This window comes from Maribacter sp. HTCC2170, from assembly GCF_000153165.2.
GTDB lineage: Bacteria > Bacteroidota > Bacteroidia > Flavobacteriales > Flavobacteriaceae > Maribacter_A.
The window spans coordinates 1,747,738-1,863,080 of the sequence record NC_014472.1 but is presented as its reverse complement, the minus strand read 5'-3'; the positions used below and the strand labels follow the sequence as shown (position 1 = coordinate 1,863,080).

Here is a 115,343-nt window from a genome sequence, read left to right as displayed (position 1 = left end):
CCTATACTTTTAATCATTGTAACAAAGAACATACTTCGCTTTTAATCGTTCTCACACACAAAAATAAATTGGTTGACAACATAAATAGGAAAAAGACTACATTATTTTTCATGTTTGTATTCTAGTAACCAGTTAAGACCTTATTGAAAACTTCACTTTTTCAATAATCAAAACTAAATCTACCAGTTTCAGCCATGAAAAAAGTTCTTATTTATTTTATTTTCTTATTCAGTATATATCAGATACGGGCACAAGATATTTTAATCTTATATGGGGGTCAGACCTCGCAGTTATCAGATGCACAAAGCTACGCTGCTAACCTTAGTGCAACGGGAGCATTTGACAGCGTAGATGCTGTAATATGGGATGCACTAAACAAATATGACCTAGACTACCTCAACACTTATGATGCGGTCATGGTCGTAACAAACGGTGGTTATAATTCCTCTTATGGTATGGGCGACCTTTTAACAACTTATGTTGATAATGGTGGTGGTGTTGGTGTTTTCCTATTTGCAAACGGTTCTATACAAATAGGTGGTTCATGGAATTATAATGCATTGATACCCGCAGGACAATCGATGGGGCCAACGAACTTTGGCACAATCGATGTTCCTACACATCCGGCCCTTAATTATCCCTTTGCAATCAACACGGCTACTTGGAATGTAGGTAGCTTGTGGTCTTCTACTTCCACTACCCTAGCTGCGGAAGCCTATTCCATTGCCAAATTTTCCGATGGAAGACCTGGCCTACAGGCCAGAGAAAATGTTGGGGTCAATGGTACGGGAAGGGTAATAGACTTTGCTGTTTTTCCGGCAGCCGCCAGCGGGAGCAATACCGTTCCCGGCTACCAACTTTTTGCAAATATCATGATGTGGTTGACAGGGTCTATTCAAACTTCGGGAGATACTTGTTTAGCTACTAATGACGTTTCTTTCTCATTTTTAGATGATGGCGGGTCACCCGTGGTGAGTTATGCTTGGGATTTCGGGGATACGACCTCATCGACCCTAGCTACACCCAACAAAACGTATACAACTTCGGGAGAATTTGATATAACGCTGAACGTTGTGCACCAGGATGCATCTTCAAGTGTTTATACCGATAAGGTAACCATATACGATAACCCGACGACAGCAGTCGCAGGGGATGATCTCTTTTTGGTTTCTGGCACCACAACGGCCCAATTAACGGGCAATGTACCCAGTGTGGGCATAGGAGCCTGGTCTCTCGAAAGTGGGCCAAATACACCAAATGTTTCAGTAACCGATAATATATTGGATCTCTCAAATCTAATTGCAGGTACTTATGAATATAAATGGGAAATCTCTAATGGAACATGCCAAACCTCGGCCGATGTCATAGAGATTTTGATTGCTGATAATGTAGCACCTACTGATATTGGTCTTACTTCAATAGAAATTACCGAAAATAATGAGATTGCCGATGCCCTCGGTATTTTTTCTGCCACCGATTCAGATGGTGGGGATACACATACATATAGTTTGGTTTCAGGTGTCGCGGACGAAGACAATGGAAGTTTTACCATAGTCGATACAGAATTACAAGCCGGTGCAGTGTACGATTATGAAACCAAAGATTCCTATTCAATTAGAGTGAGAGCCACAGACCGCTTTGGAGCATTTTTCGAAAAATCATTTCAAATAAATATTATAAACACAGATAATGAAGATACCGATGGTGACAATGTTCTAGATACTATTGATAATTGTCCTTTTACTATGAATCCGGATCAAGCAGATGGAGATTTGGATGGTATCGGTGATGTATGTGATGAAGATGCAGACAATGATGGTTTACTAGACGAAGCCTTTGTTACCACCTGGAAAACAGATAATGCAGGTATTTCCAATAGTACCTCTATTACAATTCAAACCTTTTTTGGTAGTTACAATTATGACGTAGATTGGGAAGGTGATGGCATTTTTGATGAATTTGGTCTTACAGGTAATGCAACTCATGATTATGGGGTGGCAGGTACCTATACCGTTCAAATTAAAGGAGATTTTCCTAGAATGTATTTCAATGCCGCTGGTGATCGCTTAAAACTACTTAGCGTTGAGCAGTGGGGCACCATATCATGGGCCTCAATGGAGAAAGCTTTTTCTGGTTGCGAAAATATGGTAATCAATGCTAGCGATAACCCTGATCTCTCCTTGGTAACCAATATGAACTCTATGTTTAATTCTTGCTCCTCTTTAAACCAAATTATTAATTCTTGGGATGTTTCGGCAGTAACCACGATGAATGGTATGTTCTTTGGAGCAACTTCCTTTAATCAAGACATTGGATCCTGGGATGTTTCAGCAGTAACCAATATGAACAGTATGTTTAGGGATTGTTCTTTTAATCAAAATATTGGCTCATGGGATGTTTCATCAGTTACCGACATGGGCTATATGTTTGGCCATAATGCTGTTTTTAATCAAGATCTAAGTGCTTGGGATGTTTCTTTGGTTACTGGCATGTATTATATGTTTAGAAATTGTAATGCCTTTGATCAAGACATTGGTTCTTGGGATGTTTCAAGTGTGACCGATATGCATCAGATGTTTGAAGAGGCAACTTCTTTTAATCAAGACATTGGTTCTTGGGATGTTTCTTCGGTTACCGATATGGTCGGTGTGTTCCAAGATGCAACTAGTTTTAATCAAGATATAGGGTCTTGGGATGTTTCGCAAGCACTTGGTGTTTCATACATGTTCAAAGGGGCCAGTTCTTTTAATCAAAATTTAGGTGATTGGGAACCACTTATGTCCCAACATTTTGTTGAAATATTTGATGGCGCTAATTTGTCAGTTGCAAATTATGATGCCTTCATAGTAGCCTTGTCTAAAGTAACCCCATTATACCCAAATAGTGGAGCACGTTTAGGAGCTAGTAATGCACAATATTGTACTGCTGCTGCAGAACGGCAATTTCTTATTGATACATATGGCTTTATTATTACCGATGCCGGACAGTATTGCGACACAGACAACGATGGTATTTTAGATGAGGTAGATAATTGCCTATTAATAGCAAATGCTGATCAAGCGGATAATGATACCGATGGTGAAGGGGATGTTTGTGATACCGATGATGACAACGATGGTACTTTAGATACTGAAGATGCCTTCCCATTAGATGCTACCGAGGATACTGATACAGACGGTGACGGTACAGGTAATAATGCTGATACCGATGATGACAACGATGGTACTTTAGATACCGAAGATGCTTTCCCGTTAGATGCTACTGAAGATACAGACACAGACGGTGACGGTACAGGTAATAATGCTGATAACGATGATGATGGAGATGGTACTTTGGATACCGAAGATGACTTCCCATTAGATACTACTGAAGATACTGATACCGATGATGATGGTACAGGTAATAATGCTGATACCGATGATGATGATGATGGAACCTCTGATGTTGACGATGCCTTTCCTCTGGATGTCAACGAAGATACTGATACCGATGGGGATGGTACAGGCAACAATGCCGATACCGATGACGATGATGATGGAACTCTGGATGCAGACGATGCCTTTCCTCTGGATGCCAATAAGAGTAGTTTGGAAGAAAAACCTACCGATAATGAACCTTTGCTAAAACCAGCAGAGGCCTTTACACCCAACGGAGATGGAATCAACGACACATGGGTAATACCTGGTATAGATAGTTATTCAAATGCTAAGGTTACTGTATACAATCGTTGGGGGCATGAGGTTTTTGCCGCAATTAATTACAGAAATGATTGGAATGGAAATCATGGTTCAAATTCAAAAAAGTTGCCAGCTGGCTCATACCTCTATATCATAGATCCGGGTAATGGCAATGAACCGATACGGGGATGGTTGTTCATCAATTATTAATATAAAAAGTTTAAAAATGAAAATCAATAATATATATATTCTTTTCTTCCTGATCTTGAGCATGACGGTTGTTAATCTCTCGGCACAACAGGATCCCAATTATACTTTTTATAGGTATAATATGAACTTAATAAACCCGGCATTCGCTGGAGCCTCTGAAACGACCAACTTGAGTTTGAATGTGCGAAGTCAATGGGCAGGTATACAAGGAGCCCCTGAAACACAGAGTTTGGTTTTTGGAACAGCTGTCGGAAAAAATGTGGGAGTAGGCCTTTCAGTTGTCAATGACAAAACCTTTGTAGAGAGCCAAACCTCGTTCTGTATGGACTTTTCTTATAAACTGAAATTAAACGAGAGTAATAATCTATACTTTGGGTTGAAAGGAGGGTTTACCTCATATGATGTTAATACAGAAGGACTTGTGACCTACGGGATAGGACAAGATATGTCGTTGATGAATATTGATGGCCGTTTTAATCCGAATGTTGGGGTAGGGGTTTATCTTAAGAATGAAAAATACTTTGTATCACTCTCTGTTCCGAAAATGCTAACTCCAGATCGTTTGGAACAAAATGATGGTTTGGCCCGATTGGGTGTAGACAAAACCCATGTCTATTTAGCGGGAGGATATGATTTTTCGCTCAGCGAAAACGTAATTTTTAAACCTACCGCATTATTAAGGTACGTAGATGCCTCACCCATATCTCTTGATTTAACTGGCTTAGTGGAATTCAACAATAGAATAGACCTTGGTGCAGCTTATCGTTTGAACGAAAGTATTAGTGGCATCTTTATATTTAAAACGGGATGGTTAGACATTGGTTATGCCTATGAGGTCGCGACAGAAAACCCAATTAAAAATAGTGATAATGGCACCCACGAAATTTTGATGCATCTACAGTTCTAGAGTGTTCAGGTTATAGGTTCATTGAATCGCCTGCTCCAAATCGGCAATCAGATCTGCTTGATCCTCTATCCCCACACTTAACCGTATCAAGGCATCAACAACTCCGGCTTTAACCCGTTCTTCTTTCGGGATACCTGAATGGGACATACTTGCAGGATGGCCTACAAGACTTTCAACACCGCCCAACGATTCTGCCAGCGTAAATATATTAAGGCGTTCAACCATTTTTATCGATGTTTGGTAATCGCCTCCTTTTGGTACAAAAGAAATCATTCCACCAAAGTCTTTCATTTGAGTTTTTGCAACAGAATGATTGGGGTGGTTTTCAAATCCTGGCCAATAGACCTTGTCGATTTTGGGGTGCTTGGCCAAATATTCTGCAATAGCCTTACCATTTTCACAATGCCGCTGCATGCGCACATGCAGGGTTTTAATACCGCGTAGGACCAAAAAACTGTCCATAGGTCCGCATACTGCGCCACTTGCATTTTGTATAAAATAAAGACGGTCGGCCAATGCCTTATCTTTTACTACAAGCGCACCAACAACCACATCGCTATGACCGCCAAGGTACTTAGTGGCTGAATGCATTATAATATCTGCCCCTAAATCAAGTGGTAGCTGTAAATAAGGCGTTGCAAACGTATTGTCCACAGCCACAAGCAGCTGATGCTTTTTTGCAATTTGGGCAACAGCTTTAATATCAACTATATTCATCATTGGGTTGGTAGGGGTTTCAAGCCACAACAACTTGGTCTTTGTATTAATGTGTTCTGTAATTCGCTCAGGATTCTCCATATCAACAAAATGAAAAACAATCCCATAGTTTTCGAAAACCCTTTTGAACAAACGGTAACTACCACCGTAAATATCGTTTGTAGCCAATACCTCATCTCCGGGAGACAATAATTTCATAACAGCATCAATAGCGGCAAGTCCGCTCGCGAAGGCAAGCCCAAATTCACCATTTTCAATACTCGCCAAGGAATTTTCCAAAGCTGTTCGTGTAGGGTTGGCACTTCTGGAATAGGCATACCCTTTATGGCCGCCAGGGGTAGACTGGGCATAGGTCGAAGTTTGGTAAATAGGAGGCATGACCGCACCGTAAGCTTCATCTGGTTGCTGTCCGCCATGTATGGTCTTACTATTGAATTTGAGATTTTTCGTGCCCATAAGTCATAATTATTAAAGACGTGTTCAACAAATGTATAGAACTCTTTCTGAGATTACAATGAAGCTGTAACTTTGTACTTTTAAAATTAAATACCAAAATGAAATCCCCAATTCTAATTTTACTTGGTTTTATTTTACTCCTCGGTTGCAATGCTGATAACAGGCTCACTTTTGAGCCCTTTACCTTGGCCGACAATGATTGCAAGGAGTGCCCGAAAATCACAATTGATATTCCCAATGCCCTAGACCAATCAAAACTATCGACTACGATAAACACTGTTCTGGAAGAAGAGCTTATCTTTCTTTTGGTTTTTGATGATGAATTAGAGGCTGCAACACTCCCAGAAGCGATCCAATCATTTAAAAACGGATTTACAGCATTGAAAAAGCGCTATCCTGATGAAAGCGCCATATGGGAAGCAAAAATTTCAGGTGAAGTCTCTTATGAAGACAAAAACACCATCACAATAGCATTGGATTCTTATTTGTTTACGGGAGGTGCCCATGGCTATACCTCAAAAAGATTTTTGAATTTTGACAAACGCAAAGGAATAGAACTTGAAAACTGGGAATTGTTCAAAGACAAAGACCATTTTTTAAAATTTGCCGAAGCAAAATTCCGTATTCAGGAAGGTATCCCGCAAGATGACCCAATCAACAGCACTGGATTTATGTTTGAACGAGATGAGTTTCATCTACCCGAAAACATGGGGCTCACGGATCAAGGTTTGGTTTTACTCTATAACCAATACGAGGTTGCTTCTTTTGCTGACGGAGCTATTGAATTGCAATTGCCGCCGAATGAGGTGAAAAACTATTTAAAACGAAAGTTGGTGCCTTAATACTCCGCTCTATTTCATCAATGCCTTCTGAAGAGATAAGATCACACCTAGATGTATGCCTTCGTGAAAAGTATTGAAAACAATAGCATCCTCTACATTATTCAATGCAACATTGGCACTGGTCATATATTCATTAAAATCTTTGAATAACCCACTTTCGTAATCGCCTTGTGCCCATTCCACCGTGGAGAAAAGAAAGCCTTTGATCATATCCATTTCTTCATCGGTAGCCGTCCCGTCAGGAACAGTTCCTTTTTTGAATTTGTCAACAATCGCAGTCGGGACTTTCATCTCTTGACCACTTAATTTGTAAACCAGTAGTTGCTGGGTTACCACTACATGGGCAATGTTCCACCAGATACTGTTGCGATACCCATCAGGAATAGTAATCAATTGCTCTTTTGGTGTATTCTTAAGGATTTTATAAAGTAATTTTCTGTTCTGAAGTGTAATATTGAATAATCTTTCCAAAGTGAGTTGTTTTTTTAGCTGGGAATAAAAATAGAGTTTTCCAGTGAAAACAAACTCTAAATAATTGAAAATACCTTTTGGCAAAAACAATTCCAACAGCCATTTGGATTGCTTGAATCAAAACGAAAAGTATTCGAGTACTGTTGAAAAAATATGGTCATCTGAATAAACATAGTTTGAATTTGTTGTACTTTTCTAAAGCTATAATCAGAACAATTGAAAAAAAATCATTTTCCTTCACTTAGCATTTTAGTTTTGTTTCTACTTTTTTTGGCATGCTCAGAAGACAAATCCCCTTCAATTGCCATTCAAGAAGCCAACTGTTCTGATGGCATTCAAAACGGAAATGAAACAGGAATTGATTGTGGCTGGGCCTGCTCAAATACCTGTGAAGCGGTAAACGGATTGGAAGGTCACATAGTTGCGAAGGTGATTCTGGATAATTCAGCAGAATATAAACTGACAGGGCCCTTAATTATCCGCGATGGTGGTGAGTTGGAAATACGGCAAGGAACAATAATCAGGGCTCAAAAAGATGCGAATGCCTATATCGCAGTTGCCCCAGGTGGTAAAATCTATATTTACGGTAAAGCAGATAATCCTGTCATCATTACTTCAGATGAAGAAAATCCGGAACCTGGAGATTGGGGTGGTATAGTCCTCTGTGGAAAGGCGCCCACAAATAATGGTGAAAATGCCAGGTCTGCCCTAGGTGACCTATTTTATGGCGGCAATGAACTTGAAGATTCATCAGGGACCATTCAATACTTAAGGGTAGAATATACGGGTGCCCGATTTGAAGATACCGCAACATTCAATGGGATTACCTTTTACGGTGCTGGCGCATTTACAACCGTCGATTACGTACAATCATACATGGGCAAAGGCGATGGCTTTACCTTCATTGGAGGTACTATAAATCCAAAACGGTTGATATCAAGTGATCACGATATGAGCGGAGTTTCTTTGGACGCAGGATGGAACGGGAATGCGGATTTATTACACCTTGTAGGGAATGAAAAATCTGGTATACAACTATCGAACAACCATGATGATAGTAACGCCACTCCAATAACTACAGGTACCATTAAAAATAGTTCAATTATCGGGTCTGCCCCTGAAGGTACCTTACTTATTGATCATGGAGGAGGCATTGGGACGTTTGAAGATATTTATACAAATAATGCACTGCTGGGCATCAATATTCAAGGGCCAATAGCTACAACTAGAATCGACGCTGGAGAAATACAAATAGACCCCGTCCAATTTGATAGTACCGCCCCTACCTTTTCACCCACAAATTACACAGGTCCCAATGCTTCTTTCTATTCAGAAGGTAATTCATTAGGTTCAGGTAATAGCATCAGCTTTCCCGAATGGGCCTCAGGTTGGGCAAGGGAAGAATAGTATTCTTTGTATTATTCTACCAAAAAAGTTTTATGGGCTGAGATAAACTCTCCATTATTTGTAATTCCTTCAAGACAAATCTCATATGTTCCGGTGACATCTGAGGTAAAGAATTCAACATCAAAAGTTTTTCCCATAACATCTACTTGGGGCATCCAAACCAATTGTAAACGATCATCTGGCAGGTCAAATGTAGTAGTATCACCATCAAGGTCATATTGCTGTGTAAAATACTTTTTACTCAACTGAGGTCGTAGTATTTGAAATTGCTTAACACTGGTATCATTTACATTTTGGGAATAATCAGATTTCTTGGTCTTCAAAACCAATGCCCCTTGATACACCTGGGGACCAAAAACATACTTGTCCCGATAAACGCCTATAGATTCCAAGTTTCTGGCATCATAATCCAACAAGCGTTCATGATCTTGTACAATAACCCCATCTACAATGACCAAAGGAAGTAAATTAGGATTGGATATCAAGTCCATACTTTTTACTTCAATCTCTAGCCCAGTATCAGCATTCTTGCGTACCCATGTATCTTTTATAATTTCAAGCAGGGTCTCTTTTAGGGATTTGAAACTATTATAATCCGCTAAATCATAATTTTGGAAATTGTTACTATTAAAAGGTAACTGGTGTGTTGTTGGTAAGACCGAATCTGGTTTAAATCTAAAATAAGCACTCTCGATTTGGTTATGGATACTTCTTCCCAAAATACTTTCTTTATCGCTTTGGTCTATTGTGATTTTTTTAAAGACCATTTGTGAATAGTCCAGAGAATTGAGTTCATCGAATTGAACATTGAACTCATCACGTTCTTTTCCCAAAACCTGAACAAGTGTCCTTTCACTTGTATTGCCCTTATTAAGATTAACATAGAAAATTCCTTCTGAATTGGTCTCTACAATTTTAAACTGGTAGTCATCACCGGGGAAAGAAATTGCCACTTTTCTTTTGGCATTCGAAACGCTGTTTTTCACTGAGACTATCCGCCCTTTGATTAATTCACCCCTTAATTCAGGCAAATACATCTGGGGTGAATCTTTAAACGATTCTTTACTATCAAAACCAGCATTTATAGGCGTTCTGCCGTGTTGCGATAGGCCTCCCAATTGTCTTACCGATAGTGAATATCTTCCTTTAGGTAAATCTTTGCCATTTTCACCTTTGAGCATCAACTTTACTGCTGCACGCTTGCTGTACTTGTCCTTTTCTAAACCGACCTTAATAGATCCAACCGAAACCGGAATAAAATCAGGGGACTCTGTGTTACCTTCCTTTTCAACCAAGATTGAATCAACCGAGCTTTTTATTTGTCCTTCAAATGACTTTATAATGGCTTCTTGATTGGCTTGGTAAGGGTTAATGATACTTATATCATTTTCAAACAATTTATCACCTCCAAAATTCCTCATCCAATTGGTATAGGCAACCAGTTTGTAATTTCCTGAAGGAAGTGAAACCGGAACAAAATAATCTCCCTGACCAACACCTTCTTGCAATCTGACCTTCTGTTTAAAGATAACTTCTTGATTTTCTGAAACCAACTCGACATAAGCTATTTTGCTTATTTTACTCAAGCGTTCAGTCTTTTTATCAAAACAATAGACCCTGTAATACAAATACTCAGCAGGGAATAATAGTGTCGTATTAAAATGTATGTAGATACGCTCTGGGGATATATTTTCAAAACCCTCTTCAATTGCCTGATCTTTTGGAATAGATTGCCCATTCACCGTAACGTTTACGACAAACAAAAAGAGCATTAACAGCAATACTTTCTTCATAAAGAATTTATTATTCTATCCAAAAATCAGGTACTTTATTACTTCCTAAAACCGTACAGTCCCCACATTCGGGACGAACCATTAGGAATGGCCCTGTTCCCACTTCTTGATCGGGGTTACGATTGTAATCATAAAAACGTAAATTATCATCATAAATAGCATTCAACAATCTTCTTTCACCCAGCCTTCCTGTAGTGGTTGGGGCGGTAAAAAAGCATGACGATAAAAATGGTGGTTTTTCTTCGCCGGCATAAAAATCCTCATAATCAAAGAAAATTCGTTTTTCGTTAACAGCGGATACTTCGAAAAAACCCGCTACATTTTCTTCAGACCCATCGGCGGCGGAAATATTGCCCCCTAAAAAACCAGGTTGGTCCTCCGAAAATATATTCCCGGACAATTTCGAAAGCCCTTTTAAGGTCTCATAATATGTAAATGCTTCCGGGTTTTGTACAAACTGTTTTACCAGAATACTATACCTATGTGTAATAATATAGTTGTCGTTTTTAATAAACCTTACCCTGAACCTTGTTAACCTATCCTCTGAAAGCCCAAGTGTACTTTGAATTAAAATATCTTTTGCCGTATCTGTACCATAACAAACCTGCTCTTCACGTTCTCTGAGAATCACACCAAGAGAAATTGTACTATGACCTTCACTCAGTACAACAGCATCAAACTTGCTCCAATAAGGAGCAATGACCTTGTAGGTCTCCTCAAATTCAAAACGATAATATCTAGATTGGCTTTCTGGGTCAAAACTATCGACAAAAATTCCAATACCATCTTCCCCATCATCATTTGTAGTGCGTTCCGCATATAAGTCTTCCAGCAAAGCCGCACTTGGTAGGCTCATGGCATCCGAGTTGTAAAATTTACCCTCCTCTGTTTCAATAGAAAGTGAATATGCAATATTAGGCTGTGCCGCAAACTGAATATTCGACAGATACCTTCCCGGTTCGAATTCTTCAAAACCAAATGTACTACCGTCATCACCAATAATCTGAACTTGCGCATTGGATTCCGAACGTGGCTCTTCTTCCTCGAAACGATAAGATCGGGTTAATCTCACCTCCTGTCTTTTTAATTCGTTGGTCAAATTTGCATTTACCACAATCACATCCTCATAGTCAGTCACTTCACCTTCATACGGTTCAACACAGCCCATTAACCACAGAAGCAAACTGAACAATAAAAAACTGTTCTTTATTCTAAATGGGCGATATGTGTTTTCCTTTAACATCTGCATGAACAAATGGGCATCAAAATTTAAAATTATAGGTTATAGATGGTACTGGAATAGAGAAAATTGAACTTTGTAAAGCTTCAATCTCTCCCGAATCTGAAACAAAAAATACCGAGTACGGATTATTTCTTCCCAACACGTTGTAAACCGATATATTCCAAAAACTATGCGCCAATTTCTTGGCTTTGTGGTTCCCCTCAATGTTCAATCCAATATCCAATCTATAATAGTCCGAGATTCGGTAACGATTACGATCGCTATAAAGCACATATTCTATATCATTGAATGTGTAATTACCAACTGGGAAAGTAACCGGGCGACCAGTCTGATAAAGAAAATTGGTTGATACACTGTAACGCTTGGTAAACTTGTAATTAAGAACAAGGCTAAAATCATGGGGTTTATCAAAGTTCGAAGGAAAATATCTACCATCATTAACACGTTCTTCCCTAAACCCACTATCCAACTTCAACAAAGACCTGGAATAAGTATAACCCAGCCATCCGTTTAGTTTACCCGCATTCTTGCGAACAAAGAACTCTAACCCATATGATTTTCCATCCCCTTGAAGAACTTCGGTCTCGATGGTCTCGTTCAAAATTAATTTGGCCCCTGTCTTAAAATCCAGTAGGTTCTTTTGTCTCTTGTAGAATCCTTCCAAACTAAGTTCATAATTGTCATTATCAATGTTTTTATAGAGCCCAAGAGCAAACTGTTTGGCTTGTTGTGGTTTGATATTGTAATCAGATAACTTCCATGTATCAATAGGGGAAACCGTTGTATTATTCGATAAGGTATGTATGAATTGATACATATTATTAAAACTAGCCTTGATTGAAAAATCCTCTTTTAAAAAATATCGGGCAGAGATACGCACTTCAGGTCCGCCGTAGGTTTTTATTACCTCATTTTTTTTAAAATTCAATGTATCGACCACTGTTTCTGTACTTTTTGGCAAACCATCTTCATAGACCAGTTGTTGACTACTGCCCAAGGCTGTGAAAAAAGAATACCTTAATCCAAGATCAAGCAATAATTTGTCATTTACCTTTAAATTGTCCGTTAGGAACAAAGCGGATTCAATGCCCCGTTCTTTAGGGATTTTTAATGGTAATATTAGGTCTTGGGATGTTTTTGGGTCTATTTGTCCTGGCTGTACCCCGTATAGTTTAGTTGAAAAACCATAATCAAAATTGTGCCGATCATTAAGAAGATACTTCATCCTCAATTTCAGTTCGGTTTCATCAATTTTATATTTTTGCAGAAAATTGTCGTTTACGCTACCATCAAAATCAATATCGAAGTTATATTGACTATTGGTCAGCACTAGACTTCCAGCATTTTTTTCATTGAATTTATGGTCCCATTTTAAAGAAAAAAGTCGATTGCTATAGCCATACAAGGAATCAGAGGTAATACTAAAAGCATCCTTACTATAATATCCAGAAACACTTAAACCATTGTTCTCGTTAATCTGATGGTTATACTTGCCCATTACATCATAAAAACTGGCGCTACTGTTTTTTAATGAAACATCGTTCAACGAACGTAAAACCCAGTCCGAATAAGCCCCTCTTGCACCAATCATTAAACCCGATTTTTCCTTCACCAAAGGAATTTCTACGACTGCATTGGCTGTAACTGGACCAATAGAAACTTCCCCCTTAAACTCTTCGGTATCGGGGTTTTTAGTACTGATTTCGAAAACTGATGACAATCGCCCTCCGTACTCAGCAGGTATTGCCCCTTTATAAATGTTTAAATCACTAATGGCAAAAGGGTTCAAGGCCTGAAATATTCCAAAAAAATGGGAAGGATTGTAAACAACAGCATTGTCTAATAGGATTAGGTTTTGATCCGTTTTTCCTCCCCTTACATTAAACCCCGCTGAACCTTCACCCGCCGTCGTAACCCCAGGTAAGGTTGTCGCCACTTTCAATAAATCACGTTCACCAAGAACCAAAGGAATGTTCTTGGTTTCCTCGGCCCCAATTTTTGTGTTTCCGGTTGTCGCATCATCAACGTTACTTACTGCATCTGCCTTAAGAACAACTTCATCCAAAAGCTCATAACTTTCTTCAACTTCAATATTATAATTTCCGTCGTTGTAAATGATAATATTGGTTTTAGTGTCTTCAAATCCTAAAGAACTGGTTTCAACAACATTTAGACCTACTGGAAGATTTATAGCATATCGCCCACTATTGTCTGTCGTTGTGCCAATTCCTAATGCCCGCACTACCACTGCAAAATTTGGAACAGGTCTATTGTCAGCGATATTCCTTATGGTTCCGGAGAGTCTAAATCTTTTCCGTTGATTGTTTTTTTGTTCTTTTCCGATGCGAACAGTAGCTACTTTTAATTTTGATTCCGAAGCTTTATCCGACAAAAAAATACTTGCTGCCGGATCATCATCCTCATTTTCCTCGTTGATCAGTTCTTCCCTTCCAAAAAAGTTTTCGGGTAGTTCACCAAAAATTCGATTGTTCTGGGTGAAAATGATTCGATGATCTTTAGAGATAAAAAAATTTAGCTGGGTGTCTTTTAAAAGATCCGAAAGTATATCCTCAAGTAAAACGTTAGTATAGTGTTTTGTAACCGTTTTCCCTTTAATCCATTCATCTGCCAAATACATTGATTTACCAGATTCCGACTGTAATTGCAGTAATGCATTTTCCAAACTGATGTCCTGAAAATCAAAAGAAAACCTAGGTGCGATTTCTTGGCCATTGACGGCCAAAATGAACAAAAAAGCAAGAATGGCTATTTTGTCCTTCATTTTCCCTCCTCGTTTTTTAATTCAATGAGTTTGTCCAAATCAGATAATATTGATTCGAGATACAATTGAACATCACTTTTCTTGATTTTCTTATACTTAGAGGTAAAATCACTTATCTGCTTTCGGTAGTTGGGAAAAAGTGCTGTAATCTGCTTATTGGATTTGATTTTGTTTACCCCATTGTTCAATACTAAAAAGTATTCACTAAGGCCTTTAAATTCAAAATATACCGATTCCAATTCTACCTTTTTCAATGCGTATTTTTTATGCTTTTTCAGGAAAGAAAAATTGTTCCCTTCAAAAAGTACTTCAAGAAATCCTGAAACAGGTGTTTTCATTTTGTAGTTGACATCAAGGTTGATAAATCGATGTCCCTCAATCTCAAATTTAGTTACCCTTTCCTTTATCAATTGGATAGCTTGGGTGCCGTTCACACCACCGTGCCGAAGTAATAGATTGTCCCCATGCACATCATACTTCATTTTGTAATCGAAGTACGACTGCCCGTTGTAGTTGACAGTACCCAGTAAGAAATCTGAACTTAAAAAGAACTTGTGCCGGTCTCCCAAAACCCTAAATTCTTCAGTATAGGCGTACCCAGTAAAAGCTCCTGAATTCATTGGACCAATGGTTTTGTCAAACCGAACCAAGTCACCTGACTCTTCAAGATTTTGACCAATTAGGCTATCTACGGTACACATAGTAAAAACCAAAAGCAGTACAAAAGAATACCGAAAAGAATTCTGGCTTTTCAAAGATTAATTTTTTGTGTTATACTTTTCACTTAAAATAACAAGATAGTTAAAAGTAGTTCAATTAAGAGGAATTGGGTTTCTTTGCATTAACATTTTTGAATGTAAAATCCTTTAGCTTTTTTAATATGAATAAATTGGATTTCAACAATAAAACCTTTTCGCTAATCACCAATTCAAAAAACGGGGAGGTTGATACTGAAACTGTCTTTGAATATAGCCAAAAGGGGAATTTAGTCACAGCCGAATATCATGGTGGAAACATTCGTTATGGGAAAATAATTTCGGTATTAAAGAGCAATGAACTTCATATGCGGTATCAATGCATAACAACCGATGATGAATTAAAGGCCGGAAAAGCTATCGCTGAAATTAGTCTAAATGAACAGGGTAAGATCAAATTAAAACTAAATTGGGAATGGCTGGGCGGAAACCAAACAATAGGAACCTCGGAATACATTGAAAACTAGAACAGATTTCTACCTACATAGAATTTAAAAATCAACTACAATGAATAAAATATATCACTTAAGTACCTGCGATACCTGCAAGCGAATTTTAAAGGAATTACAACCGTTGGAAGGGTTTCAATTGCAAGACATAAAGACCGAGGCCATTACCAAAATTCAGTTGGAAGAAATGCATAAGCTTTCTGGCAGTTATGAGTCACTCTTCAGCAAACGTGCACGACTCTACAAGGAAAAAGGGTTGGCCGCAAAGGAACTAATGGAAACCGATTATAAAGAATTGATTTTGGAACATTATACTTTTCTGAAACGTCCGGTGGTTCTTTTCAATGATCAAATCTTTGTTGGGAACAGTAAAAAAGTGGTTCAGGCAGCCAAAGAAACCATTCACTCTTGAACAAACGAACCCTTGCTATTTTAGCCGCTTTGGGGGCAACGACCATTTATGGTCTTAACCATACCATTGCCAAAGGTGTAATGCCCAATTATGTTGGTGCATTCGCATTTGTAATGCTTCGGGTTATTGGTGCAACAGCACTTTTTTGGATTATTTCACTTTTTGGTCCCAAAGAAAAAATAGACAAAAAGGACTATTTGCGCATACTCATCTGTGCCTTCTTTGGAATGGGTGTGAATATGCTCGTGTTCTTTAAAGGTTTGTCTCTCTCTACACCTATAAACAGTGCCGTTTTAATTACAACAACACCTATAATTGTTTTGATTCTTTCAGCACTCCTGATCAAGGAAAAAATTACCCAAAGAAAAGTCTTTGGCATATTCATTGGTCTGCTTGGAGCTTTGGGCCTGATTTTGTTCGGAGCGGAAATTCGCCAGGATGCACCTAATATTGGATTGGGTAATTTTTTGATTTTAATGAATTCGGTCTTTTATGGCACGTATTTGATACTGGCTAAAATCCTAATCTCAAAATACCACCCGTTCACTTTTATGAAATGGTTATTCCTGTTGGGTATTTTTATCTGCCTGCCTTTTGGCTATCAAGAAATGACCGAAATTGATTGGGTTAACCTCCCTTTTGACATGATCTGGCGTATTGCCTTTGTGATCATAGGTACGACTTTCTGTACCTATCTCTTCAATATATATGCATTGACGCACCTTAAAGCCTCTACCCTTAGTACTTTTATGTACGTGCAACCTTTATTGGGAATTCTCTTTGCAATAGCCGTGGGTAAAGATTCATTGACCACTATTAAAGTATTGGCCGCCGCAATGGTTATGTTCGGGGTATACCTTTCGAGTAAAAAAACCAAGGTTTAATATAATCTAAAAACTTGGTTTTGTCATTCCGAGGCACGAGGAATCTAGCAAATGATTGAATACTGCACTATTGATGTTGGAAAGGAAATAAATACTCCAAAAAGTTCAAATCTGGATTTATCGTTTTTATTAAATCCATTTTCTTTTGTCTTCGCCACCCTTTTATTTCTTTCTCCCTTGCAATTGCCTCTTGAATCCATGTGAATTTTTCATAGTAGAGCAGATGTCTACATTTATACTTTGAAGCAAAAGATGTTCTTTTCAATGTAATATTCTCATTGTGTTGCTGAAGTCTTTTTGCCAAATAATTGGTTACTCCCGTATACAAAACAGATTTTGTTGAATTGGTGATTATATAAACATGGTAAACATGATATCCCTCTGTATTCATCCTTAAAAATTACGAAAGATTCCTCGTACCTCGGAATGACAATTATTAATTAAAGAACATATCTACAAATCCTTAGGTCGCTTCGCGAATTTACGCGTGTCCTCTTTGGTCAAAACACGAAAGTCCTCCGTCTTATTCTCACTGGAAAAACGCCCCAATAATTCACCGGATAGGGGTGTGAGCTGTCTGGTCTCGAGACTCATCCAAGCACCCATCATTTCGCAATGGGCCACATTTCTACCCTTACTGTCATAAAAATTATGGTGAAATTCAAAGAAACAGCCATCTTCGCTCAAACCAGCGACTTCCAAAGAAACCTTGACCGGCTTGCCAGGAAACACTTCCTTGAAATAATACATATGCTCATAGAAGACCACTGGTCCTATTTTGTTTACCGCCATGACCTTATGGTCAAAGCCCAATTGCATTAAATAGGCCATGCGCGTGTGGCTCATAAAATTTATATATGCCGAATTGGCCAAATGTCGGTTAGCATCAACATCACTCCAACGAACTTCGAACTCTTTTTGAAACATCCTGTTTGAATTAATTTATTATGCATGCATAAGAATCGCAAAAATACCATAGTTTTGGAAAACCAGTGATATGCTCACGAAAAAAGAAATAATCGCTACATTTAAAACAATAAACAACAGAATATGAGCACCAAAGCACCCTTCATCAATGACCTTTCTTTGCCAGCTATAGCCGCCCCTATGTTTCTTATCTCGGGACCTAAATTGGTGATTGAATGTTGTAAAAACGGTATCGTTGGCACCTTTCCTGCGCTGAACCAACGTTCTAGTGAAGGTTTTGAAGAATGGTTGATTGAGATTAAAACAGCCTTGGCCGATTTTGAAAAAGAAACAGGTAAAAAGGCCGCTCCTTTTGGGGTGAACCTCATTGTGCATCAAACAAATCCACGATTGCAGGCCGATATTAAGCTTTGTGTAAAACATAAAGTGCCTTTGATTATTACATCGCTCGGTGCGGTTACAGAAGTTGTAGATGCCATTCATAGTTATGGCGGACTCGTTTTTCACGATGTGATCAAGAAACGGCATGCTAAAAAAGCGGCCGGAGCTGGAGTAGACGGACTCATTCTCGTTTCTGCAGGAGCGGGTGGTCATGCAGGTACCATTAACCCAATGACCTTAGTTGCCGAGATTAAAAAATTCTTTGACAAGACCATCATTCTTTCAGGTTGTATAAGCAATGGGCGCGATATTGCCTCTGCCTTACAAATGGGTGCAGATATGGCCTATATGGGCACACGCTTCATCAATGTTGAGGAGAGTAAGGCCAACGATGATTATAAAAAGATGATCATTGAATCTGGTGCTAGCGATGTTGTTTATACTGCTTCTATTTCAGGGGTTCATGCCAACTTCCTTGGAGCTAGTTTAAAAGCCGCGGGGATTACAGAGGAAGATTTGAAAAAAGACACCAAAATCGATTTTGGAAAAGAAATGGATACTGAAGCCAGAGCTTGGAAAACCATTTGGTCTGCTGGTCAAGGTGTGGCAACAATCGAAAATGTAGTGCCGGTTTCGGAATTGGTGGATAATCTAAAAACGGAATTCAAATCAGCAATTGAAAAACAAATAAAAGTACTCGATACCTTTCCTAAGTAGAAGTTAATTTCATCCTAGTTTATGTATATAAAAAGAAACATCAGTTGGAACATCATATTAAGGTATGGTTGGAAGAACCTCATTTTTTTTACCCTTTGGGCGGCCATTATTTTCATTCTCTATTATTTTTTTGATTGGAAATTCCTTGACATTCCGTTTGAACCTCTGACCGTAATCGGTATTGCCGTTTCATTCTATGTAGGTTTTAAAAACTCCCAAAGTTATGATCGTTTCTGGGAGGGTAGAAAAATATGGGGAGGCATTGTAAACTATTCCAGAACATGGGCGAACAATGTAATTTCTCTTGTTGAAGATGATGAAGAATCTAAAAAAACAATGATTTATAGGCACTTGGCATGGATCAATGCCTTACGGGTTCAGCTTCGTCAACCCAGTAGTTTTTCTATGCGGGAGAATAGTACCATGAGAAGAATATTTGACCGTCATGGGGAAAGAAATCCAGTATGCGCGGGGCTCGACAATTTTATAAGCTCTGAAGAGGATGCCGACCTTGAGAACCGAAAAAATGTAGCTACTCATTTGATAAAAAACCAAGGATTACATATAAAACAACTATTGAAGGATGGCAGTATAACCGAATTTGATAAACAGATATTCCATAGCAATCTTGAAGAAATGTATAATTTACAGGGACGGTGTGAGCGAATTAAAAACACTCCATTCCCCAGACAATATTCATATGTAAGTACAATTTTTACTTGGATATTTGTTCTCCTTCTTCCGTTTGGTCTTCTTTCCGTTTTTGAGTCCGAGTTCAATGAATTACGTGAATTCATTCATCAAGAATTGTTCTTAACACTTATGATTCCTTTTTCTGTGCTTATTTCATGGATTTTCATAACTATGGAAAAAGTGGGCAGTAACAGTGAAGATCCTTTTGAGGGTCGTATGAACGATGTGCCTATGACCGCTCTTTGTCGCACGATAGAAATTGATCTGAAAGATATGCTGAATGAAGACAATCTGCCGGAGAAAGTACAACCCAAAGATAATGTGCTCTACTAATGCCAATAGTCCCGTCTAATTACAATCCATCCTTTCTATTTAAAAATGGGCATTTTTCTACCATGTATTCTGGCTTGGTACGAAAGGTTGATGGCGTAGTCCAAGAACGAGAACGCATCAACTTGGCAGATGGTGATTTTCTTGATTTGGATTGGAGCCATTCCCAAAAACCAACGAATAAATTAACCATCCTCTTACATGGCTTGGAAGGAAACGGCCAGAGACCTTACATCACAGGAAGTGCCAAACAATGTAATCTTAACGGAATGGATGTTTGTGCCGTGAATTTTAGAACCTGCAGTGGTGAAATGAACAAATTATATCGTTCATACCATTCAGGAGCTACCGAAGATTTAGAAGCTGTGGTTCAACACATCTTAAGTCTGGACAAATACACTCAGGTATACATAAAAGGCTTTAGTCTGGGAGGCAATATGGTCTTAAAATACCTTGGTGAGCGTAATACCCATCCCAAAGAAATTAAAGGCGTTGTAGCGGTCTCCGTTCCTTGTAGTTTACACAGTTCACTTATCCAATTATTAAAACCCAAGAATTTCCTGTATTCCCAACGCTTTAAAGATCATCTGAAAGCAAAAATGAGGGGTAAGCAAAAGTTGTTTCCTTCTAAAATATCCGATGTTGATATTACCAATGTAAGAACATTGAAAGATTTTGATGATATCTATACCAGTAGGGCCCATGGTTTTAAAGATGCGATGGATTATTACGAAAAATGCAGCTCACTCCAATTTTTACCGAACATAAAGACTCCTACTTTGATCATCAATGCCTTAAATGATTCGTTCCTAGGCGATGCATGTTATCCTTTTAAAGAGGCGGAAATGAATAAATCGCTCTATCTAGAAGTACCCAAATCAGGTGGGCATGTAGGTTTCTATGAGAAGCAAAATATAACGTACACCGAGAAAAGAGTGATAAAGTTCTTTAATGAAGTGTAACCAATACTCCTAATTATTATCTTAGGGGCTTCAAAAAACAAAGACATGAAAAAAGTATTAGCCGTTTTGGCCATTGGAGGATTACTAATGAGCTGTGGTGAAAAAAAGGAAGAAAAGAAAGAGGGTTTTGAAATGAACCGTGCAAAAAAAGAGGTGAAAGTCGAAACTACTTCAAATGAAGTCCCTGTTGATATGGACAATAAAGGTGTTGGCCCAATAACTTCGGTAGAATTTGGTGCTGAAATTGATGCTGAACTGGCTGCCAAAGGTGAAGAAACCTATAGTGGTATCTGTGTTGCTTGCCATACTGCCGAACAACGTTTAATTGGCCCTGCATTAAAAGGTGTTTACGACCGTAGGAGTCCGGAGTGGGTCATGAACATGATTTTAAATCCAGACCGAATGATCAAGGAAGATCCTATTGCAAAGGCTTTATTGAAAGAATACAATAATGCCATTATGCTCAACCAAAATTTGAGCGAAGAAGAAGCTAGAGCTGTTGCAGAGTATCTACGTACGTTTTAGGTTTTAAAACAATATCAGATTTAATGCTGTTACCTATATAAAGATACAGGTAACAGCATTTTTTATATTCTAACCCGTTTGATTAAAATGCCCAGCAAAAACAATCTAACAGAAATCGCCAAACTCTTCTTTAAGTTGGGCTGTATTTCTTTTGGTGGGCCTGCAGCCCATGTGGCCATGATGGAGGACGAAGTGGTCACTAAAAGAAAATGGATGACCCAAGCCCATTTTTTGGATTTAATTGGTGCCACCAACCTAATTCCAGGACCCAACTCGACCGAAATGACCATGCATTGCGGTTATGAACGAGGTGGTTGGAAAGGGCTTTTTATCGCAGGGTTCTGTTTTATATTTCCCGCTGTAGTAATTACGGCAATCTTTGCATGGTTGTATCAAACATACAGTCAATTACCCGAAGTAGAGCCATTTATTTATGGTATTAAACCGGCAGTGATTTCCATTATTCTAATGGCCTCTTATCGGTTGGGTAAAAAAGCCATCAAAAGCAATGAACTAATCATTTTGGGAATTATTACTTTGGCCGCCTGTCTTTTGGGAGTTAATGAGATTATTGCTCTCTTTGGATGTGGCCTTTTAGGTTTGCTCCTCTATTTCATTAAAAAAAACAGTAACACGCTTAACAGTTTCTTGCCTCTTTTACTTTTACAACTCAGTGACCCATTGCAATTAGGTTCACTTAAAATATTCTTGACTTTTTTAAAAGTAGGTGCCATTCTGTACGGAAGCGGTTATGTGCTTTTTGCCTTTCTAGATTCAGAATTGGTCGCCAACGGTTGGCTCACCCGGCAAGCTTTGATAGATGCTGTTGCAGTGGGCCAAATGACTCCCGGACCTGTGTTGTCTACCGCTACTTTTATAGGATGGCAAATGAATGGTGCCGCTGGTGCTTTGGCAGCTACTTTGGGTATATTTCTTCCTTCGTTTTTGTTTGTGTTGATATTGAATCCGTTGATTCCCAAAATGCGTAAGTCACCGCTTATTGGTGCATTATTGGATGCTGTAAACGTTGCTGCTGTTGCATTGATCCTTGCCGTTTGTGTACAAATGGGAATGGACACTTTGACCGATTGGCGCACCATCACCATTGCAATTGCCAGTTTACTTACTGTCTTCTATTTTAAAAAACTGAATAGTGCCTTTATTGTTTTAGGAGGGGTGCTCCTAGGGTATGTATTAAGTTTAGTTTGATTAAAACTTATCTACCACAACTTTGTAGGTTGGATCTTCCAATACATTTACATCAATGATATCATTGGCGTTTGATAAAAGACGAATACAATCTTTACTTAAATGCTTTAGATGTACTTTCTTGCCAGCTTTGGCATAACGCTCGGTAAGTTTGTTCAAGGCTTCAATCCCGGACATATCGGCAACACGACTTTCCTGAAAATCAATAATCACTTCCTCTGGGTCATTTTGTATATCGAACTTTTCAGTGAACAAGGTTGTTGATCCAAAGAACAAAGGGCCAAATATCTCGTAATGCTTAACTCCGTCATCATCAATATATTTTCTTGCTCGAATACGTTTTGCATTTTCCCATGAATACGCCAAAGCAGAGATAATAACTCCAAACAATACAGCAATAGCCAGGTTATGAGTAATAGCCGTGATCAAGGTTACCAATACCATTACGATTACGTCTGAATTAGGCATTTTTCTAAACGTTTTAAAACTCGCCCATTCAAAAGTGCCAATCGCTACCATAAACATCAACCCTACCAAAGCGGCCATTGGCAAACGCTCAATTAAACTTGACCCGAACATGATGAACACCAAAAGCATAACAGCCGCAGTTATTCCAGATAATCTTGCACGAGCACCTGAAGAAGTATTGATCAAACTTTGACCGATCATTGCACAACCTCCCATTCCAGATAAGAATCCTGAAAGGATGTTCGCTGTACCCTGTGCCACACATTCTTTGTTGCCCCTACCACGGGTATCAGTAATTTCGTCAATGATATTCAAGGTCAATAAACTTTCAGTTAATCCCACTACTGCAACAATCACTGAGAACGGAAAAATTATTTTTAAGGACTGCCAAGTAAAAGGTATTTCAGGTATTGAAAGCGGTGGAAAACCACCTTGAATAGTCTGCCCCTCTTTCATCGTATCTGCCACTGTCAGTGTATCTACTCCAAAACCAATAACAATTGCTGAAACAACCACAATCGCCAATAATGAAGACGGAATCGCCTTTGTCAATTTTGGAAAACCCCATATGATCAACATGGTTAAAAGGGTAAGTCCCAACATGGTATAAAATGAAGCGCCAGTCAACAATTCATCTGTTCCTTTTTGATAGAAATTAGGGAACTGTGCCATAAAAATTATGATGGCCAATCCGTTTACAAAACCGAACATTACAGGATGTGGTACCAAGCGTATAAATTTCCCCAATCGAAGAAAACCAGCAGCCATTTGAAGGAGGCCGGCAACGATTACGGTTGCAAATACATAATGTAAAATAGTTTCGGGTTCTATACCTGGGAAAGTGTTTTTGAGTTCAAGAATCAATCCCACAAAAATAACGGCAACTGCACCTGTAGCACCAGAGATCATTCCTGGTCTACCGCCAAATATGGAGGTGATCAATGCCAAAACAAAAGCGGCATACAATCCTGTCAAAGGTGAAAACCCAGGTATCAAAGCAAATGCAATTGCTTCTGGCACCAACGCCAAAGCCACTGTAAGCCCTGATAGAATCTCAGTCTTATAGTCAACCTTCTGTTTAAAATCGAAAATATTCAAATACTTCTTCATGCCCAGGATTTTAAGGGCGCAAAAATAGCATTAAAATTTTGGTATGACCGTAAAACCACTAATTATTAGGGATTTGGCAACTTACCACGGTTTAAGGCCCAACAATTTTTCTCCTAAAGGGGATAATTTGGCAACATCGTATTTCTCTTGTTCCCAATTTCTTGGGTCACCCGGAAAAGCATACCCTTCTGGTGCGATCCTATTCTTCCATGAATTAACTCGCCATTGCTTTAAGGCCTCGTTGTCTTCTTCTGCCGGCATCATAGATATATATTGGGCAATTCGCACTTTATCTTTTGATTTATTGGGTCGTATTCCGTGAGGTTCACAACTATTAAAAATCATTAAATCCCCAGCTTCCAGCTTTACTTTTACAATTTTATCTTCCAGGCCTGAAATATTCGGTTGAAAACGATCACGATCTTCAGGCTGTGTTAATTTCCAAGAATCATAATTTCGATACAACCACGGAATACATTGAAATCCGCCCATATTTTCATCGGTCTGATCAGCCAATGCTAAAACACCTTGAACATTTTGTGGTTTGGTCTCAGGATCATAATCCCAATGAATAAATCCTTTTTGTTCATTTCCCGGTCTATTGGGGAAATTCAAATTGGCGCGATCAATCGTGACCCAAAGTTTTTCCGTGCCCCAAACATCTGAGAACGCATCATAGACCCGCTGCATTTGCCTATTGTTCCATAGATGTTGATTGTTATAAACCTCAACCATTCCGGTACCCGTAAGCTCTTTCATTTTCATTTCTGCCCGCGGTGGTGCATACCAAGAATCAGGGTTGCCAGGTTCTTTTTCCTCAAATTCCCATAAAAAGTTGGCCGTTGTCGCTGCCTGCTCTTTTGGAACGGCATTTTTGATGACAATATATCCGTTCTTAATCCAAAAATCCCAATCATCCTCGCTCAATACCTTTAATGGTTTCCCATTAGATCTATCATTCAACTTTTGCTTACTACTTGTAGCTGTTGACGGATTCCCAGGAATCTCTTCATGTGCCTTATTGGCCATTTCCATTCTATTCTTGACTTTCTCCATGATATTATTTTTTAGCATTGAAATGATAGGGTAAAACTACAAACCACTTTATCCATTCTCAACCGTGATATTGACCAAAATTTGAACTATATTGATTTTATAGACGTATTCATCAAATTTTTAACTCATTTTTGTTAAATTTAAGAATGAAGATTCAACTAGAAACTTTTAAGGCAGATAGTAAAAGTCCGTTTAGGGTTCTTCACAATCCTAGATTGAATAATCTGTTCTATTGGCATTTTCATCCGGAATTTGAACTTGTTTATATCGAGGGGGCCAGTGCAACGAGACATGTAGGAAACCATATATCAAGATTTGAGGAAAGTGATTTAGTTTTAATTGGTTCAAACATTCCACATCTGAATTTCGATTATGGTGTGCAGACCGATTATAAGAAAGAGGTATTACATATAAAACCCTTTTATAGAAATGAGGTCATTGGTGATATACCTGAACTAAAGAGTATTCAAAACCTATTTCAGAGGTCTCGTCACGGAATAGCCTTTAGCGGTGAGACCAAAAAACGCATAGGGTCAGAACTCAAAAAATTACACGCCCTATCTCCATATCAACTATTTATCGCCGTACTGGAAATATTGAAAACATTATCTGAATCCGAAGAGTATGAATTGCTGCACGATCAACCTTTCAAAAACAAATACAATAAAAAGGAACAAGTGCGTCTTAGAAACATCTACGCATTTATAGATGAAAACTATCAACGAAAGATAGATATAGAAGAAGTAGCCACAATTTGTAATTTAGGAAAGGAGGCTTTTTGCCGATATTTCAAAAAAGCAACTGGCGGCACATTTATAGGTTTTTTGAACCAGTATAGAATAAGTCAGGCCAAACGATTATTGCTTACTGGTAAGAACGTGGGTGAAACCTGCTTTGAATGTGGTTTTGAAAGTTTGTCCTATTTTAATAGAACTTTTAAGAAAGTAGTAAACGAAAATCCTTCGGATTTTCGAAAAAGACATTAGATCAACAAATCAATTTTATGGTTCTTTCATTTGAGTATCAGTTCTTCTTTCAATTCAAAATGTTGTGCATTTTCATCATATCTTGATAACACACGTTTCGCATTTTCAGGAATATAGGCCTTTTCATAGTTTTCACCGGCAAAGGTTTTCACTGCGCTTAGCGATTCAAATTGTAACACCAGAAAAAACGCTACTTCATTTACTCCTTTCTGCGTTGAAATACTAACCTTTTCCAAACCTAATACCCCTTTCTTTTTTACTGTTGGAAAGACTTCATTTATCAGCATATCTTCATAAATCGGAGCATTTTCCAATGTTGTCCATCCCTTCCAGGTACGTATGATTTTCGATTTATTATCCACTCTTGTTTATATATTTGATACTATTACACATCGTTTATGAAACAGAAAGATAATGGAACCCAAAGAATAAAGAAACCTTGGCCAACCAAAAAGGCCATGGAACAGGTGTATGAAATGAAACTTTGGGGTGATAACAAATCTGATTTTTATTCCGGTGAGGGGTCACATAGTTCGGAGTTGGTAAATCCCTATATACAAGTATTGACAACCTTTCTGACCGCTTTTGAGCATCCCATAGTGGTTTGTGATTTAGGTTGTGGTGATTTTAATGTTGGCAAAGCGCTGGTAAAACACACTAAAAAATATGTTGCTATTGATATAGTCCCAGATCTTATTGAACACAATAAAGAAAAGTTTAAAAAGGAGAATTTAGAATTCCATTGTTTGGATATCTCAACCGATAATCTACCTAAAGCGGATTGTGCCATAGTACGGCAAGTACTTCAACATTTATCAAATGCCGAAGTACAGCGTATCATAAAAAAGTTGACCTATTTTAAATATGTTGTTTTAACCGAGCATGTGCCTCAGGGCGACTTTGAACCCAATAAAGACATTATTTCAGGGCAGGGTACCCGACTTAAAAAAAGAAGCGGTATAAACCTATTGGCCCCACCATTTTACTTGAATATAAAAGAGAAAGAACAACTATTGTCTGTTGAATCGAATGACGGAAAAGGAGTTATAGTAACAACTTTATATACAACCTTTTGAATTATCTTTTTATTGAAATTCAAGAAATATTCTATCTAGGAAATTAACCGCAATGGATTAAGGGTATTGTTGTAACCAGTTTTTCTAACTAAATCCCATTATTTCACTTTAGCCTCTAAAACTGTCGAATTCAATCCCTTGAAAATTAACCAGAGGGGGAGAACTAGTTGAATGACCCCTATCGGCAGGAGCATATTCATACTAATGCTATTTCCAAAAATCGAAAATAATACTTCAGTGAACATAAGAGTAACGGCTATTATCCCAACAATTGAAATAACTTTCGGAATTAATTTAGACAAGTAAAATATATAGTATAAAATAAAAACTGGGAAGCAGGAAATGAGAAGACTCATGTAATGTGTCCACCAATGTTTTTTATAAAATACACTGCCCAAACTATTTAATATGTCAGAATTCCCAGTTTCATTTTTGGTATACTCTAGACTTAATTCTAACATAGATAGAACACTTATATTGTCAATAGATATAGCTATAAAACCTAGGATACTAAATGCTAAATATAAAAATGCCAAAGGGGTGCTATGCTTTTTAAAAATCGGTAATAAAATTGAGGCTATAACAACAGAGGTTATACCGCTTAAACATAAAAGTAAGGTCGAAATAATTATTTCATTAGCGTTTACAGATGCAGTTGTTAGAAAATCATCTGAAAAGAGTACAGGACCTTGTAAAATTTGATAGACTATAATTCCCGTTGCAAATATGATTAGAAATAATAGGCCTACAAGCCTTCCGGTTTTTTTATTCGAGTTCATATTTTGATTGATTAGTTAATTAATTGGGTATAGGACGTTGTAAATTCTGGAATGTTACAAAAGAGTGTACTATTCAAATTACACACAAGGTCTTGGCTATGGTTAGTACAGGATTTCAGATAACTGAACTTTTTGGGTTGGCACTTAGCCTAATTTTTTATCCACAATACCCACTTCCATATGAGTATATGTAATTGGGTTTCCATTTGTTTTCTTTACCCAAAACCATTCTCGAACATTTGGCGCCTTTCTTTGAGCCAATATTCTCCAATAATATAATTCCTTTTTGATTTTCAATAGGCAATAATGTTCTTTTTCCTTTCTTTGAGTGCTTCAATTTTAGAAGTTCAATTCCAGCTTGCTCGTCCCGAGATAAAACTAATCCTCTTCCAAATTCTGGAAGATAAAACCCTAATAATTCATTGTCGTTATTGAAGTATCCAAATCCGTTTTTATAATATTTGTCAATCAAATGGGTCCTGTTCTCAGAATTTGTTTCTTGATCTAATTTGTATACACTTTCCAAATCTGAAATTTCTAACTTTCGAACCGAATTAGTAAAATTAAAATCGCTGTCAATTTCTGAATCAAAGCATTGGTATTCTGTTAATTTTCTGAAACCAATTTTTCTGTAAACACCTTCCCCAAGTTCGGTAGCTATCAATAATTGGGTATCACATTTTTTATCTGTTAAGAAGTCAACAAGAAAGTTTGTCATTTCAAAGCCTAAACCCTTTCCTCTACAAGTTTTATCTATTATTATGTTTGCAAGCCAGCCAACTTTTTCTTTAATAAAAACGTTGCCTGTCCCTACAATTTTGTTGTCTTGGATTTGGATAAACGCATAAAAGAAGTCTTCGTTTATGAAATCTCTTAAAAGGGCTTCATAGTCAAAATTCCAATCTAATGGAGGAAGACTGTTTAATCCTTCTATGTCTGATACTTTTAGCTCTCTTATCATTTCGGGCCTGTCTTTTTTTTTATTATCGTCAACGGTTCGACTATGATTTCGATGCGATAAATCCGTTAAGGATTTTTAGTTAAGAGGTAAGGTAGAAATGTATTATAGGTATTGTTGTAAAACGTATTTCTTTGAGTACTCAAAAAAGATTTATTTTTTATCCGAAATCATACATCCCTTCCACTGATAATCTTTTAATGCAATTATAAGATAACCAAAATCATCGGATTTACAGGAGCCACTAGATTTGCCCCCAGAACTTGTAAGTGTTTTTATATCACCCGTTTCATCCCGTGAGTAGAATATTTCAAGGTCTTTATCAAAACTTTTTAAAACCCCTATGCGGGACTGCACTTCTTCCTCAACCATGTCCGTGTCTATTCGAATAATCAGATCGAATTCTGAATTAGCTATCGCAGGGAATACATTAGTTTCCGGAATTTGTGTCTTAGTATTTTGTCCGAATGAGTTTTGGAAACTGATTAATAATATAACTGCAATAATTTTTGTCATTTGTTTCATTACGTCGAAATTAAATTTGTTCTTCAACAATTATATATAGTAACAAGTTACCATATTTCTGTCTTGTAAGTACTACTACTTAGCAGTTTAAACTGTATAATTAAACTTTTGTATCTCACCAAGATGAGCACATAAAAAAACCGCCCTGTTTTTCATAACCAGGGCGGTTCCTAACTAAATAACCAACCAAAAAGTCTTCGCTTTACCCTTCTACTGCGCTCAGGGTGACAGCTTTTATTTTCTACTTCGTTTCACTTTCATAACAGGATTCGAAGTCTTTGTTCTTTTCTTGTCAACCGAACCTTTGCCCGATTTTAAGTACTGTTGATATCCCCTACCATTAAACTCATATACCGTTTCACTATCAGGGTGGTATAACTCAATAGTACTATCATTAATAACGTAGAGTTCAAAATAATCATTGCCCATAAAGTCATAGGAGAGTGTTAAAGTTTTAAGCGTTTCATCGTTTTCTACATCAAAAATCTCATAATCACCTTCAAAATCCCACTCAAGTATGTTTACAGATGTACCCGCCTGATCAATTGATGATCTAAAAAAGTCACCATTGTCACTTGCAACAAATTGTAAAAAGTTCTCATCATCAAAATCATTCAAAGCCCCTTCTTCACTGGTATAGGTTTTCTCCCAAGCATCATATTCCTGTAAGAAATAATGAATGTTGTCATAAAACACCATATCAAAATCAAAATTGTTGAACTGATATCCTTTTAGATAATATGAAGTGTCAGATGCCTTGTCGTAGAACTCAATAGTATTACCATCAACGGCAAACACATCCAACAACCATAACCCGTCAACATCATGGTCAATTTCTATGGTGCCCCTTAACGGTTCATAAAAACCCACGTCAATACCAAATCCACTTCCTGTTTTCCCAATACCTGCTATATTGTTATTTGCATAAACTTTTCCGTTATCAAAAGATATGGTGAACGCACGTTGTAAAAAAGGCACTTCACCATTGCCCTTGGTAGCGTTAATATCTACATACCAAAGATCATAGGATTGCAATACCTGATCTGTATTAAAACTTGATTCTTCAATAAATTCATCATCCAAAATCACTTCTGTATAACAAGAAGTCATTAAAGTTCCAACAAGTATAAATCCCAAAAGTAGTTTTACAGCCTTCATAATTTGTGCATTTAAATTCTACTTTACCAAAACAATCACCATGCCAATATTTATATCTATCTGATTATCAGTTATTAAAACATTCTTTCATTTTTATTTACATTTGAACCGACTAAACTATTCGAATGAAGAACGAGATGAAATTCGCCGTATTGGGTGGAGGTAGCTGGGCAACGGCCATTGTGAAAATGTTGACCGAAAACCTACACAAAGTAACTTGGTACATGCGAAATGAAGATGCTGTTGAACATATAAAAACCCAAAAGCACAATCCCAATTATTTAAGTTCTGTAGAATTCCATACCGAACAATTAGACTTAACAACTGACCTAAATTATGCGGTTGAAAACAATGATGTTCTCATATTCGTGATTCCATCGGCTTTTCTTGATACAGAACTAAAAAAGTTGACCGCGAACATCAAGGGAAAAACCATCTTTTCGGCGATCAAAGGAATCGTTCCTGAAACAGGCCTGATCGTTGGTGAGCATTTTCATGATATTTACGAAATTCCGTTTGAGAATATTGGGGTTATCACTGGTCCCTGTCATGCTGAGGAAGTTGCCTTGGAGCGTCTTTCTTACTTGACCATCGCTTGTGCAGATCAAGAAAAGGCAGAATTGGTCGCCAATAACCTAAAAAGCAATTATATAAAGACCAAAATATCAGATGATATCATTGGGACGGAATATGCCGCAATGCTGAAAAATATTTACGCTATTGCAGCTGGTATTTACCATGGCTTGGGTTATGGTGATAATTTTCAAAGTGTGTTGATGAGCAACAGTATTCGCGAAATGAAGCGCTACATTAAGCGTGTACACAAAATGAAACGGAACATCAACAATTCGGCATATTTGGGTGACTTGTTGGTAACGGGTTATTCAACCTTTAGTCGTAATCGTATGTTCGGCAATATGATTGGCAAAGGTTATACCGTCAAAAGTGCACAAATGGAAATGAGTATGGTCGCCGAGGGTTATTATGCCACAAAAAGTGCCTACGGACTTAAGGCCAATTTCAAGAGTAAAGTGCAAACACCCATAATAGATGCGGTGTACCAAGTGCTTTATCAAGGCAAAAATGCGAAAAAAACTTTTGCCAAATTGACTGATAGGTTGGATTGAAAAGAATCGTTAACTTCGGTACAAAAGGTCAATATATGCGCATTTGGACATTACTTTTATTTGTTACGGTCTTATGTACATGTACAACTTCTGAAAATATTACAATTGATGGCGTTATCGAAGTCCCAGAAAATCGAGAAAACCCAGATTCGCGAACTCTAAAATTGGTTTACAAAGTTTTAAAGGCCAAAGAAGCAGATTCAACAAAATCACCCATTGTTTATTTACAGGGCGGACCTGGAGCAGCAACCTTGGTTATGGAAGAGTTTTGGGAAAATCATCCTCTGCGTAATGATCGGGATATTGTACTCATGGATCAGCGAGGAACAGGTAAGTCTGAAGCAAACTGCACTGAAATTGGAGCAACCATATTTGTTGTTTTGAGAGATGACCTACTCGGAGAGAGTCAATACAGGACTCTAGATACTATATTGTCCAATTGCAAAGAAAACCTCAAACAAAAAGGTGTAGATCTTGCCGGGTATACGAGTAAAGAAAATGCTGCCGATTTTGAGGATTTACGAAAAGTCTTGGGTTATGACAAATGGAATCTTTGGGGAGTTTCGTATGGTTCTCGATTGGGATTGACCATAATGCGCGATTTTCCAGAAAGTGTTCGTAGTGCAATGCTTGCAGGGATTCTTGCTCCAGAAATTGATTATTTAAACAATACGGTACAAAATTTTGAGAACTCCCTTTTTTTCATTTTTAATCGTTGCGAAAATAATATAGAATGTAATAACCGTTACCCAAATTTGAAAGAGCGGTTATTAAACGTTTTGGAGAAATTACAAACTGCTCCTTTGCGTTTTGACCTTGAAGGTGAACTGTTCGTACTCAATCCTCAAGATGCTTTGCTTGTGCTCTTCTTTTCACTATACGACCGTAATTCGATAGGTAATATCCCAATACTTATTGAGGCTATGGAAACTGGAGAAACAGAACCTCTTAATAACGCTTTAAAAAATATTGAACATCTTTACACATTTATTAATTGGTCCATGAACTATTCTGTAATGGTTTATGAAGAAATTCCTTTTTATGATGCAGTAGCTATAGACCAATATTTAAAACAATCTGAGCTAGGGTCTGGTTTTGCCTCTTACCGTTCAGAGATGCAGTTACTTGCCGATTGGCATTCATTTAGAGCTGCGAACTTTGAAGACCAACCGGTAATTTCAGAAATTCCTACGCTAATGGTAAGTGGTGGTTTGGATCATGTTACTCCTTCTAGCAATGCCAAAAAGGCATTAAAACATTTGAAAAATGGTTATGAAGTAGTCTTTCCAGATGATGGTCATAATCTATTTAATCCCTGTTTTTTTCAAATCGCCGAAGATTTTCTGAACAACCCTCTCCAAAAACCGAATTCAGCATGCAGCACGGAGAGGAATCCTATTGAATGGAATATATTAAACCCTATCCATTGAAAAATTAGAATGCTCATCCAATTCGCTATTGAGTTCTTCTTTCCATGCTAATAATTGAGCATCATCCACTTTGTATACTTTTTTGAATTCCTGCAAAATAGGTTCCATTAAGGTTCGAACACTTTCGATATCAAAATAGAGGCGCCCTGTACGTCTGATAAAGAAATCCATCGGGTTTTGAACCATCTCAAAATCAATCCCAAATTCAAGTTCTGCCAATGCTAAACGTACTTCATTATCATCTTCTTTCCTCTTGGAATAATAGTCCAATATGGTATTAGTCTGTATACCATAATTGGTAACCAAAAACCAAGCATTGTATTTGGTAAAGCCGTCACCTTTAATTCGCTCATACACCTCATTGATGTATTTTTTTACATGCTTGAATTTTTTAAAATCACTACCGCATAAAGGAATACTCTCTGTAGTGCTTTCTGCGACCTCAACGTCATAATCTTCATGCATCTTCTTTGCAATACGATTCATTACACGTTCTGCCATTTTTCGGTATCCGGTAAGTTTCCCCCCAGCCATACTGAACAATCCTGAATCGGAAACAAAAATCTCGTCTTTTCGCGAAAGTTCAGAAGCGGATTTTCCTTCTTCATGAATCAATGGGCGTAAACCTGCCCAAGAAGAAATTATATCCTCCATCTCCAGGTTAATTTTTGGAAACATATTGTTCACCGCAGATATTAAGTATATCGCATCAGCCAAATCGGTCTTCACATGGTCCTTGTCCTTGTCGAAATTTGTATCGGTAGTTCCTATATAGGTTATTTTTCCTCTTGGGATAGCGAACATCATTCGACCATCTGGAATATCAAAATACACAGAGTGCTTTATCGGCAATTTTTCATGTGGAAATACCAAATGTACACCCTTGGTCAGGTGTAGGCGCTTGCCTTTTTTTGAATTGTTCACAGCTCTTAATTCATCAACCCAAGGCCCGGCGGCGCTGATTACAAATTTTGACTTTACCTCAAAGGTCTCATCTGTTAGTGCGTCTTTTACAACAACTCCGGCTATCATGTCATCCTTATAAATGAATTCCGAAACCTCAGTGTAGTTTAAAGCTTTGGCCCCATATTGCAGACTTGTTTTGATTGCTTCAATTGTCAGCCTTGCATCATCTGTCCTATATTCTGCATAGTAACCTGCCCCCTTTAGTATTTTTTTGGGTAAAAGCGGCTCCAATTTCATGGCCTCTTTTTTCTCTAACATTTTACGTTTATCATCCCCCGTTACCTGTGCCAATATATCATAGACTTTAAGTCCGATAGAGGTCAACCATTTGCCATAAGAACCATTTTCAATAAGTGGGAGCAACATTTTCTCTGGAAGCACCAGATGAGGTGCCAATTTATGTACAATGGCTCTTTCTGAACCAACCTCCTTGACCAACCAAAAATCGAACTGCTTTAAATAACGCAATCCCCCATGAATTAATTTAGTTGATTTACTACTAGTCCCCGAGGCAAAATCGCCTTTCTCAACCAGTGCTACTTTTAATCCTCTTGCGGCTGCATCAAGGGCAATGCCTCCTCCTGTTATACCACCACCAATCACTACCAGATCATAGGATTCTTTGGAAAGTTCCTGAATGGTTTTTGTTCTATCAAGATTTGAAAATCTGATATTATTTTTCATGAAATCAATGATTTAATTTGGATTCTAATTCTCTTCCCAACCTTTTGTGCGGTCAACTGCTTTCTGCCAGGTTTTATATAACCGTGTTCTTTTGTCACTGTCAAAAGTAGGTTTGAATATACGGTCCATTGGCCTACTCTGATCAATGTCATTCTGAGTCCATAACCCTACTTGGATTCCTGCTAAAAATGCGGCACCCATTGCTGTGGATTCTATAACCTTAGGTCGATGGACTTCAGTCCCCAAAATATCCGCTTGAAATTGCATTAGATAATTGTTGGCACAGGCCCCACCATCTACTTTTAAATTTTGAAGCTCTACTCCTGAATCTTCCTCCATGGCATTTAGAATATCCTTGGTCTGGTATGCCAATGACTCGAGCGTTGCTTTTGCCAAATGGGCTTTACCAGTATCGCGGGTCAACCCAAAAATGGCTCCACGGGCATACATATCCCAATATGGTGCGCCCAATCCAGCAAAGGCGGGAACAACATAGACTGAGCTTTCACCTTCAATAGAATTTGCCAATGCTTCAGTCTCCTTGGCATCTTTGATAAGTTCCAAGCCGTCTCTTAACCATTGAATTGCTGCTCCGGCAATAAAAATACTTCCTTCAAAGGCATAGTTTACTTTTCCATTCAATCCGTAAGCGATTGTAGTGAGTAGTCCGTTATCTGAAAATTGTGGTTTCTCACCCGTGTTCATCAGCATAAAACATCCTGTCCCGTAGGTATTTTTAGCAGTTCCCTTGGCAAAACATCCTTGACCGAACAAAGCTGCCTGTTGATCACCAGCAATTCCTGCTATGGGAATACTTACCCCATTTAATTCATAATCTCCAAAATGATGCGCAGAGGGTTTGGCCTCTGGCAACATACTTTTTGGGATTCCCAATTCACCCAACATTTTTTCATCCCAAGTAAGCTTGGTAATATCATATATCATGGTTCGTGATGCGTTTGTATAATCGGTAACATGACTTTTCCCCTTGGTCATATTCCAAACCAACCAAGTGTCGACCGTACCCATTAACAAATCTCCATTATCAGCTCTTTCTCGAGTACCCTCAACATTATCCAGTATCCATTTCACCTTGGTGCCCGAAAAATAGGAATCGATCACCAATCCTGTTGTCATTTTCACATGTTCAACAAGTCCTTTGATCTTGAGGTCTTCACAAATATCTGCAGTACGTTTGTCTTGCCAAACGATAGCGTTGTAAACAGGCTCGCCGGTATTTTTATCCCAAACCATCGTAGTTTCCCGCTGATTGGTAATTCCGATTGCCTTAATGTCTGAAGCATCAATATTTTCTTTTTTTACCAATTCATGCATCACATGTAACTGCGATTCCATAATTTCCTTGGGGTCATGTTCGACCCAGCCTGGTTTTGGAAAAATCTGTTTGAATTCTTGTTGCACCATATTTACGATGGCACCTTCTTGATCAACCAATAGAGCTCGTGAGCTTGTTGTTCCTTGATCCAGGGAAATGATATATTTTTTTGACATAGGTATTAGGATAAGGTATTAAAGATAACGCTTAAACCTACTAAAACAAAACATTGTAGTTACTCAATTAGTATAGAAATTTTGGCCTCATTACCGTATTCATCAACCACTGTAATCATATGTCTTCCCATGCTCGGCACTACACCTATTTCATGAAAAACTGTAGTCTCATCCAGATACTTCTCATTTAAATACCAATACACTTTGGTCTCCGGTTTCGTATGGGCCAATTTCAAGACCAATTCATTCTTCTTTCCTTCAAAGTTTTTGGTCAAACTGATCCTGCTTCCATTTCTAGGATAAATGAATTCCATTGGAGACCCAGTATCTGAATTGCAATCAACTCTAAACGGCGGTAGACTTTTATAGGTGGGATGGCTTTTTTTATAGAAGAACTCCATTAAAGGGGGTAACACAAACCATGATTCACTTACTGCCGTGGATAGGTCTGTACATGAAGAATTGACGCGAAATTGTTTCAATGCATCCAAATGAACCAATTGATGGTAATCGCACGATTTTACATAGTTGTTCTTTTTTGGAACAGATACATTTTTAGTCGGGCAAATGTCACTGGCCAAATAACCACTTAATTCACACACCTCTAAATCAACAAATTCATCCAATGGTTTTGAGAACCAATCTGATCTAGGCAGCAGGTCAAAAATATCAAAAAGTATAGGTGCCGCGCTTGATACTCCGGTCACATTTGGTCTTCCCTCACCATCTGCATTCCCGACCCATACCCCAACCACATGGTCTTTTGTTACCCCAATCGCCCAAGCATCTTTATTGCCAAAACTGGTACCTGTTTTCCAAGCAATCTCCTTGCTACTATCAAAGAATTCCCATGAATCATTACCTTCAGGACGGTTCACCTCTTTCATGGCCTCAAAAGTCAAATAGATGCTCCCAGCATCGAAAATGGTCTTTTCAGTGGATTTGTTGCCAAAACTGACTTTCTGGTCTTTAGTAAGGCTTGGTTCTATAAATTCTTGCTCAAAATATTCACTGGAAGTTGCATTAAAATGATTGACTGTTGAAGCCATCGAAGCATAGGTTTTACACAAATCCCAAAGACTACTTTCTGCCCCTCCCAATACCAAGGTCAATCCATAATGATCTGCTGATTTGTTTACTCCTTTCAAATTGAAAAAGTTGAGTTGATCCCGAAATTTTTCCAATCCATATCGCTGTAACAATCTCACAAAAGGAATATTTAGAGAGCGATCTAACGCCTTTTTCGCCTTAACCGCCCCACTATAATCTTCATTGAAATTTTCTGGTGTATAGCCGGCTATTTGTGTTGGTACATCTGGTACCAACATATCTGGCAACAATTCACCTGCATCTAACATTGCTGTATATAATAAAGGTTTGATTGTACTGCCTGTACTGCGATTGGCTTGCACCATATCTACATCTTTTTGATGCTCATTAGTTGTATTCGTATTACCTACATAAGAAATTACTTTCCTTGTTTTTACATCCAAGGCCAAGACCGCTGCATTGTGCACCTTATTTTGTTGCAAATTCTGATGATGTCTCGAAACTAGGGTATTGATATTTGATTGAAGTGCTTTGTCAATTGTTGAAGCTATTCGCTGCCCTTTATGTTGTTTCGTCAAATATTGAACCAAATGTGGTGCAATTCTAGGTAGTGGATATGGTTTTTGTGGTAATTGTTCTAATAGTGATAGTTCATAAGTGGTACTGTCCAGAATTCTTTCTGAATACAACTTTTGCAGCAATCGGTTCCTTTTGTTGAGCAACTTTTCTTGGTTTTTACCAGGATAAATTAGACTTGGCGCATTTGGTAATACGGCCAAAGTTGCAGCTTCTGCCCATGATAATTGATGTGCTTGTAAACCAAAATATCGCCATGCAGCAACATCCAAACCAACAACATTGCCACCAAATGGGGCATAACTCGCATATAATTTTATTATTTCCTCTTTAGAATGCCGCAACTCCAATCTAGTTGCCAAGACCAGTTCTATTGCCTTTTCCAAATACGACCGTTGTTTTCCACTCCTGGATAATCTAATTACCTGCTGCGTTAGGGTACTGCCTCCCCTAACGGTTTTACCCGCCTTAACATTAGACACAATCGCCTTTGACATTGAAATGGGATTGAATCCAGGATGGTTATAAAAATGTGCATCTTCAAACTGCAACAAACAGGTTTTGAATTTCTGGGGCACGCTATCAACTTGTGGAAAACGCCATTGCCCATCATCTGCAATCATAGCGCCTAATAATTGCCCCTCGCTACTTTCTACGACAGTGGCTGTTGGCGAATTGAACAATGTTTTTGGAAGAGAAAAATAATAGGCTATTAATAAACTCCCGATTAGAATCAACTTTTTTGGATGTTTCTTGAAAAACCGAAGAACTCTTTTTTTTACGGTATTTGGCTGTGCCCTATTTTTTGAACTCATACTCACGTTCTACCATACAAATGCGAACCTTGTACCATTTATACCAATCTGAGACACCTTTTTTCTGGGCGATTAAATGATCTGTATTTGCTTTCCAATTGGTAATATCCTGAAGCGTTTCCCAATAGCTGATTGATATACCCAAACCATCGCGTGTACTTTCAAAATCAATAAACCCTGGTTGCTGCCTTGCTAAATCCTCCATTTGTTGAGCCATTTCAGAATAACCTTCTTCAATATCGGTTCTAGTGTTGGTGAAAATCACTGCATAATAGGGTTTTGAAACTTTCATTTAGAATGTGATGATTTGTCATTTTCAGAGAAATGACAAAAGGGTTAAACTATATATTCTTTCTCTAAAAAATAACCTACGATCGCTTCTTTCATCAATACAGACTGTTCTCCAGCTTTAAGCGGGGGCAATTCCTCTTTAACTGAATAATGCGGCCAGCCTTCTTCATCAAAAAAATTGAACTCATAATAACCATACGGTTCTAACAAACGGCAAATAGCTATATGCATTAAATTCAGTTTTTCGTCTTTTTTATAGGTTTTATGGTATTGTCCTAATTCCTGGATGCCAACCAAATAAATAATTGCATCCAATTCCAAAGCATCACCATCCGCAAATTGAGCCGACAGTTTTTCAACCAATTCCTCCCAGCGTTCTTTTAATTGTAAATCTCTTGACATATTCCTTTTTCAAATTCAAAGGTACAAATCAATGTTTTATATTTGAGCAAACAAAAAGATATGGGAATATTGGATATTTTGCTTGGATTGTTACTTATTTATGGTCTTTACAAAGGCCTTAAAAATGGACTTTTTGTTGAAATAGCCTCAATAATTGCATTGGTCGCCGGACTTTACGGTGCGATACATTTTTCATATATCGCAGGGAATTATCTATCGGAAAACATGCAGTGGAATGAACGCTCTATTAATATAACAGCCTTCATCATAACATTCGTAATAATCGTGCTAGTTGTACATTTGGCAGGGAAGTTCCTAACGAAGATTGCAGATTTTGCCATGTTAGGTTTATTGAACAAATTGGCCGGAGCAATTTTTGGAGCATTGAAAGTTGCTGTAATTCTTGGAGCCCTTTTGGTGTTCTTTGAACGGGCCAATTCTTCAGTGAATTTGATTAAAAGTGAGACCTTGGAAGATTCTGTGTTGTATGAGCCAATAAAAGATATAGGGGCACTAGTATTTTCCAAAGTATTAAAAGGAAATGAAGAGAATAGTTCCCAAGAGGAATAATTCTCTTACCTCAGTATAAATCCATCCTTCATAGGGTCATTTGGGTCAATACAAAAAGTGTGCATTCCTGTAATGTGTGCCGTGCCCTCAACTTGCGGAATTACTGCATTGAAAGTACCGTAATCCTCCTCCGAAATTACCGATCCCTTGAATACTGAACCAGTAATACTTTCAATGGTCATGATCTCTCCAAAATCAATTTCCTTTCTGGCTTTATGAATAGCCATTCTTCCTGAGGCCCCAGAACCAGTTGGGCAGCGATCAACTTCCCCTTCAGCGAATATGCAAACATTTCTACTGTCAACTCCAGATTCCTGTTTGGAATTGTCTATAAAAATGGTGCCATAAAGAAAACTTAAGTCATCTTCAAAAGGATGCAAAATCTCTTTATCACTTTCCATTACAGCATTTTTGATTGCCATACCATTTGCAATCAACCTACGATATGACGCAGGACCCAGATCAAAATCAAACTTATTTTTGGCCATATCCACATAAGCGTAAAATGCCCCACCGTATGCAAGATCATACGTCACTTTGCCCAGACCATTGACCTCAACTGTACGATCCAAGCCGACCGCAAAACTGGGAACACAATGAAACCTCACTCCAACGACCTTTCCATGTTTCACTTTAGCATAAGAAGTGATACGGCCACAGGGAGCATCAATCTTGAGTATATTGTCTCCTTCTTTAACATTAATCCATTTCATTTCAACGGCCAAAGTAGAAATGGCAATAATGGCATGACCGCACATCGTGGAATACCCTTCATTATGTAGAAAAATTATCCCAAAATCGCCATCCCGGTCATTGGGCGGAACCAATATGCAACCATACATATCTGCATGACCACGCGGTTCAAACATTAAAGCTGTTCGCAAATGATCATAGTTCTCTTTACAGTAACGCCGATAATCAAGAACTGACTCACCTTTTAATTCAGGAAACCCCCCGACAATAACTCTTAATGGCTCACCACCAGTATGCATGTCAATAGTCTTTATCTGGAGCCAATCTTTGTTCGGTTCCAAATTGTTGTTTTCCCGTATGTTGTCATAGACTTTACCCATTGGAATACTTTTTAAAGTAATATGAAGCTGAGACTAAATCCTCCAAAGCATGCCCAACAGATTTAAATACTGTGATTTCATTTTGATTGGTTCTTCCTAGATGTTGACCTGAACATAAACTGAATAAATCTGCTTTAATATCTTCCTCATTCAAAATTCCGTTCTGCAATGGAATCACAATATCTCCACTTTCTTTAAGTCCCCCTTGCATGGTATCAACAAAGACCGAAGCTTTTTTTATTACGTCATCGTCTGCCTCACGCATATCCTTTTTATAGGCCCCGACCAAGTCTACATGTTGCCCTTTCTTCAAATACTTACCTAAAACCAATGGTGTTTTTGAAAGTGTCGCACAAGAAATAATATCTACTTCAGATATAATTTCTTCAACAATTTCGACCGCTGAAATCTTGAAATCCTCATTTGTCAAAGCTTCGCAAATACCTCTTGCCTTTTCTACATCCCTTCCCCATACATAAACCCTCTTAATAGGTCGAACCGTCGCATGGGCTTTAATCAAATTGGTAGACAATGCCCCGGTGCCAATCATTAAAAGACTCGAAGAATCTTCTCTCGATAAAAAAGAAGATGCCAATGCCGAAGCCGCTGCGGTTCTTTTCACCGTTAGACTTTTGGCCTCTAAAATTGCTTTCATACCCCCTTTAATAGGGTCTATCAAAATATAAATTCCTTGTATCGAAGGCAATCCGAACTGTCCGTTTTCAGGACTTACCGTAACAATTTTAACTCCTGCCTCCTTATTTGGATTCCATGCGGGCATTAGAAGCAAAGTAGAGTCAGCACCCACTTCTGGATTAGGAAAGTCATGGTGGTGCCTCATGGGAACCTTGCTGTTTTTAGAGGAAAAACCGTTTTTTAATTCAAGGATTAGCTCCGAAAATATGGTATTAGTATTGATGAATTGATCATCTATTTGAACTAACTTAGTCATAATCCAAAAGTATGTATTTCTTTAGATTAGACAAGCCATAATAAATTTCGCAAGTGACATAAATTGATTCAATCTATGTAATACAATTCTCATAGCCAAAGAAAGTACATTTCCCATTGAATAGCTCAACTTAGCATTACAGAGAATTTAATGGTGATTAAACGATAATAACAAAGCGATTGCTTTGATTTTTATTTATTTGTTAGTGAGAACGATGAAATGGGGGCATTTTGATAAAATTAAGAGATACACCATATTATAATAGGGCAATTCACGAGATTAATTATAGTTTCGGTGATTTTTACCTATTTGATACTTTTGTAGTTGGTGAAATTCATGAAGATATTCTTTTTTCATGGAATGAACATGGCAAACAATTGTTCGAAGTACTTTTCGACCTTTATGACAACAACGGCAAGGACATTGTATATATTTCCAACAGGGTAAATGACTATTCTGTAATTCCGACAGATTGGAAAAAATTCCACAAATTTGGATTTATGCTTAAGGCATATGGTATTATCAGCTATACACAAACGGGGCTATTCAATGCTATGCTTGAAAGAATGTTCGTGAACACTAAACTTAGATGGTTCAATTCTTTGGAAGATGCTATTCAATGGGTTGGTAAACTATCAAATTCAAATGTTCTTACTCCTCTTGAATACAAATCTACCATCTTTCATTCCGAGTAAATTATCATTTTTAACAACTTTCAATAATTGAAAAACAATTATGTGGTTTTTGAAGGAAATCTCTGCCTAATGTTTAATTGAAACTATGCGACTTAAAGATATTTCTCTTTGAGTCATCGATTAATTGATTGAAATTTAATAGGTTAGAATAGCTTTGGCCTTAATAAAGAAATCCAAATCTTTTTATAATGTCAAAGTTAAAAAACACGCCGTTCTACCATGAGGCTTTCAATGAACTAAATTATTCTTTTGGATCCTTTTTTCTTTTTGAAACATTTATTGTTGCCGAAATAAACGAAGATGTAGTCTTCAATTGGGAGGAGCATGGAAAATTGGCTTCCAAAGATATTAGCAGTTTATATGGGAATAATGGTAAGGACTTAATTTATCTCACAAACAGGATCAACCAATACGCAGTGCAACCTTCTGATTGGCTCAATTTCTATAAAAATAGTTTTAAATTAAAAGGTTACGGAATCATCAACTACACGAAGACCGGCTATTTCAATAATATTTTGGAAAAAATATTCACCTCATCCAATTTTAGAAGTTTTACTTCTCTGGAAGATGCCATAATATGGGCAAAACATACCACTAACATAAGATCATCCAAAGCCTCATAAATAATTCTGGCTATCGTACCACTTGTACCCATTTGCCTTTGGTTCGCACCTCATGGTCATTGTCGTACATAGCTTCTGCCTGTATACCTGGTAAATAGTATCTTCCTAAATAAGAAGCATTCAATAAAATCCTGAATGTCTTTGTTTCATTTCGCTTCATGTCAAAATAGAAATTGGCACGATAATCCCGAATATCAGTATGAGTCACATTATTTTGGGCAAAATCGCCAAAATCGGTAAAGCGGGTATTTACAATTTCCCAACCGCTAGGGAAAATCTCCATCAAAGCAACATCTTTTAAAGGGTTACTTGAGGTGTTCGTTAAAGTAACCTCTGCGACGAAATCAGTTCCCTGCATAATATTTGATTCATTTATTTGAGAACCATCCCTGCCTTTATAAACAACCTTGGCCAACAAATTGCGTTGTATGGTTTTTTCGTTTCCTACCGGTAAGATCCCATTATTTACAACACTGACAAAAAGGGTGTTCTGTTCCAAATTTGAAAGAGTGATGGAATTAGTACCTTTTTTGACCTTCAACACTTTTTCTGCCAACGTCCTTTCTGTACTGAATTCAGATTGATTGCCATTGACATTCATTTTGACTTTTATTCCTTTTCCACCAACCATCTCAGCAAATTTTGCCATTGCCAATAAACTATAAGCGGTACTTTGAGTACTCATCCAGCGTTTTTCACTCAATCTTTGAGCCACTGTTTTTGCCATTTCTTGGGCTTTTGACTTGTCTTTCATCAGTACCAAGGTCTCCAATGCCATTGCTCTATTTCTACTTGCCGAACCGTAAGTATAATAATTGTGCCTGGAATTGTTGAAATCCAAGGAGGCATTGGAAAGCAATTCCTTGGCAACCTTTGCTTGTCCTATCATAGCATATGAAGCCGCCAATCGGTATTTTGATTCGTTAGATAAATTTCTAGTCTCCCTAAGCCTGTTCATAGAAGCAACATCGGCATTGCCAGAGAGGGCCAGTGCAAATAGGCGATATGCTTGAGCCAAATCTGAACGATCACTTCCTGAGCGCCATTGTTTCGCTATTTGCTGTTGGTAACTTACCCAGCTCGATTTAAACCCAATAGGCAATACATACCCTTTCTTCTCTGCCTCCAACAAGAAATGCCCTGCGAAAGAAGTTCCCCAATCATTGACCCTTCCTTGTCCTGGCCAATAGGAAAAACCTCCATTCGGTAGTTGATATCCACCTAGTCGCTTAATGGCATTTTCAACATGTAACTGAATCTTGTTTTTTCTATTAGCATCCAAATCAAAGATGTCTGCCAAAAACAATTGTGGAAAAGCAGCGGAAGTAGTTTGCTCTACACAACCATGAGGATAACGGATCAAATATTTCATTCGGCCATTAAAATTCATAGGTGGTAAGGTCGAGAACTCCAATTGGGCTGAATTGCTTCCAGCTACCCCAAAAGTCTCCAAATCGAAAGTTTCACTACCGTTGGCATCCAAAACAAAATCCTGCACCGTTGAAGTCATCGGATTTGGATTGACCACATCAATTGGTATCTCAAAAGACGCTTTTTCACCATTTCCTGTAGCTTCTACAATTACTTTTCCAATACCATTAAAGTCAGCAACTTTAAGCTCAAAGTATGCCATCTTCTCATCAGGTTGGGAAAATGAAAGGGTTTGCGATTCATCTCCCTCAATTGTAAAGGCCTGGTCCTTTTTAATTTTCAAAGTAACGTTCTTGACTTTCTTTTCCATTGCAAAAACCGTTACTGGTAAAGTAACCATTTCACCAGGCGTGATTTTTCTAGGTAAAGAGGCTAAAACCATCAATGGTTTTCGGACAGGAGTGGTTTTTTCGGTCTTACCATATGCCTCTGAATTGTTTTCTCCTGCAACCACCATGGTCCGCACAGAGCCTACATATTTTGGTATACTGATTTCATGTGATTTAGTCTGCCCTTCTTTTAGTTCAAAAGGACCTAAATGAACTACCATTGGTTCAAATCTATTCGCTTTTTTGTTTTTGGCGCCTGCCAATTCACCATCACCACCGATTGACAATACCTGATTTATTCTACCACCAAAGGCACCAATAACATCATCATAAACATCCCAAGTTTTTACACCCAAGGCTTCATGTGCATAAAAGGTGTTCCATGGGTCTGGGGTATTGAACCTTGTCAGATCCAATAGTCCTTCATCAACAATAGCAATACTGTAGGTCATTGCCTTGTTCCTTTTCTCAGAGACTTTCACAGTGATTTTCTCCTCAGGTCTTAGTACATCTGGCATGGCAATAATGGGATTCAACTTAGTATTCGTATTTTCTACCGATACTGGAATAACTCCATATAATCGAATAGGGGAATCGTTCAACGTTGTTGCATGCGGTTGTAATAATGTAATGTGTATAAACACATTTGGAGTATATAAATCCTTTATTGGTAAGTCAAATTTAGTCTCACCTTTGGTGGTTTCAACCCAAAGAGATTCCAATACTTCATTACCATTTTCCACAGTTACCAATGCCCTACCGCCTTCAGAACTTGGGAAAGTTACTTTGGCTGTTTCATTGACATTGTACTTTTCTTTATCCGAAGAGAAAACAAGCATAGTTGCCGCTGAGGGGTCATTTTTTCTTGATTTACCAGCCCATCCTGGCCAATCAATATAAATGGTTTTACCTGTGGCATGACCTCCATTTTTATCTTCCACTCGAACTAAATATCGTCCCCAGTTTGGGTATTTCAATTCGAAGTCAAAAGTGGCTTTACCACTAGAATTTGTACTTATCGTTTTTTCAAAAACCCTTTCACGATAATTACTGCTGCTAAAATTACTGAGATTATCAGCAGAAGTATCCCACCACCATCTCCAATTCACTTTGTGAATGGTAACCTTAAGTTTTTTTGCAGTTCTTGGCTTGCCTTTTTCATCGACTGATACTATTTCGAACTTGTGCTTGGTATCAGTCAAAAGCATTCCTCTATTTTTATCCCCTTTAGGCGTATTCAACCCAATGTATGTTTGGAAAGATGAATATGGTTTCACAAAAACATCGGTGCTAAAATCACCTCCATTTTCATAAACCTTTGTAATGAATGCTGCATCTAGCATTCCCGGTGCCTTATTCATCATTTGGGTGTTCATTGTAAAACCAACTTTTCCTTCAGCATTCAGCTTACCATCGAACACCCGCAATTCCTCAGATGAAAAAGCCCTCGTAGGGTCATCAAAAACATATCCTGGAAAGGATTCGAAACTTGTTTTCTTCTTATTGAACTTAGCAGTAATATCGGCCTTTAGATTTTTTGCGATAGCACCGTGTAACCATTTTACCTCAAGGTTTCCAGATATCGGATTGGTTCCTGAAAGTACCTCATCCTCAAAATCAGTCTTGATCTTAAGCCGATTGGGTTTTATTGTTTCTATCCTAATTGTTTTGGTAAACGATGCCCCACCAACAGTTACCTTGGCCAACCAATTTCCGGTTGGTGCATTTTCATCGGTTTTTATATCAAACTGATAAAAATTATTCAATGAATTTCGTTGAACCTTTCGAAGGACAATCTTGTTATAAGGGTCCATCAATTCCAACTTTACGGGATGGTTTTGTGGTAATTTATTCTCATTGTCATTCAGCATAAAGGACAAGTAAACTTTGTCTCCTGGTCGCCAAACCCCTCTTTCACCAAAAATGAATCCTTTTATGCCTTTCTGTAATTGAGTGCCTGCGACTTTAAACTTACTTACTGATAGAGCATTACCATCATTTAGTTTTAAATATGTCTTTTGCCCATTGTTCTCCGCAATTGCAAAATAGGCCAACTTTTCTGCATCAAATATTGAGGTACCCTCGGCATTGGTCACCACATTGCCCATTGGTTGTTGTTGGTAATTATAAAAAGTGACTTTGGCACCAGCAATTGGACTGGTATTCAAAATATTGTTAACCGCCACAAAGTAACTATTGTTCACCCCTTTTTTTATTGTGAGTCCTATATCGCTTGACAAAATATTTACCCCTATTTTCTTATCATAATAATATGAGGTGTTACAAGGATTTTCCCGTTCGTTCCAATCGTAGTTATAGTAGTAATCATTATAATAATTTTCCACTCCGTCCCAAGAGCTATCTTCCTGCTCCTCATCAAACTCATTCTCACCTTCTTCAAAAAGTTCAAAATTTGTTGCATCGCATTTATAACTGCTATCTTCAGGTTTAAAATCGAATTCAACCCTATAAATTGCGCCAGGATCTGGAGTGATCAATGATTTTAGATCCAGGGCATGAGCCGTCCATTTTCCATTGATGTTCGACAACTGGTTTTGCAAAACCAGTTTCTTTTTGGCAATTGGTCGTGCAACTGAGCGTAAATTGTAATTGCCGTCAATATTGTTGTTTTGTAAAAACTGGAGGATGTTGTTATCATAAATCTTAAGTACCGAAACATTTATGGTCTTAAGGTTTACCGTCTCAAAGTTGATTTTTAGATTACTTGAAGAAGGTAAAGTAGTGCCGTTGGACAAAAGTCTAATCTCAGGTTTTATCTGCTCAAAGGCAATTCTTTCTTCAAATTTGGTCCTGAGTTTATGCCCGTCCACACTTTCTATTCCTTCAAAAACCTCAAGTTGTGCTGTTCCTTTGATATCATCGCTAGGATAAACTTTTAGGGTATTACCGTCGATAGAAAATTTAAGAGCATCGGCTCCTTCTAAAGCAACAAGACCTTTAAAATTCTGACCTTTTTTGATAGGATCAGAAAAATTTACAAGTACAAGCTGTTCCTCGCCATTTTGTACTAATGCCTCTAGTACAGTGAAATTGTTCTTCCCTGGTATTTTTATGGCGTTCTTTCCCGAACTTTCAATACCATGTTTTGTGCCATCCCATGCAATTTCGAGCTGCGAATCATCATCAAACCGCTGAATACTATCAATCTTAAAATGGAATTGGGTTCCTTCCTTTACAGCTTCTTCAAACTTAATATTCAAATTTTTTCCTGATTGACTTGCCTTAATCAAAGCCTTTGCGGTTCGCAAGAACATTACATCTGAACTGCGCAATTGCCCATTAACAAACTGTTGGTCTTTAGTATAAGACTGCAATGGGTCTGTATAAACATTGAATTGTTGCTTTTTAGTCTTGACACCGAAGCTTATGGTTTTTAAGTCTTTGGGCAAATCTTTTATGATATCGGCTAAAGCCAAAATGAATTTATACTCCGTATTTTGTTTAAAACCCTCTTCAGGAATAAAGGCAATGGTCCTGTTATTAAGGGCAATGACCTTGCCTTCTACTTTTGGTGAAACCGACATCAAGTCATTTGAGAGTTCATCACCATTGTTCCAAGAATCCACTGGTTGATTCAAAACTACACGTACATCACTTTTTACAGAAACAATACCATGACTTACTTCTGCAACAAATTTTTGATATCTGCTTAAATCATCATATTCGTTAAGGTCATTTTCTTTTTTTGAGTTGCAACCAATGAAAAATAATATTAGAAGAGAGATTCTTAGGATCTGCGTAATTTTCATGTATTATGGATTTTATATAAAAGTAGTGGAGATTCTCTTTAGCGCATTCCGTTTAATCATGAAATTTATGCTTGAATGACCCCTTATATGTTAAAACGAGGCCAATGCGATATTTAGTATGATGAAAATTCATAATACTATTCTAAAATAATGTCTCTTTTAGGCTACATTTTTCTTAAAAAATGTGCAGTTCATCGATTAACTTAATGGTTTAATAACAACTGTCTTTATTTTCACTATCATTACAGAGTTGACTTTTACCCCACTCAACAAAAGAACACAAGATTCCCTTTCTTATCTTCCTACTTACTATATAGTTTACCTACTTACAAATAGAACACTGTATGAAGATGAGATTGCATTATGCTTTCCTCGTTTTATTTGTATGTATTTTGGGTTCCTGTTCAAAGGAATCATTGGAGAATACAAATATTAACGAGGCCAAGAATGCCCCTGAGGTTGAAAATGAGCTATTGAACGTTGTAAACGATCATAGGTTATCATTAGGTTACAATACATTGGAGTTTAGTGCCGTCGCTTATGAATATGCGAATGATCATAATGACTATATGATTTCAAAGGGCAGTGTTAATCATGATAATTTTAGTGCTAGAGCTTCTAATATTGCAGCGGCCGTAGAGGCCGAATACGTAGCTGAAAATGTTGCAAAAGACTATAACAGTGCAATCCAGGCCTTTAATGCTTGGCTGAACAGTAGTGACCATAAAAAAACCATGGAAGGTGATTTCACCCATTCTGCTGTTAGTGTCAAAGAAAGCACTTCAGGTGATTACTATTTTACCCAGCTTTTCTTTAAAAAATAGTTTTTCTACAAGCTCTAACTTTATCACGAACCAATTTTCAACCGCTTAGTCATTCATTGTACCAATACTTTTTTTACCTTTCAAGAAAAGAAGTAAATGGCCATTATACCCCCTTTTAATCTGAATAAGTGGATTGAGGAAAATAGAGATCTATTAAAACCTCCCGTCGGAAACAAAAACCTCTATAAAGAATCCGGTGATTATATTGTGATGATTGTGGCAGGACCCAATGCCCGAAAAGACTATCATTATAATGAAACTGAAGAATTGTTTTATCAATTAGAAGGAAACATTGAAGTTCATATACAAGAAGATCGTCAAAAAAAGACTATGAAACTGGGGCCTGGTGATATGTATCTTCACCCAGCAGGAGTTCCCCATTCACCTGTTAGATATGAAGGGTCAATAGGTTTGGTCATAGAACGCAAAAGGGCGGAAATGAAAGTAGATGATGGGTTACTTTGGTTCTGCGATACTTGTAATCATAATCTTTATGAAGTATATTTTACATTGAACGATATTGAGAAGGACTTTTTGAGTCATTTCAAACATTTTTACGGGTCAGAAGAATTAAGGACCTGCGATAATTGTGGTACTGTTATGCCAGTTGATGAACGCTTTACATTAGACGAATAAAACATGGTTTATATAATTCAAATCTTGATTGCTTTAGTTGCCATTCTACACCTCTATTTTATGTGGTTCGAGATGTTCGCTTGGACAACCAAAGGGAGAAAAATTTTTAGAAACTTTCCGCCAGAACTGTTTGAGCCAACAAAACCTTTGGCGGCAAACCAAGGATTATACAATGGGTTTTTGGCGGCAGGGCTCATTTGGACTTTCTTTATTGAAGATCCAATCTGGAAAATGAACATCTCATTGTTCTTTTTGGGTTGCGTTGCAGTTGCTGGAATTTACGGTGCTTTGACTGCTTCTAAAAAAATATTCTTTGTACAAGCATTCCCTGCCTTGTTGGCGATAATCTTAATCCTAATATGAGAACCTACGTTGTTCTAATAATAGGTCTTTTATTCCTATTTCCTTTTTTTGGTTGCCAAGACAAACAAGAACAACCCAATATCCTATTTATCGCAGTAGATGACCTACGCCCTGAAATTGGTGCTTATGGAAATGACATTGCCTTTACTCCCAACATGGACAAATTGGCCAATGAAGGAACTGTTTTTAACAATCATTTTGTTCAAGTGCCAACTTGTGGAGCTTCTCGGTATAGCTTATTAACAGGAATGCGACCAAGCAAACCCATTCATCTTTCCAACAGAGCAATTGAAGCTGAATTGTCGGATAAATCAGAAACAAAAGTTCCTGAGACCTTTATTCATCATCTAAAAAGAAACGGTTATTATACTGTGGGAATAGGAAAGATTAGTCACTCCGCCGATGGTTTTTTATATGGGTATACCGAAGAAATCTCAGATAAAAGAGAATTGCCACATAGCTGGAATGAGCTGGTTTTTAATAGCGGAAAATGGAAAACAGGTTGGAACGCTTTTTTTGGATATGCGAATGGCGAAAACCGTCAAAGCCTTGACAAGAATGTAAAACCTTATGAAGCCGGCAATGTGAAAGACGATGGTTATGTTGATGGGCTAACAGCAGAATTATCTATCTCAAAGCTAAGGCAATTGAAAATGAAAGATGAGCCCTTCTTTCTTGCGGTAGGTTTTTTTAAACCTCATTTACCCTTCAATGCCCCAAAAAAATACTGGGATCTTTACGATCGAGATGAAATTCCGTTATCTCCCAATCCCGAAATACCTGAAAATGTACACTTGAAAAGTCTTCATGAAAGTGGCGAGTTCAATCAATACAAGTTAACGGATGAAACAGCTCATCTTTCCGAACCCATAACAGATGAATATGCCAAGAAACTAAGGCATTCTTATTTAGCTGCTGTTAGTTATGTAGATGCTCAAATCGGAAAAGTGCTGGATGAACTTCAGACATTGGGTCTTGAAAAAAACACGATAGTAGTTCTTTGGGGTGATCACGGCTGGCACCTAGGAGATCAACGCATTTGGGGCAAACATACCCTATTCGAAAATGCGCTTAAAAGTGCACTGATTGTTAAGGACCCTAAAGGAAAATTGAAAAAAGGAAGCGTAAATTCAATTGTAGAAACTGTTGATATTTATCCGAGTTTATTAGAGTTCAGTAATATAGACCCAGCCCACTCGATAGACGGCGAGAGCTTTATAGGTCTACAAGAGGATTCAGAAGGTGTGGGCTATAGTTATTTTAAAAACGGGATATCATTACGAACCAGCAGGTACCGACTCACCAAATATTTCAGAAAAGAAGAGCCGTCCATTGAATTATATGACCATATAAACGACCCTTACGAAACTAGGAACATAGGCAAAACGAATCGTGATTTAGTCGAAGAGTTAATGCCCATATTAGTCAAAGGAAATACAGGGCTTTATTCTGATTTCAACAATCAAAAATCAGAATAATTTCGTAGTTCGGTTAGAAGCGGATAAAAGGATTTTTTATTCGTAAATTTGTCGAAAATTTAACAATACACGTCCTAAAAGTTATAAAATGTCAAAAATAGTAGAAGAATTTGGTATCAATGATGCCCTCAAGAAATTAGGTATAAAAGAAGTCAATGAAGGCACGTCTACAGGTTCCAATAATTTTGGTTCTGGCGAACTTATAGAGTCTTACTCTCCAGTAGATGGACAATTAATTGGTAAAGTTAAAACAACTACTAGAGCAGATTACGATAAAGTAATGGATGCGGCTACGAAAGCGTTTAAATCTTGGCGAGATGTACCAGCACCACAACGCGGAGAAATTGTGCGTCAATTTGGAAATAAATTAAGAGATTTAAAAGAGCCTTTAGGAAAACTTGTTTCTTACGAAATGGGTAAATCTTTGCAAGAAGGGTATGGCGAAGTACAGGAAATGATTGACATCTGTGATTTTGCTGTTGGCTTGTCTAGACAGTTAAACGGTCAAACTATTCCTTCTGAACGTCCAGGACATGTTATGAGGGAACAATGGCATCCAATTGGTGTTGTTGGTATTATCTCAGCATTTAATTTTCCGGTTGCTGTTTGGGCTTGGAATACTGCTTTAGCTTGGATTTGTGGTGATGTTTGTGTTTGGAAAGCTTCTGAAAAAGCACCTATATGTTCTGTAGCTTGTCAAAATATAATTGCAGACATTTTAAAAGAAAATAATTTGCCGGAAGGAATTTCCTGTATCATTAATGGTGACTATAAGGTTGGGGAAATGATGACTACAGATTCTAGAATTCCTCTAGTTTCCGCTACAGGATCAACCCGCATGGGAAGAATCGTCGGAGCAACTGTTGCTGAACGTTTTGGTAAATCATTATTAGAATTGGGTGGAAACAACGCAATTATAATTACACCAACTGCAGATTTAAAAGTAGTAGTTCCTGGTGCTGTGTTTGGTGCTGTTGGTACTTGTGGTCAACGTTGTACATCTACGCGTCGTTTAATCATTCATGAATCTGTTTACGATAAAGTAAGAGATGCTATTGTCGGAGCTTATGGTCAGTTAACTATTGGTAATCCGTTAGACGAGAAAAATCATATTGGACCTTTAATTGATAAAGATGCTGTAAATACGTATTTAGCTGCAATAGAAAAAGCAAAAGCTGAAGGAGGAAATGTATTGGTTGAAGGCGGTGTTTTAGAAGGAGAGGGTTACGAAAGCGGATGTTACGTTAAGCCCGCTATTATCGAAGCAGAAAACAATTTTGAAATAGTACAACACGAAACATTTGCGCCCATATTATATTTAATGAAATATTCTGGAGATGTTGAAAATGCTATTGATAAACAAAATGGTGTTGCCCAAGGTTTATCTTCTGCTATCATGACAAACGAAATGAAAGAAGCTGAAAAGTTCTTATCGTATGCAGGTTCGGATTGTGGAATTGCCAATGTAAATATTGGAACCTCTGGAGCAGAAATTGGCGGTGCTTTTGGAGGCGAAAAAGAAACTGGCGGTGGACGCGAGTCTGGATCTGATGCTTGGAAAGTTTATATGCGTAGACAAACCAATACAGTAAATTATTCAGACGAATTGCCTTTAGCTCAAGGTATTAAATTCGACCTATAAATAATAAAGAAACCCGCTCACCGCTCAGCTCCTTCGTTTCATTTATTGAAACTGGCTCAAACGGTCAGCGGGTTTCTTAACCAACTAAACTAACTAATTCAAACTAAAAAGAAATAATACAAGGTTACCACACCTTGCTTTGATTAAAGTTTCTAACTTTCTTTCGGAGATTCCTCCACTTTCCAACTTCCTTCCAACAAGGTTTGTGTGCCCAATACAACTACCATATAAATAAAGGTCAGGAAATCTTTTATTTTCGTTTTCATAATCACAGGCTATTTAGGTTCTCTTATATCTAAAAGTATTTCATATACTAAGTTAAATCAAGAAGTAATGTATTGATGGTCAGTCTGATTGTATGAATGTGATAAAAAATGATACTATTGGTATTACATTGTAATTGTTGTCATTTTCCCAAGCGTTGGTAAATGCTGAAAAAAGAAACCCCACCTCAATGCCGGAACTTTGTCGGGAGAGATAGGGCTTACTTTTAATATTTTCATGCAATATCAGACTTCTTTACTATACGAGTTCGAAATAATATATAAACGGCCAAATAATCTGTATAAATGGTACGTTCGACTTCTTAAATTAAAACCCTACCTCCCTGATTCATAGTCGTTAATACTTTATTTTAAGATTTTTTTAATACATTGTAAGAGTAACACTAAACATTAATTACAAATGACAAAAAGAACCACCAACCTATTGGGGATCATTATCACCATTTTGGCAGGGACTTACTTTTACATTACATGTTGCAGCGAATGTGGCATGCAATCAAAAGAGGAGCCCGAAAAAGAAGTGATAACGTCAATAGAGCCAAAAGCTACGTCTTTTCCCTTTTCGTTCAGTGATGGGGATTTCACATATAGCGCAAATGACAACTTTAATTTCAATTCTTCATCTTCGGCTATTCTAACACCAGTATCACAAGGGGTAGAAGATGGTATTGAAAGTTTAAAATCATTTTTAGATGAGAATTCTGAAAAAGTATTCAATATCAATGGATACTATACTTCTGATGAAGAAAATGATTCGGCCTTTCCGAATTTAGGACTGGCAAGAGCCAATGCAGTAAAGAATTACTTTGTTTCAAAGGGAATTCCTTCTAAATTAATGAATACCCTGGGACAATTAAAAAACGAATTGGTCCCCAATGTTAATCTTTTCAGTGGTCCATTAGGTTATAGCATTGCAAATAGAGCGGAAGACGCTGATGAGCAACTTGCTGACATTTATCAACGAATAAAGGGTAACCCAATCTCTCTGGAGTTCAATACAGCAGAGGCATCAATAAATCTTAGAGCTGAACAACGTCAAAAATTTGCCAACATATCAAGGTATCTTGATAAGGAGGACGACGCAGTAGCGAACATCGTCGGTCATACAGACAATACAGGTCAAAGGGATGCAAATATTAAACTTGGTCAAGAAAGGGCCGATTTCGCCAAATCATATTTAATGCGCAATGGCATACCTGAAAGTAGAATAAATGCCACTTCTAAAGGTCCAGATGAACCAATTGCCAGTAATGATACTGAAGAAGGCAGGGCAAAAAATAGACGAACAGTAATCACTTTAAACTAAATAACTAACATAAAAACATATTAAAAATGGATTTTTCAACAATGAATATTTGGTGCTGGTTAATTCCTTTATTGGTAGGAGCGCTTTGCGCTTATTTCGGATACCTTTTAGGAAAAGGAAAAAGCACAACGATTGACAATTCAGCAGACCTAAAACTTTTACAGGACAAAAATGCGAAGCTACAGGCCGATTTAGATGCCTGCACTGGAAAACTTTCCGCAAGTGCGACAATGGCTGGGACCGGTGGAGCGGTGGCAGCTGCATCATTGGCCGCAACCGATACGTCATTACCTTTTGATGCCAAAGCCGCTAAGGCTGCTTTGGGCAAAACGGTCAAACAAGATGATTTAAAGGTTATTGAAGGAATTGGCCCGAAAATATCTGGAATGTTCAACGATGCAGGAATCAGTACTTGGAAAGCGCTTTCTGATACTGCTGTTTCCGATTGCCAAAAAGTTCTCGACGGTGGTGGTAATCGTTATAAGGTACACGATCCTGCCTCTTGGCCTATGCAAGCCAAAATGTGTTATGAAGGCAAATGGAAAGACCTTTCTAAATGGCAAGATGAACATAATCACGGGAAACTGTAATAAAATGCAAATAATAAACCCTGACAATTTCGTCAGGGTTTATTGATTCTATAAAGTTCCGTTGGCCTCTACCCATTTAAAATGATATTGATCTTCAGGAAATTGCATTCGTTCCGATATTCGTTCTAATCGCGCTGGTAGTTTCAATAAATAATCCCTTGCCTTTTCTGCTTCATCTGAAAGACTTCTCACGGTCTCCAAATCCCAAAAAGCATTCAATTTTTTAAGAATGTCGATATAATCATGAGCCGTGTATACTCCCAAACGTTGTGCGCAATTTGAAAAATTCTCAAAGGCCGCGCCTATTGTTCCCCCAGATTCACGTAAAAAATGTGCTGGCATTACAATTTTCTTTTTCATCATATCAGCAAAGGCCAACATCATTCCTGATGGGTCTTCACCAAAAATTTGTTTCACAAATTCTCTATATGCCAAATGATGCCTCATTTCATCACCAGCAATAATACCGCACATCTTCCCTAAAAGTTTATTGCCTTTTTTTCTGGCCATTTGACCAACTCGTTTGTGCGAGATATTTGTCGCCAATTCTTGAAAAGAAGTATATACAAAGTTTTTATAAGGATCCCTATCAGTACCGATATCAAATCCATCTGAAATCAAATGTTGTGTAGTAATTTCAATTTCCCGCATATTCACACGACCTGACAAATACAAATACTTATTTAGCACATCACCATGTCGGTTTTCTTCAGCTGTCCATGCTCTCACCCACTTAGACCACCCATTTTTCTTTCCGTCGTGCTGGTTGATCCCCTCAACGTCCATTAACCAAGATTCGTAGGTTGGCAAAGCTTCCTCAGTAATCATATCAGCAACCATAGTCACCCAAAAGTCATATCCAAGTTCTTTGGATTCTTCACGTAACTGTTCAATGTCATCTAAAAATCCTTTACTCTCTGGGTCGGGAAGAAAATCTGTTGGCTGCCAAATATCCTCTGCAGGAATCAAGAAAGAGTTCATGAACTCATCCACTTTGGGCTCTAAAGCCTGCATTACTTCTAACCGAATGTTCTTGGTAACCATAATATCATTTTTAACAAAGAACGTTAATATATCCTTTGATTTTCGATTAGGAGGAGCTAAATTTTAATTTCTCCCCTTTTCGTCTAGATAAAATGTATGAACAGGATTACTTTGCCAGACATCTTTTGTATCAACATCTACGATTGATAATGGTCCTTTAAAAGCTGCTCCTGTATCTATATTCCAAACATTCGCACCTTGTTGTGGAGTGGTTTTTCCCAGTCGGGTAACTGGAGTATGGCCAATATATATTTCTTTATAGTGTAGTAATCGTTTTGGATAGAATTTATCCTCCTTCCCCAAATTCGGATTTAAGGATAACGCCAACTCCCATAACGTTCTATCCCAATAAAAGGTTTTTTGAAAATATTCATGCTCAACACCTTTCACATTGGTAAACCCTGCATGAAGATATAATCGATTTTCAGCATCTAAATGATAATTCACTAAATCATTAAAGAAATTTATGTGTCTGTCAATGGTCGATTGCGAAGCTTTCTTATATGATTCAGCGCTTGCAGCACCGCCATGTTGTAACCACATTGGGTTATCTTCTCGTTTAACCAGCCAATCTGAGCAAAGCTCATCGTGATTTCCCCTTAAAAAAACGCAATTGTGGGTTTTGTCAAGTTCAATCAAAAAATCAACCGTTTCAGCCGCCTCACTCCAACCATCAACGTAATCTCCAAGAAAAACCAACTTATCATTAGTAGTAACTTCCGCTCTTTGTAAAACCTGGTCAAGCGCTTTTAATCCTGAATGTATATCACCAACTACCAATGTCCTCATCCAGCAAATATCGAAATAATGGCAATGACCATAATTATGAATAAAACCAAAAAGAAAATCTTCCAAAAAGAATAGGGCCTGGTGCCACTCAAAGTCCCGGTCTGCCCATTGACATAAAAATGATAATCCTTCCCATTGTATTTATATGAGCTTATGTAAACCGGAAGTAGAATATGCTTGAAAGTTTCGTCGGATAATTTAATATCGGCATGACCTATACGTTGGGTATCCCCCCCAATATCTCTTCGAATCCAATTATATGCTATTTGTTTGGCCTCTTGAAATGACTGATGATGACCTTCCTTAAGTGAAATGGTGTACTTCTCTGTGACAAAACCAGAAAGATATTTTGAATTGAATGCCACCAATTCTTTTACATTCCAGTGTGAAATCTGAGAAGGTATCACCCTGCGCTTTTTTTCCGAAGCATTGATTAAAATATCATCTACAAACCCATTTACACTTCCTGAAGCATGTGACCATCTAGTCTTACGTACTTGCTGGGTTTTAGTGCCGTTTTTTGTACGTACCCGATGTGTCTCATAGTAATAATCCCCACGCTGTCCTTGATATTCAGCATATAGATTGGAATCAAATGTCCAATATGGAATATAGAGTCCGTGCAATCCTTCAGGGTCCAATGCTGCCCTTTTGAGTTTGTTCGGGGCAAACCAAATACCGCCTACCCAATTCTTAAAAATGGAACGGGCCTTTTTGGCATCCAATTGAAATGGCACCAAAGCCCCTGGAAGTATCCACCCTTCTTTTTCTACATCCTCCCGAATTAGTGGCTCACCACAATATACACAATCGAGCGATTTAAAATTCTCCTCAACATGTTGATTTGCCCCACAGTTTTTACAATGGAGCAAATCAATGGTTTCTGTATAAGCATTTTCGCCAACAACTTTCAAATAATGCTGAAGTTCCAATTCTTCAAAACTACTTTTAGCCTGCTCTATAAACTCTTCATAGCCACAATACGCACAATCCATTTGGTGCGAACCAGGTTTGAATTTGAGTTCAGCGCCACAATTGGCGCAAGATTTATTGACTTCGGAATTCTTGGTTTCTTCCATATACCAATGTTCTCATTCCCCCAAAATGAAATGGGAATTCATAATATATTTATTATGGTTATTATGCAGTTGGTAATGGTGGCGGTGTATTACCTCCTAAAAAAACCTTCAATTCTTCCACATCTTTTAATGCAATCCAATTGGCCATCCCCTGTTTCCAAACCAAAGAATCTCTGTTCACAGTTCTACTTGCAAAAAGTTCCTTTAGTTTATCAAAAGTTACTGGTCCCGCCTGTTGGCCATTAACAGCATAATGGTACATAACCTGAGTTGGCATTGGCGGTGGTACTGCAGCAACTTGTTGAGGATGCCCACCAAAAGGTTGTTGCGTCCCGGGTTGGCTCATCATATTGCCCATTTGCTGTGCCAATACGAATCCCATTCCCATTCCCATACCTGCTCCGGCAGTTCCGCCTTCGTTCTTGGCAGCAGCTTCCATGGCCTTGGCAGCTTTGAACTGGGAAAGTTTGGTCATATCCAATTTATCCAATCGGCTATATTCAAATATTTCTTTTTTAAGTTCTTCAGGCATAGAAACGTTCTCGATGTAGAACTTTTCCAACTCAATACCCACACGGCCAAATTCAGGTTGCATTACCTCTTGGCATGTTTCTGATAGTTCACTGGTATTCGCGGCGTATAATTCTACCGGAAGATTAGCCTCACCTACTGTATCGGTAAATCGGGTAACTATTAAACTTTTAAGGTGTTCATTTACTTCATAGTTGGTAAAATTACCATCGGTACCCACGACATCAACCACAAATTTACCAGGATCGTTGATTCTAAAACTATACGTCCCAAAAGCCCTGATCTCCACCAATCCAAATCGCTCATCACTCAACATGAACGGATTCTTGGTTCCCCATTTCTCATCAGTGAATAAATGTGTGTTCACAAAATATACTTCGGCCTTGAACGGACTATCAAAACCATATTTCCAACCTTTTAACGTAGTAAGTATAGGAAGGTTTTTCGTGTTTAGCGTATATGTTCCGGGAGTAAAAACGTCGGCCAATTGGCCTTCATTTACAAAAACAGCTGTCTGTCCTTCGCGAACAATAAGCTTCGCATTGTTCTTAATCTCATTTTGATATCTTTCAAATCTATGGACAATGGTGTCATCTGAGGCATCCAGCCATTCAACAATGTCAATAAATTCATGCTTCAGTTTGTTTTTTATCTCTTCAAATAAGTTCATTTTGTTAGTGTTTTTTATTTGTTAAAAAGGTAAGGAATTCTTTAAATGTTCCAAAGTAGAAACCGTAATTAATTATAGGTCTGGCATGCTTAGTAAATGTTACTTTAATAAAAATGATTGTTTTACTTTTTTGTTAACTTTTTAGTGTTGATAAATTTTTACTAAATTGATTATCAGTATTTTATGTTACTTTTTTGTAAACTTTATGACATTTGTCATGATTGTGTTTTCTCGAATATCACTAATTTTACTTACTCAAAATAACTCCATAAACACATAAATAACCGTTAATGTCAGTAAAAACCATCCCCGCTAAAAGAAAAACGTATACGCAAGAAGAAGCATACCAATCTAGTTTGGCCTATTTTAAAGGCGATGATCTAGCCGCTCAAGTTTGGATCAATAAATATGCATTAAAAGATTCTGAAGGAAATCTCTATGAAATGAATCCGGATGACATGCATTATAGAATTGCAAAAGAGATCAGTAGGGTTGAACAAAAATATCCCAACCCCTTAACCGAAAAAGAAGTTTATGACCTAATCAAAAACTTTAAATACATCGTACCTCAAGGAAGTCCTATGGCCGGTATTGGGAATCCTTATCAAATTGCTTCTCTTTCCAATTGTTTCGTAATCGGTACTGATGGTAAATCAGATTCTTACGGTGGAATCATGAAAATAGACCAAGAACAGGTACAATTAATGAAGCGTCGTGGTGGCGTGGGTCACGACCTTTCGCATATACGACCAAAAGGTTCAGCGGTAAAAAATTCGGCTTTGACCTCAACAGGGTTGGTGCCTTTTATGGAGCGTTATTCAAATTCTACCCGTGAAGTAGCTCAAGATGGGCGTCGTGGTGCCTTGATGCTTTCTGTTTCTATCAACCACCCAGACGCAGAAGACTTTATCGATGCCAAAATGGAACAAGGCAAAGTGACTGGCGCCAACGTATCGGTTCGTATAGATGATGATTTTATGAAGGCGGTGGACAACAATACGAATTACACACAAAAATTTCCTATACATAGTGACAACCCAAGATTTACAAATGAAATAGAGGCCAATAAGCTATGGGATAAGATTGTACACAATGCATGGAAATCTGCTGAGCCAGGCATCTTATTTTGGGATACGATCATCAACGAATCGGTACCTGATTGCTATGCTGATCTAGGATATAAAACAGTTTCTACCAATCCGTGTGGAGAGATTCCATTATGCCCTTATGATTCTTGTCGTTTGTTGGCCATCAATCTTTTCTCTTATGTTGATCAACCATTCACCAAAGATGCATCGTTTAATTTCCCGCTTTTCAAAAAACATATTGCATTGGCCCAGCGCATAATGGATGACATCATTGACCTTGAACTTGAAAAAGTCGATGGCATCTTGGAAAAAATCATGGCGGATCCTGAGTTGGAAGAAACTAAATCGGTAGAAATAAGCCTATGGGAGAACATTAAGGAAAAAGCAATAAAAGGCAGAAGAACGGGAATAGGCATTACTGCAGAAGGCGATATGTTGGCAGCTTTAGGTCTTCGCTATGGAAGTGAGGAAGCCAATGAGTTTTCGATTGAAGTACATAAGAATATTGCCTTGGAAGCATATAGAGCTTCTGTTCATGCTGCTAAAGATCGTGGAGCATTCGAGATTTTTGATGCAGAAAGGGAAAAAGAAAATCCTTTTATCCTTCGCCTAAAAGAAGCTGACGAAAAACTGTATTATGAAATGTTGGAATATGGTCGTAGAAATATTGCCCTTTTGACAATTGCACCTACTGGCACAACCAGTTTAATGACCCAAACCACCTCGGGAATAGAGCCAGTTTTTCTTCCGGTTTATAAACGTAGAAGAAAGGTAAACCCCAATGACAAGAACGTTAATGTGACTTTTGTTGACGAAGTGGGTGATTCATGGGAAGAATATGTGGTCTTTCATCATAGATTCAGACAATGGATGGAGGTTAATGGTATTGATACCAATAAATCCTACAGCCAAGTAGAATTAGATAAAATAGTTAAGAAATCTCCTTATTATAAGGCAACCTCCAATGACGTGGATTGGTTGAGTAAAGTACGTCTTCAAGGTGGCGTTCAAAAATGGGTAGACCACTCTATTAGTGTTACAATTAACCTGCCAAATGAAGTTCAGGAAGACTTAGTGGGAAAATTGTATTTGGAAGCCTGGAAAGCAGGATGTAAAGGTGTTACCGTTTATCGCGATGGTTCCAGGTCTGGTGTATTGATTTCCAATGAGCCGGAAGCTGAAGAAACATTGACGCATTTCCCAACTAAACGCCCGCAAGTGCTAGAAGCAGATGTAGTACGTTTTCAGAACAATAAGGAAAAATGGATTGCCTTTATAGGTCTTGTCGATGACCAACCCTATGAGATTTTCACTGGACTCTCTGATGATGAAGATGGTATTTTGATTCCTCGTTGGGCAGAAAATGGTCTTATCATTAAAAACAGAGAAGAAGATGGCACTTCGCGTTATGATTTTCAATATAAAAACAAAAGAGGTTACAAAACCACTATTGAAGGTCTATCGCAAAAATTCAATCCTGAGTATTGGAACTATGCCAAGTTAATTTCAAGTACACTACGTCATGGCATGCCAATTGAAAAAATAGTTGATTTGATCAATAGTTTACAATTGGAAGGTGAATCTATAAGTACTTGGAAAAACGGAGTCGCTCGCGCCCTTAAAAGGTATGTTGCCGATGGTACGGCTGCAAAAGGTCAAAAATGCGATAATTGTAAATCCAATAACCTGATCTATCAAGAGGGCTGCCTAACATGTAAGGATTGTGGCTCTTCTAAGTGCGGATAATACGAAGTATGCAAATACCTTCTTTTTAGTTTTTCATCACAAAATGTTGGGGTAAGCTTTCATTTGTAATTACTTTTGCTCCAACAAAGTATAGAGGTTATGAAGAAGGTGTATTGTATTGGGGAATTACTCATCGATTTTGTTGCTGAAAAGCAGGGCAATGATCTTTCCAAAGCAGATGTATTTACTAAAAAAGCTGGCGGAGCACCAGCCAATGTGGCTTGTGCAATAGCCAAATTGGGTGGTTTAAGTAAATTCATTGGTGCCGTTGGTGATGATCAATTTGGTTCTTTTTTATTGAATGTGTTGGATGAAAACCATGTGGACATAACCCTTACCCAACGTTGTAAAAGTTTTACTACCATAGCCTTTGTCTCTATCGCCGAAGACGGTGAACGTGATTTTGTCTTTAGTCGTGGTGCTGATAAGGAATTAAAGTACGACTCTAGCCTAAAAACAAGTTTTAAAGAAAATATGGTTCATTTTGGGGCTGCAACTGCCCTATTGGGTGGCGACCTGGAATCTGCATATAGCCGTTACTTTTTTGATGCCCTAACACAAAATGCTTTTATAAGTTTTGATCCTAATTTTAGGGGGGACCTTTGGAAAGGCGAAGAAGCAGTCTTTATAAAAAAATGTATGCCCTTTGTTCAAAAAGCGCATTTGTGCAAATTTAGTCTTGAGGAGGCACAATTGCTTTCAGGAAAGACCAATTTAGAGGAATGTTGTGCCGTTTTACACGAAATTGGTACTGCAGTGATTGCTATTACGTTGGGTGGCGAAGGTACACTGTTGAGTACAGAGAATTCAAAACATACCATTCCGAGCATTAGCGTTAACCCGGTGGATACTACCGGTGCTGGAGATGCCTTTATTGGTTGCCTGCTTTATCAAATATCTACCATTCACAATCCTATGGATATATTAAAGGATATGGATTTATTGATTGAAATGGTTAAAAAAGCAAATGCCGCCGGTGCCATCACTACCACAAATTTTGGGGCCATACCTTCTTTACCAACCCATGATGCTATTTTCGGAAATTAATATTTAGCGGTATCATCTTGATTGCCCGATTTCAAAATCCACCTCTTTATATTACTATTTATTTAACCTAGGAAGTATACTATTTTGTTGTTTTTTGGTTTTTAGCAAAAAATTATGAAAAAAAGTGATTTTTTTTATTTATCTCATTTTCAACTATTTACATTTTATTTTCTTTAAAAATTTGTTAAATATTGTTTAAAACAGTACTATTTATTACATAGTACTGTAACAAAATAATATTGTTGTCGTCTTGTTAGTATAAATCAAATAATTATTAACATTTAAAAATATAAATCATGAGAGCAACAATCAGTACAACACCAACACAAGCGAGAACATCAACCATCTTTTCAAACTTTAGGAACAGCAAAAGAGTAAGCTGGACAGCAAGTAGGAATTATAGATAAGAAATAACAACGATCAACACAACAATCTAAAACAAGACATCATGAGAGCAACAATCAGTACAACACCAACACAAGCGAGAACATCAACCATCTTTTCAAACTTTAGGAACAGCAAAAGAGTAAGCTGGACAGCAAGTAGGAATTATAGATAAGAAATAACAACGATCAACACAACAATCTAAAACAAGACATCATGAGAGCAACAATCGGCACAACACCAACACAAGCAAGAACATCAACCATCTTTTCAAACTTTAGGAACAGCAAAAGAGTAAGCTGGACAGCAAGTAGGAATTACAGATAAGTCGTAACACGACTAAAGACAACAATACAACCTAAAAAACAGAACTAATGACAACCACCATCACCAATCAGTTCCCCACCCAATCAAAAAAGAATGCCTTTCTTTCAAGTTTCAACGCCAGTAAAAGAATAAGATGGGCAACAGACCAAAAATATAGCCACTAATCACGGCGAATTTTCCCCCAATATACTTTCATCAATCAAAACATAAGGAGGTAAGCTAAATATAGTTTATCTCCTTTTGCATTTTATGAATCAGTTCTTTGCGCCCATTCGGTCCAAGAACCGTCAAAAACTCCTTTTTCATTGTTAAGTCCGGCCAGTTCCGTAGCCAATAAAACAATACAGGCCGTAACACCAGACCCACAACTAAAGACCAAAGGTTGATCACCCAACTCTTTCTTGCCAAAGATTTCTAGAAGTCCCTCTTTGTTTTTGAATTTGCCATTTTCGAGTAAGGTCTCGTAAGGTATGTTCATGGATTTTGGAATACTCCCACTTCGTAAACCCTTTCTAGGTTCTGGAGCTGTTCCATTAAAACGACCAGCGGAGCGCGCATCTACAACCAAACTTTCTTCTTGATCTATATTCTTTAAAACAAAATCAAAGTTCTTCAACACATTAGGCTGCAATGAAGCAGTGAAATCACCGATTGCATATTTGATGGTTTTTCTAGTTTCAGTTTTAAATCCTTGTTGTTCCCATTCTGGCAAACCACCATCCAAAACGGCTACATTCTCATGCCCCATAACTTTAAACATCCACCAGACCCTAGGACTAAAATAGATGCCACGATTGTCATACACCACGACCTTACTTTTCTTGTTTATACCCAATCTTCTACTTTCCCGTTCAAATTGTTCAACTAAAGGAAAGGTATTTGGGTATTCAGAACTTGTATCGCTAAAAGTGTTTTTTAGGTCAAAGACGCGAGCGCCAGGAATGCTTATTGGTTCTGAAGGACTACTGGGTTGACTTGCATCAAGAACTACCATGTTGGGCTCTTTAAGATGAGTATTTAACCATTCGACATTGACTAAAAAGTTGTTCATTTTTTAATAATTATGAAATCTATATCAAGTTTAAGAATAATATTCCAAGACTTCATGTCCTCTTTTAGTTACAAAAGCATTTGGCCGGTCTTTTGCCCCAATACTCGTCACCATATTATGCATCTGTTTTTCCAAGTTCCAGTTATCGTCTTCTTGTTTTTTTGACCTTAAAAGCACAATTGCAGCATCGAGTTCATGAGATTTTACCTTTTCTCGTTTTAATAACCACAGTATTTCTAAAAAATCACTCTTGTACATATTAGGAAAGGTAAGTCTATCTATCCCTTTGATCATAACCTTGGAGCTATCTCTAGAACTATAACAAACCTTATGTAACAAAACATACTGAATGCATCTGTTCAATAAATCGTTTGTCTGGGCCGTTCTTAATTGCTTTGGAATGAATGAAATACCTTTCAATAATTTGGTGATTCCCCAATAACAGGAATGTTTGCCATAGCAACTGGTGTTAGAGCAAAATTCATTTTTATCACCTATATAACAACCATCATCAAACCTTTGGTATTTATAAAAGAATTCCAGCGCTCTGAAACTTTTATCACTTGGATTGTCATTAAAGTAGGCATCAAGATAAATCATATTCCCATTTAAACAGGGAATAGGAAAATGATCTTTTTTTAGGGTATAGATACCATGTTTGGTGTCAAAAAAATGTTGTTGTATCTCTTTTAAGGGTTTTTTTACCCTTGGATCATTTTGATCATGCTCAAGGTCTGCCAAAAGAATCAATGTCCATAATGTTGCCTTGAAATTTGGAACATAATGTGTATAATCAGGATAATATTTGTGGGTTTGAGGCAGTGTTTTCCAAAAGCCATTTTTTCCTTGGGCCTTAAAAATCCTATCTATGATTTTTTTCTTCTTGTCCAAAATTAAAGAGCATTATAAAAGCGGTGAAACCTCTCTAAAGTTACGGTATAATTCGCTTAAAAACAGAGTGGAATTGGGTTTATAACACCCTTTCTGAAATATGAGTTGTTTTAAGCCGTTTCTGGAAAAAAGCTTAAAAAAGTTGAACTCTTTGTCATAAATCAACAGATCTTGTAACTAAATTTAGTAGAGAGAAGAATTAAAAATGAACGAAACACTTGAAACCACCTTTCTGAAGACCTTGGAGCAAAACCAGCAGAAACTCTTCAGGATTTGCTCTGTTTATGGCAAAGATACTGAAGACACCAAAGACCTTTTTCAAGAAGTTTTGATTCATATCTGGAAATCAATGCCTTCTTTCAAAGGGAATTCCTCGATGGGTACATGGATGTTCCGGATTACCTTGAACGTTTGTCTTCGATTAAAAACAAAGGAAATAAAGAGGAAAAAGAAGATGTTACGAATGAACAGTCAAGCCATTCACTTTCACAAAACTGAAATCGCTACGGAAGATGATCAAGAAAGGCATGGTCAACTTTTACAATTACGAAAATGCATCAAACAACTCAACGAAGCCGATAAAGCAGTCATCACACTTTATTTGGAGCAACTGCCTTATAAAGAGATATCCAAAGTTACCGGCTTGACGGAAAATAATATTGCTGTAAAAATAAAGCGCATCAAAAAGAAATTGTTGAACTGTTTAAGACCTATATCATGATAGAAGACGAATTGATACAAATCTGGCAATCCTCCCCCGAACAGGAACAAATAAAATTCGAGAAATCGAGATTGATGCTAGACATGCAATCGAGTTTAGATCGATTTCATAGGTTGATAAAGTATAGTCTTTTGGTAGAGCAAATTGCTGTTATTATAATTATTCCTGTATTCTTGTTTATTGTTTACTGGGTGCCTCCTGTACTATCTAAAATTGCGTCTTTTCTAATAGTGTTGTGGGCCATATGGTACATGTTTAGACTTAGAAAAATAAAAGAAAAACAACCAAAATCAATTCTACTAAACTATTTGGATTACCTAAAGAAAAACAGAGGTTACTTAAGGTATCTTAAAAATATGACAGACACGGCAATGTACTGGTATATCTTGCCACCGATGACTGGTTATTTCATGTTTATTATCGGTGCTCATCTCTACGCAAAAGGCCCTACTGCCTTCTTTTTATTAACACTACTTCTCGGGATGGGTGCAAGTATTGCCTATTACTTATATTTTAGATGGATTGTCAAAAAAATCTACATGCCAAGACTGCAAAAAATTGACAGCCTTATCAAAACCTTGGAAGAATGATTTTTAAATTGAGACTCTCCGTTCTACTAGTTGTACAATTATATTGTTCTACAAATGAATTTGGAGTTATTGAACAAAGCTTTCCCCAATTGGTATTTAGCGTAATTTCGAATTGGATTTTGCAACAGGTAACATAAAATCAATTATACTTCACCTTTCTTAAGATGCGCAACGACTCTTTTAGCGATTTATACACTTCTTGATTATTCTTTTTTAAAAGTGGTCTTGCCTTTTCCATTTGTTCCTTGGCCTCTTCAAATCCGTTTAAATAACAGATAAGGTAGGTGGCAGGTAATAGTCTTAAATCTCCTTTTTCTACTCGACTCAAGGCGATATTTTTCTCCAGTTTTTGAAGTAAGGTATTATTAGCATTGAGAATGTGATGGAGGGTCTTTTTTTCATATTGGGGAGGATTAAAAACAAGCTCACTCTGAATTTGGTACGTGCCATTATCTTCAAAGGTAATCGCCACCTTTTCCAAGGGGTAATAATTGAGTTTATTTCCCAAACCTAAACGAACATATTCGATGGTGCTAAAGGTGGTGTCATCATAATGAATAGACACCTCATCCAAGGTAGAATAGAACAGTTTTACCTGTTCGTTGATCAGCTCAATATCTACCCTGGAAAAATATACTTCCTCTTTTACTTTTTTAGTGTTCCCCGCCCAACAGACCACAAACTGTTCTTTAAAAACCTTGTAGTTACTTTCAAGGTCCTTATGTCGATTATTTATAAAGTCAATAACACCATCGAGGGTAAGTTCAATATTGTTACGGGCGTGCAGTTCAATGGTGGAAACAGCCTCGGAATTAATGTCTTTCAACTCTATATCATAGGCCTTGGGCAAGCTGATACTACCTTCTCTAAAAAAGACCGAACCGCCGTAGTACTTCCAAATATTTTTTCGAAGAGCACATACCCGTCCGTTCGATTTTATGGTAACCAAGCCAACGACCCTACCTTCCTCTAAATGCGGAAACGGAATATTCTCATAAGCAATCAACGGTGGATTATCTAGATAGGCATTTACCAAGTTTTGGATCTTACTATCATCAAAAAAATCGACCCCAACAATCTTATTGTCTTCATCTTCCACCCCGACGACGATAAATGAATTGTTTTTTGGATTGCTATTGGCAAGAGCACAAACATGTTTTAAAAACTTGGCTTTTCCTTCTTTGTGACCAATGGCAATAAAACGCTTTTTGTCGTAGAAACTATTCTCGTCGTTATGTGCGAGAAGGTTTTTTACGAGAAGGCGTTTGTTGATCATAGTTCTTTCTTCACAATCGTACTACTTGCTTGCGCTGTTGGCATAACTACTAGATCTGCAATGTTCACATGATATGGTCGAGTCACAACAAAAAGAATGATATCGGCAATATCTTCTGGTTTTAAGGGTTGGAATCCTTTATAGACAACATCGGCCTTATTATCATCACCTTTAAAACGTACCTGACTGAATTCGGTCTCAACCAATCCAGGGTTTACCGCCCCCACTCGAATTCCATATTGATTCAAATCGATACGCATGCCTTGATTGATAGCATCAACCGCATGTTTACTTGCACAATACACATTTCCTTTGGGGTACACTTCTTTCCCGGCTGTCGATCCTATATTTATGATATGACCAGCCTTTTCAGCAACCATAGTTGGCAATACAGCTTTCGAGACATAAAGTAACCCTTTCACATTAATATCGATCATGGCATCCCAATCGTCTAGGCTTCCTTCTTCAATGGAATCCAATCCATGGGCATTCCCCGCATTATTTACCAAAATGTCAATATTGCAAAAATCCTTGGGCAATGCGTTAATTTTACTTGTGACATCTGCCTTGTTGCGAACATCAAAATTCAAGGTATGCACTCGGGTTAATTTTTCCAGTTCTTTTTCTAATGCGTCCAATCTTTCTTGACGCCTTCCACAAAGGACTATATTGAAATTGTTCTCTGCAAAAAGTTGAGCTGTTGCGCGACCAATGCCACTTGTCGCCCCAGTTATTAAAGCTATTTTATTCATATTATTCAATCAATATTATGGTACCGAATGACCAAGACTGGCCTCCAATAAAATGAACCAATCTTCCAAGTCCATTTGTATGTCACTTGCCTTAAGGGCATCTGTCAAACGATTTTTAGTTGTGGTGCCAACCACCGGAAGTACTTTTGCGGGATGCTTCATAATCCAGGCCAATAAAAGTTGGTCTTCGGTTGCATTGTATTTATCCATCATGGGTGCCAATTCTCTCCGAATACGTTGTGTTTTTGGTGTGTTTTCCCTAAAATAACTCCCTAACGGACTCCATGACATGGCCAATCTATTGTTTGCCACAATATCATCCAAAGAACCATCATACATCACAGAATTAGCTGTTAAAGAAAACTCTATTTGGTTAGCTGCCATTGGCAATCTGGACTCAAGCATGGCCATTTGGGAAGGTGTGTAATTAGATACTCCGATCTCTAATATCTTTCCCGCTTTCAAAAGTTCTTCAACGGCTTCTTTAATAACATCAGGATCCATTAACGGGCTGGGTCTGTGTAACAATAACAAATCTAAATAATCAGTCTTCAAGTTTTTAAGTGAATTTTCTGTAGACCAAATAATATGCTCCTTAGTATAATTGTAGTGGTTAACAGTGCTTTTCCGATTATCAGACATTAATTGAATACTGCATTTAGAGATCAGCTGAATATCTTCTCTTTTGATTTTAGTATTTGGGAATGCATTTCCGAAGTCCTCCTCAGTAGTGTATCCACCATAAATATCGGCATGGTCAAAAGTGGTGATTCCCAACTCGAAACAGTGCTGCATTAAGCCGATTATTTCCTTTTTTTTAAGCTGTTTTCCCCATCTGCCCCAAGTCATGGTTCCAGCAATAATTTTTGAAAATTTTGTTATGTTTGCCATAGGTATGTGAAATTAAAAAGAAATCACTTAAAAACTTCATAAAAATAGGGGCTATCGTCATTTTTTAACCAATCGTTAACAGCGATACAATGAATAAATTTTCAATTTGCACCACTGTTAAGATCAAAACAAACCATTACCAGAAAACATATTAAAATATATGGAAGAAAATACTACTGTAGACATTAGCGCAGTGAACGAGAAAATTGCCAAGGAAAGTGCTTTTATAGACTTGCTAATGTTGGAAATGAATAAGGTAATCGTAGGCCAAAAACATATGGTCGAAAGATTGCTCATTGGTCTTTTAGGACAAGGTCATATTTTATTGGAAGGTGTTCCTGGACTTGCAAAAACCCTCGCCATAACTACCTTGGCAAAAGCCGTTAAAGGAAGTTTTAGCAGAATACAGTTTACGCCCGATCTTTTGCCTGCAGATGTTGTGGGTACATTGATCTACAACATGAAAGAAAATGATTTTTCGATTAAGAAAGGGCCAATCTTCGCCAACTTTGTGTTGGCAGATGAAATAAATAGGGCACCGGCAAAGGTACAATCAGCACTATTGGAAGCAATGCAAGAAAAGCAAGTAACCATTGGTGACGAGACTTTTATCCTGGATAAACCATTCTTGGTTATGGCTACCCAAAACCCAGTAGAACAGGAAGGTACCTATCCACTACCTGAGGCACAGGTTGACCGTTTTATGTTGAAAACAGTTATTGACTATCCTAAAATGAATGAGGAGCAATTGATTATGCGCCAGAATCTTTTAGGTAAATACGATGAAGTAAAACCGGTCATTACTACCAAGCAGATCCTAAGTGCCCAAAAGGCAGTTAGAGAGGTCTACATGGATGAGAAAATAGAAAAATACATTTTGGATATTGTCTTTGCGACCCGTTATCCAGAAAAATATAACCTAGAAAACCTAAAACCCTTAATTAGCTTTGGAGCTTCACCACGTGGTAGTATTAATCTAGGAAATGCTGCTAAATGTTATGCTTTTATCAAACGAAGGGGGTATGTTGTCCCAGAGGATGTAAGGGCTGTAGTGCATGATGTGCTCAGGCACAGAATAGGCATTACCTATGAAGCCGAAGCTGAGAACATTACTTCTGAGGAAATCATCAACAAAATTGTTAATGAGGTTGAGGTGCCTTAAAAATAAGGATTGGTCAAATGCCAAAAACTTCATCAACCCCCTAAATAACCTACTACTTTTTCTAAATGATAAGTAAGGTTTATTAAACGACAATGGATACCAAAGAATTACTAAAGAAAGTTCGTAAGATCGAGATTAAGACACGGCGTCTTTCCGATCATATTTTTGGAGGGGAATACCATTCCACCTTCAAAGGTCGCGGAATGACTTTTAGTGAAGTCCGGCAGTATCAATTTGGTGATGATGTACGTAGTATAGACTGGAATGTTACTGCGAGATATAATGAACCTTATGTAAAAGTCTTTGAGGAAGAACGGGAACTCACCATGATGTTGATGGTTGATGTGAGTGGGTCCGAACTTTTCGGAACAACCAATCAATTCAAAAAAGGAGTTATCACTGAAATTTCAGCCACCTTGGCGTTTTCTGCTTTGCAGAATAATGATAAAGTGGGGCTAATTCTGTTTTCCGATGAGGTAGAGCTTTTTATTCCACCCAAAAAGGGAAAGACGCATGTTCTAAGAATCATTAGGGAATTACTTGAATTTAAGCCAAAAAGCAACAAAACAGATATTGCCGAGGCCTTAAAATATTTGACCAATGTAATGAAGAAGAAGGCCATCGTATTTGTGCTTTCAGATTTCATTGCTGAGGATTATGAACGAACCTTAAAAATTACCGGCAACAAACATGATGTTACCGGAATAAGGGTTTATGATGAGCGTGAAGAACACATTCCAAATTTGGGCATGGTACAAATGCAAGATGCTGAAACGGGTGCCTTTCAATTGATAAACACCCAATCAAAAAGGGTGCGTAATGCTTATGGGCAACATCATCGCGATAGGGTAAAGTATTTTCAGGAGACCTTTACCAAATCAGGTTGTGGGGTTTTGAGCTGTAGAGTTGATGAGAGTTATGTGAAGAAGCTATTAGGCTATTTTAAAAGAAGAGGATAAGTGGGAAGTTTGAATTTTGAAATACAGAATATAAAGATACCATCGCAAAGCTTGCGATGTATGGTTATATGCCTGTTTTTAGTTTCTTTAAATGGATTTGGACAGAACGCTCCAAAAGTTTCCTCAGAAGTTGATACCACCTTCATAAAAATTGGTGATCAACTAAAATTCAAAGTCATCGTTGAAGTAGATTCTACCGATATTGTCATTTTTCCAGAAGGTCAAACATTCTCTCCACTGGAAACCGTTGAGGCATTTGCCACAGATACAACTCGAAAGAACGACAGGGTAACTCTATTGAAAACCTATGCCCTTACGCAGTTTGATTCTGGATTCTACAAATTGCCATCGCAGCGCATCGAAATCAATGGCAAAGGATTTTTCACCGATTCATTACTTGTAAATGTTGCTACGGTTCCTGTAGATACCCTCGCACAAAAAATGTATGACATAAAACCATTGATACAAGTCGAGAAAAGTAACTCTCAATGGTGGATCATCTTATTAATCGTTCTCGTTGTTTTAGGAATTATAGGAGCCTTGGTATATTGGTTTGTACTGCGTAAAAAGCCCTTGACGGAAGAAGAGAAAGAAGCGCTTCTACCACCATATGATAGGGCACTTCTAGAATTGAAAAAGTTGGACAACTCCAAGTACTTGATTAAAGACGAATACAAACAATACTATTCTGAACTTACAGATATTGTTCGTTCATATTTAGAGGAAGATGCCAATGTATCAGCACTTGAAAGTACTACTAATGAGTTGATTACCAAGTTAGAGATGCTTAAAGATGCCGGAGAACTTGACCTAGATACTGACACCATTAAACAATTCAAAAACATTCTTCAAACTGCCGATTTAGTGAAATTTGCCAAGTCAAAACCTCCGACTTCGGTGGCCCATCAAGATCGCAAGGCAGTTGAACAAATTGTGGTGAAGACACACGACGCCATTCCAGAACCGACCCTTGAGGAACTTATGGCACAAGAAGAATATCTAGAAGAATTGGCGCGCAAACAACAACGAAAAAAATGGGTGCTAGCAGGAACTGCGGCAGCTGCTTTAGTGTTGGTTTCCGCTGTAACATTTGTCAGTTATTATGGGGTGAAAAAAGCTTGGGACACTGTGTCTGGGCACCCTACTAAAAAACTATTGGATAACGAATGGGTTGCAAGTTCCTACGGATCTCCTCCAATAAATTTAGAAACACCAGAAGTTTTGGTAAGACAGGTAATTGAAATCCCTGCTGAGGCAAAAGCAACCATAAAAGAATTGCAATCTTTTGCCTTTAGAGATGATAAAGCGCTATTGACTTTGGCGAGTACCTCAACCACTTTTACCCAACCAGCTGAGCCAGAATTTGAGAAGACGATTGAGCAATTGCTCAAAAACTTTGAAAATCAGGGGGCAAAAAACATCATTACCAAACAAGAAGAGTTTGTTACCGTAACAGGGGTTAAAGGCATAAAAACTTATGGAAGCGGAAAATTCAAAGTTCCAGAATCGGAAGATCTGATTAAAGGGAAATATGTAATCCTAAGTTTTGGGGGCAAAGGATTTCAACAACAAATCCTGTTGACCTGGCAAGATGGAGACACCTATGCACAAGAGATTATAGATAGAATATTGACAACTGTTGAAGTTAAAACAGAAGTATAAATGATAGAGAATATATCATTCGCGAATCCGGAGTTCCTTTGGTTGCTATTGCTGCTTCCACTGGCCATTCTGTGGTATGTTCTAAAACGACGTGAGCAAACAGCTTCTCTTAAAATTTCGAGTTTGAAAGGTTTTTCAAAATCGAGCATCCTTCCAAAAATAAAACCATTGTTATTCGTGTTTCGAATATTGGCTTTGGCATCTATAATTGTCGCAATGGCACGACCACAGACCGAGGATATTTCAACTAGGACAAAAACAACTAAGGGTATAGATATTGTAATGGCCATTGATGTTTCTTCGAGCATGTTGGCAAGAGATTTAAAACCTAATCGTTTATCAGCATTAAAGGAAGTTGCGGCTGATTTTATTCGTCAAAGACCTAATGATAGAATAGGCCTTGTTGCTTATGCAGGGGAAGCCTTTACTAAAACTCCGATTACCAGTGATAAATCAATTGTATTGAATTCACTTCGTGAAATCACCTATGGGCAATTGAATGATGGTACCGCTATTGGAATGGGTTTGGCGACTTCAGTAAACCGTCTTAAAGAAAGTAAGGCAATAAGTAAAATTATCATCTTGCTTACAGATGGTGTAAACAACTCCGGTTTTATCGAGCCACAAACGGCTGCCGATCTTGCCGTTGAGTATGGCATAAAATCATACACTATTGGTCTTGGAACCAACGGAAATGCCCTTTCGCCAATAGCGTATAATGCAGATGGTTCTTATAGATATGGAATGCGCCAGGTAGAAATCGATGAAAAATTATTAGAAGGAATAGCTGAGACCACAGGTGGCAAATACTTTAGGGCAACCGACAATGAAAAACTGGAAGCCATTTACGATGAAATCAACAAATTGGAAAAAACAGAAGTAGAGGAATTCAAATATTACAAATACGAGGAGAAGTTTAGGCCATGGATTTTTTTGGCAGGGGCTCTACTTCTATTGGAGTGGTTGTTCCGTAATACATTGTTCCGAAGTTTTATTTAAGATATGATTCAGTTCGACGAAAAAATATATTTCTATGTGCTTGCCATCATTCCGGTAATGGTAGTGCTGTTCATTTTGCTCCAAATCTGGAAAAAACGCACACAGAAAAAATTCGCCGATATAGCATTGTTTAAAAGATTAACACCCAATAGGTCTAGTTTTAAGTCCACCTTAAAATTATTGTTCTTTCTTTTGGGTATTACTTTATTGACTCTGGGGTTGGTCAACCCCAAGATTGGGACAAAATTGGAAACTGTAAAAAGAGAAGGTGTTGACATTGTTTTTGCGGTAGATGTTTCTAAAAGTATGCTGGCTGAGGATATTGCGCCAAATCGTCTGGAAAAGGCTAAACGTCTGGTTTCAGAAATTATCAACCAATTGGCAAGTGATCGTATTGGAATAATTGCCTATGCTGGGCAAGCATTCCCACAGTTGCCAATCACCACTGATTATGGTGCTGCAAAGATGTTCCTCCAAAATATGAACACCAATATGTTGACCTCCCAAGGCACGGCTATCAACGAAGCCATTGAATTGGCGACCACATATTACGATGACGAGGAACAGACCAATCGTGTTTTGTTTATTATTTCAGATGGCGAAGACCATTCAGAGGGAACAACCTTGAAAGCGGTAGATGATGCTATCGAAGAAGGTATTCAAATCTTTACAATCGGAGTGGGAAAAAGTAAAGGAGCACCCATCCCCATTAAAAGAAACGGTGTTGTAGAAAGTTTGAAAAAAGACAGACAGGGGGAGGTAGTGATCACAAAATTGAATGAAACCATTTTACAAGATATCGCAAGCGAAGGGGAAGGGGAATATATAGATGGTTCCAATACCTCAGATGCAGTAGAACAGATAAAGGAGATTCTTCTTCAAATGGACAAGACCGAGTTTGAAGCCAAGCAATTCGCAGAATATAAAGATCAGTTTCAATGGTTTTTAGGAGGAGGGCTTTTATTTTTATTTTTGGATGTTTTTATTCTTGATAAAAAGACCAAATGGCTTAAAAAGTTGAACCTTTTCAATGAAAAGAATAGAGAAACATAAGATGAACAAGTATTTACTCATATTGTTATTTATAGGTTCTGCCTCTATTGCACAAGACAAGAAAGAGGAGAAGCTAAAAGAGAAGGCTCTCAATGAGTCGACTAACTTAACTTGGGAAGGAAACAAATCCTTGTCTGAAGATAATTTTGTTTCTGCTGAAGTAGATTACCGAAGAGCGATTGCCAAAAGTGAAGAGAACAATGCCGCACCCTATAATTTAGGAAATGCTTATTACAATAAGGAAACCTATAGCGAGGCCTTTGGACGTTTTAAACAAGCTGGTGAATTGGCCAATGGAAAAGCAGATAAACACAAGGCCTACCACAATATGGGCAATGTGTTCATGAAACAGAAGCAGTATGAAAAAGCGGTTGAAGCATACAAAGAGGCGTTGAGAAACAATCCGAAAGATGAAGAAACCCGCTATAATCTTGCTTTGGCCAAAGAGCTTTTAAAAAAGGAACAAGAAGAGCAAGAGAAAAACGACGAAAACAAGGATAATCAGGACCAGAAAGACAAACAAGACCAAGATCAAAAGAACGACGGGGATAACAAAGAGGATAACAAGGATCAGGACGAAAGCGACAAAAAAGACGAGGGCGACGAAGGGGATAAAGGCGAAGAAAAGAAAGAGGACAATAAAGAAGGTGATGGTGATAAAAAGGAGGAAGAAAAAAAACAGCCTGAAAAAGGAGATCAACCTCAGGAACAAAAGCAGCAGCCAAGACCCAATCAATTGTCCAAGCAACAGATTCAAAATCTGTTAGAGGCCATGCAGAACGAGGAGAAAAAAGTACAGGAAAAAATAGATGCCCAAAAGGTCAAAGGTGCCAAGGTCAAAAATGAAAAGGATTGGTAATTAAAATGAATTTAAAAACCCTCATATCATTTCTTCCGTTGTTGTTCATTGCTTTTGTGATGAACGCTCAGGGTGATGCCGTGACTTTTGAAATGAATCTCAGTAAAGAAAAACTGGGAATCAATGAAAGATTACGTGTTGAGTTTACCATGAACAAAGATGGCGACGACTTTACACCTCCTGATTTTAATGGGTTTAGGGTGCTTATGGGACCTTCACAGGCAATTAGTTCCTCATGGATCAATGGAGTACGTTCTTATTCCAAAACTTATTCATATACGCTGGCCCCTACGGCTCGTGGCAATTACACTATAAAACAGGCTTCTATCGTCATAGAAGGGAAAACCTATAAATCATTGGCGAAAAAGGTTGAGGTAACCGCTGCTGTTGATAAACCTAATGGCCAAACTACCGCAGACGATTATGCCAGTGACAATTTACATTTGGTAGCAGAGGTGTCCAAAAGCGATCCCTACCTTAATGAAGAAATCAGTGTAGTTTATAAACTGTATGTAAGTCCGTCTATCCGTGTTTCCAATTACCGTCAATTGGACAACCCCAAATACAATAATTTCTGGAGCCAAGATATTCCAGTGCAGCGTCTAAATGCAGAAAACGGGACTTATAAGGGAAAACCCTATCGCTACGTCATATTGAAAAGGGTAGTGTTATATCCTCAAAAAACTGGAAAATTAGAGATTGAACCCTTGTCTTTGGATGTTACTGTTGATGTCCCAACAAATAAGCGTGACTTTTTTGGGGGAAGAGTTTATACGCAGACTAACAAAACAGTAGCCGCAGGCAAAAGAACAATTAATGTAAAAGCGTTGCCTACTGCAGGTAAACCTGCAGATTTTGGAGGGGCTGTTGGCGAATTTGACTTTAGTGTCACAACTAGTAAGTCCAGTTTAAATGCGTCTGAATCACTTCAGGCGGTTGTTGAAGTTGATGGTAAAGGAAATCTTAAATTGTTTCAATTACCGAAACCAGAATTACCAGGTTCGTTGGAGGTATACGACCCTGAACATAATGAAAGTGTCCGAACCAACCTTGGTGGTATGAGGGGTAAGGTAAGTGATAGTTATACTATTGTTCCTTCATTCAAAGGAAAATACCCAGTGCCAAGTATTGCTTTTAGTTACTTCAATCCTAAAACAGCAAAATACCATACGCTGAATTCTGAAGAAATAGTAATCAATGTAATAGAGGGGCCAACGAATTCTACAACCTCTCCATCTGCAAATACAAGCACATCCAAACAATCGGTCGTTACCACAGGGAATCAATTTAGTTTCATAAAATTAAAACCAAATCTTAAGACAATAGGGAGTAATTACTTTTTTGGCTCAACATGCTTCTTCCTATGGTGGTTATTACCGCTGTTGTTAATTCCGTTAGCGATTGTATTCAGAAAGAAACGCGAGGCCATTGCAGGTGATATAGCAGGCAATAAAATAAAAAGAGCCAATAAATTGGCCAGAAAATATTTATCAGCGGCTAAAAAGACCTTAGGTAAAAAAGATGCGTTCTATGTAGCCTTGGAAAAAGCATTACATAATTACTTGAAGGCCAAATTAAAGATTGAGACTTCTGAATTCAGCAAGGATAAAATAGCAACTTTGTTAATCGAAAAGAAAGTAGATGAGCCAACAAAAGATGGTTTTATAGGTTTACTGAAGAACTGCGAAATGGCCCGATACAGTCCCTTTTCAGATGTTCAGATGCAACAGGATTATGATAAGGCTAGTGAGGTAATCTCTTATCTGGACAAACAATTATAGACTATGAAGCAACTACTTTCCATAATTGTATTCCTATTCTCATTTTTGGGAATTGCTCAAAATGACGTTATTTTCAATAAGGCCACCGAGGCATATAATAACGGAGACTATCAAACATCTATTGATAGTTATTCGAAGATTTTAGAAAACGGACAACATTCCGCGGAACTCTATTTTAATTTAGGCAATGCCTATTATAAGCTGAACCAAATCGCGCCAAGCATTTATAATTATGAGAAAGCTCTTTTGTTGTCGCCCAATGATAACGAAATAAAAAACAACCTTTCTTATGCTCAAAATATGACTCTTGATGCCATTGAAACCTTGCCAGAAACAGGTTTAACAAAAATATACAAGACCATTACTGGAATAATGACTTTTGATCAATGGAGCTATACCGCGATTGTATTCATGATTTTATTTGTGCTACTATATATAGCTTTCTACTATTTTACTTATGCCACTAAAAAGCGAATCGCCTTTATTGGCAGTTTTGCCTGTCTTTTTGTTTCAATTATTGCAGTGATATTTGCTTTTATACAGTATAGTGACTTCAGTTCAGATCAGCCCGCGATTGTCTTTGACAGTGAAGTACGCATTAAGGCCGAACCTAACAAAAGAAGTGAACAGATATTTATACTCCATGAAGGCACCAAGGTAAATGTTCTTGAAGAATTGAATGAATGGAAAAAAATCAAGATAGTTGATGGCAAAACCGGCTGGGTTACTTCAGAAAGTATTAAACTGTTAAAGGATTTTTAGTCTTTCTTTAACGCTATTTAAAGGAAAGTCCATTATTTTAGCCGAAATTCAAGAATAGCCAACAATGAAACTCTTTTTGCAAATTGTTCTTTCTATTTTTCTTGCAACAAGCATTGTGGCCCCTTCGGTTATTTCCTTAATTGATTCTGATAATAAAATGGAGTTGGTCTTGGACCAAAATGAGGACGACAACCAAAAAGAAAATAAGGAAGGTGAAAAAGAAAGTAGTGATAAAGACACCTTTTATCACATTTGGAATAATTCCCTTTCTTCTTATTCAGTAAGTAAATCTGGAAACAACACATTCTATCTTGAGGAGTGTTATGGCCCTACATTGAACATTTTTCTTCCCCCCCCGGAATTAAGTTAGTTTTATAATAATACTTCATCTGTTCAATTTGAAGTTCTTACCTTATATATCTTATAGGGGATTTTACTATTTACCAATTTAAAACTATTGAAATGATACATAAAGCACTAGATAAAGCAACACAATCATCCTTAACACCAAATGGTGTGCTAATTGATTTAATGGATGGGAATAAAAGATTCATTGAAACGAAAATGGAATCCAGGGATCTTGAAAGTCAAAGAAACCAAACCGTCGGTGGACAATTCCCCAAAGCTGTGGTTTTATCTTGTATTGACTCCAGAGTTCCTGTAGAAACCATTTTTGACCAAGGTATCGGTGATGTTTTCGTTGCACGCGTTGCCGGAAATTTTGAAAACACCGACATTTTAGGAAGCCTTGAATACTCTTGTAAAGCTGCTGGTAGTAAACTGGTGTTGGTATTGGGCCATGAATCCTGTGGTGCAGTAAAAGCTGCTATCGACGGTGTTGAATTAGGAAACATCACCTCAATGTTAGGAAACATTCTGCCTGCAGTAAAACAAACATCAGACCAAGTTGAGGGTGAAGCCAGTTCTTCAAACAGTGAATTTGTAGCAAAAACCGTAGAAAATAACGTTGCACTTTCTATTGAAAGAATTCGTGAAAAGAGTCCAATTCTTAAAGAAATGGAAGTCAATGGCGAAATCAATATTGTAGGCGGCGTATATCACCTTTCTACAGGTAAAGTTGTCTTACTATAATCAAATTCAATCTGTAAAATGAAAAATTTATTTTCAAATTTTAAAGGTGATCTTCTAGGAGGAATCACTGCAGGAATTGTTGCCCTCCCCTTGGCACTTGCATTTGGTGTAAGTTCAGGTCTAGGGCCTAGTGCAGGTCTTTATGGCGCAATATTCATTAGTTTTTTCGCCGCTTTGTTTGGGGGTACAAACACTCAAATTTCCGGCCCAACTGCACCAATGACCGCAGTAAGTATGGTGGTCATTGCTGGTATTATTGCTGTTTATGACGGCAGTGTTGAAAAAGCACTCCCAGCTATCTTGACAATATTCTTATTGGCAGGTTTAATGCAAATAGGTTTAGGTCTTTTGGGTATTGGAAAATACATTAGATACATTCCTTATCCCGTGGTTTCAGGTTTTATGACAGCAATAGGTGTTATTATACTTATCACCCAGATTATGCCTGCTTTAGGGTACTATCCGAAAGAAGATGATTCTTGGGTTGAACCCTTTAAACCTCAGGCTGAAGAATTGATTTTAGAAAACATCCTTAAAGATGAAGCTGGAGAAGGTATTCTCGTACTGGAAGATTTTAAAGAAACCATCTCAAGGGCCGACGAAGTAACTGAAACAACCATTTGGGAAGAATCGAAGACTTTGGCAGCTAAGGAAGCTTCAGGTGTTTTGGGTGCTATTAAGGTCTTGCCCAGAGCTTTGAAAAATATAAATTGGCTCGAACTCGGTCTTGCTCTTGCGACCATTCTAATTATTTATGGATTTAAGCGCATCACCACAACAGTACCTAGTACGCTTGTTGCATTGATACTGGTTTCAGGAGTTGCTTATGGTTTTGGACTTGATTACAGAACAATTGAAAAAATCCCAGAAGGTTTTCCAATGCCCAATTTGGAGATATTCACAGCGTTTGAGTTTGGATCCATTTCTCCCTATATATTCACGGCTCTAACCCTCGCACTCTTAGGAGCTATCGATTCGTTATTAACATCGGTTGTTGCTGATAATATGACTAAAACCAAGCACAAACCAAATAAGGAGTTGATTGGTCAGGGAATAGGAAATACAATCGCCAGTATTTTTGGTGGAATTCCTGGAGCCGGTGCAACCATAAGAACAGTAGTAAACATTAATTCAGGCGGAAAGACCAGATTATCCGGAATGGTTGCTGGGATTCTTTTATTAGTGATTCTACTAGCAATGGGGCCAATAGCATCACAAATTCCAGCCGCTGTTTTAGCGGGTATTTTAATAACCGTAGGTATAGCGGTGATGGATTATAAAGGACTAAAAGCTATTCCCAATTTACCAAAAGATATAAAGTTAGGGCCATTAAAGCTAAGCTCTGAGGTAGTCGTAATGATTGTGGTATTGGTACTTTCCACTTTTTGGAATCTCGTATACGCAGTGGGTATTGGATTGGTGATTGCCTCCTTAATGTTCATGAAGAAACTTGGTGATCTTACCGCTGAGCGCTCAGAGGTAAAGTCATTGGGTAAAGAGAAAGGATGGGCCGATGAAGCAGATTTTCCAAAAGAGTTTGAAGAAGAAGTCTTTATTAAACACATTAAAGGGCCTTTATTCTTTGGAACAACTAGTGAATTTCAACAACTGGCAAATCAGATTCCTAGTACCGCATCCTATACTATCATTCGACTTGATAGAATGCAATATATGGATCAGTCTGGTCTATATGCCATGGAAGATGTTTTGCAAGAACTCAACAAAAAAGATATTACCGTACTTTTTGTTGACCTATTGAGACAGCCCAGATATATGATGGAACGTATTGACATTATTCCTGATTTTATTCCTGAAGAACATATTTTCGATACTTTTAAGGATTGTGCCAAGTGGATTAAAGAACATGTAGATTATAAACACTAGAATATAGTTTTAACAGCAAATAAACCGTGTCCTCGATAAAGACGCGGTTTTTTATGCCTTTGAGTGGCTATACTTCATAGATTGTTTTAAATTTGTCCTCTTAGTTTTGTATCATGATCGATAAGATAAAGGAACATATTGCTGAAGTTGAAAATTTCAAAGCTGAATCTAATGAAGCTTTAGAGGCTTTTCGAATTAAATATTTGGGGAAAAAAGGTCTTCTCAATGAGTTTTTTGCTGAGTTTAAAAACGTTCCCAACGAGCAAAAAAAGGAATTTGGCCAAACAATAAACAAGTTGAAGATTTCGGCCACGGAAAGAGTTAATTCCTTAAAAGATACATTGGAGAACAAAACGGACGAGGCTAGTATTTATGGGGATTTAACCCGGCCAGGTGAAGCAATGGCATTAGGCTCAAGGCATCCTATCTCTCTTGTAAAGAACCAGATTATCGACATTTTTTCAAGAATAGGCTTCAATGTTTCAGAGGGGCCCGAAATTGAAGATGATTGGCATAACTTTACAGCTTTAAACCTTCCTGAATATCATCCAGCAAGGGATATGCAGGACACATTCTTCATTCAAACCGATCCAGATATCTTATTAAGAACGCATACTTCATCCGTTCAGGTGCGTTATATGGAGAACAACAAACCTCCAATCCGAACGATTTCTCCTGGAAGGGTTTATAGAAACGAGGCCATATCTGCTCGTTCACATTGCTTTTTTCATCAAGTGGAAGGTTTATATATTGACAAGGATGTTTCTTTTGCAGATCTTAAGCAGACCCTACAGTTTTTCACAACTGAGTTGTTCGGGAAATCAAAAATCAGGCTAAGACCATCATACTTCCCATTTACCGAACCAAGTGCAGAAGTTGATGTTTACTGGGGACTCGAGACTGAAACCGATTATAAGATGACCAAAGGGACCGGTTGGTTAGAAATAATGGGCTGTGGTATGGTTGATCCAAACGTACTGGAAAATTGTGGGATAGACTCAAACGAGTATTCAGGTTTTGCCTTTGGGATGGGAATAGATCGTATTGCCTTATTACTTCATCAAATATCTGATATTCGATTATTGAGTGAAAATGATGTTCGTTTCTTAGAGCAATTTAAAAGCACCCTATAACTTTTTCTTATTGAAAAAAGATATTGAAATACCCGTAGTTAAAGATATTCATATAGCTATGGTATTAGAATGGAATGATGAATTCAAGACCGATGAATGGAATGCGTATCTTTTAAATAATGGATCAAATACCATTGAAATGGTTTTCATTGTCTCTAAAGGTCATGATGGAGAAACCAAAACTGCTTTAATGCGCCACAGTATGGAAGCTTTGGATGCCCAATCCTTTCAAAAAATAGAATTCGTTCAAAACGAGGTACTCCAACTAAACAATGAGTTTCATTTAACCTATTATGTAGATGGTACATTGTTTGAAAAAAAGTTCCTTTTTCCAAAAGGTTCAGTAACCGAAAAAGCATTGGCCAAAATCCCACTATTGGACAAAAAAGGAATCCTAGCCCAATAACTATTAGCGCAAGGGAAAACCCTTTGCTGCCCACCAAGGATGAATTTCTATTACCAAACGACCCGCTTTTACCATAGGGTCCATATTGGCAAGGCTATCGGCTATTTCCAAGGTCGGAGTATTATAAATCGTGATACCACGAATATCACCATCATCACCAAATGGACCAGAAATATCGGCATAACCTTCCTCGTACATTCTTCCTAAATGCTCCATATGCATAGTTTGTAGACTATCACTCTCAGCTTTATTCTGTGAACGGTTAGGACCTCTTTTAAGAAAAGCTATAAAATACTGTTGCATCAACATAGTGTCTTTAGTAACCTCATCCACAAAATCAAATGTTTTATACCCTTTTTTAATCAACTCTTCATTAATTTCCCGAACTGATTTTTCTTTCACTACTTCAACTATTTCATCAACTTCAGTTACAGCACTTTGCTCTTGTTTACAAGACACAAAAACACATAAAGTCAACAAGCATAGAGTATATTTCATCTTACCACTTTTTAAAAGGTGCTTTGCTCAATAGTGAATTGTAATATTTAACCTGACCCGTTACTTCTTCTCCTAACCAGTCTGGTCGGTCAAATTCATCATTTTCGTTTTGCAATTCGATTTCGGCAACTATAAGACCTTTATTGTCATCAAAAAACTCATCTACCTCAAAGATATATTTTCCTGCAGGTATTTCATACCTCATTTTATTGATAACTGATTTCTCGCACAAGCCCAATAAGGCTTCTGCTTCTTGTAAATCTATTTCCTTCTCCCATTCAAAACGAGAAGTACCTTCTTCATTTGATTTTCCCTTTATTGTCAAATATCCTATGTCCTCATTGATTCTTACGCGTACTGTTCTTTCGGGATGGGTATTCAAAAAACCTTGGACAATTCTTCTTTTCGAAGTTGCTTCATTTTTGAACTCATCAGATTTAACCAAAAACTTGCGTTCTATTTCTATCATTATTGAACGGTCTTTACCGCTAAAAATATACAAATCAAACCAAACACCCTTAGAATTAATAGGGCATTATTGTGCTAAGAAGGCTATTTAATCATGTTATGTATTTTCTTTCTTCATGGAAAATGGAATAATAAGCAAATAGACAAAGCATAAACCAAGAACAGTAAGACTTCCCAATATTCCCGAGTACGAGCTTACAAAACCCATAATAGGCGGAATTATAGCTCCTCCCACAATTGCCATTATCAATAGACCCGATATCTCATTTGATCTTGTGGGCATTTTATTAATAGCCATAGAAAACACCAAAGGGAAAAGATTGCCAGCACCTAGTCCCACAATAAATATTGATATATAGGCCATTACCTCGGTAGCAGAAAACATAATCGCCGTAGTACCGATAATGGATAAAACCGTGGTGGTCACCAAAAAAAACATCGGTTTTAAATACTGTAACAAAATGGCCCCAGTAAACCTACTGATCATTAATGCAGTAAAATAAACACTTATCCCATAGGAGGCATTTTCCAAAGTAAGTCCGTGAATTTTCATCAAAAAAGCCTGAATATTAGTGTTCATACCCACATCTGCACCGACAATAAGAAAAATTGCAATTACCATGGTCAGTACAAATTTATTGGTCAGTAATGCCATACATGAACCGAATGTTGCTGGCGCTTCAGATTTTATATTTTCATCAATCTTAGTCAAGGAAAGCCAAAGTAGATTTACTAATGATATTATGGCATATATGAGAAATACCAATATCCAATTATCATAGGTTATGGCCAAATAGGTAGCAATAATTGGTCCCGTTAAAGAAGTTATGGCCTTTATAAACTGGGAAAGGCTTAAAAAACTAGAGAGTTTGTTTTTAGATGATACTTCTTGCAGTAAAGGGCTTGCCGCCACCTGTACAATGGTATTACCTATACCCATAAACACAAAAGCGATTAATATCACCTCAAAAGAATAATGCAGGAAAGGAATCAACATTCCTAAAATTGTAATGATGATCCCAATGTTCATCATTTTCTTTTTACCAAGTTTATCTTGAAGGATTCCTACAGGGATTGAAAAAACAAAAAACCATATAAAAACCATTGAAGGAATAAACTGTGCCATAGAATCTGAAAGACCAAAATCTTTCTGCACGTATCCTGTTGAAACCCCAACAATATCAACAAAGCCCATGACAATAAATGTTAGGAAGACCGGAAACAGTTTGCTAACCTCGATTTTTTTTGAAGTCATCTTTATTGATTTAAAGTTCAGGTAATTCGTCTTTCACCGATTGCCAAAAAACAGGGTCAAATAGCTTAGCACTACCCAATATAGCGGCATCTTCCATTAAGTTCGATATTTCAATTTCAACCCGTGACCCATAATCCAACATTTTCTTTTCAAAAGTCGGTAGAAATAGCTCGCTTGCCTTTGAAATATTACCTCCCATTACAATAATATCCGCTTTGAACCTTTCAATAAAAGGCATCATGAACGTTGCCATGTTCAAACCAAATTCGTCAAAAACTGCTTTTGAATGAGGATTATTCACCATTGCCACCTCTTTAACACCTAGTAACTTTTCCCCTGTAAGCTCCTCGTACCTGTTTATGCACCATCGCGTAGAAAAATAGTCATCACTAATACCAGATTTAAATGGTTTATCCCACAAACATCCTCCCTCGGGTACTTCATCACTATGTACTTGCGGGATGCCATTTTCGATAAAAGCAGAACCAAACCCCGTGCCCAACGTTACAACAATCACTTTGCTATACAATTTCGCTTTTCCTTGTTTTGATACGCCAACACCAAAGGAAGTAGCATCGTTTAAAAATCTTAAATCAACTTCATCACTATTGATATATTTAGGTAATTCTTCGGGTATCGAAACTTTATACAAGCTCTCATATTTGTCATTATCACCTTCGAACATCGCCACTCCGCTTTTGTAATTAAAAGGTCCTGGAATAGCAAACCCAATATTAGTTGTATTTACAATCCCAGCACTTTCAATGGTCTCGTTAATAGCTCTGCTCCAGTTTTCTAATACAACATCCTTGGATTCCTTGTTGTTTACTTTGACAGAATGAGTGGTCGCCAGAATTATTTCATTGGTTTTCAGGTTCACGGCAGCACTAACAATATGACTTCCGCCAACATCAACTCCAATGGCTATATCTTTTTTCATAATTATTTTGATTTAGAATTCTCTTTTAATTTCAATATCGTATGTAAAATAGTCTGTATGATAATAAACAATGTTATATTCTATTGGTCTATCTCCTGGATCACATACTAATCGCTCTCGTTTCAATATTGGCATATTGGTTGTGAGTTCGAGAATTGAACTAAGGGTTTTATCTGCTTTTATGGCACTTATCTTTTCTTTGGAAGTAGCTACCAGAATATCATGCTCGACTTCCAACACCTCATACAATGGCAATACAAAATCCTCATTCCCAGTAATACCTACTCTTGGATGAAAAAAGGATACGGAATACAAATATTTGGCATCTTTTGATCCCCGAATTTTTTCCAGCTTCCATAATTTCTTCTCCTTAGAAACAGATAAGGCTTCATATACTTCTTCTGGGGCTTTGACCAATGAAACAGTTACGAGGTAATTGACCACTTCAATCCCTTGTTTGCGCATTTCTTTTGTGAAACTGATCCAATTGTCAAGTTTAGTGGCTATTTTTTTATTGACCACTTTGGTGCCAACCCCTTTTTTACGTTCAATCAAATGCTCATTTACCAAGGTATTGACCGCCTGTCGCACCGTATTCCTAGAAACCCCCAATCTTTTAGCAAGGGTCACTTCTTTGGGTAAAAACCTTTTCCCTTCGCAATATTCATCCTGTTTTACTAAATCCCTTAAATATGCTTCAATTTGTGCATGTAGAGGAATTGGGCTGTTATGATTTAATTTGAAATTCATAAAATCAACTATTTGTTTTGAGATTTGGCCCACTCCTCCAATTGAAGAATGGCTGTATACAGTACCCCGGCAGAACCCCTGAAAGTACCCGATCCTTTAGGTTCGTTCTCTTTGGTGTACCATTCATAAAACCCGTCATTAGTTACTACTCTTTCCGTCATAGGTAATAACTGCTCGTAGGCATCCTTGATAAAGCCATTTTTTACCAATTGGCTAATCATCCTAGCGCCAAACCACGTCCAATCACCTCCATTTTGATAGCTGTATTCTGGATTCATAATTTGGTTTACAAAGTACCCATCTGGATATGGTGGGTACAAGGTTAACCCTATGGAAGCGGCCCCTGCTTGTTTTACCCTTGATATCATTTCTTTTATAGAAACATTGATCTCATCTTCAGATAATAACCCGGCTTCAATAGCGATTGCTGTGCCCCCGAAATAATAGATTTCACTTTCATTGAAATCTTCAGGGAACGGACTGCCATCCAAGTATATATGAGGAATGAATTTTTTGTCGTTTCCATCCCAAAGGTGTTTTCTAGAATTTTTAGCCAATTTATGACGAATAGGAAGCCATTTTTCTCTTACATCTGGCAATAGCTCAATCATATTATCGAGAGCTATTATGAACATGGCATTGTCATAAATGTCTATTGCCCTGTGCGTGTTCTCATCAATATCAACACCCCAACCATGTTCTGGTTGTACATCGCCCCAATCGGCAGTGGTTGCACCCCATATTAAACCATATTCAGTAGAAAATCGTTCATTCATTAGAAACTGCATTGCCCTTTCCATACGTTGGGCCACAGTTTTATCCCCAACTTGAACATCAAGAATAGATTCATCTCCGGTTGATTGTACATATTTGTATACCGTTTGAATCAATGAGGTTTCCTGATCTGTTTCTACCGTGTTTTTGTGTCCGGCATAACGCGGTTCCAATTCAAAATAACTAAAGTCGGTCTCCTCTTTCGATATTTTTTCTGCAGGTGTAAATCCGTCAAGAATATTCCCATCATCACCCTGCATACGGAAAAACACAAGAAGATTTTCTTTTAATTCCTCAGCAGGATAGACTTCAGCCGAAAGCTCTATAAAAGTATTATAGTCCCTTATCCAGACCTCACGATAGCCATCACCTGCATTGAATCCAGTTTTCACCACCGCTATTGCCCTACTTTTTACATCTTTAAATTGTTCATTAGCCAAAATTTTATTGGCTAATTCATTCTCTTCCTTTTTTTGCTCGGCACATCCCATTAATAGGAGTCCAAAAACGAAAATCAATAGTTTGTTCATCTTCTGTTATTTTTCATTTGACATTGAGGGAGGCAGCACTTCTATACCCCATTGCTTGTTAGGTTCAGGGCCTAATTCAAAAATAAGTTTTCCTCCATTTATAAGTTCTTTGCGATACATCCAATTATTGTTCACTGGTTTTCCATTAAATGAAAGCGACTGGATGTATAAATTCTCCTGACTTTGATTTTTGGTTTCAAGTACAAGTTCTTTTCCTTCGTAATAGTCATTATCCAATTGGATGGTGATCCTTTCAAATAACGGACTTCCAAATTGAAAGGAAGGGTTCGCAGAGGTATGGCCCTGAACATCAAACAATCCCAAGGAAGCCATTACATACCAAGCCCCCAGTTGTCCCTGATCTTCATCTTGTCCTACACCATACCCATGCAATGGTTCCGTACCGTAAAACTCATTACAAATGGTACGAACCCATTTTTGAGTCAACCAGGGTTTTCCTGAATAATTGAACAGCCAAGGGTTATGCAGACAGGGTTGATTCCCATGATTGTATAATTTTTCGACTCCAGAAAAACTATGTATTTCTTCCGACCCACCGCCAAACATACTTTTCTGTGCGTCGTTGAACATGGTTTCCAAACGCTCATTAAAAAGTGGTTTTCCTACTAAATCAATTAGTCCTTTAGGATCTTGGGGAACATACCATGTGAATTGATAGGCATTTCCTTCTTGAAAACCATCCCAGCCTTTCATTGGATCAAAATCCTTGATAAAGGAGCCATTCTTCAATTTGGGCCTAATGAATTTAGTAACTGGGTCAAATAGGTTCTTATAATAATCTGCCTGCTTCATCAACTTCTCGTAGTTGACCTCATCCTTTTTATCCTTTGCCATCTGAGCCACGGCATAGGAACTAAAGCTATATTCCAAAGTATGGGAAGCTCCAAAATTGAAAACCCATCCGTTTGAGATTATGGTATCCTTATAAGGCACATACTTGTCTTTGACAAAATAGCTCAGGTCATATTTACCATTCCCCAAGTTGCGTCCGTTGTATTCCAATTCATTCTTTAACGCAGCTTCATAACCTGTTTTCACATCAAAATCCCGAATCCCAACATTGTACGCCGAAGCCAATAATAATCCTTGAAAATTAGTTTGAACACCATTTGTAAAAACTCCATTTGCTGTGCCATCATGCAGCCAGCCCGTATCTTTGTAGAAATCGATATTTGATTGTATATAGTCACTAAAATAGTCAGGATAGGCCAATGCCCATACTTGGCTCAAATTCCAAAAACCTCCCCAAATACCGTCCGTATTGTAATGATTGTATTTAGGTTTACCCTTTTCATTTAATGCGGTATGCCCAATTTTATCTTCAGATAAAGGATAATCCCCGTTCGCATCATTTGATAGTCCGCGTCCCAATAGAGCATGATACAAGCCAGTATAGAACTTTACCCTGTCTTCCTTTTTACCTCCTTCCACAACGATTTTATTCAGTTTCTTGTTCCAATCATCCTTAGACTCCTGTTTTACCGATTCAAAGGTCTTTCCATTGGTTTCAGTCTTTAAATTTAAACGTGCATTGGCGATGGAAGTATAGCTTAATCCAGTCTGGATTTCAAGCACACTATCTTTTTCCATATTGAATGTCAAGTAAAGGCCATTATCAGTTCCAATGGTCTCTACCGCACCTTCATGCCTTATTTCATTTACGAAGCTCCCCATTTGAAGAGCTTCTTTGCCAAGTCTGGCAACGAAATACATTTTTACCGTTTTACCAGGGTCACAAAACTTTGCGTATTCGGGATTGGTTTCGATATATCCTTCTATTTCGGTATCATTCACCAATTTTGCATGTGCTGAAACCACATCACTACTTTCTCCCTGCTTGTGTCCAATATCAATGATTACATTCGCTTCTTTGGTTTTAGGGAAAGTATACCGGTGGTACCCCACACGCTCAGTTGCTGTAATCTCTGCTTTTATGTTATAATTCTTTAATCTTACCTTATAGTATCCTGGTTCGGCCGTTTCATCTTTTTTATAAAATCGAGATCTGTAACCTATATCTGGATCCTCCAAAGTGCCGGGTACCGTTTTTAATTCCCCAACAGTTGGCATAAAAACCAAACCACCAATCTGAAACTCGTGAAAATGACCAAAACCCTCTATTGAAGTATGCCTATCGTCGTATCCCGTAGGTCCCCACCCACCTTGGCTGTTATAGGCGTTGGTGTGAGGTGCCAATTTGGCCATTCCGAATGGACGAGCTGCAGGAGTGTAAAAGAACCATCGGCCGTGTACTGAGCCAATCTGCGGATCTACGTATTGAACTAAATCGTGTAATGGTTTTTGCTGCTGTAGTTCTTTATTGTCTTTGCAACTCGCAAAACATAATAATATAATTAGAAAGGCGATAATCTGTTTCATTCTTCTATATTTTTCGGACTTATAGGCAATACCGCGGTTCCCCATTTAAAATTAGGCTCAGGGCCCATAGTCAATACGAGTTTTCCCCCTTTTAAAAGTTCACTGGATGGAACCCAAAAATTGTTCAATTCAACCCCATTTAGCATTGCTTTTTGCACATACTTATTGTGGAAAGAGGTATTCTCTGCCAAAATTGTAAAAGACTTACCTCGCCCATATAGTTGGCCAAGATCAATTGTTACTTCTTCGAACAAAGGACTTCCAATTTCATAAATAGGATTGACCCTTGTGCCTCCATCAGTTTGAAAAAGCCCGAGTGAAGACATTACGAACCAAGCACTCATTTGCCCCTGATCCTCATCGCCCAAATAGGCATTGGAAATTCCAAAACCATAATAACGATCCATGATATCCCGGCTCCATTTTTGGGTCAGCCATGGTTTTTTGACCCAATTGAATAAATATGCAAAATGCATGGATTGTTGGTTTCCTTGAATCACCGGGAAATCCCAATAAAGCTCATTGGGTGCATTATAACGCCAAGTACTGCTAACGTTAAAACCACTATCCAATCTATTGGTAAATTCTTCCTCCCCAATAATATCGGCCAAACTGGGTACATCCTGCGGCACGAAAAAAGTAAGCTGCCATGCATTGCCCTCTACATATTGATGGTTTCCACCTGTCTTTATGGGATCAAAATCTTTGTACCAGGAGCCATCAGAATGTTTAAGTCTTGCAAAACCAATATTTGGGTCAATAACATTCTGCCACCAATACCCACGATTAATAAATTCACGGTACTCCTCCTTTTTATTTAATGCCAAGGCAAATTGCGATACCGTGAAATCATCAAAGGAATACTCTAGGGAGTTTGAAAAACGACCTTTATTATAAGGAACAAATCTGTGTTTAAGATAAGTATCCAAATCTCTATTGCCTGCAAAACCATTACCTACTTGCTGGCCAGTTGTTGTTTGCATTTTGTAAACCGCCTTAAAGGCCTTTTCTTCATCAAAATCCCGTATACCCATTTGATATGCCCCTACAATAAGGGGGATTTCATGTTCCGCAACCATGACAGGAATGTACTCCATACCCGCAGGGCCTTTAGCCAGCCAGCCTGTGGCATCGTACATCGCCAATTGTGATTTAACCCATTTCGATGACCAGTCAGGCGTGATGAGGTTCCAAAATTGGTTCAGATTCCAAAAGGTGTTCCAAAAAGCATCACACCCCAAAGCCACATCATCAGGGTTCTTAAATTTCTGTATTTGCTCCGTGGCATCCATCCAACTACCATCGACATCACTGAATATGTTACGACTTACCAATGCTCGGTACATATTCGAATAAAATCTTGTTTTCTCCAATCTATCAGGAGTAGATATTTGCACTCTTTTCAACAGATTTTCCCAAGTACTTTCCTGATGGCTACGTACAGCCTCGAAACTCCACCCGAATGGTTCTTCCACTTCCTTCTCTAAATTCAAGGCGGCGTTTTCAATACTTACATAAGACAAACCTGTTCTTGTCTGAACAACTTGGTTCTTTTTGGTATCAAATTCTAAAAAGGCCACGACTGCTTCAGGATTTCCAATAGTCCATTCCTCACCAACTTCAAGAAAAACGGATTCTTCCTTTTTGTTGTTTCTTACAATGCCAAACCTCTGAATTGGTTTATCAAATTCCATTACAAAATGAACTGTATATTCTTGGGCGATTTCATCCCACTCCTTTTTTTTATCACCATCATCGACCATTTGTTTTCTATAATACTGCTCACCCCAAATTGACGCCGAAATCTGTGTGCTAAATCCTTCTATTTTGGTGTCACTCACCTTCTTGAAATACACTTCTTCTATATCGTACCCATATTCGGCCGGTATTTTCAAATCGACAAGAATTCTTGAATCGGGAATTTCTTTTGGATAGGTGTATCGCTGAAAACTACATCGAGTGGTGGCAGTTAGCTCCGCCCTAACATTATAATCGCTCAATGTCACAGCATAATACCCCAAGGGTGTTTCCTCTGTTGATTTATCTATACGCGAACGATAACCCGTATCAGGATTGCCTTGTTTACCAATTTCAGTTATTAGTGGTCCATTCGTTGGAAATACACCAAGACCAGCCATTGTCCACTCATGAATATGGCTAAAGGTACCTACGCTCTCGAACGTTGGCTGATAGCCAGCTTGCCAACCTTCGTTTTGATTGTCGGGACTTATTTTTACCATTCCAAAAGGCATCCAAGGTCCAGGGGCAATCATCCATCTAGAATGGCCAGAACCAATTTTTGTGTCTACATAATCTATATTTTGGTTTTTATCTTGTGGGGCCCTTTGAATGAAACCCTCTTCTATGGTTTCATCATCAACAAGTACTTTATACCCGCTTTTAAAAGGTGTTTCCACTATAGGCATGGGCACTTCAAATATTTTTCGCCCATGTTCTACTTTCTTTTTAAAAATCTCCTCGTTATCAAGTTGTATTGTCAATTCTGGGGTACCGCTTATATGTTGAAGATCAACTAACATAGGTTGCATCCTTGAACTTCCGTTAGCTATCTCATAGTTCGCAGGGGCAACTTCTCTTAATAGAATATTTTTTGATTCAAGTAATTTTGCTTTCTGTGGCCCTTCTAATCGTATTTGATCAAAGAGAAGCCAACTACCATCCAAAGAAGTCAATTGTATTTCATTCCCCCCTTTTTTTATGATTTGAGAGTCCAGTGTGATTTCAAACTTTTGCTCTACAGTATTATCAATAGAACCGTTTAGAGCCTCAGCATTCAATCCTTTCTTCAGTTGGAATTTCCACGATTTCCCGTTAACGGTGACCTTGAATAATGGTGGTTTTTCAGGACTACATTCCAGAATATCAATTACCAATTTCCAATCCCCGTGATTTGGTTTGTCTTTAATTGCAAACAACAAATTCAATTGATGAGGTCGAATACCAGACAACCCTGAAGTACCCCCCCAATAATCCATAGCTCCAGGTAATACATATGGAAAATCTTTTTTGATATTTGAATGGCCTATCACAAAAGATCCGTCTTCCCAACCAAAATCGTTTTTAAGAAATTTTGCGTAGTAGCTAGGTGCTAGTGCAAATTCGTGACTACTATTATCTGCTTTACCTATTTGCCATAAAACCTGTTGTTGGGCCTGACCATAAATGGACAATAAAATGGCAATTAATACGAAGTTGCTTTTTGTTCCCATATTTGATTTTTAACAAGCTGTATCTTTAACAAATGAGATTACAACCTTTGCCTTTGCTTTCCCTTTATTGACCAAGGAATAATTTTTGGCAGCTGCAGGAATGGCAAAGGTCTCGGCAAAATGAAAGGTCTGATTTTCGAAACCCTTGATTTTCACTTGCAATGATTCACCCTCCACCAACATCAAGACATGACATTGATTATTCGTGTTGATCTTTACTTCTTCTTCAAATTCATATCGATAAATCTCGTAAAAGTGATCAGGATGTGTTGGCAAATGAATCTTTTGCCAATCTATTCCTGATTCTACAATTCTTGGTTTTGAAATGAGAGTTTCTTGAACCACTTGTCCTTTTCTTTCAAAATTGAGATTTTCAAAAGCTCGATCAATATTCAATGGCCTAGGATTACCGTCTAAATCCAATCTTTGCCAATCGTACATTTTAAATGTGAAAATATACGGGGTCGCACTAATCTCAAGTACTAGATTATTTATGCCAGAACAATGGATTGTTCCATGCGGAATAAGAAATAAATCATGTTTTTTAGCAGGAAGCTTTTGCACATAATTCTCTACCTGTAGCTCTTCCTTTGTCTTGAAACTCTGTTCCAGGGCTTTTTTGAATTCGTTTGGATTGATATTTTCCTGAAATCCTAAATACACTTCAGCATTATCACCAGCATCAAGAATATAATAGGTTTCATCTTGGGTAAAATTTTCGCCAAATCGGTCTTTGATAAAATCTGGTTTTGGATGACACTGTACTGACAGGTTACCGCCATCGAAAGTATCCAAAAAATCAAAGCGGATAGGAAACTCATCTTCAAATCGTTCTGCTGCTTTACCCAATACATTTTCGTTTTCCTGAAACATCAACATATCAAAAGACACCTCGAGCAAAGCCCCATCACTTTCGAATAATAATCCATTTTCAGGCACTATCATTTCAAACGACCAAGCATAATTGGGTACGTTCCGATTTAAATCCCTAAAACGCTCTTTCATCCATTGTCCTCCCCAAACACCTGGCTCAAACCAGGGTCTTACCCTGAATGCGCTTTGCGACATACTATGAAGGCCATTTCTTAAATCTTCACCTTTCATCCAAACCGGATTTCCTGGTCTCTGTTGATCTACGATTATGGAAATTTTTGGCAGTAATTTCTTCTTCACATTGTTCAATACGGGCCAATCAACAAAGTAAAAATGCTTATACATTTGTTTATGGGCTTTGGGAGATTTAAAACCAAAGTTGGTAACCTCATTCGCCCTCATACGAAACTGCAATTCATTTTTTGGAATATCAAAATAAACCAAATGACCCTCAATACCTGCTACACTTGCCCCAGTGCCATATATGATTTGGATGTCAACATTGTCATCTAAAGTGATGCTTTTCAACTTCTCCGAATCAAAGTAATCAGAGAGTTCTATATTCGCTTTAAAACCGAAAATAGGGTCCTCACCTCCTAAAAAAGGTTCTACCAAGGTTGATATCCCATCTTTTGGTTTCAAAAAATCTTTGATATCAAGAAAGGTAGATGTTACCCCAATTTCTTCTAATGAAATCTCCAGAGCACTTTGCACTTCATTCCAGTCTACTCCAATATATCCGTCAAGAACAACTGTCTTATAGATACAGGTTTCTTTCGCCAAGGAAGCATATCCACTTTTAATAGTCCTGCTCTTTAAAGAATGGGAAGGGTAAATGTCATAACATGATTCATTAGTCTTCTTCTTGTTTAGGGGAATTAAATCTTGTGAAGTCTTTCGTTGCATAATACCAACTCTACGATGATCATCACAAAATTACATATATATGTTCATATGTCTATACATATAATATAAAAATATCTCGCAAGTTAGTTTTATTGGCGCTTATTTACTGATTTTTTGAATTAAATCTGAAGGAATCCTGATTCTATTGTAGGTGTTATTTGCCACCCAAAGCATGGTTTTGGCAATGTCCTGAGGATGGATTGATTTGAATTTTTTCAAAGGCCCAGCCATTACCAGATTTGCCACTTTCATCAATTGTTTGAAAACTAACTCACCTATTCTCTTTTCCTCTCTTTTGCCACTTATCAATGAGGGTTGTAAAATATGTGTTTTTGGTATTTGCATTTTTAAAACTGCATCTTCCATTTCCCCTTTGGTCCTATTATAGAACAACTTGCTCTTTGAATTTGCTCCCAAAGCAGAAATGATAATCAAAGTATCAATTCCATTTTTCTTACAAAGCTCTGCTGCTTGTACAGGTATGCCAAAATCAATCTTTTTATAAATATCCTTGTCAGGAGTTTTTGCCTTGGTGGTTCCTATACAACAAAAAACCTCATCGGCTTCAAAATCATTTTTAAAGTTTTCAAGCTCAATTACATCTCCTATAAATTCCTCGAGTTTTGCATTTTCTTTCCCTGTACTTGACCTTGAAAACAACTTTATTTTACCATAGCGCTTGTCTTTCAACAACCGTTGTAAAAGCAAACTACCAGTCAATCCTGTAGCACCCAATATTATAGCTGTTTTCAATTTAGTCTCCATAAAACTAAGATAAGGTTTAAATTTGTTTATGCCCGAAGAGTTTCCTTTGCGAAAAATAATCCATGTAGATATGGATGCCTTTTATGCTTCCGTAGAAGAAATGGATAATCCTGAACTTAAAGGAAAACCTCTTGCTGTTGGTGGAAATGAAGTTAGAGGTGTCGTTTCTGCAGCCAATTACGAAGCCAGAAAGTTTGGTGTCCGCAGTGCTATGAGCGGTGTCATGGCCAAAAGAAATTGCCCACATTTGACCTTTGTTAAACCTCGTTATAATCGGTATAAAGAAATCTCCAAACAGATACGAAATATCTTTTTCGACTATACCGATCTTGTCGAACCTCTTTCATTAGATGAAGCCTATTTGGATGTAACGGTCAATAAAAAAGGAAATCCGTCTGCCACTTTGATAGCCCAAGAAATTCGAAAACGAATTCAGGACGAAGTGGGGTTAAAGGCTTCAGCCGGTATTTCGGTTAACAAATTTGTAGCAAAAGTTGCCAGCGACTTTAACAAACCCAATGGTCAAAAAACCGTAAATCCTGAGGAAGTTCTTCAATTTTTGGAAGACCTGGAAATACGGAGTTTTTTTGGCGTTGGCAAAGTTACGGCTGAAAAAATGTACAAACTTGGAATTTTTACCGGGAAAGAGCTTAAAACAAAATCAGAGGAATTCTTAATAGAAAATTTTGGGAAAAGTGGTTCACATTACCACAAGGTTGTAAGGGGAATTCATAATGGTGCTGTTAAACCACATCGAGTTCCCAAATCTGTAGGCGCTGAGCGAACTTTTAGTGAAAATCTAAGTAGTGAGATATTTATGTTGGAGCGGTTGGAGCATATTGCCAATGAATTGGAAAGACGATTGTCTAAAACCAAAATCGCTGGAAAAACCGTTACCCTAAAAATAAAATATAGCGATTTTACCCTGCAGACCCGTAGCAAAACCTTGCCGTATTTCGTCTCTAACAAATCATTGATTCTTGAGGTCGCAAAAGAACTTTTGTACCAAGAGAAAATGGAAAATTCAGTACGGTTATTAGGCATTTCTTTGGCAAACCTCAATACTGAAAAAAAGAAAACCGAGCCTAAGGAAGAATCTGTTTCAGTACAGCTGAAGTTTGAGTTTTAGATCAAAAAAACGGAAACACCGCTTACACAAAACTTTTCATGGACAATAAAGTCGTTGTCCAGATAATAACAGAAGAGAAGAATATACCAATAGCATTGGCAATAAAAGCTTTTTGCTTTTCTATCCTGAACAAATACGTTGCAATACTACCTGCATATACCCCTGTACCTGGCAAAGGAATCATGACAAAGAATACCAGCCCTAAAAATCCGAATTTTTGGATTTTATTCCCTGAACCCAATTTCGCTCTTCGAGCTACATAAATTGCAATTTTTTTGTATAAACTCCATTTTATGAAGTGGCGATTTATCTTTTCCAAAAAGAATATCATCAAGGGAAAAACAAGTAGATTGGACAAAAAACAAACTGCGAATACCCAGTAGATATTAAGGCCATTATACATTCCATAAGGAATACCCACTTTAGCCTCTCCAAAAGGAGACAAACTCCACAACATTGCTATAATAAAATCTACAATCACAATATATTGGTTAAGAAGCTGCGAAACTACCACCCTAAACAATAAGAACACTGTTTTTTTCTCTTAAAAATTGATTAAAAAAATATGAAGATTTTACTTATTTATTAGACCCTATCACAAAGCCCCTAATTTGGGAAAAACCGAGCCTAAAGAAGACTCGGTCTATATTCAATTGAAATTTGATCTGTAGTTAGGCATAATGCTATTTTACGACCAACGTATTATCTGTAGAAGTTGGATTTAAAGGACAGAAATATACATATTCCCCTTTGCTTAAAACTGTTGCCTTTGATGATTGTTTCTTTCCAGTTGCAACGGCTTTTGTTACATAAGCTGCCTTAATGTGATTTTCAGGTTTACTGATATCCTTCCCTTTTTGCACAAGGACAAATCCCACATCATGACCAACTCCATTATTGAAAATTTCAAAAACGTAAGTTCCTTCAGAAACGGTTATTTGTTTTTGGGTGAACTCCCCCTTGGTCTGCTCCAAAGAAATGACATTTGGCGTTTTTTTCATCACATCATCTTGGGCATTTGAAGTTGTTACCAATCCAATCACCAATATTAATACTAATGCTATTTTTTTCATTGTTTGTTATTTTAAGATTTATATTATTTAAGCTTCGATTAAATCCAAAGGTTGGGCCACTGGGAAATCTACCGGCACATTTGTTGTCTTATGCAGGTAATTGGATATTGTTTTATCTCCCACCAAAACAATTGTATCAATAAGATTTTCTTTCGTCCAACCTGAACTAAGAAAATCTTGAACAATGACATTGTTGGTAGCCCCCCTTGTTTCTGTAATGTTTTTTGCCAAACTTGCCAATGCGTTCAGCCTTTTGTCAAATGATGCTCTCCCCGCTCTTAGCTCCAGTATCTGATTATCGCTAAACCCGTTCATTTTCCCAATAGCTGTATGGGCTGACAAACAATAGATGCAATTGTTCACTTCACTCACCGCTAGATTTACCACTTCCTTTTCCTTAGCTGAAAGCGATGTCTTGGCATTGCTCAAATTCAGATAGTTTTCCAAGGCGTTCTCAGAATGTGCATAGGTAGCGTAAAGATTTGGTACAAAACCCACCGCTTTTTCAAGATTATCAAAAATGGACTTGTTCTTTGTGCTTACTTCTTCTCTTTTAGGTACATTAAATGTGCTCATAATATTTGCTTTTTATGTTATTAATTCATTTTCAAATCTTACTTAGTTTTATTGGGTGTAGGGCTTTTCAACATCGCAGTAATAATCATGATGCTGTCTTTGATCACAATGTGTTTTTGGTACAACATTGTTCAGTTCTTTTTTTTTAGTCCCACTGAATATCTCAATCAGATTGAATATGGAAATATGTTTCAGGTTCATCTTCCTCTGTTTTTAAATTACAAGGCAAAGATGTGGCCTAATATCAAGTTGGTGTTATGAAAGATTGCCCGAAGGCTTGTAGAAATTTCCCTTTAGGCAGATATTGGGGTCATTTCTCGGTACTGGGAAGGTGAACTACTGGTCATTTTTTTAAAAAAACGGCTAAAATGTGCTGGGTCATTAAACCCTAATTCATAAGCTATTTCCTGATTCTGCTTTTCCGTAAAATGCAATAACCTTTTGGCCTCTAGCATTAGTCGCTCTTGAATTATTTGTTGTGGTGACTTTTGATTATATAATGCAAAAAGATTCGAAAGTGTCTTAGGGCTTTTGAAAAGCAAGTCAGCATAATCACTAACCTTTCGTTTGGTCTTATAATGGGTGTCTACCAATACGTTGAATTTGCGAACTATGTCCAATTGCTCATTATTCAGTTCTTTTACGATTAGTTGATTTTTGGCCAAACGGGTACAAATTATTATCAAACGCTTCAATAGCATTTGCAACATGTCGCCCTGAATTTTATCTGGTGTGGAAAATTCATCTTCAAACACCTCATATAAAGTGTTGAATTTACGTTCTTGTTCTTTTGGAATGGTAATTATGGGCAGGTCTTGTGTTCCAAAAAACAATATGCCATTACAGGAAACTTCACTATCATGGTCTGATATACAATAAAATTCCCTGTTAAATAAAAAAGCTGTTAAAGGAAGCTTTGAATTATCGTATGAAATATGCTGGAGATATGTGGTAGTAATCAATTGATTCGGTCGCAACCTAACAATTACATTATCTACTTCGATTTCAGTTACAGTAGAATTTCTGTTCCATAAAACACTGATATTGCCTGAATTGATGGAAAAACGATTTTCATATCTTTTGATATCATCTGTAAATCCAAATATGGATCCCATTTTTATATCATGAAATTCGAATTTCATATGCCCGAAGAATTTAATAAGTTCATTAGAACCTATTAGTCCTTTCAAAGCTTGTAACCTTACCTCGTTTTATAAAAACCAGTATTAAAAGGTACAGGTTTCTATCTCGGTAACCCTAAGTGTGTTTACCATACCTTTGTCCTTGATAGGCATGGCCGCAAGGCTGATAAGCATATCTCCGACATCCAAAAATCCTTTTTTACAGGCTATCCCATTTACATCTTCAATAGTTTCGTCTGTAGAAACGTACTTGTCGTAATAAAAGGCCTTTACACCCCAAAGTAAATTCAATTGGGTCAAAATTCTTTTGTTGGATGTAAATACCAAAATATGAGCACTTGGTCTCCAAGCCGATATCTGAAAAGCTGTATAACCACTATTGGTCAAAGTTGATATTGCTTTGGCCTTGATTTCATTTGCCATAGTTGCCGCATGATAACACACAGACTTTGTAATGTATCTGTTGGTTCTAATATGTGGTGGCTCCTGTGGAACGGTTATCAGATCTGAATTCTCTACACTTTCAAGAATACTGGCCATTTTTTCAATTACCTGAACAGGGTAATTTCCAACAGAGGTTTCCCCGGAAAGCATAACAGCATCAGCACCATCCATTACAGAATTGGCAACATCGTTTACCTCAGCACGAGTTGGTGTAAGACTGGTAATCATAGTCTCCATCATTTGCGTAGCGATAATTACCGGAATTCTAGCTTTTTTTGCCCTCAGCACTAATTTTTTCTGAATCAAGGGCACTTCATGGGCAGGAACCTCAACTCCTAGATCTCCACGAGCAACCATTAGTCCGTCACAATAAGAAACAATCTTATCTATATTCTCTACAGCTTCGGGTTTCTCGATTTTCGCAATAATAGGAATCTTGTGTTCGGCGTGCTCTTTAATAATATTTTGAAGGTCGATTATATCCTGACTATGCCTTACAAAGGAAAGTGCAATCCAATCTACATCTAATGATATAGCAAATTTTGCATCTTTAACATCTTTCTCTGTAAGTGCTGGTAAAGAAATGTTCGTATTGGGCAAATTAACCCCCTTTTTGGATTTAAGTGGACCACCTTGAATTACCTTTGCCCTTACTTTATCTTTTTTATTGGTTGAAACTACCTCGAACATCAACTTACCATCATCCAATAATATTCGCTCTCCTGGATTTACATCTTTTGGGAAAGCTGCATAGTTCATATAAACCCGTTCAGAATTGCCTTCAAAAGGTTCGCCAGTAACAAAATCTATTTCATCACCGGGAGTAACAACCACCTCACCCGACATAACACCTACTCTTAGTTTAGGCCCTTGTAAATCTCCTAAAATTGCGATATTGGAATCTATTTCTTCATTAACCTCACGAATCATTTTTACACGTGCGGTAACATCTTCATAATCAGCATGTGAAAAATTAATTCTAAAGACATCAACACCAGCCTTTATCATATCAATAATCACTTCCTTTTTGCTTGTAGCAGGACCTAAGGTTGCAACTATTTTCGTCTTCTTTATATTTGGCATCACTTAAAAAATTAAGTTGTTTTTTGATTTTAATTCATCTGCATCAATACTATATGCAGTAACTATTTTTGGTATCGCAAGTAAGCTTTTAACTAGCAAAGACTCATCTAAGTCATCATCATGTTCAATCTTAATAAAAAAATCAACATCTTTATACTCTGGCACTAAATAGTGTTCCGTAAATGAAGGCTCGTCTTGAAAAAGACCTACTCTTACCAAGCGTTCTTTTTTTGTACTCTTATTTGTAATCAAAGTCCAGTAACGATCATGTTGTCCATCTTCCCATTCAAAAAAAGGAAACGACCTAAACTCAGATAACTCCAAATCTGCCGATGATCTCCTAAATATGGATCTAACTTCCAAATTAATGGCATACACAGCAGCATAATCTTCCATACTGGTATGTAACGCTATCAGCGTAAAGGAATCTTCGTAAAAATCTTCACTAATTTTATGTATTGCCGCCATATGCGCACAAAAAACGTAAATATATAATTAATAAAGAATACTGCCTAAGCTACCAAAGCCTAAAGGTCATTTTGAGCAAACTATAACGTTTTAGTAATGATTCTTTAAATCATCATGTTTTGTCCATCTTGTCTTGAAGTGCAAAAAAGGCCCTTTTTGATGCCCTTTCCTCAGCTTTCTTTTTTGAAGTGGCCCGTGCTTTAGCAACTACATTATCACCTATCGATAGTTTAACAGCAAAATGTTTGAGCACGTCTTTTCCCGTATCCTCGTAGACGTTATATTTAAAGCTTTTCTTTTGCTTCTGACACCACTCAATGACCAAACTTTTATAGCTTATTACTTTTCCTTCTAATTGTTCAATATCAACATAAGGTAAAATTACCCTTTCATGAATAAACTTTTCACAGTAGTTGTATCCCCTGTCTAAATAAATAGCCCCTACTAAAGCTTCAAAAACATTGCCGTGAATATTATCTCCAAAATGTGTTTTAGGAATCCTACTCTCAACAAACTTTATTAGGTTCAGATCTTTGCCCAATTCATTCAAATGCTCTCTACTTACAATTTTAGAGCGCATCTTTGTAAGATATCCTTCATCCCCATCTGGCACCTCGTTATACAAGTGTTTGGAAATAATGGTTCCCAACATTGCATCTCCCAAAAACTCTAACCGTTCGTAATTCATTGGGTTACCATCTTCATCTTTTCGGTTGGCCGATCTATGAAGAAATGCTTTCTTGAATATCTTTAAATTTTTGGGTTTAAACCCCAAAATCTTAGTTATTCCCAAAAAAAAATCCCCATCCTGTTTGGAATGGGAATTAAATATATTGGATGGGAAATTCATTATCTAATTAGCTGATTTTCTTGAAAACTACACAAGCATTATGCCCGCCAAAACCAAAGGTATTACTCATAGCAACATTTACCTCTCTTTTTTGCGCTTTATTTAATGTTAAATTTAGCTTGGGGTCAATATTCTCATCAACTGTGGTATGATTTATTGTTGGTGGTACAATTCCATGCTTCATAGACAATATAGACGCAATTGCCTCAATTGCCCCGGCAGCACCTAATAAATGCCCGGTCATAGATTTTGTGGAATTTATATTAATGTTGGGTGCATGATCGCCAAAGACCTGCGTAATTGCCTTTAACTCTGCAACATCACCAAGAGGGGTTGATGTACCATGTGTATTTATGGCGTCTACTTCTTCAATCCCAATCCCAGCATCTCTCAAACAATTCTCCATTACCTTAACCACTCCTATTCCATCAGGATGTGGCGCAGTCATGTGATAAGCATCACTAGACATACCACCACCAATTACTTCGGCATAAATCTTTGCTCCTCTTGCCTTGGCATGTTCATATTCCTCAAGAATTAATGCTCCCGCTCCTTCACCCAAGACAAATCCATCTCTTGTGGCATCAAAAGGCCTTGAGGCCGTTTCTGGGCTGTCATTTCTTTTTGAAAGTGCGTGCATTGCTCCAAAACCACCCATTCCTGCAATGGTTACAGCAGCTTCACTGCCACCAGTAACAATAATGTCGCAATGGCCTAGTCGAATATAATTAAGTGCATCTATCATCGCATTCGCAGATGAAGCACAAGCCGAAACAGTGGTATAGTTAGGGCCCATAAATCCATGTTTGATTGAGATGTTGCCAGGAGCAATATCTGCAATCATCTTAGGGATAAAAAATGGATTAAATCTAGGAGTTCCATCCCCTTCCGCAAAATTAATAACCTCGTTCTGAAAGGTTTCCAAGCCACCAATACCAGCTCCCCAGATCACCCCCACGCGAAATTTATCAATTGCATCCAAATCCAATTTGGAGTCAAGAATCGCCTCATCAGAAGACACCAATGCATACTGTGCAAAACGGTCTAATTTGCGGGCTTCTTTTCTGTCAAAATGATCTTGGGCATTAAAATTTTTAAGCTCGCAAGCGAACTTGGTCTTAAATTTTTCACTGTCATAATAAGTAATGGGCGCTGAACCACTTTTACCATTTACAAGACCATCCCAGTATTCTTCAATATTGTTACCAATAGGTGTCAACGCACCTAATCCTGTAACTACAACTCGCTTTAATTGCATTGAACCAATTTTATATTAATAAGCCAAGTGAAATTAAATAAAAATATCCATGCAGCATTATTACCACATGGATATTTATTAACGTATTTAAGCAATCATATGATTACTTTGCTTCTTCTATATAGCTTATGGCTTGGCCAACTGTTGCGATATTTTCAGCTTGATCATCAGGGATTTGAATATCGAATTCTTTTTCGAATTCCATAATCAACTCAACAGTATCCAGTGAATCTGCCCCTAAGTCGTTAGTAAAGCTAGCTTCCGTTACCACTTCGTTTTCATCAACTCCTAGTTTATCAACGATGATAGCTTTAACTCTTGATGCAATGTCTGACATAATAATATTGTTTTAAAAATTTAAATTGTTGGCAAAAATAAAAAACTTTGGTTTAATAACACCATTTGTCGTTAAAATGTCAGGTAATTTAAGAAATTTAAACACAAGTGTATTATTTTAGCCCAAAATAATTCTTCTTCGGTAACGCTTATTCTTTAAATGAAAAATATTGTTCTTTTTGCCTCTGGTTCTGGATCTAATGTTGAAAACATAGTACAGCATTTTCAGGAAAGTACAAACGTTACTATAGCCATGGTATTGACTAACAAAAGGGATGCCAAAGTTTTAGACCGATGTAATAGATTGAATATCCGTTCTTTATATTTCAATAGAACTGCTTTTCAACATACCGACTGTGTTCTTGACTTGTTAAAAAGCGTCAAACCCGATTTGATTGTTCTCGCAGGGTTTCTATGGAAAATACCAGAGAAAATAATAAGAGCTTTCCCAAATAAAATCATCAACATTCACCCAGCTCTTCTGCCCAAATATGGGGGTAAGGGTATGTATGGTGACAATGTGCATAAAGCTGTGAAAGAGCAAGGTGAAACTGAAACCGGAATCACCATTCACTATGTAAATGAGAATTATGATGAAGGCGCTATAATTCATCAAGCCAAAACAAAAGTAACTTCCAACGATAAAGTTGAAGATATAGCTTCGAAGGTTCACGCCTTGGAATACGAACATTTTCCTAAAGTAATTGAGCAATTATTAGTGGGTCTCTGATGGCAAAAAAGTCAAAATTTTATGTAGTCTGGAAAGGTAAAAGACCTGGTGTATACTCTACTTGGGAAGATTGCAAAGCTGCAATTACCGGCTATAAAGGAGCACAATACAAATCATTCTCAACCTTTGACGAAGCCAAAAAAGCCTATAACTCAAATTACGAAGAATATAAAGGTAAAAAGAATTCAAAGGCAAGTTTAACTCCAGAGCAATTGCTAAAAATCGGAGATCCAAATAACCATTCCATTTCAGTTGATGCTGCTTCAAGTGGAAACCCAGGAGTAATGGAGTACCAGGGAGTCGACACAAAAACAGGTAAAAAATTGTTCAGGCAAGGTCCTTTTGCAGAAGGAACAAACAATATAGGTGAGTTTTTGGCAATTGTACATGGACTGGCATTTTTGAAACAACATCAAAGCGATAGAATAATATATACCGATTCCAGGACAGCCATGAGTTGGGTTCGCAAAAAGACATGCAATACCAAACTGGTCGAGACAAAAGATAACAAAGTATTGTTCGATTTAATTCGTCGCGCCATTTCATGGCTTAAAAATAATTCTTACAACACCCCAATCGTCAAATGGGAAACAAAGGCCTGGGGCGAAATTCCTGCCGATTTTGGCAGAAAATAATACCGAGAATGATTTTTTAGAATTAGGGTTGTTAGCTCTGGATTTTAGAAGTTCATTAATGTATATTTGCAGCAAAATTTATATTTAATGGGTAAATTACTGATTGTTGGCACCGTCGCTTTTGATGCTATTGAAACACCTTTTGGAAAGACTGACAAGATTTTGGGTGGCGCTGCGACTTTTATTGGACTTGCAGCCTCTCAGTTTGAAGTACAATCGGCAATTGTTTCTGTTGTTGGCGATGATTTTCCGCAAGAATATCTTGACCTTTTAAAAAATAAAAGCATTGATATTTCTTCTTTAGAAATTGTTGAAGGAGGAAAGACTTTTTTCTGGAAGGGCAAATACCACAATGATTTAAACTCGCGAGATACTTTGGTTACCGAACTAAATACCCTTGCAGATTTTAATCCAGTAGTTCCCAATAACTTTAAGGATTCAGATGTTGTCATGTTAGGAAATTTACATCCAAGCGTCCAAATGAGCGTAATCAATCAGATGTCACAAAGACCAAAATTGGTTATTTTGGACACTATGAATTTTTGGATGGACAATACCCTTGCAGAATTGATCGAAGTTATTAAACACACAGATGTAATTACCATCAATGACGAAGAGGCTAGACAGCTAACTAATGAATACTCTTTGGTAAAAGCCGCTGAGGAGATACAGAAAATGGGACCTAAATATGTGGTGATAAAAAAAGGAGAGCATGGGGCATTGCTCTTTAATGAAGATAATGTTTTCTTTGCGCCGGCTTTACCGTTAGAAGAAGTTTTTGACCCAACCGGAGCAGGTGATACATTCGCTGGCGGATTTGCAGGTTATTTGGCAGCAACTGAAAACACATCGTTCAATAATTTAAAGAACGCTGTTATTCATGGTTCAAATTTGGCTTCATTTTGTGTTGAACGTTTTGGGACCGAAAGAATGAATAATTTAAACAGAGATGAAGTAAATAAGAGACTGCATCAATTTAAAGCTTTGACCCAATTTGATATTGAATTACAATAATGACATACCCTAACAAATTTGTTGGGGTTTTTTAATCTAGATTATTGATGAGTGACGCAATTAAACATGAATGTGGAATTTCGGTAATACGTTTACTTAAACCGCTTGAGTATTATAAGGAGAAATATGGTACAGCCTTTTATGGGGTAAACAAAATGTACCTTATGATGGAGAAGCAACACAATCGAGGCCAGGATGGTGCTGGTTTTGCAAGTATCAAATTAGATATGGATGCCGGCGAGCGTTATATGAGCCGTGTACGCTCAATTCAAAAACAGCCTATTCAAGATATTTTTGACCAAATCAATGATCGGATCAATACGGCGTTTGTTGAACATCCAGAATACAAGGATGATGTTGCCGCTCAGAAAAAAAACATTCCATATATAGGTGAAGTACTTTTAGGTCATGTGCGTTATGGTACTTTCGGAAAGAACAGTATAGAAAGTGTGCATCCTTTTCTAAGACAGAATAATTGGATGCATCGCAACCTTATTGTTGCCGGTAATTTTAACATGACCAATGTTCATGAGCTATTTGACAACCTTGTTCAGTTAGGCCAACATCCAAAAGAAATGGCGGATACTGTAACAGTTATGGAAAAAATTGGTCATTTTTTGGATGACGCAGTTGCAAAGTTATATAAGCAAATAAAGAAAGAAGGGTATAATAAACTTGAGGCTTCCCCTTTGATTGCTGAACGATTGAAATTGAGGAAAATTCTAAGAAGGGCGGCCAAAAATTTTGATGGCGGGTATACGATGGCAGGAATGTTGGGCCATGGTGATGCATTTGTCCTTAGAGACCCATCAGGAATAAGACCAGCTTATTACTATAAAGATGATGAAATAGTTGTTGTTGCTTCTGAGAGGCCGGCGATTCAAACCGTGTTTAATGTTCCTTTTGAAAAAGTTAGTGAACTGGACCCAGGAAGTGCAATCATTATTAAAAAAGACGGAAGTTCTTCAATTCAGGAAGTTTTAAAGCCGAAAGAAAGAAAAGCATGTTCTTTTGAGCGCATCTATTTTTCGAGAGGAAGTGATAAAGAAATTTATCAAGAAAGAAAAGAGCTCGGGAAACTTTTATTTCCCCAAATTTTAGATGCCATTGACCATAATATAAAGAAGACCGTTTTTTCTTATATACCGAATACAGCTGAGACCTCATTTTTTGGAATGGTCAAGGAGGCACAAAACTATTTGAACCAAAAAAAGGAAGAACAGATACTATCGATTGGCACAAAAATTACTAGGGAAGAATTACACAATATTTTGGCTGTGAGACCCAGAATCGAAAAAGTGGCCATAAAAGATGCCAAACTTAGGACCTTTATTACCCAAGATAGTAGCAGGGATGACCTTGTGGCCCATGTTTATGACATTTCATATGGCTCTGTGGATAAAGATGATAATCTCGTCATAATTGATGACAGTATTGTACGTGGTACAACACTTAAGAAAAGCATTCTTAGAATATTGGATAGGTTATCTCCGAAAAAAATAATCGTTGTTTCTTCTGCCCCTCAAATTCGGTACCCAGACTGTTACGGAATTGATATGGCAAAATTAGAGGATTTTGCCGCTTTTAGAGCAGCATTGGCGCTACACAAAGACCAAAGTAGTTTGGATGTAGTTGAAAAGATATATCAGAAATGTAAAGAACAAGCCAACTCGCATGACAATGATGTAGTTAATTATGTAAAAGATTTCTATGCCCCATTTACTGCCGACCAGATTTCTGCAAAAATCGGTGAACTTTTAAGCCCAAAAGGTATTAAAGCAGAGGTAAAAATTATTTATCAGACCATCGAAAGCCTACATGAAGCCTGCCCAAAAAATTTAGGGGATTGGTACTTTACTGGAAACTACCCAACACCCGGAGGCAACAGGGTGGTAAACCAAGCATTTATCAACTTTTTTGAGGGAAAAAATGAAAGGGCCTATTAAACCTTTTATCGATGAACTACACAATATTGTGTAGTTCATCGATAATATATGCATTTGAACGGGTTTTTAGTCCGTATGGAACCATGCCCGCCTACTTTAGACTTGCCATAGCATAAGTAGGTTAAGTTCATGGTAAGATTTGGGGCAAAAAAGGTGGAGACTTCTCCACCTTTTTTATTTTGCTCACGTATGACACCTATTCCCATTCCCTGCTATTTCCATATTCGACAAAATATCAAAGTGATATTTTTATCTGACCTTACACTTTATCCAAGGATATGGGTTTTCATCTAAAACCTTTTTTGTGTTTTGATTAATGCTCTATGTTTGGAGGACCATAGCATAAGTAGGTTAAGTTCATGGTAAGATTTGGGGAAAAAGGTGGGGCAATGCTCCACCTTTTTATTTTTATCTACATCTCAAATCTCTTCTTACAATCCCTGTAATACTAAACAGTAGAAAACGCATTTCAACCATAGATCAGGAAGTTTGTCTAAAACCTTTTTTGTGTTTTGATTAATGTTCTATGTTTGGAGGACCATAGCATAAGTAGGTTAAGTTCATGGTAAGATTTGGGGAAAAAGGTGGGGCAATGCTCCACCTTTTTATTTTTATCTACATCTCAAATCTCTTCTTATAATCCCTGTAATACTAAACAGTAGAAAACGTATTTCAACCATAGATCAGGAAGCTTGTCTAAAACCTTTTTTGTGTTTTGATTAATGCCCTATGTTTGGAGGACCATAGCATAAGTAGGTTAAGTTCATGGTAAGATTTGGGGAAAAAGGTGGAGCAATGCTCTACCTTTTTTATTACTCTATAATTAATAGGGGGAAACTCACTTTTATTGATCATAATACATATGTGGACTGCTTTATAAACCTAAAATTTGTTAAAAATTCTTTTTTATTTCCCGCAATACCAGTAATTTAGTCATGCCATAGCATAAGTAGGTTAAGTTTATGGTAAGATTTGGGACGAAAAGGGTGGAGGCTTCTCCGCCCTTTTCTATTTAAAAAGAAAAGACCCGATAGAGAGATTTCTCTATCGGGTCTTTTAAAATAACTGCTTTTACCTACTTACTTATTTGCAGCGTATAATTCAGATACTTTGCTCCAATTTATAACATTGAAAAATGCGTTCACATAATCAGGTCTTCTATTCTGATAGTTTAAATAATATGCATGTTCCCAAACATCCAAACCTAAAATAGGATGGCCACCGCAACCAACATTTGGCATAAGTGAATTATCTTGGTTCGGAGTAGAACAAACTTCTACCTTTCCCCCTTTATGTACACATAGCCAGGCCCATCCAGAACCAAATCTAGTGCCTGCAGCCTTACTAAATTTTTCTTTGAAAGATTCAAATGACCCAAAAGCCTCATTTATGGCATCAGCCAGTTCACCTGAAGGTTCGCCGCCTCCATCCGGAGACATTATTTCCCAGAACAACGCATGATTATAAAAACCACCTCCATTGTTGCGAACAGCACCATTATCCATATCCAAATTTGCGAGGATATCCTCTATGGATTTGGTTTCAAGGTCTGTTCCTGCTATTGCACCATTAAGGTTATTAGTATATCCGTTATGATGTTTAGTATGGTGAATTTCCATAGTTCTGGCATCAATATGTGGTTCCAATGCATCATATGCATAAGGTAATTTTGGTAGTTCAAAAGCCATAGTCGTAATTTTTATGTTAGAATATAATGTTTCTCAAATTTACATTTTTTGATAGATATATTGAGATAATAATTTGTTAAGAACAATTTTAGAATATGTAATTTGCATTTAAAAATACGTGTCAGGTAATCCATTCAAAATATTCAATGCTTCTGCCGGTTCTGGTAAGACCCATACTCTGACTAAGGAATACCTCAAAATAGTCCTCTCATCCCCTAATTCATATGGTCAAATCTTAGCCATTACTTTTACCAATAAAGCGGTTAATGAAATGAAAGAAAGGATTCTTAGTAGTCTTTTTGAATTTTCAAATACTGATGAAGTTGGCAATGCATCTGTATTGTTTAGTGACCTTATGTCCGAACTCGATTTAGAAGTTGATGCACTTCGGAAAAAAGCCAAAAGAACACTTAAAGACATTTTACATAACTACGGTTTCTTTGATATTTCGACTATAGATAAGTTTACGCATAGAATCATCAGGACCTTCGCCAAAGACCTAAAGATTGCACAAAACTTTGAGGTAGTACTGGATACTGACTTATTACTAAGTGAAGCGGTCGACAAACTTTTGGAGAAAGTAGGTCAGGACAAAAAAATGACCAAGGTTCTTATGGATTTTGCCCTGGAAAAAATAAATGAAGACAAAACATGGGATGTTTCTTTTGATCTGAACAAAATTGGCAAACTTCTTTTCAATGAAACCAATGCCAAACATTTAAGTCTTATCAAGGACAAAGAGGTTTCTGATTTTGAAGAGCTAAAGAAAATTCTTTCTGAAAACATTCAGGACTTCAAGCAAGAGTTGATTCAAAAAGCCTCTGAAGTTATTATGACAATTGAGAATAATGGTTTGGTAATCGAAAATTTCAAATCTGGTTATTTCCCTAAATTCATGATGAAGATAGCAAATGGTGAAATTGACTTTGACTTTAATGCTGGTTGGAAACAAAACTTTGAAACTACCCCCCTTTACACAAAAACCTGCCCCGAGGATATTAAGACCATTTTAGATAATCTACATCCACAGTTCATTTCAATTTTCAATAGGATCAAAGATATATTTCATCAAACACTTTTCTTGCAAAACATTTACAAAAACCTTTTGCCTTTAACCGTATTGAACGCAATTCAAAAAGAAGTGAAAAACATTCAAGAAGAGCGCAGGCTATTATCAATTTCAGAATTCAACACGATAATTTCAAATGAAATAAAAAACCAACCTGCGCCTTTTATTTATGAACGTTTGGGAGAAAAATATCGGCATTATTTCATTGATGAATTTCAAGACACCTCTGAACTTCAATGGAACAATCTTGTACCTTTGATAAGCAATGCTTTGGAAGGGGAAGATACACAAGGCAATAGCGGCTCTTTGTTTTTGGTCGGCGATGCAAAACAAGCTATATATCGTTGGCGGGGTGGTAGAGCAGAACAATTTTTAAGTTTGGTCAATGAACACACTAATCCTTTTGTAGTTGAACCCAAAACCTACGACCTGCCCTCAAATTATAGAAGTCATGAAAATGTAATAAAATTTAACAATGACTTTTTCAACAGGACCAGTCCGTTTTTGAACAACGGGCTATATCAAGACTTATTCGAAAAGGGCAACCAACAAGAATCAAACAACAAAAAAGGTGGTTTGGTTCAAATGACATTTCTTGAGGAAGATCAGGAGCAGAATTTAGATGAATTGTATTGTGAAGAAGTCTTTTCCACCATTCAATCTATTCTGCAGAAATCTTATGCATTAAACGAAATTGCCATTTTGGTTCGGGACAATAAGCATGGTATACTACTGGCCGAATTTTTAACGAAAAAGGGAATCCCGATTGTTTCCCCTGATTCATTGTTGATTTCAAATAACAACAAAGTTCAGTTTCTTATTAATCTTTTGCATTATACCGGTCATAAAGATGATCTGAATGCCTGCTACAATATCCTATACTTTTTAGCTGGAGGGAAAGAAAACAAACATGCCATTATTAGTGCACATTTACACAATTTGGATGACTTCTTGAAAGAGACTTATAATTTCGAATTGTCGAACCTAAAGAAAATGTCGGTCTATGATGGTTTGGAACTCGCAATTAAATGTTTTGACCTTATTCCTGATTCTGACGCGTCTGTAACTTTTCTTTTGGACATTGCTTTGGAAGTTGAGCAAAAAGAAGGGGCTGGCCTAAACACATTTTTAGTCAACTGGGAAAAGAAAAAAGACAAATACAGTATTGCCGCGCCAAACAACCTGAATGCGATTAAAATAATGAGCATTCATAAATCAAAAGGGTTAGAGTTTCCCATTGTAATATTTCCGTTTGCAAACTCAAACATTTACAAAGAAATAGATCCTAAATTATGGTTGTCAGTGGATCAGTCAAAATTCAACGGATTCAATGAAGTTTTAATAAGCAAGAAAAAAGAAGTTCTTGAATATGGGAGTAATGCCTTGAAGGTATTTGAAGAAGAGCAACATAGACTAGAGTTGGACGCTTTTAATATTTTGTATGTGGCAATGACACGGGCAGAAAAAGCCATGTTCATAATTACCATCAAAGACGAAGCTTCAATAAAATCTAATCGAAAAACCCATTATTCAGATGTGTTTATTCATTATTTGAAAACCAAAAACCTTTGGAACAGTACTGATTTAATCTATACTTTTG

The 115,343-nt window shown here is 37.5% G+C and carries 102 protein-coding genes (1 of these 102 running past the window's edge); 49 read left to right on the top strand and 53 right to left on the bottom strand.

The window, feature by feature from the left end:
* The first annotated feature begins 194 nt into the window (after nucleotides 1-194).
* The gene (locus FB2170_RS17550; protein WP_013306071.1) at nucleotides 195-3,887 is read left to right on the top strand and encodes a BspA family leucine-rich repeat surface protein; all 3,693 of its coding nucleotides are present in this window, start codon (nucleotides 195-197) and stop codon (nucleotides 3,885-3,887) included.
* Between the two features lie 16 nt (nucleotides 3,888-3,903).
* Nucleotides 3,904-4,794, top strand: coding sequence for a type IX secretion system membrane protein PorP/SprF (locus FB2170_RS08195; protein ID WP_158306088.1), 891 nt, complete (start codon nucleotides 3,904-3,906; stop codon nucleotides 4,792-4,794).
* 18 nt (nucleotides 4,795-4,812) lie between these two features.
* Here FB2170_RS08195 and FB2170_RS08190 read toward each other — a convergent pair whose 3' ends face one another.
* Entirely contained in the window at nucleotides 4,813-5,967 is a 1,155-nt protein-coding gene (locus tag FB2170_RS08190; protein WP_013306069.1) for a cystathionine gamma-synthase, read from the bottom strand.
* A gap of 98 nt (nucleotides 5,968-6,065) precedes the next feature.
* On the opposite strand from FB2170_RS08190, the gene FB2170_RS08185 reads away from it, so the two are divergent.
* Nucleotides 6,066-6,809 carry a DUF3298 and DUF4163 domain-containing protein gene (locus FB2170_RS08185; protein ID WP_013306068.1) on the top strand — a complete coding sequence of 248 codons (744 nt, stop codon included), beginning with the start codon at nucleotides 6,066-6,068 and terminating at the stop codon, nucleotides 6,807-6,809.
* A 9-nt stretch (nucleotides 6,810-6,818) separates the two neighbouring features.
* Here FB2170_RS08185 and FB2170_RS08180 read toward each other — a convergent pair whose 3' ends face one another.
* On the bottom strand, nucleotides 6,819-7,280 hold the full coding sequence (locus tag FB2170_RS08180; protein WP_041633114.1) for a DinB family protein: 462 nt from the start codon (nucleotides 7,278-7,280) through the stop codon (nucleotides 6,819-6,821).
* Between the two features lie 255 nt (nucleotides 7,281-7,535).
* Between FB2170_RS08180 and FB2170_RS08175 the strand changes: the two genes are divergently transcribed.
* Nucleotides 7,536-8,687, top strand: a complete 1,152-nt coding sequence (locus tag FB2170_RS08175) for a hypothetical protein (protein ID WP_148232081.1) — start codon at nucleotides 7,536-7,538, stop codon at nucleotides 8,685-8,687.
* Nucleotides 8,688-8,698: 11 nt separating this feature from the next.
* On the opposite strand, the gene FB2170_RS08170 is transcribed toward FB2170_RS08175, so the two are convergent.
* Genes FB2170_RS08170 through FB2170_RS08155 form a run of 4 tightly spaced genes read right to left on the bottom strand, consistent with a single transcriptional unit; the run spans nucleotide 8,699 to nucleotide 15,260 of the window.
* Nucleotides 8,699-10,480, bottom strand: a complete 1,782-nt coding sequence (locus FB2170_RS08170) for a hypothetical protein (RefSeq protein ID WP_013306065.1) — start codon at nucleotides 10,478-10,480, stop codon at nucleotides 8,699-8,701.
* Nucleotides 10,481-10,490: 10 nt separating this feature from the next.
* Nucleotides 10,491-11,723 carry a DUF4249 domain-containing protein gene (locus FB2170_RS08165; protein ID WP_237701170.1) on the bottom strand — a complete coding sequence of 411 codons (1,233 nt, stop codon included), beginning with the start codon at nucleotides 11,721-11,723 and terminating at the stop codon, nucleotides 10,491-10,493.
* 19 nt (nucleotides 11,724-11,742) lie between these two features.
* Nucleotides 11,743-14,505 (bottom strand): carboxypeptidase-like regulatory domain-containing protein, encoded by a 2,763-nt coding sequence (locus FB2170_RS08160; protein ID WP_013306063.1) that lies wholly within the window; start codon nucleotides 14,503-14,505, stop codon nucleotides 11,743-11,745.
* Entirely contained in the window at nucleotides 14,502-15,260 is a 759-nt protein-coding gene (locus FB2170_RS08155) for a hypothetical protein (RefSeq protein ID WP_148232080.1), read from the bottom strand. The genes FB2170_RS08160 and FB2170_RS08155 overlap by 4 nt, the downstream gene beginning before the upstream one ends.
* Before the next feature lie 125 nt (nucleotides 15,261-15,385).
* Here FB2170_RS08155 and FB2170_RS08150 point away from each other — a divergent pair, with 125 nt between their 5' ends.
* The 3 genes from FB2170_RS08150 to FB2170_RS08140 are packed head-to-tail and all read left to right on the top strand — an operon-like array spanning nucleotide 15,386 to nucleotide 17,005.
* Nucleotides 15,386-15,727: a hypothetical protein gene (locus FB2170_RS08150; protein ID WP_013306061.1), complete on the top strand. Its 342-nt coding sequence runs from the start codon at nucleotides 15,386-15,388 to the stop codon at nucleotides 15,725-15,727.
* A gap of 40 nt (nucleotides 15,728-15,767) precedes the next feature.
* Nucleotides 15,768-16,121, top strand: coding sequence for an arsenate reductase family protein (locus FB2170_RS08145; protein ID WP_013306060.1), 354 nt, complete (start codon nucleotides 15,768-15,770; stop codon nucleotides 16,119-16,121).
* Entirely contained in the window at nucleotides 16,118-17,005 is an 888-nt protein-coding gene (locus FB2170_RS08140; protein WP_013306059.1) for a DMT family transporter, read from the top strand. Before FB2170_RS08145 ends, FB2170_RS08140 begins: the two co-directional genes overlap by 4 nt.
* Nucleotides 17,006-17,072: 67 nt before the next feature.
* On the opposite strand, the gene FB2170_RS08135 is transcribed toward FB2170_RS08140, so the two are convergent.
* Nucleotides 17,073-17,396: a GIY-YIG nuclease family protein gene (locus FB2170_RS08135; protein ID WP_013306058.1), complete on the bottom strand. Its 324-nt coding sequence runs from the start codon at nucleotides 17,394-17,396 to the stop codon at nucleotides 17,073-17,075.
* Nucleotides 17,397-17,458: 62 nt separating this feature from the next.
* Nucleotides 17,459-17,932, bottom strand: a complete 474-nt coding sequence (locus FB2170_RS08130; protein ID WP_013306057.1) for an acyl-CoA thioesterase — start codon at nucleotides 17,930-17,932, stop codon at nucleotides 17,459-17,461.
* Nucleotides 17,933-18,055: 123 nt separating this feature from the next.
* On the opposite strand from FB2170_RS08130, the gene FB2170_RS08125 reads away from it, so the two are divergent.
* The 5 genes from FB2170_RS08125 to chrA all read left to right on the top strand — a co-directional run bounded on the left by FB2170_RS08125 (nucleotide 18,056) and on the right by chrA (nucleotide 22,749).
* Nucleotides 18,056-19,030, top strand: a complete 975-nt coding sequence (locus FB2170_RS08125) for an NAD(P)H-dependent flavin oxidoreductase (RefSeq protein WP_013306056.1) — start codon at nucleotides 18,056-18,058, stop codon at nucleotides 19,028-19,030.
* Between the two features lie 21 nt (nucleotides 19,031-19,051).
* Nucleotides 19,052-20,056, top strand: coding sequence for a bestrophin family protein (locus FB2170_RS08120; RefSeq protein WP_013306055.1), 1,005 nt, complete (start codon nucleotides 19,052-19,054; stop codon nucleotides 20,054-20,056).
* A complete protein-coding gene (locus tag FB2170_RS08115; protein WP_013306054.1) occupies nucleotides 20,056-21,015 on the top strand; it encodes a YheT family hydrolase in 960 nt (319 codons plus the stop codon). Before FB2170_RS08120 ends, FB2170_RS08115 begins: the two co-directional genes overlap by 1 nt.
* A 45-nt stretch (nucleotides 21,016-21,060) precedes the next feature.
* Nucleotides 21,061-21,540, top strand: coding sequence for a c-type cytochrome (locus FB2170_RS08110; RefSeq protein ID WP_013306053.1), 480 nt, complete (start codon nucleotides 21,061-21,063; stop codon nucleotides 21,538-21,540).
* A gap of 87 nt (nucleotides 21,541-21,627) precedes the next feature.
* Nucleotides 21,628-22,749, top strand: coding sequence for a chromate efflux transporter (chrA, locus tag FB2170_RS08105; protein ID WP_013306052.1), 1,122 nt, complete (start codon nucleotides 21,628-21,630; stop codon nucleotides 22,747-22,749).
* Here chrA and FB2170_RS08100 read toward each other — a convergent pair whose 3' ends face one another.
* Both FB2170_RS08100 and FB2170_RS08095 read right to left on the bottom strand, forming a co-directional pair.
* A complete protein-coding gene (locus FB2170_RS08100) occupies nucleotides 22,750-24,327 on the bottom strand; it encodes a SulP family inorganic anion transporter (protein ID WP_013306051.1) in 1,578 nt (525 codons plus the stop codon).
* 81 nt (nucleotides 24,328-24,408) lie between these two features.
* Complete coding sequence (locus FB2170_RS08095) at nucleotides 24,409-25,383, bottom strand: phytanoyl-CoA dioxygenase family protein (protein ID WP_041633112.1); 975 nt, start codon at nucleotides 25,381-25,383, stop codon at nucleotides 24,409-24,411.
* A gap of 146 nt (nucleotides 25,384-25,529) precedes the next feature.
* Between FB2170_RS08095 and FB2170_RS08090 the strand changes: the two genes are divergently transcribed.
* Nucleotides 25,530-26,369 carry an AraC family transcriptional regulator gene (locus FB2170_RS08090; RefSeq protein WP_013306049.1) on the top strand — a complete coding sequence of 280 codons (840 nt, stop codon included), beginning with the start codon at nucleotides 25,530-25,532 and terminating at the stop codon, nucleotides 26,367-26,369.
* A gap of 26 nt (nucleotides 26,370-26,395) precedes the next feature.
* Here the strand turns inward: FB2170_RS08090 and FB2170_RS08085 are convergent, their stop codons facing one another.
* A complete protein-coding gene (locus FB2170_RS08085) occupies nucleotides 26,396-26,731 on the bottom strand; it encodes a hypothetical protein (RefSeq protein ID WP_013306048.1) in 336 nt (111 codons plus the stop codon).
* Between the two features lie 36 nt (nucleotides 26,732-26,767).
* Between FB2170_RS08085 and FB2170_RS08080 the strand changes: the two genes are divergently transcribed.
* Nucleotides 26,768-27,445 (top strand): class I SAM-dependent methyltransferase, encoded by a 678-nt coding sequence (locus FB2170_RS08080; protein WP_013306047.1) that lies wholly within the window; start codon nucleotides 26,768-26,770, stop codon nucleotides 27,443-27,445.
* A gap of 98 nt (nucleotides 27,446-27,543) precedes the next feature.
* Here the strand turns inward: FB2170_RS08080 and FB2170_RS08075 are convergent, their stop codons facing one another.
* The 4 genes from FB2170_RS08075 to FB2170_RS08060 form a co-directional block, all read right to left on the bottom strand.
* Nucleotides 27,544-28,224 (bottom strand): DUF4386 domain-containing protein, encoded by a 681-nt coding sequence (locus FB2170_RS08075; protein WP_013306046.1) that lies wholly within the window; start codon nucleotides 28,222-28,224, stop codon nucleotides 27,544-27,546.
* A 157-nt stretch (nucleotides 28,225-28,381) separates the two neighbouring features.
* The gene (locus FB2170_RS08070; protein ID WP_013306045.1) at nucleotides 28,382-29,185 is read right to left on the bottom strand and encodes a GNAT family N-acetyltransferase; all 804 of its coding nucleotides are present in this window, start codon (nucleotides 29,183-29,185) and stop codon (nucleotides 28,382-28,384) included.
* Between the two features lie 150 nt (nucleotides 29,186-29,335).
* Nucleotides 29,336-29,707 carry a hypothetical protein gene (locus FB2170_RS08065; RefSeq protein ID WP_013306044.1) on the bottom strand — a complete coding sequence of 124 codons (372 nt, stop codon included), beginning with the start codon at nucleotides 29,705-29,707 and terminating at the stop codon, nucleotides 29,336-29,338.
* A gap of 234 nt (nucleotides 29,708-29,941) precedes the next feature.
* Nucleotides 29,942-30,865, bottom strand: a complete 924-nt coding sequence (locus FB2170_RS08060; protein ID WP_013306043.1) for a hypothetical protein — start codon at nucleotides 30,863-30,865, stop codon at nucleotides 29,942-29,944.
* 125 nt (nucleotides 30,866-30,990) lie between these two features.
* Here FB2170_RS08060 and FB2170_RS08055 point away from each other — a divergent pair, with 125 nt between their 5' ends.
* Both FB2170_RS08055 and FB2170_RS08050 read left to right on the top strand, forming a co-directional pair.
* Nucleotides 30,991-31,992, top strand: a complete 1,002-nt coding sequence (locus FB2170_RS08055; protein WP_013306042.1) for an NAD(P)H-dependent glycerol-3-phosphate dehydrogenase — start codon at nucleotides 30,991-30,993, stop codon at nucleotides 31,990-31,992.
* The gene (locus FB2170_RS08050) at nucleotides 31,989-33,422 is read left to right on the top strand and encodes an alpha/beta fold hydrolase (RefSeq protein WP_013306041.1); all 1,434 of its coding nucleotides are present in this window, start codon (nucleotides 31,989-31,991) and stop codon (nucleotides 33,420-33,422) included. The genes FB2170_RS08055 and FB2170_RS08050 overlap by 4 nt, the downstream gene beginning before the upstream one ends.
* Here FB2170_RS08050 and FB2170_RS08045 read toward each other — a convergent pair.
* Genes FB2170_RS08045 through FB2170_RS08025 form a run of 5 tightly spaced genes read right to left on the bottom strand, consistent with a single transcriptional unit; the run spans nucleotide 33,405 to nucleotide 39,718 of the window.
* Nucleotides 33,405-35,072, bottom strand: coding sequence for a glycerol-3-phosphate dehydrogenase/oxidase (locus tag FB2170_RS08045; RefSeq protein ID WP_013306040.1), 1,668 nt, complete (start codon nucleotides 35,070-35,072; stop codon nucleotides 33,405-33,407). The genes FB2170_RS08050 and FB2170_RS08045 overlap by 18 nt on opposite strands.
* A 24-nt stretch (nucleotides 35,073-35,096) precedes the next feature.
* Nucleotides 35,097-36,584, bottom strand: a complete 1,488-nt coding sequence (gene glpK, locus FB2170_RS08040) for a glycerol kinase GlpK (protein ID WP_013306039.1) — start codon at nucleotides 36,582-36,584, stop codon at nucleotides 35,097-35,099.
* 59 nt (nucleotides 36,585-36,643) lie between these two features.
* A complete protein-coding gene (gene pbpC, locus FB2170_RS08035) occupies nucleotides 36,644-39,025 on the bottom strand; it encodes a penicillin-binding protein 1C (RefSeq protein WP_013306038.1) in 2,382 nt (793 codons plus the stop codon).
* Entirely contained in the window at nucleotides 39,009-39,317 is a 309-nt protein-coding gene (locus tag FB2170_RS08030) for an antibiotic biosynthesis monooxygenase family protein (RefSeq protein WP_013306037.1), read from the bottom strand. Before FB2170_RS08030 ends, pbpC begins: the two co-directional genes overlap by 17 nt.
* A gap of 44 nt (nucleotides 39,318-39,361) precedes the next feature.
* Nucleotides 39,362-39,718: a hypothetical protein gene (locus tag FB2170_RS08025; RefSeq protein ID WP_013306036.1), complete on the bottom strand. Its 357-nt coding sequence runs from the start codon at nucleotides 39,716-39,718 to the stop codon at nucleotides 39,362-39,364.
* 60 nt (nucleotides 39,719-39,778) lie between these two features.
* On the opposite strand from FB2170_RS08025, the gene FB2170_RS08020 reads away from it, so the two are divergent.
* The gene (locus tag FB2170_RS08020; RefSeq protein ID WP_013306035.1) at nucleotides 39,779-40,288 is read left to right on the top strand and encodes a CvpA family protein; all 510 of its coding nucleotides are present in this window, start codon (nucleotides 39,779-39,781) and stop codon (nucleotides 40,286-40,288) included.
* A gap of 5 nt (nucleotides 40,289-40,293) precedes the next feature.
* Here FB2170_RS08020 and FB2170_RS08015 read toward each other — a convergent pair whose 3' ends face one another.
* The gene (locus FB2170_RS08015; RefSeq protein WP_013306034.1) at nucleotides 40,294-41,361 is read right to left on the bottom strand and encodes a proline racemase family protein; all 1,068 of its coding nucleotides are present in this window, start codon (nucleotides 41,359-41,361) and stop codon (nucleotides 40,294-40,296) included.
* A complete protein-coding gene (locus tag FB2170_RS08010; protein ID WP_013306033.1) occupies nucleotides 41,354-42,313 on the bottom strand; it encodes an ornithine cyclodeaminase family protein in 960 nt (319 codons plus the stop codon). The genes FB2170_RS08015 and FB2170_RS08010 overlap by 8 nt, the downstream gene beginning before the upstream one ends.
* 230 nt (nucleotides 42,314-42,543) lie before the next feature.
* Here FB2170_RS08010 and FB2170_RS08005 point away from each other — a divergent pair, with 230 nt between their 5' ends.
* Complete coding sequence (locus FB2170_RS08005; RefSeq protein WP_013306032.1) at nucleotides 42,544-43,008, top strand: hypothetical protein; 465 nt, start codon at nucleotides 42,544-42,546, stop codon at nucleotides 43,006-43,008.
* Between the two features lie 188 nt (nucleotides 43,009-43,196).
* Nucleotides 43,197-43,631: a hypothetical protein gene (locus tag FB2170_RS08000; protein WP_041632756.1), complete on the top strand. Its 435-nt coding sequence runs from the start codon at nucleotides 43,197-43,199 to the stop codon at nucleotides 43,629-43,631.
* A 10-nt stretch (nucleotides 43,632-43,641) separates the two neighbouring features.
* Here the strand turns inward: FB2170_RS08000 and FB2170_RS07995 are convergent, their stop codons facing one another.
* Complete coding sequence (locus FB2170_RS07995; RefSeq protein ID WP_013306031.1) at nucleotides 43,642-49,161, bottom strand: alpha-2-macroglobulin family protein; 5,520 nt, start codon at nucleotides 49,159-49,161, stop codon at nucleotides 43,642-43,644.
* Nucleotides 49,162-49,505: 344 nt separating this feature from the next.
* Here FB2170_RS07995 and FB2170_RS07990 point away from each other — a divergent pair, with 344 nt between their 5' ends.
* The 7 genes from FB2170_RS07990 to FB2170_RS07960 all read left to right on the top strand — a co-directional run bounded on the left by FB2170_RS07990 (nucleotide 49,506) and on the right by FB2170_RS07960 (nucleotide 56,284).
* Nucleotides 49,506-49,985 carry a CAP domain-containing protein gene (locus tag FB2170_RS07990; RefSeq protein WP_013306030.1) on the top strand — a complete coding sequence of 160 codons (480 nt, stop codon included), beginning with the start codon at nucleotides 49,506-49,508 and terminating at the stop codon, nucleotides 49,983-49,985.
* Between the two features lie 96 nt (nucleotides 49,986-50,081).
* Nucleotides 50,082-50,621, top strand: a complete 540-nt coding sequence (locus FB2170_RS07985) for a 3-hydroxyanthranilate 3,4-dioxygenase (protein ID WP_013306029.1) — start codon at nucleotides 50,082-50,084, stop codon at nucleotides 50,619-50,621.
* Nucleotides 50,622-50,624: 3 nt separating this feature from the next.
* Entirely contained in the window at nucleotides 50,625-50,984 is a 360-nt protein-coding gene (locus FB2170_RS07980) for a DUF1304 domain-containing protein (RefSeq protein ID WP_013306028.1), read from the top strand.
* A complete protein-coding gene (locus tag FB2170_RS07975; protein WP_013306027.1) occupies nucleotides 50,981-52,462 on the top strand; it encodes a sulfatase in 1,482 nt (493 codons plus the stop codon). Before FB2170_RS07980 ends, FB2170_RS07975 begins: the two co-directional genes overlap by 4 nt.
* A gap of 88 nt (nucleotides 52,463-52,550) precedes the next feature.
* Nucleotides 52,551-54,104: an aldehyde dehydrogenase family protein gene (locus FB2170_RS07970; RefSeq protein ID WP_013306026.1), complete on the top strand. Its 1,554-nt coding sequence runs from the start codon at nucleotides 52,551-52,553 to the stop codon at nucleotides 54,102-54,104.
* A 684-nt stretch (nucleotides 54,105-54,788) separates the two neighbouring features.
* The gene (locus tag FB2170_RS07965) at nucleotides 54,789-55,694 is read left to right on the top strand and encodes an OmpA family protein (RefSeq protein WP_013306024.1); all 906 of its coding nucleotides are present in this window, start codon (nucleotides 54,789-54,791) and stop codon (nucleotides 55,692-55,694) included.
* Between the two features lie 26 nt (nucleotides 55,695-55,720).
* The gene (locus FB2170_RS07960; protein ID WP_013306023.1) at nucleotides 55,721-56,284 is read left to right on the top strand and encodes a hypothetical protein; all 564 of its coding nucleotides are present in this window, start codon (nucleotides 55,721-55,723) and stop codon (nucleotides 56,282-56,284) included.
* 48 nt (nucleotides 56,285-56,332) lie between these two features.
* Here FB2170_RS07960 and FB2170_RS07955 read toward each other — a convergent pair whose 3' ends face one another.
* The 4 genes from FB2170_RS07955 to FB2170_RS07940 all read right to left on the bottom strand — a co-directional run bounded on the left by FB2170_RS07955 (nucleotide 56,333) and on the right by FB2170_RS07940 (nucleotide 60,397).
* Entirely contained in the window at nucleotides 56,333-57,328 is a 996-nt protein-coding gene (locus tag FB2170_RS07955) for an acyl-ACP desaturase (RefSeq protein ID WP_013306022.1), read from the bottom strand.
* Between the two features lie 63 nt (nucleotides 57,329-57,391).
* Nucleotides 57,392-58,117 (bottom strand): metallophosphoesterase family protein, encoded by a 726-nt coding sequence (locus FB2170_RS07950; RefSeq protein ID WP_013306021.1) that lies wholly within the window; start codon nucleotides 58,115-58,117, stop codon nucleotides 57,392-57,394.
* Nucleotides 58,114-59,196 (bottom strand): hypothetical protein, encoded by a 1,083-nt coding sequence (locus tag FB2170_RS07945; protein ID WP_013306020.1) that lies wholly within the window; start codon nucleotides 59,194-59,196, stop codon nucleotides 58,114-58,116. Before FB2170_RS07945 ends, FB2170_RS07950 begins: the two co-directional genes overlap by 4 nt.
* 61 nt (nucleotides 59,197-59,257) lie before the next feature.
* The gene (locus FB2170_RS07940; RefSeq protein ID WP_013306019.1) at nucleotides 59,258-60,397 is read right to left on the bottom strand and encodes an SPFH domain-containing protein; all 1,140 of its coding nucleotides are present in this window, start codon (nucleotides 60,395-60,397) and stop codon (nucleotides 59,258-59,260) included.
* A gap of 290 nt (nucleotides 60,398-60,687) precedes the next feature.
* Here FB2170_RS07940 and FB2170_RS07935 point away from each other — a divergent pair, with 290 nt between their 5' ends.
* Both FB2170_RS07935 and FB2170_RS07930 read left to right on the top strand, forming a co-directional pair.
* A complete protein-coding gene (locus FB2170_RS07935; protein WP_013306018.1) occupies nucleotides 60,688-63,231 on the top strand; it encodes an adenosylcobalamin-dependent ribonucleoside-diphosphate reductase in 2,544 nt (847 codons plus the stop codon).
* Nucleotides 63,232-63,330: 99 nt separating this feature from the next.
* Nucleotides 63,331-64,278 carry a carbohydrate kinase family protein gene (locus FB2170_RS07930; RefSeq protein ID WP_013306017.1) on the top strand — a complete coding sequence of 316 codons (948 nt, stop codon included), beginning with the start codon at nucleotides 63,331-63,333 and terminating at the stop codon, nucleotides 64,276-64,278.
* Nucleotides 64,279-65,236: 958 nt separating this feature from the next.
* Here the strand turns inward: FB2170_RS07930 and FB2170_RS07925 are convergent.
* Nucleotides 65,237-66,040 carry a sulfurtransferase gene (locus FB2170_RS07925; RefSeq protein ID WP_013306015.1) on the bottom strand — a complete coding sequence of 268 codons (804 nt, stop codon included), beginning with the start codon at nucleotides 66,038-66,040 and terminating at the stop codon, nucleotides 65,237-65,239.
* 30 nt (nucleotides 66,041-66,070) lie between these two features.
* Nucleotides 66,071-66,931: a hypothetical protein gene (locus FB2170_RS07920; RefSeq protein ID WP_013306014.1), complete on the bottom strand. Its 861-nt coding sequence runs from the start codon at nucleotides 66,929-66,931 to the stop codon at nucleotides 66,071-66,073.
* A 205-nt stretch (nucleotides 66,932-67,136) separates the two neighbouring features.
* Between FB2170_RS07920 and FB2170_RS07915 the strand changes: the two genes are divergently transcribed.
* Together FB2170_RS07915 and FB2170_RS07910 are read left to right on the top strand one after the other, a co-directional pair.
* On the top strand, nucleotides 67,137-67,652 hold the full coding sequence (locus FB2170_RS07915) for an RNA polymerase sigma factor (RefSeq protein WP_013306013.1): 516 nt from the start codon (nucleotides 67,137-67,139) through the stop codon (nucleotides 67,650-67,652).
* The gene (locus FB2170_RS07910) at nucleotides 67,649-68,242 is read left to right on the top strand and encodes a hypothetical protein (protein ID WP_013306012.1); all 594 of its coding nucleotides are present in this window, start codon (nucleotides 67,649-67,651) and stop codon (nucleotides 68,240-68,242) included. Before FB2170_RS07915 ends, FB2170_RS07910 begins: the two co-directional genes overlap by 4 nt.
* Before the next feature lie 139 nt (nucleotides 68,243-68,381).
* On the opposite strand, the gene FB2170_RS07905 is transcribed toward FB2170_RS07910, so the two are convergent.
* From FB2170_RS07905 to FB2170_RS07895, 3 genes are read right to left on the bottom strand one after another with little or no spacing between them, the layout of a single operon-like run.
* Nucleotides 68,382-69,518 carry an ATP-binding protein gene (locus tag FB2170_RS07905; RefSeq protein WP_013306011.1) on the bottom strand — a complete coding sequence of 379 codons (1,137 nt, stop codon included), beginning with the start codon at nucleotides 69,516-69,518 and terminating at the stop codon, nucleotides 68,382-68,384.
* Complete coding sequence (locus tag FB2170_RS07900) at nucleotides 69,515-70,270, bottom strand: SDR family NAD(P)-dependent oxidoreductase (RefSeq protein ID WP_013306010.1); 756 nt, start codon at nucleotides 70,268-70,270, stop codon at nucleotides 69,515-69,517. Before FB2170_RS07900 ends, FB2170_RS07905 begins: the two co-directional genes overlap by 4 nt.
* Before the next feature lie 15 nt (nucleotides 70,271-70,285).
* On the bottom strand, nucleotides 70,286-71,161 hold the full coding sequence (locus FB2170_RS07895; RefSeq protein WP_013306009.1) for an aldo/keto reductase family oxidoreductase: 876 nt from the start codon (nucleotides 71,159-71,161) through the stop codon (nucleotides 70,286-70,288).
* Between the two features lie 160 nt (nucleotides 71,162-71,321).
* On the opposite strand from FB2170_RS07895, the gene FB2170_RS07890 reads away from it, so the two are divergent.
* The 13 genes from FB2170_RS07890 to FB2170_RS07830 all read left to right on the top strand — a co-directional run bounded on the left by FB2170_RS07890 (nucleotide 71,322) and on the right by FB2170_RS07830 (nucleotide 84,913).
* The gene (locus FB2170_RS07890) at nucleotides 71,322-72,323 is read left to right on the top strand and encodes an AAA family ATPase (RefSeq protein ID WP_013306008.1); all 1,002 of its coding nucleotides are present in this window, start codon (nucleotides 71,322-71,324) and stop codon (nucleotides 72,321-72,323) included.
* Nucleotides 72,324-72,415: 92 nt separating this feature from the next.
* Nucleotides 72,416-73,282 carry a DUF58 domain-containing protein gene (locus tag FB2170_RS07885; RefSeq protein WP_013306007.1) on the top strand — a complete coding sequence of 289 codons (867 nt, stop codon included), beginning with the start codon at nucleotides 72,416-72,418 and terminating at the stop codon, nucleotides 73,280-73,282.
* A 60-nt stretch (nucleotides 73,283-73,342) separates the two neighbouring features.
* On the top strand, nucleotides 73,343-74,944 hold the full coding sequence (locus FB2170_RS07880; protein WP_013306006.1) for a hypothetical protein: 1,602 nt from the start codon (nucleotides 73,343-73,345) through the stop codon (nucleotides 74,942-74,944).
* Complete coding sequence (locus FB2170_RS07875; RefSeq protein ID WP_013306005.1) at nucleotides 74,945-75,943, top strand: vWA domain-containing protein; 999 nt, start codon at nucleotides 74,945-74,947, stop codon at nucleotides 75,941-75,943.
* A gap of 3 nt (nucleotides 75,944-75,946) precedes the next feature.
* Nucleotides 75,947-76,996: a VWA domain-containing protein gene (locus FB2170_RS07870; RefSeq protein ID WP_013306004.1), complete on the top strand. Its 1,050-nt coding sequence runs from the start codon at nucleotides 75,947-75,949 to the stop codon at nucleotides 76,994-76,996.
* Entirely contained in the window at nucleotides 76,974-77,855 is an 882-nt protein-coding gene (locus tag FB2170_RS07865; protein WP_013306003.1) for a tetratricopeptide repeat protein, read from the top strand. Before FB2170_RS07870 ends, FB2170_RS07865 begins: the two co-directional genes overlap by 23 nt.
* Before the next feature lie 5 nt (nucleotides 77,856-77,860).
* Nucleotides 77,861-79,636 (top strand): BatD family protein, encoded by a 1,776-nt coding sequence (locus FB2170_RS07860; protein ID WP_013306002.1) that lies wholly within the window; start codon nucleotides 77,861-77,863, stop codon nucleotides 79,634-79,636.
* A gap of 3 nt (nucleotides 79,637-79,639) precedes the next feature.
* Nucleotides 79,640-80,398, top strand: a complete 759-nt coding sequence (locus FB2170_RS07855; RefSeq protein ID WP_013306001.1) for a tetratricopeptide repeat protein — start codon at nucleotides 79,640-79,642, stop codon at nucleotides 80,396-80,398.
* Between the two features lie 64 nt (nucleotides 80,399-80,462).
* Nucleotides 80,463-80,768, top strand: coding sequence for a hypothetical protein (locus tag FB2170_RS07850; RefSeq protein WP_013306000.1), 306 nt, complete (start codon nucleotides 80,463-80,465; stop codon nucleotides 80,766-80,768).
* Nucleotides 80,769-80,860: 92 nt separating this feature from the next.
* Nucleotides 80,861-81,490 carry a carbonic anhydrase family protein gene (locus FB2170_RS07845; protein ID WP_013305999.1) on the top strand — a complete coding sequence of 210 codons (630 nt, stop codon included), beginning with the start codon at nucleotides 80,861-80,863 and terminating at the stop codon, nucleotides 81,488-81,490.
* 18 nt (nucleotides 81,491-81,508) lie between these two features.
* Entirely contained in the window at nucleotides 81,509-83,374 is a 1,866-nt protein-coding gene (locus FB2170_RS07840) for a SulP family inorganic anion transporter (protein WP_013305998.1), read from the top strand.
* 113 nt (nucleotides 83,375-83,487) lie between these two features.
* Nucleotides 83,488-84,507, top strand: a complete 1,020-nt coding sequence (pheS, locus tag FB2170_RS07835) for a phenylalanine--tRNA ligase subunit alpha (RefSeq protein WP_013305997.1) — start codon at nucleotides 83,488-83,490, stop codon at nucleotides 84,505-84,507.
* Between the two features lie 10 nt (nucleotides 84,508-84,517).
* Nucleotides 84,518-84,913 carry a hypothetical protein gene (locus FB2170_RS07830; RefSeq protein ID WP_013305996.1) on the top strand — a complete coding sequence of 132 codons (396 nt, stop codon included), beginning with the start codon at nucleotides 84,518-84,520 and terminating at the stop codon, nucleotides 84,911-84,913.
* 3 nt (nucleotides 84,914-84,916) lie between these two features.
* Here the strand turns inward: FB2170_RS07830 and FB2170_RS07825 are convergent, their stop codons facing one another.
* The 10 genes from FB2170_RS07825 to FB2170_RS07780 all read right to left on the bottom strand — a co-directional run bounded on the left by FB2170_RS07825 (nucleotide 84,917) and on the right by FB2170_RS07780 (nucleotide 98,302).
* A complete protein-coding gene (locus FB2170_RS07825; RefSeq protein ID WP_013305995.1) occupies nucleotides 84,917-85,411 on the bottom strand; it encodes a YciI family protein in 495 nt (164 codons plus the stop codon).
* Between the two features lies 1 nt (nucleotide 85,412).
* Entirely contained in the window at nucleotides 85,413-85,880 is a 468-nt protein-coding gene (locus FB2170_RS07820) for a CYTH domain-containing protein (RefSeq protein ID WP_013305994.1), read from the bottom strand.
* A gap of 96 nt (nucleotides 85,881-85,976) precedes the next feature.
* Nucleotides 85,977-87,134, bottom strand: a complete 1,158-nt coding sequence (locus FB2170_RS07815) for an MFS transporter (protein WP_013305993.1) — start codon at nucleotides 87,132-87,134, stop codon at nucleotides 85,977-85,979.
* Between the two features lie 10 nt (nucleotides 87,135-87,144).
* A complete protein-coding gene (locus tag FB2170_RS07810; protein ID WP_013305992.1) occupies nucleotides 87,145-88,074 on the bottom strand; it encodes an ROK family protein in 930 nt (309 codons plus the stop codon).
* A 12-nt stretch (nucleotides 88,075-88,086) separates the two neighbouring features.
* Nucleotides 88,087-88,824, bottom strand: a complete 738-nt coding sequence (locus FB2170_RS07805) for a GntR family transcriptional regulator (protein ID WP_013305991.1) — start codon at nucleotides 88,822-88,824, stop codon at nucleotides 88,087-88,089.
* Nucleotides 88,825-88,832: 8 nt separating this feature from the next.
* The gene (locus FB2170_RS07800) at nucleotides 88,833-90,128 is read right to left on the bottom strand and encodes a GH36-type glycosyl hydrolase domain-containing protein (RefSeq protein WP_013305990.1); all 1,296 of its coding nucleotides are present in this window, start codon (nucleotides 90,126-90,128) and stop codon (nucleotides 88,833-88,835) included.
* Nucleotides 90,129-90,134: 6 nt separating this feature from the next.
* Nucleotides 90,135-92,528: a GH92 family glycosyl hydrolase gene (locus FB2170_RS07795; RefSeq protein ID WP_013305989.1), complete on the bottom strand. Its 2,394-nt coding sequence runs from the start codon at nucleotides 92,526-92,528 to the stop codon at nucleotides 90,135-90,137.
* Entirely contained in the window at nucleotides 92,525-95,758 is a 3,234-nt protein-coding gene (locus tag FB2170_RS07790) for a GH92 family glycosyl hydrolase (RefSeq protein ID WP_013305988.1), read from the bottom strand. The genes FB2170_RS07795 and FB2170_RS07790 overlap by 4 nt, the downstream gene beginning before the upstream one ends.
* 9 nt (nucleotides 95,759-95,767) lie before the next feature.
* Complete coding sequence (locus FB2170_RS07785) at nucleotides 95,768-97,537, bottom strand: class I mannose-6-phosphate isomerase (protein ID WP_013305987.1); 1,770 nt, start codon at nucleotides 97,535-97,537, stop codon at nucleotides 95,768-95,770.
* 99 nt (nucleotides 97,538-97,636) lie between these two features.
* Entirely contained in the window at nucleotides 97,637-98,302 is a 666-nt protein-coding gene (locus tag FB2170_RS07780; RefSeq protein WP_013305986.1) for an NAD(P)H-binding protein, read from the bottom strand.
* A 28-nt stretch (nucleotides 98,303-98,330) separates the two neighbouring features.
* On the opposite strand from FB2170_RS07780, the gene dinB reads away from it, so the two are divergent.
* Nucleotides 98,331-99,431, top strand: coding sequence for a DNA polymerase IV (gene dinB, locus FB2170_RS07775; protein ID WP_013305985.1), 1,101 nt, complete (start codon nucleotides 98,331-98,333; stop codon nucleotides 99,429-99,431).
* A 22-nt stretch (nucleotides 99,432-99,453) separates the two neighbouring features.
* Here the strand turns inward: dinB and FB2170_RS07770 are convergent, their stop codons facing one another.
* From FB2170_RS07770 to FB2170_RS07730, 10 genes are all read right to left on the bottom strand, one after another.
* Nucleotides 99,454-99,888: a COG2426 family protein gene (locus FB2170_RS07770; RefSeq protein WP_013305984.1), complete on the bottom strand. Its 435-nt coding sequence runs from the start codon at nucleotides 99,886-99,888 to the stop codon at nucleotides 99,454-99,456.
* A gap of 226 nt (nucleotides 99,889-100,114) precedes the next feature.
* Nucleotides 100,115-100,504, bottom strand: a complete 390-nt coding sequence (locus FB2170_RS07765; protein WP_013305983.1) for a cupredoxin domain-containing protein — start codon at nucleotides 100,502-100,504, stop codon at nucleotides 100,115-100,117.
* A gap of 27 nt (nucleotides 100,505-100,531) precedes the next feature.
* Nucleotides 100,532-101,080 carry a carboxymuconolactone decarboxylase family protein gene (locus FB2170_RS07760; protein ID WP_013305982.1) on the bottom strand — a complete coding sequence of 183 codons (549 nt, stop codon included), beginning with the start codon at nucleotides 101,078-101,080 and terminating at the stop codon, nucleotides 100,532-100,534.
* Nucleotides 101,081-101,128: 48 nt separating this feature from the next.
* Entirely contained in the window at nucleotides 101,129-101,281 is a 153-nt protein-coding gene (locus FB2170_RS17360) for a hypothetical protein (RefSeq protein ID WP_158306087.1), read from the bottom strand.
* 92 nt (nucleotides 101,282-101,373) lie between these two features.
* Nucleotides 101,374-102,222, bottom strand: a complete 849-nt coding sequence (locus FB2170_RS07755) for a helix-turn-helix domain-containing protein (protein ID WP_013305981.1) — start codon at nucleotides 102,220-102,222, stop codon at nucleotides 101,374-101,376.
* Nucleotides 102,223-102,306: 84 nt separating this feature from the next.
* Nucleotides 102,307-103,749 carry a pyruvate kinase gene (gene pyk, locus FB2170_RS07750; protein WP_013305980.1) on the bottom strand — a complete coding sequence of 481 codons (1,443 nt, stop codon included), beginning with the start codon at nucleotides 103,747-103,749 and terminating at the stop codon, nucleotides 102,307-102,309.
* Between the two features lie 3 nt (nucleotides 103,750-103,752).
* Nucleotides 103,753-104,217, bottom strand: coding sequence for an IPExxxVDY family protein (locus tag FB2170_RS07745; protein WP_013305979.1), 465 nt, complete (start codon nucleotides 104,215-104,217; stop codon nucleotides 103,753-103,755).
* A 112-nt stretch (nucleotides 104,218-104,329) separates the two neighbouring features.
* Complete coding sequence (rnc, locus tag FB2170_RS07740; protein WP_013305978.1) at nucleotides 104,330-105,067, bottom strand: ribonuclease III; 738 nt, start codon at nucleotides 105,065-105,067, stop codon at nucleotides 104,330-104,332.
* 7 nt (nucleotides 105,068-105,074) lie between these two features.
* A complete protein-coding gene (gene fabF / locus FB2170_RS07735; protein WP_013305977.1) occupies nucleotides 105,075-106,325 on the bottom strand; it encodes a beta-ketoacyl-ACP synthase II in 1,251 nt (416 codons plus the stop codon).
* 103 nt (nucleotides 106,326-106,428) lie between these two features.
* Nucleotides 106,429-106,662 carry an acyl carrier protein gene (locus tag FB2170_RS07730; RefSeq protein WP_008269813.1) on the bottom strand — a complete coding sequence of 78 codons (234 nt, stop codon included), beginning with the start codon at nucleotides 106,660-106,662 and terminating at the stop codon, nucleotides 106,429-106,431.
* A 159-nt stretch (nucleotides 106,663-106,821) separates the two neighbouring features.
* Here FB2170_RS07730 and purN point away from each other — a divergent pair, with 159 nt between their 5' ends.
* From purN to FB2170_RS07710, 4 genes are all read left to right on the top strand, one after another.
* The gene (gene purN, locus FB2170_RS07725) at nucleotides 106,822-107,391 is read left to right on the top strand and encodes a phosphoribosylglycinamide formyltransferase (RefSeq protein ID WP_013305976.1); all 570 of its coding nucleotides are present in this window, start codon (nucleotides 106,822-106,824) and stop codon (nucleotides 107,389-107,391) included.
* Complete coding sequence (locus FB2170_RS07720; protein WP_013305975.1) at nucleotides 107,391-108,026, top strand: viroplasmin family protein; 636 nt, start codon at nucleotides 107,391-107,393, stop codon at nucleotides 108,024-108,026. Before purN ends, FB2170_RS07720 begins: the two co-directional genes overlap by 1 nt.
* Nucleotides 108,027-108,113: 87 nt before the next feature.
* A complete protein-coding gene (locus FB2170_RS07715) occupies nucleotides 108,114-109,040 on the top strand; it encodes a PfkB family carbohydrate kinase (RefSeq protein ID WP_013305974.1) in 927 nt (308 codons plus the stop codon).
* A gap of 47 nt (nucleotides 109,041-109,087) precedes the next feature.
* Entirely contained in the window at nucleotides 109,088-110,986 is a 1,899-nt protein-coding gene (locus FB2170_RS07710) for an amidophosphoribosyltransferase (protein ID WP_013305973.1), read from the top strand.
* Between the two features lie 1,079 nt (nucleotides 110,987-112,065).
* On the opposite strand, the gene FB2170_RS07705 is transcribed toward FB2170_RS07710, so the two are convergent.
* Entirely contained in the window at nucleotides 112,066-112,674 is a 609-nt protein-coding gene (locus FB2170_RS07705; RefSeq protein ID WP_013305972.1) for a superoxide dismutase, read from the bottom strand.
* 118 nt (nucleotides 112,675-112,792) lie between these two features.
* Here FB2170_RS07705 and FB2170_RS07700 point away from each other — a divergent pair, with 118 nt between their 5' ends.
* A protein-coding gene (locus tag FB2170_RS07700) for a UvrD-helicase domain-containing protein (protein ID WP_013305971.1) crosses the window boundary here: on the top strand, nucleotides 112,793-115,343 show its 5' portion. The gene runs 563 nt beyond the window's last position; only the first 2,551 of its 3,114 coding nucleotides appear in the window; its start codon is at nucleotides 112,793-112,795; the stop codon falls past the right edge of the window.

Bases quoted from the DNA above. Each gene is read 5' to 3' on its own strand.
- FB2170_RS08070 (WP_013306045.1), bottom strand. From the start codon at position 29,185: ATGATAAGAGAGCTAAAAGTATCAGACATAGAAGGATTAAACAGTCTT.
- rnc (WP_013305978.1), bottom strand. From the start codon at position 105,067: ATGAATTTCCCATCCAATATATTTAATTCCCATTCCAAACAGGATGGG.
- FB2170_RS08020 (WP_013306035.1), top strand. From the start codon at position 39,779: ATGGGAATATTGGATATTTTGCTTGGATTGTTACTTATTTATGGTCTT.
- FB2170_RS07995 (WP_013306031.1), bottom strand. From the start codon at position 49,161: ATGAAAATTACGCAGATCCTAAGAATCTCTCTTCTAATATTATTTTTC.
- FB2170_RS07755 (WP_013305981.1), bottom strand. From the start codon at position 102,222: ATGAAATTCGAATTTCATGATATAAAAATGGGATCCATATTTGGATTT.
- FB2170_RS08185 (WP_013306068.1), top strand. From the start codon at position 6,066: ATGAAATCCCCAATTCTAATTTTACTTGGTTTTATTTTACTCCTCGGT.
- FB2170_RS08045 (WP_013306040.1), bottom strand. From the start codon at position 35,072: ATGAAAAATAATATCAGATTTTCAAATCTTGATAGAACAAAAACCATT.
- FB2170_RS07950 (WP_013306021.1), bottom strand. From the start codon at position 58,117: ATGAGGACATTGGTAGTTGGTGATATACATTCAGGATTAAAAGCGCTT.
- FB2170_RS07730 (WP_008269813.1), bottom strand. From the start codon at position 106,662: ATGTCAGACATTGCATCAAGAGTTAAAGCTATCATCGTTGATAAACTA.
- FB2170_RS07990 (WP_013306030.1), top strand. From the start codon at position 49,506: ATGAAGATGAGATTGCATTATGCTTTCCTCGTTTTATTTGTATGTATT.
- FB2170_RS07960 (WP_013306023.1), top strand. From the start codon at position 55,721: ATGGATTTTTCAACAATGAATATTTGGTGCTGGTTAATTCCTTTATTG.
- FB2170_RS08115 (WP_013306054.1), top strand. From the start codon at position 20,056: ATGCCAATAGTCCCGTCTAATTACAATCCATCCTTTCTATTTAAAAAT.
- FB2170_RS07785 (WP_013305987.1), bottom strand. From the start codon at position 97,537: ATGCAACGAAAGACTTCACAAGATTTAATTCCCCTAAACAAGAAGAAG.
- FB2170_RS07845 (WP_013305999.1), top strand. From the start codon at position 80,861: ATGATACATAAAGCACTAGATAAAGCAACACAATCATCCTTAACACCA.
- FB2170_RS08010 (WP_013306033.1), bottom strand. From the start codon at position 42,313: ATGACTAAGTTAGTTCAAATAGATGATCAATTCATCAATACTAATACC.
- purN (WP_013305976.1), top strand. From the start codon at position 106,822: ATGAAAAATATTGTTCTTTTTGCCTCTGGTTCTGGATCTAATGTTGAA.
- FB2170_RS08095 (WP_041633112.1), bottom strand. From the start codon at position 25,383: ATGGAGAAAGTCAAGAATAGAATGGAAATGGCCAATAAGGCACATGAA.
- FB2170_RS07870 (WP_013306004.1), top strand. From the start codon at position 75,947: ATGATTCAGTTCGACGAAAAAATATATTTCTATGTGCTTGCCATCATT.
- FB2170_RS08000 (WP_041632756.1), top strand. From the start codon at position 43,197: ATGTCAAAGTTAAAAAACACGCCGTTCTACCATGAGGCTTTCAATGAA.
- dinB (WP_013305985.1), top strand. From the start codon at position 98,331: ATGCCCGAAGAGTTTCCTTTGCGAAAAATAATCCATGTAGATATGGAT.
- FB2170_RS07905 (WP_013306011.1), bottom strand. From the start codon at position 69,518: ATGATCAACAAACGCCTTCTCGTAAAAAACCTTCTCGCACATAACGAC.
- FB2170_RS08195 (WP_158306088.1), top strand. From the start codon at position 3,904: ATGAAAATCAATAATATATATATTCTTTTCTTCCTGATCTTGAGCATG.
- FB2170_RS08130 (WP_013306057.1), bottom strand. From the start codon at position 17,932: ATGTTTCAAAAAGAGTTCGAAGTTCGTTGGAGTGATGTTGATGCTAAC.
- FB2170_RS07860 (WP_013306002.1), top strand. From the start codon at position 77,861: ATGAATTTAAAAACCCTCATATCATTTCTTCCGTTGTTGTTCATTGCT.
- glpK (WP_013306039.1), bottom strand. From the start codon at position 36,584: ATGTCAAAAAAATATATCATTTCCCTGGATCAAGGAACAACAAGCTCA.
- chrA (WP_013306052.1), top strand. From the start codon at position 21,628: ATGCCCAGCAAAAACAATCTAACAGAAATCGCCAAACTCTTCTTTAAG.
- FB2170_RS07825 (WP_013305995.1), bottom strand. From the start codon at position 85,411: ATGAAATATACTCTATGCTTGTTGACTTTATGTGTTTTTGTGTCTTGT.
- FB2170_RS07840 (WP_013305998.1), top strand. From the start codon at position 81,509: ATGAAAAATTTATTTTCAAATTTTAAAGGTGATCTTCTAGGAGGAATC.
- FB2170_RS07890 (WP_013306008.1), top strand. From the start codon at position 71,322: ATGGAAGAAAATACTACTGTAGACATTAGCGCAGTGAACGAGAAAATT.
- FB2170_RS07865 (WP_013306003.1), top strand. From the start codon at position 76,974: ATGAAAAGAATAGAGAAACATAAGATGAACAAGTATTTACTCATATTG.
- FB2170_RS07805 (WP_013305991.1), bottom strand. From the start codon at position 88,824: ATGAATTTCAAATTAAATCATAACAGCCCAATTCCTCTACATGCACAA.
- pyk (WP_013305980.1), bottom strand. From the start codon at position 103,749: ATGCCAAATATAAAGAAGACGAAAATAGTTGCAACCTTAGGTCCTGCT.
- FB2170_RS07935 (WP_013306018.1), top strand. From the start codon at position 60,688: ATGTCAGTAAAAACCATCCCCGCTAAAAGAAAAACGTATACGCAAGAA.
- pheS (WP_013305997.1), top strand. From the start codon at position 83,488: ATGATCGATAAGATAAAGGAACATATTGCTGAAGTTGAAAATTTCAAA.
- FB2170_RS08065 (WP_013306044.1), bottom strand. From the start codon at position 29,707: ATGAAACAAATGACAAAAATTATTGCAGTTATATTATTAATCAGTTTC.
- FB2170_RS07900 (WP_013306010.1), bottom strand. From the start codon at position 70,270: ATGAATAAAATAGCTTTAATAACTGGGGCGACAAGTGGCATTGGTCGC.
- FB2170_RS07800 (WP_013305990.1), bottom strand. From the start codon at position 90,128: ATGAACAAACTATTGATTTTCGTTTTTGGACTCCTATTAATGGGATGT.
- FB2170_RS07705 (WP_013305972.1), bottom strand. From the start codon at position 112,674: ATGGCTTTTGAACTACCAAAATTACCTTATGCATATGATGCATTGGAA.
- FB2170_RS07850 (WP_013306000.1), top strand. From the start codon at position 80,463: ATGAAACTCTTTTTGCAAATTGTTCTTTCTATTTTTCTTGCAACAAGC.
- FB2170_RS08120 (WP_013306055.1), top strand. From the start codon at position 19,052: ATGTATATAAAAAGAAACATCAGTTGGAACATCATATTAAGGTATGGT.
- FB2170_RS07715 (WP_013305974.1), top strand. From the start codon at position 108,114: ATGGGTAAATTACTGATTGTTGGCACCGTCGCTTTTGATGCTATTGAA.
- FB2170_RS07795 (WP_013305989.1), bottom strand. From the start codon at position 92,528: ATGAAACAGATTATCGCCTTTCTAATTATATTATTATGTTTTGCGAGT.
- FB2170_RS07745 (WP_013305979.1), bottom strand. From the start codon at position 104,217: ATGGCGGCAATACATAAAATTAGTGAAGATTTTTACGAAGATTCCTTT.
- FB2170_RS07810 (WP_013305992.1), bottom strand. From the start codon at position 88,074: ATGAAAAAAGATATAGCCATTGGAGTTGATGTTGGCGGAAGTCATATT.
- FB2170_RS07855 (WP_013306001.1), top strand. From the start codon at position 79,640: ATGAAGCAACTACTTTCCATAATTGTATTCCTATTCTCATTTTTGGGA.
- FB2170_RS17360 (WP_158306087.1), bottom strand. From the start codon at position 101,281: ATGAACCTGAAACATATTTCCATATTCAATCTGATTGAGATATTCAGT.
- FB2170_RS17550 (WP_013306071.1), top strand. From the start codon at position 195: ATGAAAAAAGTTCTTATTTATTTTATTTTCTTATTCAGTATATATCAG.
- FB2170_RS08165 (WP_237701170.1), bottom strand. From the start codon at position 11,723: ATGTTAAAGGAAAACACATATCGCCCATTTAGAATAAAGAACAGTTTT.
- FB2170_RS07790 (WP_013305988.1), bottom strand. From the start codon at position 95,758: ATGGGAACAAAAAGCAACTTCGTATTAATTGCCATTTTATTGTCCATT.
- FB2170_RS07880 (WP_013306006.1), top strand. From the start codon at position 73,343: ATGGTTATATGCCTGTTTTTAGTTTCTTTAAATGGATTTGGACAGAAC.
- FB2170_RS07945 (WP_013306020.1), bottom strand. From the start codon at position 59,196: ATGGAAGAAACCAAGAATTCCGAAGTCAATAAATCTTGCGCCAATTGT.
- FB2170_RS07895 (WP_013306009.1), bottom strand. From the start codon at position 71,161: ATGGCAAACATAACAAAATTTTCAAAAATTATTGCTGGAACCATGACT.
- FB2170_RS08060 (WP_013306043.1), bottom strand. From the start codon at position 30,865: ATGAAGGCTGTAAAACTACTTTTGGGATTTATACTTGTTGGAACTTTA.
- FB2170_RS08190 (WP_013306069.1), bottom strand. From the start codon at position 5,967: ATGGGCACGAAAAATCTCAAATTCAATAGTAAGACCATACATGGCGGA.
- FB2170_RS07720 (WP_013305975.1), top strand. From the start codon at position 107,391: ATGGCAAAAAAGTCAAAATTTTATGTAGTCTGGAAAGGTAAAAGACCT.
- FB2170_RS07820 (WP_013305994.1), bottom strand. From the start codon at position 85,880: ATGATAGAAATAGAACGCAAGTTTTTGGTTAAATCTGATGAGTTCAAA.
- FB2170_RS07760 (WP_013305982.1), bottom strand. From the start codon at position 101,080: ATGAGCACATTTAATGTACCTAAAAGAGAAGAAGTAAGCACAAAGAAC.
- FB2170_RS08025 (WP_013306036.1), bottom strand. From the start codon at position 39,718: ATGTCAAGAGATTTACAATTAAAAGAACGCTGGGAGGAATTGGTTGAA.
- FB2170_RS08110 (WP_013306053.1), top strand. From the start codon at position 21,061: ATGAAAAAAGTATTAGCCGTTTTGGCCATTGGAGGATTACTAATGAGC.
- FB2170_RS07975 (WP_013306027.1), top strand. From the start codon at position 50,981: ATGAGAACCTACGTTGTTCTAATAATAGGTCTTTTATTCCTATTTCCT.
- FB2170_RS07710 (WP_013305973.1), top strand. From the start codon at position 109,088: ATGAGTGACGCAATTAAACATGAATGTGGAATTTCGGTAATACGTTTA.
- FB2170_RS07930 (WP_013306017.1), top strand. From the start codon at position 63,331: ATGAAGAAGGTGTATTGTATTGGGGAATTACTCATCGATTTTGTTGCT.
- FB2170_RS08150 (WP_013306061.1), top strand. From the start codon at position 15,386: ATGAATAAATTGGATTTCAACAATAAAACCTTTTCGCTAATCACCAAT.
- pbpC (WP_013306038.1), bottom strand. From the start codon at position 39,025: ATGAGTTCAAAAAATAGGGCACAGCCAAATACCGTAAAAAAAAGAGTT.
- FB2170_RS07780 (WP_013305986.1), bottom strand. From the start codon at position 98,302: ATGGAGACTAAATTGAAAACAGCTATAATATTGGGTGCTACAGGATTG.
- FB2170_RS07965 (WP_013306024.1), top strand. From the start codon at position 54,789: ATGACAAAAAGAACCACCAACCTATTGGGGATCATTATCACCATTTTG.
- FB2170_RS08170 (WP_013306065.1), bottom strand. From the start codon at position 10,480: ATGAAGAAAGTATTGCTGTTAATGCTCTTTTTGTTTGTCGTAAACGTT.
- FB2170_RS07915 (WP_013306013.1), top strand. From the start codon at position 67,137: ATGAACGAAACACTTGAAACCACCTTTCTGAAGACCTTGGAGCAAAAC.
- FB2170_RS07980 (WP_013306028.1), top strand. From the start codon at position 50,625: ATGGTTTATATAATTCAAATCTTGATTGCTTTAGTTGCCATTCTACAC.
- FB2170_RS08090 (WP_013306049.1), top strand. From the start codon at position 25,530: ATGAAGATTCAACTAGAAACTTTTAAGGCAGATAGTAAAAGTCCGTTT.
- FB2170_RS07875 (WP_013306005.1), top strand. From the start codon at position 74,945: ATGATAGAGAATATATCATTCGCGAATCCGGAGTTCCTTTGGTTGCTA.
- FB2170_RS08080 (WP_013306047.1), top strand. From the start codon at position 26,768: ATGAAACAGAAAGATAATGGAACCCAAAGAATAAAGAAACCTTGGCCA.
- FB2170_RS07940 (WP_013306019.1), bottom strand. From the start codon at position 60,397: ATGAACTTATTTGAAGAGATAAAAAACAAACTGAAGCATGAATTTATT.
- FB2170_RS08100 (WP_013306051.1), bottom strand. From the start codon at position 24,327: ATGAAGAAGTATTTGAATATTTTCGATTTTAAACAGAAGGTTGACTAT.
- FB2170_RS07955 (WP_013306022.1), bottom strand. From the start codon at position 57,328: ATGGTTACCAAGAACATTCGGTTAGAAGTAATGCAGGCTTTAGAGCCC.
- FB2170_RS08015 (WP_013306034.1), bottom strand. From the start codon at position 41,361: ATGGGTAAAGTCTATGACAACATACGGGAAAACAACAATTTGGAACCG.
- FB2170_RS07925 (WP_013306015.1), bottom strand. From the start codon at position 66,040: ATGAACAACTTTTTAGTCAATGTCGAATGGTTAAATACTCATCTTAAA.
- FB2170_RS08030 (WP_013306037.1), bottom strand. From the start codon at position 39,317: ATGAAAGTTTCAAAACCCTATTATGCAGTGATTTTCACCAACACTAGA.
- FB2170_RS07985 (WP_013306029.1), top strand. From the start codon at position 50,082: ATGGCCATTATACCCCCTTTTAATCTGAATAAGTGGATTGAGGAAAAT.
- FB2170_RS08145 (WP_013306060.1), top strand. From the start codon at position 15,768: ATGAATAAAATATATCACTTAAGTACCTGCGATACCTGCAAGCGAATT.
- fabF (WP_013305977.1), bottom strand. From the start codon at position 106,325: ATGCAATTAAAGCGAGTTGTAGTTACAGGATTAGGTGCGTTGACACCT.
- FB2170_RS07815 (WP_013305993.1), bottom strand. From the start codon at position 87,134: ATGACTTCAAAAAAAATCGAGGTTAGCAAACTGTTTCCGGTCTTCCTA.
- FB2170_RS08125 (WP_013306056.1), top strand. From the start codon at position 18,056: ATGAGCACCAAAGCACCCTTCATCAATGACCTTTCTTTGCCAGCTATA.
- FB2170_RS08160 (WP_013306063.1), bottom strand. From the start codon at position 14,505: ATGAAGGACAAAATAGCCATTCTTGCTTTTTTGTTCATTTTGGCCGTC.
- FB2170_RS07910 (WP_013306012.1), top strand. From the start codon at position 67,649: ATGATAGAAGACGAATTGATACAAATCTGGCAATCCTCCCCCGAACAG.
- FB2170_RS08055 (WP_013306042.1), top strand. From the start codon at position 30,991: ATGAAGAACGAGATGAAATTCGCCGTATTGGGTGGAGGTAGCTGGGCA.
- FB2170_RS07970 (WP_013306026.1), top strand. From the start codon at position 52,551: ATGTCAAAAATAGTAGAAGAATTTGGTATCAATGATGCCCTCAAGAAA.
- FB2170_RS08075 (WP_013306046.1), bottom strand. From the start codon at position 28,224: ATGAACTCGAATAAAAAAACCGGAAGGCTTGTAGGCCTATTATTTCTA.
- FB2170_RS07885 (WP_013306007.1), top strand. From the start codon at position 72,416: ATGGATACCAAAGAATTACTAAAGAAAGTTCGTAAGATCGAGATTAAG.
- FB2170_RS07765 (WP_013305983.1), bottom strand. From the start codon at position 100,504: ATGAAAAAAATAGCATTAGTATTAATATTGGTGATTGGATTGGTAACA.
- FB2170_RS08135 (WP_013306058.1), bottom strand. From the start codon at position 17,396: ATGAATACAGAGGGATATCATGTTTACCATGTTTATATAATCACCAAT.
- FB2170_RS07770 (WP_013305984.1), bottom strand. From the start codon at position 99,888: ATGTTGTGGAGTTTGTCTCCTTTTGGAGAGGCTAAAGTGGGTATTCCT.